We start from the raw sequence: 115,343 nt of genomic DNA on the forward strand, positions 1-115,343 counted from the left end.
GAGGTGGTGGTGCTGGTAATTTTTACGCTGCTGCTGGTGGTGGTTACTCTGGTGGAGGTGCTGCGGGTGGCGCTGGTTCTGCGGGTGGTGGTGGTTCTTTTGTTAACACTACTTTTACAGGCTACGTTACTAGTACAATTGCAGCAGGAGCAAATGGTGCTGCTTCTGGAGCAGACCAAACAAACGGAAATAATGGTAGTGTAACAATTACAGGTATTACAGATATAGATAATGATGGTATTACAGATTCTATTGATATAGACGATGATAATGATGGTATTTTAGACACAGAAGAAAACATAGAATGTACCGGTAGTTTAAATTATGAATTTTATAATGCATCTCCTGCTTCTAATACTGTAGACAACATACCTACAACGGGAGTAACTGGCGTGGGTACAGTTTCAGATTTTGATGTAACAGCATTACAGACTATTGTTACTCCTACTGATGCCAATACCTACAGCATAAGATACACTGGTTTTATAAAAATACCAACAACAGACACTTACACTTTTTACTTAAACTCAGACGATGGTTCTAAAGTATATATTGATGGAAATGAAGTAGCAGATTACGACGGACCACATGCAGCAAGAGGCCCTATAGCAGGAACTCCTGTTTTACTAAATGCAGGTGCCCATACCATTGAAGTGCTCTTTTTTGAAAATAACGGGCAACATTCTTTAATTGTTGAATACTCAAGTATTTCTGCTCCATTAAGAATTCCCATTCCGTTTAACACTTTATCTCCTGGTAATTGCGATAGTGACGGCGATAGTATACCTAACTCATTAGATTTAGACTCAGACAACGACGGAATTCCAGATAACATTGAAGGGCAAACTACAAGAGATTACCTAGAACCTTCTGGAGATGATGTTGACAACGATGGTTTAGATGATGCTTATGACTCAAATTTAACTGGTAGTGCAAATTCTTTTGGAATAACACCTTTAAATACAGATGCTACTGCAACAATCGGAGCGGATACTGTACCAGATTATTTAGATTTAGATTCTGATGGTGATACTATTTTTGACATTGTAGAATCGGGTTCTGGACTTACAAATACCGCCGGTAGAACAGATGGAATTGTAGGCACAAACGGACTAGAAAACACCTTAGATAATGGCGATAACTACACCGATGTTAATGGTAGTTTTGACAGCACCCAAACCGACAATTTTACAGATATAGATAGTGATGCTTTAACATTTGGAGATGTAGACTATAGAGATCTTACAGAAGACGGAATAGCAATGATTACTCAAGTATATCAATCTAATTTAGACAACTGGATAGAAATCACAAATATTCATAGTACAAATAATATCGCTGCCAACAGCATAAAAGTACAATTATACAATTCAAAATCAGGAGATCAAACAGGAGTTTCCCCTAACTCCACTTATACCGTTAATGCTGTTTTAACCCCAGGACAATCTGTTTTACTAGGTAATTTGAATAATGCAATTACAAACATCAACAGTAGTGCCCTTCGTTTAGATGATACAAACATCACAAATTTTGCAAATGCAGACGATATTATTACATTATCATCTAGTAATGATGCTAATTCATATATACATAGATACGATATTATCGAAGCATTTACAGACAACACTTCTTATGTAAGAATTGATGAAATAGAATTACCTAATATTACGTACACTACAAATGAATGGGTAGCTTTTATAGATAACAACATCGATGCTTATCAAGCTGGATATGGAGGAGATATTTCTAGCACTAAAAGACACCCTCAAGACCCGTTAATTTCTGAAATAGAAGATTCAAATACGCAAGCAAATACTTTGTTAGGTTTACATCAAATTGAAAAAACAACTACAAATGCAAATAACACTTGGGACAATGGGTATCCAGATAGGTCACGTTACGTTGTTATAGATGAAGATTACAATCATACTGGCAGTAGATTTAGTGCTCGTAAATTAGATGTAAATACCTTTAAAGAATTAAGAATTACAGATAATGTTTTAGTGGTTACAAATGATATTCTATTAGATGGAAACATTAGATTAACAGGGACCACTGCTCAACTAATACAAACACACACAAATACTAGTACAGTTACAAGTTCAGGTACGCCTGGTCAATTATTTATAGATCAAAATTCTGAAGTACCTAGTTTATATCGCTACAACTATATGAGCTCACCTGTTACCAATCCAGGTGCAGATAACTATTCTCTTATCACTGTTTTTAAAGATGGCACTACGCCTAACGACCCAAAAGACATTACTTTTGTTACAGGCTATGATGGTTCTTATGCAGGCGGAGTTCTTAAACTAGCAGATTTCTGGATCTACACCTATGCTACAGCCAGCAACGGTAGATCTAATTGGGAACACAAATACCGAAGAGGTACCATAAAAAGAGGAGATGGTTTTATCTTTAAAGGACCTGGTCAAATACAAAACTATACTTTTGTTGGTACACCTAATGACGGTAGTTTTACATCAGAAAATGAAATTGACACAGGAGAATCTTATTTAATTGGTAACCCGTTTCCTTCTGCTATAAATGCTAGAAAATTTATAGACGATAATATAGACGCTACTACCGGAACCTTATATTTCTGGCAACATGTAGGTGAAAATAATAACCAAGGAACTGCCGGTCATAACTTTGCTGGATATATTGGTGGGTATGCCTCTCAAAATAAAATTACGTCTACAAATGCATATGCAGCAACCCCTACAACCGCAGTATTATATACACTTCAGGCAGAAGATGCAGATTATACAGGAATTCCAACATCAACTGGCCCTACTACTGGAATTTCATTAAATGAAACTGATTACATTAAGTTCGAAAACATTTCTAGCGGTGTAGATACTTTAAAAATAACCTATGCAGCTATTGCTGATAAAAACCTTCAAATTAAAGTTAATAATGTTGTAAAAGGAGAAATTACCTTTGCAGGCACTAGTAATAATTATACCGAAAAAGAAATTGCTTTATGTATAGAATCTGGTAGCAATATTACATTAACCTCTACCAATGATGGAAATAGCATTAAAATTGACCAAATAACATTTAAAGATAATGATGGCTACATTGCTTGTTCTAGTGTTGGTAATGATGACACTAAATATGATGACCCACAACCTTATATTGCAGTCGGACAAGGATTTTTTGTAGTAGGTGGAGATACTAAAGATAAAATTGTTTTTAACAATAGCCAAAGAGCATACGTTACAGAAGAATCTGGAGAATCTGTCTTTTTTAAAGGTAAAAAGAAAACGCTAAAGAAAACGCCTACAGAAGAATTACCTATTTTAAAACTAGGCATGAACTACGCCAAGGCTAAAGGGAGTAATTTCCATCGTCAAATTGCCATCTCTTTTAACAAAGCAAACTCTTTTGCCTATGAAAAAGGATTTGATTCTCAAATGTATGATATTAACCCGACGGACTTCTATTGGAATTTTTCTAACGACACCAACAGTTATGTAATTGCTGGGATACAAGGTATATCTGATGCTTTAGAAGTGCCTTTAGAAATTGTTGTAAGTAAAAATAGTGTTATTACAATTGTAATTGATGAAACCACAAACATCAATCAAAACATATACATAAAAGATAAACTTACAGGTAAAACACAACAAATAAATAATGCAAGTGCCAGCTATCAATTAAAAACAGGCACCTACACAGACAGATTTGTTTTGGCATTTACACCAGCAAATACTACACTTAGTTTAAAAGATGATATCTTAACAAAACAAACAAGTGTTTTTACAGATAACAAAAACCATAACATTGTTATTTCTAAAAATAAAGAAATAAAGATAAATACTGTAACGTTATTTGACATTCTTGGTAAAAAAGTAATTCTTTGGAATATTAAAGAACAAAAAGAAACCTACCAATTAAACATCAAAAAACAAATACCAACAGGTATTTACATTGTAAAAATAAAAACAGACAAAGGTACAATCAATAAAAAAGTTCTTGTTGAATAACCTATAATACACAACTCCGTTATTACATAATAAGTAGCTCTTAAATTAAGAGCTACTTTAAAAAAAACTCTTAAAAGCAAGTAATCAAAAAAAAAAAAATAAAGATTACGTAACACATAAAAACCATATTTATTGTACATTAGTCAAAAAAAAAATACTATATTACTCATTCACAGACAACTAATACTAACAAACAATCAATAATAATATTTAGCCCTTTTACATTTTTAAAATCTTTCTTACATGATGAACTATCTAAAAGAAACGAAATTATCTTGGGAAATAATTCGTTTTAAATTAGTACCCCCTAGCATTCATACGCCTCTTTTTAAAACAATTTTTAAAAAAGCTTCGCATTTTATAATGCCAATACTTTTTCTGTTTGGTTTTAATTCCAAAATACTAGCTCAAACAGAAGTAGTCAATACTTCTACTGTAAGTAGCTCCTCTTACACCATTTCTGGTGGTCCAAAACAGGTTTCTTTTGCTATCACTGGTGCTAATGGAGGAAACGGAACTACTACTGGTGGTGGTAAAGGAGCTATTATTAACGCAACCTATAACCTAAACAACGGAGACGTTATTAACTATCTAGTTGCAGAAGGCGGTTTTGGCGGTAGTGAAGCTGGTGGTGCTGGTAGTACTGGTATATACATTAACGGCACCTTAGTACTAGTTGCTGGTGGTGGTGCTGGTGGAGATAATTCTGCTGGTGCAGTTGGTTTGGGTGCTAATAGCACAACAAACGGAGATAACGGAGTAGGAATTGGTGGTGGTGCTGGTGGAACTAATGGTGCTGGTGGTGGTGCAACCGTTGGGGCTGGTGCTGGTGGAGGAGGTATAAACTCCGCAGGTGCTAATACAGCAAGTGTTCTTGGTTCTGGTGGAGGTACTGCTACTGCCAATTATTCTTTAGCTGCTGGAGGAACCTCTGCAATTGGTAGTGGTAGTGGCGGTAGAGGACTTACTGGTGGTGGTGCTGGTGGAGTTAATTACGCTGGTGGTGCTGGTGGTTATTCTGGTGGTGGTGCTTCCGGTAATGGTGGTTCTGCTGGTGGTGGAGGTTCTTATGTTAACACTACTCTTACTACTTATCTTACTAGTATTATTACAGCTGGAGCTGATGGAGCAACAAATGGAGGAAACCAAGCAAACGGAACTGATGGAAGTGTAAAAATTACAGTTACAGACTTAACAGATACAGACAATGACGGTATTGCAGATGTTAACGATGAAGATAGTGACAATGATGGTATTTTAGATGCTGACGAAGGTTGTTCTGCTATTACAGGTACTACATTTAATTTAGTACCTGCAGAAAGCGTTATAGGCAATATAGCTGCTGGTGGTAAATTAGTTTATAAAGATGCCGCAGGTAATAAAGTAGTTTTAGAAGCTGCAGGAACTGTTGGTACTAATAATGGTTTTACAATTGCAGATGGAGGTGCAGACCCAAATGATGGTACAACTATAAAAAATATTACTACAGGTGAAATAATTTTCGAAGTCATTGCAAATGACGCAAACGACCAACCCAAATTAAAAGTATCTGCGTTTTCTGCAAATGGTACTGCTTTTAATATTGAATCTATTGGTTTAGGTGGTATTGGTAATATGGACAACTCTACAGCACAAGATGCGATTGCAGCAAGTGTTCCTGGTTTTTGGTCTAATTTAGTAGCCAGTGGAAACGCATTAAGTAGTGCTCAAATAACTACTTCTCCTGTTGGAGCAACAGCCGTTTCTAATATAACTCAAGCAGAATTAGCCATATATAATTTTAATAATTTTGTATCACAAGGAGCTGTTTCTGAAGTTATTTTTAATCACAGCGATGATTTAGTTCAAGATGGATATAATGCAACTTTTACCCCAAAAACTCCTGTAAACTCATTTTTTATAATTGTAGATGACATCACAACTAGTGATGCAGATGGGCGACAAATCCTTACACATCTTTTAACTACATCAATAACTATTTCTGGTACTATTTGTAGAGATACCGACAGTGACGGAATACCTGATAATTTAGATTTAGATAGTGACAACGATGGTTGTAGTGATGCTATAGAAGCAGGTACAACTACTAACCAATCAACAAACTATCAATTTCCATCTAACGATGTAAGTGCTACAGGTGTACCAAATACAGCTGCTACACCAAACACTTCTGGAAATTACATAAATGCAGCAGTAACATCTTGCGATTGTCCATTTGCTTCTGGTATAGATACCGATGGCGATGGTCTAGATGACACTTGTGACCAAGACAATGACAATGATGGTATTTTAGATACAGATGAATGTATGGGTATCGTATATTCTGTACCTTTAGTTACAGAAGGTTTTGAGGCAGCTAGTTTTGTTACAGATGCTGGTGTTGATGACGCTGCTTGTTTATTTAGTCCTAGTTTTAACATACCAAAAGGTGGGGGTATTAATCTTTTAGACCCTTCAACAATAACAGGTTGGCAACCAACAACGGGTGTTGTAGAGGCTACTAAAGGCTTGCATCCGGTACCATCGGGTAAAGCTGCTGTTTTTAATGCATTTGCAGCAGATGCAAGTGATGCCACTAATATTTGTAGAGGTCTTGATGTAGATCATAATGGAAATGGTAGGTTTGGAGAAATTGTTTCTATAAATAACGTAACTGTAGTAGCAGGTGTATCGTATTCTGTAGCGGTTTATGCAGCAGAAGTTTCAAATACAGATCCGTTTGTAAATTCTTATTCTTTTAAGTTTTATAATGCTGGTACAACCACACTTGCAGGAATTCCTGATTTTAGTTTAAATAATATTACACAGGGTAACCAAAATTGGCAGTTAAACGAAACAGATTTTGTTGCATCAGTAACAAAAAATATAGATATTGTTTTAGTGCAAACTAATCCAGAAGAATTTGGGGCAGATATTGCTTTAGATGCATTTAGTATTTTAAGAGGTACATGTTCTGGAGACACAGATAAAGATGGTGTTTTAAACATTTATGATTTAGATTCAGATAACGATGGTATTCCAGATGTTATAGAAGCAGGAGGTACAGATGCAAACAATGATGGAAGAGCAGATGATGATGATAACAATGCAGACAATACAGGTTCAAATGGTATTCCAACTTCAGCTGGTACAGGTCTTACACCAACAAGTACAGATGGAGATAGTATTCCAGATTACTTAGACTTAGATTCAGATAACGATGGTATTCCAGATGTAACAGAAGCAGGAGGAACAGATGCAAACAATGATGGAAGAGCAGATGATGATGATAACAATGCAGACAATACAGGTTCAAATGGTATTCCCACCTCAGCAGGTACAGGTCTTACACCAACAAGTACAGATGGAGATAGTGTTCCAGATTACTTAGATTTAGATGCAGATAATGATGGAATTCCTGATAATATAGAAGGACAAACTACAATAGGTTATGTAGCACCTTCAGGAGCAGACACCGATAATGATGGTTTAGATGATGCTTATGATCAAGATTGTACCGGAGCAAATTGTTCTGGTGTAAGCGGAGCAATTATCAACCCTGTAAACGCAGACAATACCGATACTGCAGATTATATAGATTTAGATGCAGATAATGATGGTATTTTTGATGTTATTGAATCAGGAAGTGGATTGGCAAATGATGGTAATGGCGTTGTAACTGGTGCTGTAGGTACTAACGGATTAGTAGATGCAATAGAAACAGGCGATTCAGACCAAGGGTATACGGATGTAAATGGAGAGTATGACAATACTCAAGCAGATAATTTTACAGATACAGATAACGATGTAAATACCGGTGGAGATGTAGATTATAGAGATGCTCAAGATAATGACAATGATAAAGATGGTGTTCCAGATAGTGTAGATTTAGATGACGATAATGATGGTATTTTAGATACTGAAGAATGTACTGTTCCATCTGCAAATATCTCACAAATTAGTAGCTCTTTTGTAGATTCTGGAGCTCCAGGAGACGTTGGTGACATCGCAGTATATTCCAATATTACTACTTATAACGGGGAAAGTATTGATTTAAGGGTAACCGTTTTATCAAATTCTAACCCAGCAAACATGACTGTTAATATAGCAGGTGTAGGTTCGAGTCCTAACATATATCCTATTTTTTTAGGAGGAAACCAATTTTCTTTTGACGGAGATTCTGCATCATTAAAATTTGAATACCTAATTTCTGGTACCAACACATTAATTCCTGTTATAGCAAGTTTTGTTTGGAAAGATATCGACCTTGTAACAGGTTTCTCTAGCGGTAACGGTACAGAGTCTATTACATTTAACACCAATGAAATTGCTGCCTATACGGTAGATACTCCTACAAATATTATAGTTAATTCTGTAGGTGGAGAAACTGTGTTTACTTCATCACTTAATTCAAATACTAGTAACACTAAAATAATGGTAAAAACAGAGATGCTTAAAACAAGCTCTTTTACTGCTAGCTTTAGAAAAAGAGATGGGCCTACTAATGATACAGGTTATCTCTTTGGTTCAACCACATTTGCTAATCCTGTTAAAACCCAATTAATAGGTCAATGTGAAGATACCGATGGTGATAGTATTCCAGATTACTTAGATTTAGATTCAGATAACGATGGTATTCCAGATGTAACAGAAGCAGGAGGTACAGATGCAAACAATGATGGAAGAGCAGATGATGATGATAACAATGCAGACAATACAGGTTCAAATGGTATTCCAACTTCAGCTGGTACAGGTCTTACACCAACAAGTACAGATGGAGATAGTATTCCAGATTACTTAGACTTAGATGCAGACAATGATGGTATTCCAGATGTAACAGAAGCAGGAGGAATAGACCTTAATAATGATGGAAGAGCAGATGATGATGATAACAATGCAGATAACACAGGTTCAAATGGTATTCCCACCTCAGCAGGTACAGGTCTTACACCAACAAGTACAGATGGAGATAGTGTTCCAGATTACTTAGATTTAGATGCAGATAATGATGGAATTCCTGATAATATAGAAGGACAAACTACAACAGGTTATGTCGCACCTTCAGGAGCAGACACCGATAATGATGGTTTAGATGATGCTTATGATCAAGATTGTACCGGCACAAATTGTTCTGGTGTAAGCGGAGCAATTATCAACCCTGTAAACGCAGACAATGCCGATACTGCAGATTATATAGATTTAGATGCAGATAACGATGGTGTTTTTGATGTTATTGAATCAGGAAGTGGATTGGCAAATGATGGTAATGGCGTTGTAACTGGTGCTGTAGGTACTAACGGATTAGTAGATGCAATAGAAACAGGCGATTCAGACCAAGGATATACGGATATAAATGGAGAGTATGACAATACTCAAGCAGATAATTTTACAGATACAGATAACGATGTAAATACCGGTGGAGATGTAGATTATAGAGATGCTCAAGATAATGACAATGATAAAGATGGTGTTCCAGATAGCGTAGATTTAGATGATGACAATGACGGTATCTTAGATACTGATGAAGGCTTTAGTTGTCCTTCTACTTCTTACATAGATTTAGGACAAGCTTTTACAAACACTTCAACAAATACAAATGGAGGAAATGCTTCTGGTAATGTTGCAAACATTTATTCTTTTGGAGGTACAAGTGCTACTTTTAGTTATGAATTAATAAATGCTGCTCAATGGGTAGCGGGTGTGTCAAGTAAAGGGCCTACGGTTGGTGTAGATGGTAACTATATAAATACGCAACCCAATTTTACTAATTTCCCTTCAGGTTCTTTTTATCCTGCAAATGCAGCAACTATTAGTGCTGCAGTGTATAAAATAACTTTTACACAACCAGTATTTAATGTAGAATTTAAATGGGGTGGTTCTGATCATTCTGACAGAACTGATTTTTTAGCCAATTTAAACGGTTCAAATACTCCTTTAACAATTAGCAATAGTACACTAGCATCGGGAAGCTATAAAATTACAGGGCAATCTCTTGTAAGTAATGCTATCGGAGCAAATGCTCCATCTAATGCGGTCTTAATATCTTCTCAAGGGCCTTTAAATGAAATTATTATTGTAGTAGGTAAAGAAAATGGAGACAATAGTAATGCTACAACACAATTATTTGAACTTAAATATTGTGCGGCTTTAGATACGGATAATGATGGTATTCCAAATCATTTAGATTTAGACTCAGATAACGATGGTATTCCAGATGTAACAGAAGCAGGAGGAACAGATTCAAACAATGATGGAAGAGCAGATGACAATGATAACAATGCAGACAATACAGGTTCAAATGGTATTCCTACTTCAGCAAATACAGGTCTTATGCCAACAAGTTCAGATGCTGATGGTATTCTAGATTACTTAGACTTAGATGCAGATAATGATGGTATTCCAGATAATATAGAAGCACAAACTACTTTAGGTTATGTGGCTCCAACAGGAGTAGATACCGATAAGGATGGTTTAGATGATGCGTATGACCCAGATTGTACCGGCGCAAATTGTTCTGGTGTTACCGGAACTCTTATTGTACCCGTAAATACAGATGGTGCTGATACTGCAGATTATATAGATTTAGATGCAGATAATGATGGCATTTTTGATATTATTGAATCTGGAAGTGGATTAGCCAATGATGGAAGTGGTGTTGTAACAGGTGCTGTAGGCACTAACGGATTAGTAGATGCTATAGAAACCGGCGACACAGACCTAGGTTATACTGATGTAAATGGAGAGTATGACAATACACAAGCGGATAACTTTACAGACACCGATGGTGATGTAAGTACTGGTGGAGATGTAGATTATAGAGATGTACAGGATAATGACAATGATGGTATTCCTGATAGCGTAGATTTAGATGATGATAATGATGGTATTCCTGATACTGCAGAAAATGGAGTAAATTTTGCAGATGGCGATGAAGATGGAGACGGCATACCAAACTATAAAGATACTGCAGATACTGCAGGTGGTACTGGAGATGGTAGTACAACAGACTATACAGATTCTAATAACGATGGTATTCCAGATGTATATGATGCAGATGGCGATGGTATTCCTAATCATTTCGATTTAGATACAGACAACGATGGCATTCCAGATTTAATTGAAGCAGGTGGTGTAGATACCAATGGAGATGGTGTAATAGATTACCCAACTCTTGGAGACCCTACAACAATGGTAGATCTTGATGGTGACGGTTTAGCAGACACTTATGACGATACAGACACCGCAGGAAGTTCTACTGGTTGGTCTGCAGGAACTCCTATTTCTAATCCAGATTCAGATGGAGATGGAATTCCAGACGCACAAGATTTAGATGCAGATAATGATGGTATTCCAGATGTGGTAGAAGCAGGCGGAACAGATGCTAATGGAGATGGTAGAGCTGATAATTTTGTAGATATAGACAATGATGGTTTTAATGATCTTGTAGATGGTGATATAAACGGAACTACAGATCCAACAAAAGCATTAATTATTACAGGTACAGATGGTAATAGCGATGGTATTCCAGACAATTACTCGAATGGAGATACAGACGGAGATGGTCTTTTAGATAGTACAGACTTAGATGCAGACAACGATGGTATTCCAGATCTTGTGGAAGCAGGTGGTATTGACACCAATGGTGACGGACGTGTAGACACAAACACAGATGCAGACAAAGATGGTTTGGCAGATATTTATGATGAAAACGCAACAGACGGTCCAGGTCCTGACGGTACAAATGGTATAGCCTTGGTAGAAACTGATGCCGCTGGTAATATGCTAGATGGCGCTGGTATTCTATTGATAGTGATTCCGATGGAATTGCAGATCATTTAGACTTAGATGCAGACAACGATGGTATTCCAGATCTTGTGGAAGCAGGTGGTATTGACACCAATGGTGACGGACGTGTAGACACAAATACGGATGCAGACAAAGATGGTTTGGCAGATATTTATGATGAAAACGCAACAGACGGTCCAGGTCCTGATGGTACAAATGGTACAGCCTTGGTAGAAACTGATGCTACTGGTAATATGCTAGATGGCGCTGGTAATTCTATTGATAGTGATTCCGATGGAATTGCGGATCATTTAGATTTAGATGCAGACAACGATGGTATTCCAGACTTAATAGAAGCAGGTGGTGTAGATACTAATGGAGATGGTTTAGTAGACACAAATACAGATGCAGACAAAGATGGTTTGGCAGATATTTATGATCAAAATGCAACAGACGGTCCAGGTCCTGACGGTACAAATGGTACGGCACTGATAGAAACAGATAGTGCTGGTAATATGATTGGTGGTAATGGTAATACTGTTGATACCGATGGTGATGGAATTCCGAATCATTTAGACCTAGATTCTGACAACGATGGTATTGTAGATCTTATTGAAGCAGGCGGAACAGATACTAACAAAGATGGTAAAGTAGACACTACAACAGATACGGACAATGATGGTTTTGATGACGCTGTAGATGGCTCTATAGGTACGCCTTTAATTACAACTACTGCTGATACAAACAATGATGGAATAGCAGATACATACACAAATGGAGATGCTGATTCAGATAATTTCCCTAACTTTTTAGACATTGATGCAGATAACGATGGAATCCCTGATAATATTGAAGGACAAACTACTAGTGGTTACATAACTCCAAGTGGCATTGGTACTGCTATGGCAGACACAAATAATAATGGTGTAGATGATAATTATGAAACAAGTGGAATTGGTTTTGTCCCAGAAAACACAGACGGTACAGATTTAGCAGATTATTTAGATACAGACTCAGACAATGATGGTATTCTTGATATTGCTGAAAACGGACATACAGCAAATGTTGCTTCAGGAAATGATGCGGATAAAGATGGATTAGACGATGCTTTTGATGATAATGATGATTCTGCTACTAATGGTGCTACCGTTAACGATGGTGCTAATGGTAATAACGCAATAACCACTTTAACTACTTTAGAGAATTCTTTTGGTGATGAAGATAATGACTTTAATCCTAACAATCCTGCTACTGGTAATCTTGACTATAGAGATATTAAAGATACTGACAAAGACGGTATTCCAGATAGCGTAGATCTAGATGATGATAATGATGGTATTCCTGATACTGCAGAAAATGGAGTAAATTTTGCAGATGGCGATGAAGATGGAGACGGCATACCAAACTACAAAGACACAACCGATAACGGAAACGGTGGAGATGGTAGTACAACGGACTATACAGATTCTAATAACGATGGTATTCCAGATGTTTATGATACAGATGGCGATGGTATTCCTAATCATTTAGATTTAGATACAGACAACGATGGCATTCCAGATATTGTAGAAGCTGGTGGTGTAGATACCAATGGAGATGGTGTAATAGATTACCCAACTCCTGGAGACCCTACAACAATGGTAGATCTTGATGGTGACGGTTTAGCAGACACTTATGACGATACAGACACCGCAGGAAGTTCTACTGGTTGGTCTGCAGGAACTCCTATTTCTAATCCAGATTCAGATGGTGATGGCATTCCAAATGCACAAGATTTAGATGCAGATAATGATGGTATTCCAGATGTGGTAGAAGCAGGCGGAACAGATGCTAATGGAGATGGTAGAGCTGATAATTTTGTAGATATAGACAATGATGGTTTTAATGATCTTGTAGATGGTGATATAAACGGAACTACAGATCCAACAAAAGCACTAATTATTACAGGTACAGATGGTAATAGCGATGGTATTCCAGACAATTACCCGAATGGAGATACAGACGGAGATGGTCTTTTAGATAGTACAGACTTAGATGCAGACAACGATGGTATTCCAGATCTTGTGGAAGCAGGTGGTATTGACACCAATGGTGACGGACGTGTAGACACAAACACAGATGCAGACAAAGATGGTTTGGCAGATATTTATGATGAAAACGCAACAGACGGTCCAGGTCCTGACGGTACAAATGGTATAGCCTTGGTAGAAACTGATGCCGCTGGTAATATGCTAGATGGCGCTGGTAATTCTATTGATAGTGATTCCGATGGAATTGCAGATCATTTAGACTTAGATGCAGACAACGATGGTATTCCAGATCTTGTGGAAGCAGGTGGTATTGACACCAATGGTGACGGACGTGTAGACACAAATACGGATGCAGACAAAGATGGTTTGGCAGATATTTATGATGAAAACGCAACAGACGGTCCAGGTCCTGATGGTACAAATGGTACAGCCTTGGTAGAAACTGATGCTGCTGGTAATATGCTAGATGGCGCTGGTAATTCTATTGATAGTGATTCCGATGGAATTGCGGATCATTTAGATTTAGATGCAGACAACGATGGTATTCCAGACTTAATAGAAGCAGGTGGTGTAGATACTAATGGAGATGGTTTAGTAGACACAAATACAGATGCAGACAAAGATGGTTTGGCAGATATTTATGATCAAAACGCAACAGACGGTCCAGGTCCTGACGGTACAAATGGTACGGCACTGATAGAAACAGATAGTGCTGGTAATATGATTGGTGGTAATGGTAATACTGTTGATACCGATGGTGATGGAATTCCGAATCATTTAGACCTAGATTCTGACAACGATGGTATTGTAGATCTTATTGAAGCAGGCGGAACAGATACTAACAAAGATGGTAAAGTAGACACTACAACAGATACGGACAATGATGGTTTTGATGACGCTGTAGATGGCTCTATAGGTACGCCTTTAATTACAACTACTGCTGATACAAACAATGATGGAATAGCAGATACATACACAAATGGAGATGCTGATTCAGATAATTTCCCTAACTTTTTAGACATTGATGCAGATAACGATGGAATCCCTGATAATATTGAAGGACAAACTACTAGTGGTTACATAACTCCAAGTGGCATTGGTACTGCTATGGCAGACACAAATAATAATGGTGTAGATGATAATTATGAAACAAGTGGAATTGGTTTTGTCCCAGAAAACACAGACGGTACAGATTTAGCAGATTATTTAGATACAGACTCAGACAATGATGGTATTCTTGATATTGCTGAAAACGGACATACAGCAAATGTTGCTTCAGGAAATGATGCGGATAAAGATGGATTAGACGATGCTTTTGATGATAATGATGATTCTGCAACTAATGGTGCTACCGTAAACGATGGTGCTAATGGTAATAACGCAATAACTACTTTAACTACTTTAGAGAATTCTTTTGGTGATGAAGATAATGACTTTAATCCTGGTACAGGCGATCTTGATTATAGAGATATACCTTCCGCAGCAAACGCAATGATTACCCAAGTATATCAATTTGGTGCTGATACTGATGCGGTTAAGGAAAGATGGATTGAAATTACCAATATAGGTGTAACAGATATCCCTGCAAATACCATTAAAGTACAATTGTACAAAGATAAATCAGGAGATCAAACAGGTATTGCTCCAGATGTTTCTTATACAGTTGGTACCATACTAGAAGCTGGTAATTCTGTTTTATTTAAACAATCTACTAATTCAATAATTCTGACTGGTGAAATAGCTTCTGATGCAACCTCTATAGAAAATGATGCATTAACTGATATTAATGGAGCTGATGATATTATTACGCTTTCAACAGCAGAAGGAATTTATTCATGGGCAAATAGATATGACATCGTTTCTAGTGTAACTAACAATACTTCAGTTGTAAGAATTGATGAAACGTTAACACCTAACAAAAATTATGACGCTATTGAATGGATTGTATTTATTGATGATGCAATAGCTCCTTATCAATCTGGATATGGAGGAGATGATACAGATACTAAAAGACACCCTCAAGATCCATTAATCTCTGAAATAAAAAATTCTGATAAACAAGCTAATACACTATTAGGTCTGCATAGAATTAGAAAAACGATTAGAGAAAGCGGTGATTGGAGTAATGGTTTTCCAGACAGATCACGTTACGTTGTAATTGACGAATATTACAATCATACTGGTAGCAGAATAAGTGCTAGAAAACTAGATGTAAACTCTGCTAAAGAACTAAGGGTAACAGACAATCTATTAGTAGTTACAAATGGTATTCTATTAGATGGAGACATTCGACTATCGGGTCCTACTGCTCAATTAGTGCAAACACACATGAGTACTAGTACTATTACAAGTACTGTTCCTGGAACTATAGGTACATTATTTGTAGACCAAGAATCTAAGGTACCTAGCTTATATCGTTACAACTATATGAGTTCTCCTGTTACAAGTATTGGAACAGACAACTATTCCCTTATTAAAGTTCTTAAAGATGGTACAACACCCAATACCCCTAAAGACATTACTTTTGTTACAGGGTATGATGGTTCTTTTGATGCTACCAACACAGCAGCTATTTCATTAGCAGATTACTGGGTCTATACCTATGCTCCGGGTGTTAACGGAAGATCTAATTGGGTACATAAATACAGACGTGGCACCATAAAAAGAGGTGATGGATTTATCTTTAAAGGACCTGGTAAAATACAAAACTATACTTTTTCGGGAACCCCTAATGACGGTAAATTTACATCAGAAAATGAAATTGATACCGGAGAATCTTATTTAATTGGTAACCCTTTCCCTTCTGCTATGAATGCTAGAAAATTTATAGACGATAATTTCGACGCTACTACCGGAACGTTATATTTCTGGCAACATGTTGGAGAAAATGATGCACAAGGAACTGTTGGACATAACTTTGCTGGATATATTGGTGGTTATGCTTCGCAAAATAAAATTACCTCTACAAACGCATATACTGCACATCTTACAGGAGCTGTACAATATACACTTCAGGCTGAAGATGCAGAATATACAGGAGAAGTAACTCCACTTGAACCTAATGCTGGAATCTCATTAAACCAAACTGATTATCTGAAATTTTCTAATATTTCTAATGGTGTAGATATCTTAAAAATAACGTATGCAGCTCTGGTTGATAAAAATCTAAAAATTAGAGTCAACAATGAAGATAGAGGTGAAATTACTTTTACGGGTACAAGCAATAATTATATAGAACAAACAATTACTTTTTGTGTACAAGCAGGTAGTGACATTACATTAACTTCTACAGACGATGGAAATACTATTAAAATTGACCAAATAGTATTTGAAGATCAAGATGGTTACATTGCTTGTTCTGGTGTTGGTAATGAAAACAATAAATACGATAACCCACTACCTTACATTGCAGTTGGTCAAGGATTCTTTGTAATAGGAGGTAATACTAAAGATAAAATTGTATTTAACAACAGCCAAAGAGCATATGTTACTGAAGAATCTGGAGAATCTGTCCTTTTTAAAAGTGAAAAGAAAACGCTAAAGAAATCGCCTACAGAAGAATTACCTATTTTAAAACTTGGTATGAACTACGCAAATGCTGTAGGAAATAATTTTCATCGCCAGATTGCCATATCTTTTGACAAAGCAAATTCTTTTGCCTATGAAAAAGGATTTGATTCTCAAATGTATGATATCAATCCGACGGACTTCTATTGGAAGTTTCCTAACGACACCAACGGTTATGTAATTGCTGGGGTGCAAGAAATATCTGATGCTTTAGAAGTACCCTTAGAAATTGTTGTAAGTAAAAATAGTGTTATTACAATTGTAATTGATGAAACCACAAACATCAACCAAGACATATACATAAAAGATAAACTTACAGGTAAAACACAACAATTAAATAATGCAAGTGCTAGTTATCAATTAAAAACAGGTACCTACACAGACAGATTTGTTTTAGCCTTTGTTGCCAAAGATGCATCCCTTAATTTAGAAGATGATATCTTAGCAAAACAAACAAGTATATTTGCTGATAATAAAAATCATAATATTGTGATTTCTAAAAATCAAGAAATACACATCAATAATGTAACGTTATTTGATCTACTAGGAAAAGAAGTAACTATTTGGAACATCAATGAACAAAAAGAGACTTACCAATTAGAAATCAAAAAACAAATACCAACAGGTATTTACATTGTAAAAATGAAAACAGACAAAGGAACAATCAATAAGAAAATTGTTATTGAGTAAAACAGTCTTTATATTTTGACTGACTAAAAATAGATTAACAATTATTAAATTTAAACCAGTGAATTAATTTTCACTGGTTTTTTTATTTATTGAAAATTAAAAATAAGATATACGATGTCCTTTTTATCAACTTTACTTTTTTGTCTTTTGATGAGAAGTTGATAAATAAAAACTACATAATTAATTTCAATAAAAAAATATTGACTTCGTTTATACTCAAAAAATCATTACAATTTAAATATCATTATTTCTACTCATTTTCACTATTCTTGTATCTTAACTGGCAATCAGTTTTAATAATTGTAAAATAGTAAAAAACATACCTTTTATTAAATATTCACTTGTTATTACCTCTCCTACAAAGTCTAAATAATAGAGCTTCTAACCACCTACTACCCTACTCTTGTAAAGTAATTTGAAGTCAAAATATTTGGCTTCAAACGGACATATTGTTCCTTAAAATTAGCTCTAAAAACAAAAAAAGAACTTAAAAGTGACTTCTAGAATATAGAAGTGTCTTAATAAGAGTACTAAGTAAATAATAAGAAGTACTTTTGCACCTTAAAATTTTTTTTATGTTTAAATATTTAAAAAAAACGAAAATATTTGGGGGAATATTTCGTTTTCATGTATTTAACCCTGCTAGTTATGCCTTGCTAAATTTAAAAACAGCATCGAAACTAAAACTAAACAAGGCTCATTACCTTATAATATCAACACTTTTTTTATTAGCATTTCAGAATGTATCCGGACAAAATCATCCGATTTTTCCGAATACTCAAATATTAAAACAAGGCTTAGACAAACAACCGGGAGCCATTTATTTAATTAAGGATGTACAAATTGGTGCTAACCGAAGCGACATCAATGTAGATGCTCTTTTAAAGATTGTATCATTTACAGGTACACCTGTTATTTCTAATATTGATCAAACTCAATTTGTAGAAGATAGATTTGAACCAATTATTACATACGATACTCCGGGTGAAGCTGTACATTGGCAAATAGAGTTTATTATAGCAGGATCTGCAGACTCTAATTTAAATGATGCAATAACCTTTCCTTTAGAATCTTATACTTTAGAAGTTATAGATTTAGATGCAGGAGAATGGGTAGAAGTATCACCTAATAGTTATGAACTAGCAGCTAGTACAATTATTACGGCAAGTACAGGAACAATAAACTCAACTCGTTTTAATAGTGAAACGAATACAACAGATGAAACGGTATCAATAACCAATACAAGATCTGTTGTAAAACTAAATTTTGAGAATGTTGGTATTGTAGACTTTGCGTTAGGTAGAAATAATAACCAACCAGATATTCAAAGAAATATTTCTGTTGGTTTTTTAGGAGAAGTTGTTTTTAGCAACCCAACTGTTGTAGTAGTTAATAGTCCACCAGTAGTGGTAAATAGTTTAAACAATACCATTATTGCTAATAGTACATTCTCTAAGAATGTACTTACTGGCTCTAGCGATCCTGACGGTGATTTAGATCAAAATACAGTAACACTAATAGATCCTAACAACCCTAGCAACCAAGGAAGCAATGGAAACCCATTAGTAATACCTGGTGTAGGAGAATATAAAGTTAATAATGTTGGTATAGTAACCTTTACCCCAATAACAGATTATATAGGAGACGCTAGCGTTTTATTTAGAGTAAAAGACGCCTATGGCGCTAGTTCTAATAACGGTACCTTAGAACTTACTGTATTATTAGATAGCGATAAAGATGGTATACCAGACATTACCGATTTAGATGATGACAACGATGGTATTTTAGATACCGATGAAGGCTATTCTAGAACTCCTGGTAAACCTGCGTGCGACGGTGAAACTATTTTAAATTTTAATAATACTTATACCGAAGAATCAGGAGATGGAAATAGTGCTACTTTTTTACAAGGAGAAGTCTTTAGGTTTCCAAATGTAGCAGATGGTATAGATGCTTTGGTTACTATTGTAGGTTTTAAAAACATAACTACTTTACCTAAGTTAGATGACAATATTGCAGGAAACAACAATGCTTTTCAACCACAATCTTCATTTAGCATAGCAAACATTGGAGACCAAGCATGGACAGAATATAAGTTCGACTTTGTTATAACAAATACAACTACTCCTACTATTGTAAATAAATTTTTCGTTAATTTTAACGACGTAGATGGTAATGGCAATTACGGAGAACAAAACTGGTCTCAAATACCTGTAGATTATGTTGTAAATAACCCAACAGAATTAACAATAACCCAACCAACTTCTTGGGTTGTTGGTACAGCTGGTTATAATGAATATCCTTCTGTTACAAATAATTTTCCACAAGTAAACTATTCTACAGAACACGGTGCCTCTTCTTCTTATATTATTAGATTAGGAGCTGTAGCCAGAAAAAATGGAGTGATTGCAACGGGCAGACAACATCAAGTAGAATTTAAATGTATTAGTAATTTTATAAATCCAGATAGTATTACCATTTTAGATTCAGATGGTGATGGTATTCCAAACCATTTAGATTTAGACTCAGACAACGATGGTATTACTGACGTTGTAGAATCTGGCGGGAAGGATAATAACAAAGACGGAATTGCTGACGGAAATGTAGGTAATACAACAACAACCTTAGGTATTCCTAGTTCTGCAAATACAGGAAATACACCTGCAAACACAGATGGAGATCGTTTTCCTGATTTTATAGATATTGATGCAGATAATGATGGTATTCCAGATAATATCGAAGCACAAACAACAACCAACTACATTGCACCAAGTGGTATTGGATCTAACATGGATGACACCAATCATAACGGTATTGATGATGTTTACGAAAACAACAATACAGGTTTAACCCCTGTTGATACAGATAATGATGATACTCCAGATTATTTAGACTCAGATGCGGATAATGATGGTATTGCCGATATTATTGAAAACGGAGATGTAGATAATGAAATTGCAGACATTAATGCAGACAAAGACAACGATGGTTTAAATGATGTTTTTGATGATAATGATGATTCTGGTACAACAGGTGCTACTGTAAACGATGGTTCTAGTAGTCAACAAACAGTAACAAACTCAAGTGAAATAGATACTGCCTTTGGCGATGAGGACAATAACTTCCCAGGAACTGGAGATGTAGATTATAGAGATCTTAAAGATAATGATAAAGACGGTATTGCAGATTACTACGATTTAGATGATGATAATGATGGTATTCCTGATACTGTAGAAAATGGTGGTAACGATGCTGAAGGTGATGAAGATGGTGATGGTATCCCTAATTATTTAGACACTACAGACAATAATGGTACTGGAGACGGTAGCACAACAGACTACACAGACAGTGATAATAATGGTATTCCTGATGTATATGATACAGATGGTGACGGCATTCCTAATCATTTCGATTTAGACTCAGACAATGATGGTATTCCAGATATCGTAGAAGCTGGTGGTGTAGATACAAATGGTGATGGTAAAGTAGATGCTATAAATACTGATGGAACCTTGGTAAATGATATAGATAACGATGGTTTAGATGATCGTTATGATACTGATGTTACAGGCGGGACTAATGGTAATGCAATTGCAAATCCAGATACAGATGGTGATGGTATACCTAATGCTCAAGATTTAGATGCTGATAATGATGGTATTCCAGATGTTATAGAAGCAGGTGGTACAGATGCAAACGGTGATGGTTTAGCAGATGGTTTTGTAGATACAGATAACGATGGTCTTAATGACCTTGTAGATGGTGATGTAGCAGGTACTTCTAACGACCAAGACAATGCTTTAATACTAACAGGTGCTGATACTAATAATGATGGCAAACCAGATTCTTACGTAAATGGTGATACCGATAATGATGGCATTCCTAATTTTGTAGATTTAGATTCAGACAACGACGGTATTGCTGATATCGTAGAAGCTGGCGGAGTAGATACAAATGGTGATGGAGTTGTTGATTATCCTATTTCAGGAGACCCAACCTCTATGATCGATTTAGATAATGACGGATTAGATGACAACTACGACACTACAGATACATCTGGAAGTACTCCTAGTTTTACTGCTGGAACACCAATTGCAAACCCAGATACTGACGGAGATGGAATTAAAGATGCGCTAGATTTAGATGCTGACAATGATGGTATTCCAGATTTAATAGAAGCTGGTGGTGTAGATACTGACGGTAATGGTAAAGTTGATAGTATTGATGCAAATGGCAAACTTCTAAACGATACTGATAACGATGGATTTGATGATGCAGTAGATGGTGATATTGGTCAACTTGGTACAGACAACAATAAAGACAATGCTTTAGTACTTACAGGAACGGATACAAATAATGATGGTCAACCAAATTCTTACATTACTGGTGATACAGATGGAGATGGTATTCCTAATCATTTAGATTTAGATTCAGACAACGATGGTATTACAGATATTATTGAAGCAGGTGGTACAGACACCAATAAAGATGGTAAAGTAGATGCTATCGTTGCAAATGGTACATTAACAAATGACACAAATAATGATGGGTTTGATGATAATGTTCAGAATGCACCTTTAGTTACTACAGGATCAGACACGGATAATGATGGTAACCCAAACTCTTACACAGATGGTGATGCAGATAGCGATGGTATACCTAACTTTATTGACATCGATGCAGATAATGATGGTATTCCAGATAATATAGAAGCACAAACTACAAGTGGTTATATTGCTCCTACAGGAACTACAATTGCAGATACCAACAACAATGGTGTAGATGATGTTTACGAAGTAAGCGGAATTGGTTTTGTTCCTGAAAACACAGACAACACAGATTTACCAGATTATTTAGATACAGATTCTGACAATGATGGTATTTTAGATATCGCAGAAAACGGACATACAGCAAATGTTGTATCAGGAACGGATACAGATAAAGATGGTTTAGACGATGCTTTTGATGATAATAACGATGCAACAATAGCAGGATCTACTGTAAACGATGGTCTAAACCCTAATAATAAAGTAACAGACCTTAACTCTTTAGAAAATTCTTTTGGTGATGAAGACAACGACTTTAATCCTGGTACAGGTGATCTAGATTATAGAGATATTCAAGATAACGACAATGACGGTATTGCAGATTACTACGATTTAGATGATGATAATGATGGTATTCCTGATACTATAGAAAATGGTGGTAACGATGCTGAAGGTGATGAAGATGGTGATGGTATCCCTAATTATTTAGACACTACAGACAATAATGGTACTGGAGACGGTAGCACAACAGACTACACAGACAGTGATAATAATGGTATTCCTGATGTATATGATACAGATGGTGACGGCATTCCTAATCATTTCGATTTAGACTCAGACAATGATGGTATTCCAGATATCGTAGAAGCTGGTGGTGTAGATACAAATGGTGATGGTAAAGTAGATGCTATAAATACTGATGGAACCTTGGTAAATGATATAGATAACGATGGTTTAGATGATCGTTATGATACTGATGTTACAGGCGGGACTAATGGTAATGCAATTGCAAATCCAGATACAGATGGTGATGGTATACCTAATGCTCAAGATTTAGATGCTGATAATGATGGTATTCCAGATGTTATAGAAGCAGGTGGTACAGATGCAAACGGTGATGGTTTAGCAGATGGTTTTGTAGATACAGACAACGATGGTCTTAATGACCTTGTAGATGGTCATGTAGCAGGTACTTCTAACGACCAAGACAATGCTTTAATACTAACAGGTGCTGATACTAATAATGATGGCAAACCAGATTCTTACGTAAATGGTGATACCGATAATGATGGCATTCCTAATTTTGTAGATTTAGATTCAGACAACGACGGTATTGCTGATATCGTAGAAGCTGGCGGAGTAGATACAAATGGTGATGGAGTTGTTGATTATCCTATTTCAGGAGACCCAACCTCTATGATCGATTTAGATAATGACGGATTAGATGACAACTACGACACTACAGATACATCTGGAAGTACTCCTAGTTTTACTGCTGGAACACCAATTGCAAACCCAGATACTGACGGAGACGGAATTAAAGATGTACTAGATTTAGACTCAGACAACGATGGTATTCCAGATTTAATAGAAGCTGGTGGTACAGATACAAACGGTGATGGTTTAGCAGATGGTTTTGTAGATGCTGACAACGATGGTTTTAATGATCTTGTAGATGGTGATGTAACAGGTACTTCTAACAACCAAAACAATGCTTTAGTACTTACAGGAACGGATACAAATAATGATGGGCAACCAAATTCTTACACTACTGGTGATACAGATGGTGATGGTATTCCTAATCATTTAGATTTAGATGCGGACAACGATGGTATTACAGATATTATAGAAGCAGGTGGTACAGACACCAATAAAGATGGTAAAGTAGATGCTATCGCTGCAAATGGTATATTAACAAATGACACCAATAATGATGGGTTTGATGATAATGTGCAAAATGCTCCTTTAGTTACTACAGGATCAGATACGGATAATGATGGTAACCCTAACTCTTACACAGATGGTGATGCAGATAGCGATGGTATACCTAACTTTTTAGACATCGATGCAGATAATGATGGTATTCCAGATAATATAGAAGCACAAACTACAAGTGGTTATATTGCTCCAAGTGGCGTTGCTACAGGTATTACAGATGCAAACAACAATGGTGTAGATGATGTTTATGAAGTAAGTGGAATTGGTGTTGTTCCTGAAAATACAGACAATACTGATGAACCTGATTATTTAGATACAGATTCTGACAATGATGGTATTTTAGATATTGTAGAAAACGGACATACAGCAAATGTTGTATCAGGAACGGATACAGATAAAGATGGTTTAGACGATGCTTTTGATGATAATAACGATTCAACAATAGCAGGATCTACTGTAAACGATGGTCTAAACCCTAATAATAAAGTAACAGACCTTACCTCTTTAGAAAATTCTTTTGGTGATGAAGACAACGACTTTAATCCTGGTACAGGTGATCTAGATTATAGAGATGCACCAGAAGCTGCAGAAGCTATGATTACACAGGTATATCAATTTGGTACAGATAAATGGATTGAAATTACCAACATCGGTAATGCAACGATTCCTGCAAACACTATTAAAGTACAATTGTACAAAGATAAAACAGGCGATCAAACAGGTGTTAATCCAGATGTTTCTTATACAATTGGTACATTATTAGAAGCAGGTAACTCTGTTTTATTTAAAAACTCAAGTAATTCAATAATCACAAGTGCAGAAATAGCATCTGATGCAACAATCATTACTAACAATGATTTAACAAATTTAGATGATGCTACTAATGATATCATTACACTTTCTGCAGCTAACGGGGTTTATTCTTGGGAAAACAAATACGATGTGGTTTCTAATGTAACCAACAATACTTCTGTTGTAAGAATTGATGAAACGATAGCTCCTAATGCAACTTATACAGAAAGTGAATGGGTTGTTTTTATAAATGATGCTATAACAACTTACCAATCAGGATATGGTGTAGATGATACTAGCGCAAAAAGACACCCTCAAGATCCGTTAATCTCAGAAATTAAAAATTCTGATTCAGAAGCTAATACATTATTAGGTTTACATAGAATTAGAAAAACGGTTAGAGAAAATGGTAACTGGAGTAATGGTTTTCCAGACAGGTCTCGTTATGTTGTAATTGATCAATATTACAATCATGAAAGTAGTAGATTTAGTGCTAGAAAATTAGAAGTAAACGCAGGTAAAGAATTAAGAGTAACAGATAATCTATTAGTGGTTACAAATAGTATTGTATTAGACGGAGAAATTCGTTTAACAGGTGCTACTGCTCAATTGGTACAAACACACACAGATGAAAGTACAGTTAGCGGAAATGGTCAATTATTTGTTGATCAAAAATCAGAAGTACCTAGTTTATATCGTTACAATTATATGAGTTCTCCTGTTACCACTCCAGGTACAGACACTTATTCACTTGCAACGGTACTTAAAGATGGTACAACACCAAATGATCCTAAAGTGATTACTTTTGTTACAGGATATGATGGTAGTGTAAATGCAACTGGTATTTCATTAGCAGATTACTGGATTTATACTTACGCTGCTGGTAATAACGGAAGATCTAATTGGGAACATAAATATAGAAGAGGAACTATAAACAAAGGTGACGGTTATATCTTTAAAGGACCAGGACAAGAACAAAACTATACTTTTGCAGGAACACCTAATGACGGTAGTTTTACCACTGAAAACGAAATAAGTGAAGGACAATCTTACTTAGTAGGAAACCCTTTTCCTTCTGCTATGAATGCTAGAAAATTTTTAGATGATAATAGTGCAATTACAGGAACACTTTACTTCTGGCAACATGTAGGAGAAAATGATGCTTCAGGTACTACTGGTCATAACTTTGGTGGATATGTTGGTGGATATGCCACTCAAAATAAAGATATGGCTACCGCTGCTAATTATGGTAAAGGAGAAGCTGTAAACAGCACTCTTGAAGCCGAAAATGGAAGTGAGGTAACTGGAATTGTACTTCCTTTAGGATTAGGTACAGGTCAATTTGAAGTTTCTTTAAACCTTAATGATCAAATTACGTTTTCTAATGTTCCTAATAGTGTAGACTCTTTAAGAGTATTATATAGAGCTAATGGACTTAAAAACTTAAACATTAAAATCAATAATGTTGATAGAGGCGAATTAACTTTTCCAAATACAGAAAACGCTTCAGACCTTCTTTTCAAAGAAATAAAATTTGCAATGTGTATAGAGGCAGGAAGTAGTATTACACTAACTTCTAGTACTAATTCTCTAAATCCAATTTTTATTGATAAAATAATTTTAAAGGATGAAGATGGGCAAACTGCTTGTACACCAGATACAGGTGGAGATGAATATGAAAATGCATACAAAACTCCAGAACCATATATTGCAGTTGGTCAAGGATTTTTTGTATTAGGTAGTAATACAAAAGGAAAAATTGTTTTCAATAATACTCAAAGAGCATATGTTACAAAAGAATCTGGAGAATCTGTATTCTTTAGAAGCGGAAAGAAAACATCTGCAAAAACAACAAGCACAGCATTACCTATTTTAAAATTAGGAATGAACTATGCAACATCAGTTGGTAGCAGTTTTCACCGTCAAATAGGTATCTCTTTTAAACAAGGAAATTCTTTTGCTTATGAAACTGGTTCAGATTCTCAAATGTATGGTATTAATCCTACAGATTTCTACTGGAAATTTCCAAACGATGCTATTAGTTACGTAATTGCAGGGGTACAAGAAATATCAAATACATTAGAAGTACCATTAGAAATTGTGGTAAGTAAAAATAGCGTAATTACCATCAACATTGATGAAATTAATAACATCAACAAAGAGGTATTTATAAAAGATAAACTTACAGGTAAAACGCAGCAAATTAATAATGCGAGTGCTACATATCAATTAAAAAAAGGTACATATACAGATAGATTTGTTTTGGCTTTTGTTGATGCAAATACTACACTTAATTTAGAAGATGATATTTTAGCTAAGCAAACAAGTATTTATGCTGATAATGATAATCACAGCATTGTAATTTCTAAAAATCAAGAAGTAGATATCAATAATGTAGAATTATTTGACATCCTTGGTAAAAAAGTAACCCTTTGGACTATTAAAGAACAAAAAGAAGTGTATCAATTAGAAATTAAAAATCAAATACCAACAGGTATTTACATTGTAAAAGTAAATACAAATAAAGGTACAATGAATAAAAAAGTTGTAATTGAATAAGTAATATATAGCACACCTCGATGTTAAAATTGAGGTATATATTAAATTTTAAAAGACCATAATAAAAGAAATAAAAATTTTTTATTATGGTCTTTTTTTTTGTGACTGCGAAGGGATTCGAACCCCCAACCCTCAGAGCCGAAATCTGATATTCTATCCAGTTGAACTACGCAGCCAACTTTACTATTCTTAACAAAAATAGTAAAACGTATTTTTTACATTAAATTCTTTTTTACAAGAACAGAAATAACTTTTCCATCTGCTTGTCCTGCTAATTCCTGAGAAACAACACCCATTACTTTCCCCATATCTTTCATACCAGATGCACCTAATTTTTGAATCGCAGCAACAACAACTTCTTCTACTTTTTCTTCTGATAAAGCTTCAGGTAAAAACTGCTCTAAAACGACTAATTCAGCCAATTCTGGATCGGCTAAATCTTGTCTATTTTGTTTGATAAAAATAGCTGCACTATCTTTTCTTTGTTTTACTTGCTTCTGAATAATTTTAACTTCTTGTTCTTCTGTTAATTCTGCTTGAACACCAGTTTCTGTTTTCGCTAATAAAAAGGCAGATTTTACTGCTCTTAAAGCTTGTAAAGCAACCGTATCTTTTGCTTTCATTGCTTCTTTCATTTTATCCATTACCTGTTTTTGCAAACTCATTATCTTTTATTTTAAATTAATTATTTCTTTGTCTTTTTTAGGTATAAAGCTTTTTTATCATAATCTATAAATGCCTTTCCTTTTTGTAAGATGTCAGCACCAATAATTCCATGAACTTCTTTAGCATTGTGTTGTGTTAAAGCTTTATTTACATGCGATAAATCAAACAATACCAAATGGCATTTCTTCGTTTTCCAATCACTAATTTTTAGAGAATTATTTTCAGATTGCAACGTTTCCATGTCGGTTGCTCCTGCCCCAGCTGCTTTCGTTTCACTTTCTGTAGCATCTAAATTAAAGTATTCAATCATGTCTAATCCAACACAAGAATTAGAAGCTCCTGTATCTAAAATAAAACGTCCTTTTATACCATTGATGGTTGCTTTTAATTCTAAATGATTAGTAGCAATTCTCTTTAGCTTTATTTTTATGTATTTCTGCTTCTTTAATATTTTTTCTAAACGCTTCATAAAGTTATTCTAACTGAATATCAAAAATACAATTTAAAAATTTTAAGAAGTACTATCGTTCTAAAATTTCTTTTAGATGATCTTTATATAGAAGAAACTCTTTTACATCATGATGTGTCGCTCCCTCAATTGCCACAAACTTATTTTTGGTAGATATGTTTTGTTCTAATAACCTTTTAGATTGCTTAAAACAGGTTGTTTTGTCCTTATTACCATGAAAAATAGTAATCGGTGAAGTTACTTTAGCAATATCCTTATCAGACCTAAATTTATACTTCAATAAAAATGTTGGTGTCCATCTAAATTTAAATTTGGCTGCTTTTTTAAAGTTGTAAAAAGGTGCTTCTAACACTAATTCTTTAGGTGTATTTTCGGCTGCTATCCTTGTAGCAAAAGTACCACCTAATGAAAAGCCATAAACAACAATATTTTCTTCTTTAAAATCCTTTTTTAAGTGATTGTAAACAGATAAAGCATCACAATACATACTATTCTCATTGTAGTTCCCAGTGCTCTTACCGTAGTTTCTATAATCAAAAACTAAGACTTCATAATTATATTCTAATAAATAAGAAATCCGCTCTCCCCATTTTGTTAAATCCCCTTTATTACCATGGCAAAATAAAACAACACCCTTGGGTTTTGGTAGTTTAAAGTGAAGGGCATTAATGTAGTTATTACCATCAGTATTAATAAAAACTTCTTCAAACGTATTTGAAAAAAGAAACGGGTACTTTTTATCTAAAGGATTTCCATTGAGAAATATAAATTTTTCTTGAAAACGATAAAGCAATAGACAAGCAGCAATAACAATACATATAATAATTAGTAGGCAGAACGTCAAATTTATTGATAGCTTTTATTTTACGAAACTACTCATTTTTTAAAAAAATCTGTTTATTTTAAAAAAACAATTTTAACATTGTAAGCTCATCAAATTAACCTTTTAAATTATTTAAAAATTCTTGTCTCCTGTTTCTAGATACAGGTACTTTATGGTTAGCACTTAATAATACATAACCTTCATTTAAATATTTTTCTATATGTTCTAAATTGATTAAATGAGATTTATGTACTAAATAAAAATCTTGGTTTATTAACAGTTTATTAAAATAACCTATGCTTTGTGAGCTCAAAATAGGTTTGTGATTACTAAAATGAATTTTTGTGTAACCATCTATACCTTCACAATGAATAATGTCTGCTATTTTTACAAACTCTAACCCTTCTGTAGATGGAATTACCATTTTTTTCATTTGAAAATTTTGTACGCCCAAATTTTCTATAAGTAGCTTGTTTTTTTGTAGAGCCGTTTTCTCTTCTATATTCTTAGCAGCATTCTTTACAGCCGACACTAAATCACTATTATCTATTGGTTTTACAAGATAACCAATGGCACAGTGTTTTATCGCTTCTATAGCATAATTATCAAAAGCAGTCGCAAAAATAATTTCGAAATTTGGATTATCAAACTCTTTTAATAAATCGAAACCATTTATTTCTGGCATAGAAATATCTAAAAAAATTAGTTGAGGTTGAATATTTTTTATCAGTTTTATAGCTTCTTTAGGGCTTTGCGTTTCCGCAATAATTTCTATATTTGGACATAACCGTTCTATTTTATTTTTTAAAATGGCTAATGCTTTTCGCTCATCATCAATAAGAATTGTTTTAATCGTTTTCATTATTTTTATGATTAAAGAGTAAAGATACTTCTGTACCTGTTTTACCTGAGTTTACAGAACGATCTATAATTTTATAAGTTACATTCCAATGGCTACTTTCATTTAAGAAATGAAGTCGTTCTGATAAGACTGCAGAAGAATGAGATGATTTTTTATTTTTAATAGAATTGTTTAATTTTTTTGCTTTTTCTAAGCCGATACCATCATCTATTACCGTTACTTTAAAACAATTTTTATCAATATATTTAAATTCTACAGATACTTTTCCGTTTCCTTGTTTATGAAACAATCCATGATTTATAGCGTTTTCTACTAAAGGCTGTAAAATCATTGATGGCATGTATTCTTCTTCTATATCTAATTTAGCATCTACCTTTATTTCATACACCAATTTTTCTTCGAAACGTAATTTCTCTATTTGAAGGTAGTTTTCTAAAAGACTAATTTCTTCGCTTAAACTTATAGTTTTTCTTCTTGAATAATCAAAAAATTGACGCATGAGTTTTGAGAATTTCGCCAAATAATTTTCTGATGTTTCAACATCGTTTTGTTGAATATAATATTGAATAGCATTTAATGAATTATGTACAAAATGAGGATTCATTTGCCCTCTCAATGCTTTTAATTCTAACTCGTGTTGCTGTTGCTGGTTTTTTAATGCGTTTTCTAGATTGTCTTGCACCAGTCTGTTTTTCCTTTTTAAAAAAATTACAAAAAGTAGCACCAAAAAAACACCAAGTGTTATTAGAATGGATATAAAGAGTATTATTATTGAATTTTCTGGCGACTGCATATAAAACCAATACTTAGAATGATACATTTTAAAAACGTTATAGGCACTTTAACATCAAATAAATAATAATATTTATCAAAAGAGGCATAATAGTTTTCTCCTATTTTAAACGGTGTAAAACCAAGATAATAAATAAAATGCGCTATGGCAATCCAAAACAGTAGATTTCTGTGTATACTAATAATTTCTTTTGAATTTAAAAGACTAACAAAGTAATAAAAGACACAAACTAAAATTCCGAAACCACCTATAATAAATGGAATAACTTGGGTTTGGTTATGGTAATCCATTCCTTTATAAAATAACTCGTAACCTATACTTATAAAATATAAAGTAACTATAATACTAATTATTTTTTTTAGAACATTACTATTCACTTTTTTACAGAAAAGCCAAAACAGAAAGCTAAAATAAATGATATTATAAAGATTTGATAGTATTTTATTTTGATTTTTAACAATATAAGTACCATAATAAGTCTTAAAACTCTCATTTAAAGCAGAATACAGCAACAATATAACAAACAACCTATATGGTTTGTCTAGGTGTTTCCAAACTATAAAGCCTATTAATACAGGTAATAGCTGAATATAAACATAACCATTTATTAAGTATAATTTAATAAAATCCATTTTAAAACATTTGTTTAATTACTTTACTCACCTACTCTTTTTGGTGGCATATCTGTTAACTCATTACTAGAAACACTTTGCATTGTAATTTTTGCATTAGCAGCATTAAAAGTTGGCAAGAAACTTGCTTTAGATATTTCTTTTTTTTGGTCCCCTTCAGTACAATAAAATTCAGAGTCCAAATGACAATAAAGTGATTTATATTCTCCTTTAAACATATCAGAATTATCATTAGGAATTATATAAAATGGAATATGATTATCTGCATCATACCCAGTGTTTTTTTCCGAATAATAAGTTGGAGTCATAAAAGTTGTTAAACGTCCTCTGTAATCTCCTGATTTTAATGGGTCCTTAAGAATAGATTCTTTTCTTTCAGTTTTAGCTTCGCTGTTAAAATTATGAGACTCGTCTATATCATAAGCTCCAAAACTAATTGCTATACCAGAAATTATTGGCTCAGGATTTTTCTGCTGTAACACTTCTATAAAATTAAGATAATCTTTCAATTTTTGCAATGGAATTAAAGAATATTCTGTTGGCAAATAATTTTCTCTAAACTTTTCATTAGTATCAGTATCTATTTCTTGTAAATCTTTAATTACCGGTATAAATCTATTTTTATAATTACCATATAATTCTTCTACCTTCGTTATATCTATAGTGTGTCTAGAATTTTCAAAGTTAGCAATAACTTCTTTTTTATTTAATTCTGTATGCTTACATATATTTTCATTTTGGCATGTTCTAAATAAAAGTATACTTAATAGTACTATTGCTATTAACAATAATGTTTTTGTTGTTTTCATAATATATTTTTTTTAAAGTTAATACTTAAATATTTGTTAGCGAGTAAAATAATATTGTTAAAAAAATTCTGTTTTTTTAACAATATAAATGAAAGGCAACTTTGATGCGATCTCCATTGCCTTTTTCATGAGCTTTTTAATCTTTACAAATACTAAATTCTAAACAATCTTCTAAATCATAATGAAGTTCTACATTGTAACAAATACCAGCTATTTTAAACCTATACTTACCTTGTTTTGCTCCGTTGTTTATGAGCACAAACTCTCTAGAAACACAACTACAAGGTTCTATGGTACCAAAACAGAATGCTCCTTTAGGTATTACTTCTATAGAAGGGTTTCCGTTAGGCAGTAATGCTATTTTTTTTCCATCTTGATGAAATACTTCTATAGTGCCAATAGAGTAATTAGAAAAACTAATATTAGAAAATGGGTTGCAAACCGTTATAATCATTTTTTCTGTATCGGTAGATTCAATACAATCACAATCACTATCTCCCCATTTTATGTTTAAAGATGGTTTATAATTAGGTGGTTCTATTTCATAACATTTACTAGAGTTTTGAGCTAAAAAACCTACATAATGGGCACCTGTTTTAACATGAACAATAATTTCGTTTAAACATTTTTGCCAGTCATTCGTTAACTTAATATTTACTTCTTTACCAGCTTGAAAACCTACATATCCATATGGATTACCACTAGAAACTTGTGGCAAGACCGTTGGTGAGTGAATACTTTGTGGTTTTCCATTTACATAAATTTCATGAACTGAATTATCTGCAAAAAACTTCATGTCTAGAAAAAATTGATTTGGATCTACAGAGGTATTCAAGTTGAATTTTATTCTAAAATAAGCCTCTTCTTTAGATGCATTCTGTCGTGCATTGCTGTAATAGGATATCCAATTTGCATTCGAATAAATACTGTTTGTCCATGCCCCATCTTTAGTTACATAAGCGGGAATCCAGTTTTTAACACTATTAGGACCTTTCGTATTTCCAATACCTGCTTCCCAATTTAAATCTCTGCCTCCACCTATAGGAATAAAACCGCCCTTACCATCTTGAGCAGTATTAATTAGAACCGCATCGTAAGGCGAGTTTATTTTTAAGATATTAGGTTCTTCAATTTCACATTCACTACAATGGTTTAAGTTATTAACTTTTTCTTCTTTTAATTCCGAATAGAAATTATTTATTTCTTCTTTAATCTTTTTACAAGTACTTTCTTCCTTTTTCATTTTTTAGCATTTTAGTTTTACCTACTCTTTTTAAATTTTGGTTTTTCGGCATTCCCCTTTTATTTAAAGTAAATATCTAAATAGAAAGCGTAAACTAAAACAGCAAATTTATTGCATGTTGCTTACAATCTATAAACGGTAGATTTCACGACAAGAAAGTTTTTAGCAAAAAAAAACCGACACAAATTGTGTCGGTTTTATATTTATAAAGATTTGAAGTTTAACCTCCAAAATCATCAAAACGAATGTTTTCGTCAGAAAGACCAAAATCTTCACCCATTTTTTGAACTGCATTATTCATTAATGGTGGTCCACAGAAATACAATTCTAAATCTTCTGGAGATTCATGGTGATTTAAGTAGTTTTCAATTACACAATTGTGAATAAAACCTACAAAACCATCTCCTGCTTCATCATTAATATCTTTTTTCTTAGTCCAATTATCTGCCTCTGTAGGATCTGATAAAGCAATGTAAAATTTAAAGTTTGGAAAATCTTTTTCTAAAGCTCTAAAGTGTTCTATATAGAATAATTCTGCTTTAGAACGACCTCCATACCAATAAGAAACTTTTCTACCAGTCTTTAATGTTCTAAATAAGTGATATAAGTGAGAACGCATTGGCGCCATACCTGCTCCACCACCTACGTATAACATTTCTGCTTCAGATTCATTAATAAAGAATTCTCCATAAGGACCAGAAATAACACATTTATCACCTTTCTTTAAGTTAAAGATATATGAAGATGCAATACCAGGATTTACATCCATCCATCCACCTTTGGCTCTATCAAAAGGAGGCGTAGCAATACGCACATTTAACATAATTTCTCTTCCCTCTGCTGGGTAAGAAGCCATAGAATATGCTCTTTCTACAGTTTCTGTGTTTTTCATTACTAATGGTCTTAAGTTAAACTTATCCCATTCTCCTTCAAACTTATCTGGAGTATCGTGTTCTTCTGGATGTGCTGTAATATCCATATCAGCATAGTTTACTTCACAAGCTGGAATTTCAATTTGAATATATCCACCTGCTTTGTATCCCATATCTTGAGGAATCTCTACAACAAATTCTTTAATAAAAGTAGCTACGTTATAATTTCTTACAACTACTGCATCCCATTTTTTAATTCCGAAAACTTCTTCTGGAATTGTAATATTCATGTCTTGTTTTACTTTAACCTGACATGCTAAACGAATTCCTGATTTTAACTCCTTCTTTGTAAAGTGAGGTGTTTCTGTTGGTAATGCTTCTCCTCCACCTTCTAAAACGTGGCATTCACATTGTACACAAGATCCACCACCACCACAAGCAGATGGTAAAAATATTTTTTCGTTTCCTAAAGTTGTTAAAAGAGAGCTACCAGAGCCAACTTCTATTTTCTTTTCTCCGTTAATGGTAATTGTTACTGGACCAGAAGGAGATAGTTTTTGTTTTACAAACAGTAATAATGCTACTAATACCAGTGTTAAAACTAAAAAAGCTGCTACTGTTGCAATAATGGTTCCTGTTGTACCTGCTGCTAATATCATGCTACTATTGGTTTATAATTTTATTTTCTGCTACAATTTCTTTAGCTTCCTTTTTTAAATCTACTTTTTCAATAGAAGCTTCTACCTTTGGTTTATCTTCTGTTTTCTCATCACCCCCAGTTAACATTCCTCCAAAGCTCATAAAACCAATTGCCATTAACCCTGTAATGATAAAAGTTATTCCTAAACCTCTTAATGCAGGTGGTACATTAGAATATCTAATTTTTTCACGAATAGCTGCAATGGCTAAAATTGCTAAAAACCATCCAATTCCAGAACCAACTCCATAAGTTAATGCTAAACCTAAAGTAGGAATTTCACGAGATTGCATAAATAAACTTCCACCTAAAATAGCACAGTTTACTGCAATTAACGGTAAGAAAATACCTAATGAGTTGTATAATGATGGTGAAAACTTTTCAACAATAATTTCTACCAATTGTACCATCGTTGCAATTGTTGCAATAAACATGATAAAAGATAAGAAACTTAAATCGTATTCTGCATATTCTGCTCCTAACCATTTTAAAGCTCCAGGTTGTAATATATATTGATCTAACAACCAGTTTAAAGGTACAGTTACTGCTAATACAAAAATTACAGCAGCTCCTAAACCTACGGCAGTAGATACTTTTTTAGATACAGCAAGGTAAGAACACATTCCTAAGAATACGGAAAACACCATGTTGTCTATAAATATCGATTTGAAAAATAATTCTAAATGTTCCATTTTTTTTAGTTTTCGGTTTGCAGTTTGCAGTCTTCAGTTTTGGCATTTACTCCTACTGAATACTGTTTATACTGCCTACTTTTTAATTCTCTTCTATTAATGATGTGTTTCTGCTACGTTGAATCCAAATAATAATTCCAACTACAATTAGTGCCATTGGTGGCATAATCATAAAACCATTATTCTCATACCCTATGGCATATAAACCTGTTTTTTCTATTGGATCTCCTAAAACTTTAAATCCTAATAAAGTACCAGAACCTAATAATTCTCTAAAGAAACCAACAATCACCAAGATTAAACCATAACCTGCAGCATTACCAATACCATCTAAAAAAGATCTCCAAGGACCGTTTGCCAAAGCAAAAGCTTCAAAACGTCCCATGATAATACAGTTTGTAATAATTAATCCTACAAAAACGGATAGTGTTTTACTTAGTTCATAAGCAAATGCTTTTAATACTAAATCTACAATAATAACTAAAGCAGCAACTACAATTAGTTGTACAATAATTCTAATTTTAGAAGGAATAATATTACGCATTAATGAAATAACTACATTTCCTACGGCTAATACTGCCATCACTGAAAACGCCATAATTAAAGATGCTTTTAATTCTGCTGTAATTGCTAAAGCAGAACAAATACCCAATACTTGTATTGTAATTGGGTTGTCATCTAATAAAGGGTCTGTAATTAATGCTGCGTCTTTTTTTGATAAAAGTCCCATAAATTATTTTTTTAAAGTTTTAAAATAAGGAATGTAAAGTTTTAACTCATCTCTAATCATTGCAGACACACCGTTACCGGTAATTGTTGCTCCTGCGATGGCATCCACTTCATTATCCGTTTTGTCTTCGTTTTTTGGGTCGTTATTACCTTTAGCTACTTCAATTCCTTTGAAATCTCCATTTTTCGATAATAAATGTTCACCAATAAAATCGTCCATAAAAAAACGTTGTTTTATGTTCGCTCCTAAACCAGCGGTTTCACCTTTATGATCAAAATAAGCACCTTGCACAACCATATTTTCATCCATAGAAATATAAGCCCAAATTGCATCCCAAAGACCTTTTCCTCTAATTGGTGCTATATAAAATGTTTTACCATCTTTTTCTCCAATAAATAAAGGTAGTTTTCTCTGTTTACCTTCTTTTGCAGAAGTTTGTTCTTTTTTAACATCAATTAAATACGCTTTACTATCCTCAGTAATTTTATCACCTTGAATAACAATTTGTTTTTTAATATATTTTGTAAACTCTGTACCGGCAACATCTGTAGAAACAAAGTTTGCACTTGATTCATCGTTTTCATTTACACCCATTGCGTAAAGGATGTTTTGTTGCTTTTCTATTCTCTTATTTTCGTCGATATTTGGTTTTAAAGACGATGCAAAAAATGCCAATAACGAACCAACAACAAACACCATTATTACGGCGAAAATTATTGTATATAAATTACTATCTGTTCTCTTACTCATAATTAGGCAGTTTTAACTTTAGTACGTTTTAATCTTTTCTTTATGTTTCCTTGAACCACATAATGGTCTATTGTTGGAGCAAAAACATTCATTAACAATATCGCTAACATTACTCCTTCTGGATAAGCTGGGTTAAACACACGAATCATAATAGCAATAAAACCTGCTAAGAAACCGTAAATCCATTTCCCTTTATTTGTTTGTGCTGCTGTTACGGGATCTGTTGCCATAAAAACGGCACCAAATGCTAAACCACCAATTATTAAATGCTCATACCAAACAGTGTTCATTAAGCCATAAAACTTACTAGATTCTGTAATAATATCTGCAGCTACAATCTGATTAAAGATGAAACCCATTACTGCTGCTCCTAAGAAAGTAGAAACAATAATTCTCCAACTTCCTATTTTTGTAAAAATTAAAAAGGCTGCTCCTAAAAGGATTAATAAGGTTGATGTTTCTCCTACAGAACCTGGTATAAAACCAGCAAACTTATCCCAAGTAGAATAAATTACTTCGCTATTTTGAGCGTAACTACCTAAAATAGTTTCACCAGAAATTGCATCTGCAGTACCTGTTCTGTTTACAGCATCATATACCCAGACTTTATCTCCAGACATCCACGTTGGATATGCAAAGAATAAGAAAGCTCTAATTGTTAAAGCTGGGTTTAAGATGTTCATTCCTGTACCACCAAAAACTTCTTTACCAATTACAACACCAAAAATTACGGCAACTGCTAACATCCATAAAGGTGTATCAATTGGCACAATTAAAGGCACTAACATACCTGTTACTAAGTATCCTTCTTCTACTTCATGACCTTTTATAATAGCAAAAATAAATTCTACTCCAAGACCAACTCCGTAAGAAACAATTACTAATGGTAATACTTTTATAATTCCAATCCAAAGGTTATCCAACGTAAAAAAGTTAGCTAATACATCTGCTCTTAAAGAACCATCTATAGCTGCGTAATGTTGAAAACCTGCATTAAACATTCCAAAAATCAAACAAGGAATTAAAGCCATAATTACCGTGTTCATGGTACGCTTTAAATCGTCTGCTGCTTTTATATGAGTTCCTCCGTGAGTAACATCATTTGGTAAATATAAAAAGGTATGGATTGCGTTAAACGCAGGTGCCATTTTAGTACCTTTATATTTCTCTTTTAAATTATGTAAATTTTGTTTTAAGCCCATAATCTTATCCTAATTCTTCTCTCATTAAATCTAAACCTTCACGTATTATTTTCTGGTGAGGTTGTTTAGATACACAAATAAATTCTGTTAGTGCAAAATCTTCTGGAGCTACTTCGTAACCTCCCAAAGCTTCCATTTCATCTAAATCTTTATACATACATGCTTTTAACAATTGCATTGGATAAATATCTAAAGGAAAAACATTTTCGTAAGAACCTGTTACAACAAATGCTCTATGTTCTCCGTTTGTATTGGTATTTAAGTCGTATTTTTTCTTTGGAGTTAACCAAGAAAAAGTTAACGCTCTAGAGGCAGATATCTTATTAAAAACTGGTTTATTCCAACCAAATAATTCATAATCATCTCCTTCCGGAATTGCAGTAACTTGATTATCATAATACCCTAAGAAATCCTCAGTTTTCACTTGCTTTCCAGAAAGTACGTTTCCACTAATGATTCTTGTATTATCATTTTCTAAATTTTTAGCGGTTACATCTGCAATAGTTGCTCCTGCAATAGCAGTTACATATTGAGGTGTACTAAATTTAGAACCTGTTAAAGCAACTGTTCTAGTTGCATTAAATTTACCTGTTAAAAGTAACTCACCAATAACAACTAAATCTTGTGGTGTAATTACCCAAACAACTTCTCCTTTATTAAGAGGATCTATGTTTGCAATTAAAGTACTCACATTACCAGAAGGATGTGGTCCTGAAACCTTATGTAATTCTACTCCTTTTAATGAAGATAAAGGCGAATTAGAATTAGCACTAACAGATACATGAACTTTACCTTCTGTAAGTTTAGAAACCGCTGTAATTGCTGCTTGCAATTCGGCTTCTTTACCTGCTAAAGTAAAATCTAAATCTGCGGCTAAAGGTGCACTTGCATATCCAGAAACAAAAATAGCTTTTGGTGCCTGATTTGGATTTGCAACAACATCATACGGTCGTTGTTTTACAAATGGCCAGCAACCTGAAGCAAATAAATGATTCTTAACTTCTTCTGCAGACATTTTTGTCGCATCTTTAGTTCCGAAATCTTTATATTCTTGTGTTGAATCTGCAGAAATTTTAACTGCTAATACTTTTCTTCTTGCTCCACGTATTACCTCTACTACTCTACCAGAAACAGGACTTGGAAATAAAATGCGTTCGTCACTTTTTGAATAAAAAAGTACTTCTCCTGCCTTTACTTCTGCTCCTTCTTTGGCAACAAGTTTTGGTATAATTCCGTGAAAATCTTCTGGCTTTACTGCATAAATACTACTTAAAGCAATACTTTTAGTCGTTTTTTCTGCACCGCCAACAAGCTTAATATCTAAGCCTTTTTTAATACGAATGTCTTTTGACATAGTAATTTGGAATTGTTAGTTATCTTAAAAAATCAAGCAAATTTAGGCTTTTTGCTATGTATCATCGAAACATTTTAACTTTTATCTTAACCAAAAATTCTTATTTATAATAATTCTAAATAACAAGCTAACTGAAAACGTTGTAGTTTTAAATTTTGGCTTAAATTTTGATAAATTAAATAAATGAACACTATTTTTGTAATATGTATAAAAACCTACTAATTATTGCTTGTATATTCTTTTGCTTAACTACTCTTTCACAGCAAATAAAATCTATTCAATTAAGACCATTACAAGAAAACAGCTTTTCTGCTATTGTACCTTTAGGAACTGTACTAGAGTTATCTTTTGATGACCTAGAGGCCGACAGTAAAGATTACCAATATAAAATTGAACACATGACGCATGATTGGCAATCTAGCAGGTTATCTTCGAGTCAGTATATAGATGGTTTTGATCAAAATACCATCATAGATGTTACCAATTCATTTAACACCTTACAAAGTTATTCTCACTACACGGTTCAAATACCCAATATAAACACAGTAATTACCAAAAGCGGAAACTATCTTTTATCTGTTTTAGATAGTTATGACGAACTTGTTTTTACAAGACGTTTTGTTTTATATGAAAACGCAACCACAATTGGAGTATCTGTAGAAAGAAGCAGGAATACAAAAACATTAAACACGCAACAAACGGTTCAATTTTCTGTAAACCACCCTAACATTACCATCAACAACCCTAGCCAAGAAATAAATGTTGTGATTTTAAAAAATAACAATTGGAACGAAAAAATAACAGACATACAACCTACATTTTTTAAACCGAATCAATTATTATACACTTACACAAACAAAACAAACTTCTGGGGAGGAAATGAATATTTTTATTTTGATAACAAATTTATTAGAAACAGTAGTTTAAATGTTGTAAAAGTGATTAAAAAAGACGTTTACCATCATTATTTATATCCCTTTACTTACAATCAAAATAGAGAATACAAATACAACCCAGATGTTAATGGTCAATTTGTTATTAGAACCTTAGAAGCCAACGACTCTAAAACAGAAGCAGATTATGCCTTAATGCACTTTTCTGTTTTGGTTGATGAACCTTTTGTTGATAAAGACCTTTTTGTTTACGGAGCATTTAATGACTTTAACATTACTGAAGAAAATAAGATGCAATACCAGGCTAAAGAAAAAATGTATACAGGAGAAATCCTTTTAAAACAAGGCTTTTACAATTATACATTTGCAACTTTAGACACCAATGGACATTTAAATACCAATGATGTAAATGGTACTTTTTATCAAACTGAAAACGAATACACTGTAATTATTTACTACAAACCATTTGGTAGTTTTTACGAACGTGTAATTGGTATTGGTAGCGGCTATTTTAATCAAAATGAATAAGAAAAAGACATTCTAATTAAAAAGTAAATAAAACTAACTACACACTTGTATAATGCAGTCATTAAAAAAGAGAATTACTTTTAAGGTTTTAATAGGCTACATTATACTAGGTCTTTTAGCTACAACTTCTGGATTTTTAATACTTTCTGAAGTAAAAACATTTACGCAATTACAAAAACAAGATATCTCTGACAGAAATACAATTGTTAAAACAGGAACTTTAATAGCCGATATTTATAAAAATGAAAGTTTAGCAAGAGCCGCCCTACAGTTCAACTCCAAAACAAAATTTAATGAATACCTCGATGAAAATAAAAAATTAGTATCAAAAATAGATTCACTAAGCCTTATTGTTGCTGATAATCCCCAAGAATTTATTCTAGATAGTATCAAATTAATTATTGATAAAAAACTTAAAAATATTATCGGTTTAAAAAACTTAAACCAAAACTACGATTCTGATGAGTCTATTAATAAAGCCATCAATAAATTAAGTTCTATAGACTCGCTATTAGGAAAAATCACCATCAATGATTTTATTAGAAACCCGTTGTTTTTTGGCAATGAAACTCGCTCTAAGTTAGAAAACTTTGCGATTGCATTGAACGAATACGTTCCGAAGGACTCTATTAATAATATTGAACAAAAAAAAATAGACTCGTTAGTAACCGTTTCTAGAAAAATACTAAAACAGGCTCAAAACAAAACAACCAACCATCGTAAATATCTAAAAAGAAAACAAAACGAACTTATTAAAAACGACTTAACTATTTCTAGAAAACTACAGGAACTTTTAGGAAATCTTGAAAAAGATATTATTCTCTACACCAATAACATGAACACACAACGAGAAGAAACCCTAAACCATAGTAGAAATATTATTTTATTTGCAGCCGGCATCAGTTTTATTATCATCATCATTTTTTCTATTATTATTCTAGGTGATTTTTGGAAAACCCAACGGTATCGTATCCAATTAGAAAAAGCCAACACCACAACAAAATTACTTTTAAAAAGTAGAGAACAACTAATTTCTATGGTAAGTCATGACTTAAGAACACCATTAAGTACAATTTCTGGGTTTAGTGAACTACTTCAAAAATCGACACAAAATACCAAGGATAAAAACTACATAGACCATATTCGTAGCGCATCTAGCTATATGGGCCAATTAGTAGATGATCTTTTAGAGTTTTCGAAATTAGAAAACGGAGACATCTCTATTAAATCGATTCCTTTTAATTTTGAAAATCATGTTGATGAAATTATTCAAAATGCAAAAAGTAGCATTAAAGATAAACCAATCGATTTTGTAATTAAACAAGATGACACCATTAATAGCCTTCTTATTAGCGACCCGTTTCGTATAAAACAAATTTTGTCTAATCTAATTGTTAATGCCTGTAAATTTACAGACAAAGGAACCATAACAATTGAAAGTTTTATAAAGCAAGACGGAACTAATAGTAGCTTAGAGATTTTAGTAAGCGATACAGGAATAGGCATCAGTAAAGATCAAAAAGCAAATATTTTTAAAGCTTTTAATCAAGCTGATAACACTAGTGATAATACAATAAAAGGATTTGGATTGGGCCTAACCATCTCTAAAAAGTTAGCAGAATTATTAGGCGGCAGCTTAACCTTAAAAAGTAAATTAAACGTAGGCAGTACTTTTACTTTAAAGATACCTGTAAAACTATCAAAAAAACCATTTATCAAACTTGATAAAACAAAAACTACAACCAGCGTATTTAATTTAACCGCTGTTGTTGTTGAAGATGATTCTTCTATGCAACAATTGTTGAGCGATTTTTTAAAGCAATTTCAAATTAAAACGCACACGTTTGATAATGCACAAAATGCAATTGAGGCAATTGATAAAATACAATACGACTTTGTTTTAACAGATATTCAACTGCCTAAAATGAATGGTATCCATTTTATGGAAATCCTTAAAAAGAATCAATTTTACAAGAACCAACCTATTATTGCCATGACTGGGCGCGCAAATATTTCTAAAGAAGAATATCTGAAAAGCGGTTTTTCAGAAGTATTGATAAAACCATTTAACTCCAACAAACTTCAACATACTTTAAAACAATTTTTTAAAACTAGTTCTATAGAAATCAAAGTTAATTCTACTTCTATAAAAGAGCATAAAACTGTGGATTTTAGTATTGAATCTATGCGTGTTTTTCTAAATAACGATACTACTGCAATAAACAAAACACTCCATATTTTTTTAACAGATACAGAGCATAATTTTGAGCAATTAAAAAAAGCAAAACAACAAAAAGACATTCATTTACTAAACCAGGTAAGCCATAAAATGTTAAGTATGTTTAAACAATTAGAGGTAAATTCAATTACCCCTTACCTAGAAACATTTGAAACCACTAAAACGATTAACAACAAGTCTTTTATTGATTTTGAAGAGCTTTTAAAGAACTTTATTGCATCCTTAAAAAACTACCTTAACTAAGGTTGTATTCTTTTAGTTTATTATAAAGTGTTTTTCTTGTAATATTTAACAATTTTGCCGCTTGGGTTTTATTATTCCCTACCTCTTCTAAGGCACTTATTATCAATGATTTTTCGTTCTCTTTAGTAGAAAATTTGTTTAACGAACCCTTAACCTCTTTTACCTTTGTTAATTCGCTCGGTAAAACCTCAACATCAATAATTTCAGATTTTGTTAATAAAGTTGCTCTTTTAATAACATTAGATAGTTCTCGTAAATTACCAGGCCATTGGTAATTTTGAAAAATAGTTAACACATTCTTAGAAAAACCGATAACCGATTTGTTTAACTGCTGGTTTGCTTTATTTAAAAAAAAGTCTGCATACAAAATTAAATCATCCTTTCTATCTTTTAAATTAGGTACTTTAATAGAAAACTCATTTAACCGATGGTATAAATCCTCTCTAAAATCTCCTTTTTCAACGGCTGCAAGTAAATCTTCATTAGTTGCAGTGATTAAACGGATATCAACATTAATTTCTTTGCTGCTTCCAATAGGTTTAATTTTTCGTTCTTGCAAAGCACGTAATAATTGTATTTGGTTTTCATACGTTAAATTACCTACTTCATCTAAAAAAAGTGTTCCGCCATTTGCAGATTCAAAATGACCTATTTTATCCTCATTTGCTCCTGTAAAAGAACCTTTTTTATGTCCAAAAAACTCACTAGACGCTATTTCTCTTGGTATTGCACCACAATCTACAGCAATAAACGGTTTATTATGTCTAGGGCTTTTTAAATGAATTGTTTTTGCAACTACTTCTTTTCCAGTACCACTTTCTCCTGTTATAAGAACAGACATATTAATAGGTGCAACTAATAAAATGTATTCGTCAAGGGTTTTAGAAGAGCTACTAATCCCTTTTACAAAATCTGTAGTAAGTTTACCACTTTCTTTTTTTTCTTGAACAGCAACTACAGTGCTGGCTTTTTCTTCTAGAGCATTGCTAATAACCTCTAAAACTTCACTAGGGTTAAAAGGTTTTGATATATAATCAAAAGCCCCTTGTTTCATGGCTTGTACTGCGGTAGATACCTCTGCGTAACTTGTCATTAAAACAACAGGAACAGCATGTTTACTCTTTTTTATTTGTTTTAGCAACGTAATTCCATCACCATCAGGAAGGCGTAAATCTGTAAAAACTAAATCGTAATTTTGATTTTCTAATTGTTGTAGGGCATTTTTTATATTATAACTCACATCAACAACATACTGATGTCGTTTGAGAAATTGTTTCAACATTTCAGAAAATGCTACATCATCTTCAACTAATAGAATCCCTTTCATAAAGCTTACACATTTCTTACAAAAATATCAAGATAAATTGATTGTTATCAAAAAAAAAGACATTTTAATTAAAAAATGTCTTTCTTTCTTGAAAAATAGAGGCTAAAAATCTTTAGACCTAAAAACTACTCTTCTGCACTTACCTCTTCTTCTTTTAACCATTTCCCCTCTTTATCTGCATAAACTACACTTTCTGCTCCATCAACAATAAGTTCTATTTTGTATTGCTCACTTCCGTTTACATACACTTTAGCAACCTTAGCTGTTTTAAAATCTTTTAAAATTGCACTAACAACTGCTTGTGGCAATTCCTTTATTGTAATTTCTTTAAATTCATCATTCATTACTACGGTAGTAATTAGATCTGAATTGTTGTTGCTGTTATTGTTTTCATTTGCAAAAGCAGAAACTGAAACTCCACCTGTTAATATTGCTACTGCTACTGTTAAAATTAATTTTCTCATAATTTAAGTTTTAATATTAATTATTATGTATGATTAGACACTTTTAAAATTGAATTAAAAAATTATTAGATCTAATAATTATCTTGCTTCTACACTTACTTCTTCTTCTTTTAACCATTTCCCCTCTTTATCTGCATAAACAACACTTTCTGCATCATCAACAGTCAATTCTATCTTGTATTGTTCACTTCCGTTTACATATACCTTAGTAATTGTTGATGTTTTAAAATCTTTTAGAATTGCATTAACAACTGCATCTGGTAATTGCTTTACTGTAATTTCTTTAAACCCATCATTTAGCACTACGGTAATAATTTGATTAGAATTGTTGTTGATGATGTTATTTTCATTTGCAAAAGCAGAAACTGAAACTCCGCCTGTTAAAATTGCTATTGCTACTGTTAAAACTAATTTTTTCATAATTATTTAAATTTTTATATTAATTGTTATTTAAGATTAGGTATTTTAAATATTGAAATTTTAAGATGCTAACATTTAAAAATTACTCAACCATGTTTACTTCTTTTTCTTGTAACCATTTGCCACCTTTATCTGCATAAACTACACTTTCAGTTCCATCAACTGTAAGCTCTATTTTGTATTGCTCACTTTCATTTACATACACTTTAGCAATTGTTGCTGTTTTAAAATCTTTTAGAATTGCAGTTATCACTGCCTCTGGTAATTCTTTTACCTTAACTTCTTTAAACCCATCATTTAGTACTACGGTAATGATTTGATTAGAATTGTTGTTGATGATGTTATTTTCATTTGCAAAAGCAGAAACTGAAACTCCGCCTGTTAAAATTGCTACTGCTACTGTTAAAACTAATTTTTTCATAATTATTTAAGTTTTTATATTAATTGTTATTTACGATTAGGTATATTGAAATAAATATGCCATGAAAAAATATTTATTAAATAAATAAATCAAACACCTGTAAATCAAATAATTAATACATAACTTATTTTATTCCACAATATAAAACCCGTATAAAAAGCGTGTAATTAAAACTTAAACCGAGTAAATTTTACCCAACACAAAATAAAATAGGTTTTGTATTACTAAAAAGAAGTATTATCAATTAAGAAAACATAAAAAAGGCTAACAAATACCAGTAAACACCATCTCACAAAGCATAACTTACACTATTTAAAATCAAGAAAAGCCATCTTTATTCTACTGCTATTTATTTTAAATAGAAATCGGATAAAAAATCATTTGCAATTTATAATCAAAAAAACTACATTTACTAGCAATGATAAACCAAATTACAAAAGGGATAAAAATTTCTGTTGATACAAAATATAAAGGCACAAATTATAGAAACAACAGACTACACCACATTTTTGGGTATGTAATTACTATCGAAAATAAATCTACCGAAACCGTAAAACTAACAGATCGGTTTTGGAAAATTTTTGATACACTTAGTAACACAGAAATTGTTAGCGGAGAAGGTGTTGTGGGACAAACCCCTGTTTTAAAACCAAACGACATTTACACATATAGTTCTGGATGTTTTCTAGAATCTAATATTGGTGCAATGAAAGGGTTTTACACAATGATAAATCTAGATACTTTTGAGCAATTCAAAGTAATAATACCAACCTTTCAATTAACAGCACAATCAACACAAAACTAACCAAAAGCAAAGGAGCCATAATAAAAGATCCAGCATGTTTAAATTGCGGACATCCTTTTAGTGGGCAAGAAAAATTTTGCCCAGATTGTGGGCAAGAAAATAAAGGTAACAGAATTACTTTTGCTAGCTTTATGCATCAGGTATTTAATGGTTTATTTAATCTTGATGCTAAATTTTGGACAACCATAATACCGTTATTAATAAAACCAGGAAAAGTTTCTAAAGATTATATTGCAGGTAAAAGGCAACGTTATTCTAATCCTTTTCAGTTTTACTTAACAGTTTCCTTAATTTTCTTTTTAATTATTGGTTTCACTAATAGTTATAATGATTTTAATAACTTTAGGGAGGGCAAAAAAGCAAGCAAAAACAACTTTTTACCAGGGATTCCTATCAATCTTAAAAAAGAGAAAGACTCTATAAATAATTTAAAAGAAATAGACTCTTTACTAACTATTCTTAAAGATAGTGTTACAAAAAAACCATTTCTTAAGGTTGCAGGAAAAGAAATAAAAATTATTAAAATGCTAAAATTCCATAAAAAGAACCCTCAGGTTCATGTGGATGATGCTTTAGACAGTTTAGCTATAAATAAAAGTTTTTCAAATAAATTCTGGTATTCTAGAACTAAATTAATCAACACTATTTTAACAGACAATTCGGTTGCTAAAAAACTAAGCAAGCAATTGCTTTCTTACTCTTCAATTGCTTTATTTATACTGCTACCTTTATTCACACTGTTTTTACGTTTTATTTATATCCGAAGAAAATTTACATATGTAGAACATTTAATCTTTGTTTTTCATACACAAACTTTTTTCTTCTTGCTGTTTTCAATTTTCTATCTCATAAACTTCTTTAAAGAAACAGCCAATTACATGTCCTTTTTTTTATTAGTATTTTTATTGTATTTGTATCTTGCAATGAAGAATTTTTATGGGCAAGGCTATTTAAAAACATTTATAAAATACATCTTTGCAAATATCCTATTTGTAATTTTCACTTCTTTAGGAGCCCTTTTTATATCCTTTATTGCTTTTGCATTATTTTAGATGCATTTACAAAATCTAAATAATCCATTTTAATATCTAAAGCTCTTTTTTCTATGGATGTAATACTTACTGTCTCTACAAATTCACGCTTCATTTTTGGTGATGTTCCTAAAGTACCTAAGTTTTCATTTTGATGAAATGCCACTATTTTATCTTGATGAAACTTTTTATTTTTTAACAACCAATCTGCAAACCACTGCTTTCTCATTTCTTTCATTTCTTCTGTATACAAAGTAGATGAAGACCAAATTTTTGGTTCTTGGGGCAATTTATTAAAATGCTTTATTGTTCCATCCCAAACCAAATCATACGTTTCTAATTGATTTTTCCAATCAACCAAAATCAATGTAAAAGGCTCTATATCTTTAAAATCGAAATTATTGACGTAAGAAACGGCATCATCTGCAGATAAAATATTTTTTACAATAATACCTCTACTCATTTTATAAGAACTTTTTCTTACATGCTTTTCAAAACCGCCATTTAAAAGGCAAACTAATCGTTTTTTTTCACTTAAACCAACCCAAGTTCCTCCAGCTAATTCGTCTTTTGGATACGTTAACTCAACACCATTTTCTATATATTTCTTGGGAGAAATTGTATTCCTTAATGGAGTTTCATCTCTATTAGATGTTAAAATAAAATCATTATTTCCTAAAGGAAGGTAGGTAACTGTACACATATATTTTTCTACTATTTATGATAAATTTTGAATTTTCACATGATCTTTAAACTTTCCTTAACAAAAGAGTCTAAAATTCAATTAAAATTATTGAAACAAAAATTGTAACTTTGAAACTCAAAATTAGTCGATTAAAATTTAAAAAACATACAAAATGGCAAGAGGATTTTTTAATGTTCCAAAAGCAGTAAACGAACCTGTAAAAGGGTACGCTCCAGGCTCTCCAGAAAGAGACGAGTTATTAGCTACTTATAAAGCAATGTTTAACAGCAATATTGATGTGCCAATGCACATTAATGGAGAAGAAGTTAGAACAGGAAATACCAAAAATATTACACCTCCTCATGATCATAAACATGTTGTTGGTCAATACCATACTGCAGACAAAACTCATGTAGACGCTGCAATAGCTACTGCATTAGCTGCAAGAGAGGCTTGGTCTAGCGTAAGTTGGATGGAAAGAGCTGCTATTTTCTTAAAGGCTGCAGAATTATTAGCAGGACCTTATAGAGCAAGAATGAATGCTGCAACAATGATTGCACAATCTAAAAATGTGTACCAAGCAGAAATTGATGCTGCTTGTGAAATGATCGATTTCTTCCGTTTTAACGTAGAATATATGACGGATATTTTTAAAGATCAGCCAACATCTTCTCCAGGAGTATGGAACAGAGTTGAGTACAGACCTTTAGAAGGATTTATATATGCAATATCTCCTTTTAACTTTACATCTATTGCTGCAAACTTACCTGCATCAGCAGCTTTAATGGGAAATGTTGTTGTTTGGAAACCGTCTGATCATCAAGCATATTCTGCACAAGTAATTGTAGATTTATTTAAAGAAGCTGGTTTGCCAGATGGTGTTATAAACGTTGTTTACGGAGATCCTGTTATGATTTCTGATACTGTTTTAGCTTCTCCAGATTTCTCTGGATTACATTTTACAGGTTCTACACATGTTTTTAAAGAATTATGGAAACAAATAGGTAACAACATTCATACGTATAAAACATATCCAAGAATTGTTGGAGAAACTGGTGGAAAAGATTTTATCTGGGTTCACAATTCATCTAATCCTTTACAAGTTGCCACTGCAATGACAAGAGGTGCTTTTGAATACCAAGGTCAAAAATGTTCTGCTGCTTCACGTTCTTACATACCTGCGTCACTTTGGCCAGAGGTTAAAAAACATTTAATTACACAAGCAAGCGAGTTAAAAATGGGGTCTCCAGAAGACACAAATAACTTTGTAAATGCAGTTATTCATGAAGGTTCTTTTGATAAAATTGCAAGTTATATTGATGCAGCTAAAGCTGATAAAGATGTAGAAATAATTATTGGTGGAAACCACGATAAATCTGTTGGATATTTTATTGAGCCAACTGTAATTGTTACTAAATCTCCAAAGTATGCAACAATGACAACTGAGTTATTTGGCCCAGTTATGACTGTTTATGTATACGAAGATGCAGCATGGGAAGCTACATTAAAATTGGTTGACGAATCTACAGAATATGCATTAACAGGTGCTATCTTTTCTACTGATAGATATATTGTTGAGAAAGCTTCTAAGGCATTAGAAAATGCTGCAGGAAACTTCTATATTAACGACAAACCATCTGGAGCTGTTGTTGGTCAGCAACCATTTGGAGGCGCAAGAGCTTCTGGAACAAATGATAAAGCTGGTTCTGCACAAAACTTATTACGTTGGACGTCTGTTAGATTAATCAAAGAAACATTAACACCTCCTACAGATTATAAATATCCTTTTTTAGGATAATTATAGATTAAATATTTTTAAAAAAGCCACATCAAATTTTGATGTGGCTTTTTATTTTCAAAAAAAAGACATAAAAAAGTATTAAATTCACACCTCACAGCTTTCACTCATTCAAAAGGAGTATCAATGATCAACAAAGCATAATTATGGACTGTAACTAAACAAACATTGTTGTATTTTTAGAAATCTTTTTTTATGAAAAAAATAAATTTACTTAATACATTACTCATTGTATTATCTTTTTTACTAGCATTTTTACTTCCCTTTAAACTGTTATTATTGTCTTACGCAATACTTGGCCCATTACATTATTTAACTGAAATAAACTGGATAAAAAATAAAGATTTTTTTGTAGAAAAAAGTAAAATCTGGTTAATTTCTTGCTGTTTTTTTACTGTAATCATAACAATACCCTTGTTTTTTAGAATTCATTTTATTTATAATTTTTTTAAAAATTCATTTATTGAAACATCCGTCGTATGGTTAAGTCACTATATTAATATTGCTATCTTTTTATCACTATATCTAGCAATCATCCTTTCTTTTAAAATCAACTATAAACAACTATTTATATACAGCCTACTAGGTTTTCTAGTAGCGGTTTTGCTAATTCATTTCAATTTTTTTCACATATGGATAGGTTTATTTTTACCAACCATTATTCATGTATATGTTTTTACTATTTTATTTATGCTTTATGGTAGCTTTAAAGACAACAATCCTATAGGATATATTAACATACTTCTCTTGTTATTAACACCTTTAGGTATCTATTTTATAGAAATAAAACCCCCTGGTTTTTCAGAAAACATCCTTAAAACTTATGTTAATAATAATTTTCACTTGTTAAATATAAAAATAGCTGAACTTCTAAATCTTTCAGAAGGAAATAATTTTGATTTTTTAAATATAAAATCGCTTAAAATACAAATGTTTATTTCTTTTGCCTATACCTATCATTACCTTAATTGGTTTTCGAAAACAACTGTAATAGGTTGGTATAAAAAAACAACTACAAAACAATTATTAACTATAGGTACCTTATGGTTACTTTCTATAATCATTTATTTTTATGATTACAGAAAAGGGTTTATTCTTCTTTTCTTTCTTAGTTTTATTCATGTTTTACTTGAGTTTCCATTAAATATTCTTTCAATAAAAGGAATTGCAAAAAAAATCTTTAGAAGGTAAAAAAAAAGAGAAACCTCTTATTAACGTAGATTTATTTTTTTATTTACCTTATTTTAGGAAAAAAAATAAATCTATGGAATATAAATATTTAATGTACTCGCATTTGTTAACCGTTGTTCCTTGTATTTTTATTGGCGCCTATCTTTTAGCTGTAAAAAAAGGAACTCCTTTTCATAAATTATTAGGCAAGATTTATATGTCTTTAATGATGATTACCGCAGTTATCACGTTATTTATGCCTGCGTATGTAGGAACTCAATTTTTAAATCATTTTGGGTACATACATTTATTTAGTTTTTTAACATTATACAGCGTTCCTACTGCTATAATTGCCGTAAAGAAAGGACAAATTAAAAAACATAAACTAAAAATGATTTTTCTTTATTTTGGAGCAATTGTTATTGCCGGAGGTTTTACACTAACTCCAGGTCGTTTTTTACACACTTTCTTTTTTGGCAACTAGCCATAAAAAAACCACACTATTAAAATAATGTGGTTCATTTAAATTATTTATTACTTCTTACTCTATAATTAGTTTTCTTGTTGTGTGTTTACTTCCGTTAGTTACTTTCAACAAATATAATCCCCCTGAAAGGTTATTAAAAGATATTTTTTTAGAAAAACTTGTATCTTTATTTGTATTTAAAAATGTTTGTTGCGCAACTAACCTTCCTCTAATATCAAATAATTGAACAGACACATTATCCGTATTAATCAGTTTTAAATTTAAAGTAAATTCACCTTTTGTAGGATTTGGATATAAGTTAAAGTCTTCAAAAACAGCATCGTAAATAGAAACACTTTTTACTAAAATAGTATAATCTTCTACCTCTCCATCAAAACCTAAATCACAAGATTCGGGAGCTTCTAAATCACTTGAGTCTATGTATTTAGTAGAAACCCTTAAAGTCGTTTTCCCTAACAAAGCACTTGCTGGAACCGTTATTTTAAACGGGCTCTCACTTGTAGCAATATCTTCTCCATTCTCTGTAAAACCTAAATCATAGGCTTCTTCAACATCAAAAACACAATTTTGATTCCAATCTACCCAAGCCTTAGTTAGCACTCTATAATCGCCATCTGTATTTGTATTTACAACTAACTCATAGGTACTATTAATAAATAATTCTGTTTCTATTTCTGTATAATCACTATATCCTAAACCGCCTTCTTCTTTTGCAGATGCATTACTAATTGTATTAAATTCTACTAATGTAGTGCCTGTTAAAAAATCAGAAGCACCTATAGAGTCACAGACCTTACATACTTCTGTTGTATAACTATAAGTGGTACTATAATTTCCTTCTCCGCAATTATTAATAGATTTAACCCTCCAAAAATACTTTGTTTCTTGAGTCAAGTTAATTGGAATATAAGAGTTGTTTGCTACAGTATCTGATGAAACAATTTCAGAAAAATTAGGGTCTTTTGCTATTTCAACATAGTAAGATACCGCATTAGAATCTAACGCCCATTTTAACGCTTCAAATAAACCAATATTATCTGCATCATCTTGCGGTGAGGTTAGTGTTAATTCTGTAAAATTAGGGGTTTTTAAGTCTAAAACAACGGCTATATTTTTATTTAAACTTGTAGAAACTCCTTTCACATTTATTTCATAATTCTGAGCTATTTTACTATCTAAACTAGAAATTGTCATTGTAACATTTCCATCAGCATTAATTACCGAAGGAGAAAAAACAACATTAGCACCTGTTGGTAAATCTTCTGCAGATAATGTAACTGGCTCAGAAAAATCATTTACAAAATCAAAATTAAGTGTGTAATTTACAGAGTCACCTCCAGAATTACACCCTAATTGCACACCACTGGTGTTTGACATTACAAATGTTGGTAGAAGTGAATTGATGGTAAAGTTTGTGCTATTAACATTATAAAAAATATTATCTGCAGCTTCTACCATAATTCTTGATGTTGTAGAAGGATTATCTGGAATCACAATCTCTTCTGTACCATCATTTGGCGTATTTTCTTTAATCATGATAGGAAAAGTAAGCCCCCCATCAATAGATAGTTTTATATTAACATTTAAACAATTGATAGGAAATAGATCTGTTGTTCCTTTTACCCAAGACACGGTTTGTGTTGAACCAACATCCATCGCAACAGCAGAATTTGGAGCAGAAACAGTAAAAGCCTCTGCATCTTCTACAGATACATTCATGTTATCTCTTGCAGAACCCCCACCACCTGCATGATTATCTCTTACTAAAAAAGAAAAATTTAACACACGCGCCACAGAAGGCAATACTTCCCAAGTAGAAGATGTACTCCCTGCAACAACAGTTGCTAATGCGGGCAAATATCTATTGGATGAAGAATTTGATTCTAAAGATCTAAACATAGGTCCTCTGGTACTTGTTGAAACAGGAGGCATTACTGCTATTTGATTGTCTATTTGCTCCCAATTATAAGTTAAACTTGCAGTACCATCTGCATCTGTTCCAACTCCTTTTAAAACAAATGGTGTTGATTTTGGAATGCTAAAATCTGCCCCAGCATCTGCTACAGGCGCAGTATTATTGGTATTACTTACTACTGCACAACTTGCAGAAGTCTGAATAATACCCCACATTTCTGCAATACTAACTGCATGAAAATAATCGTCACTTTGACCCTGTACATCAGGCGCACAAATACCTGCATACCCCATAATAGTAGAGGCACTTCCTGGTTCTACAGCAGTACTACTATTTCTATTACAATCATTATTTTGTGTATGATTTGCTCCAAATTGATGCCCCATTTCATGTACTACAAAATCGATATCATACGCATCTCCAATAGGATTACTTCTACCAGTTACACCATGCGCTTTACTTCCTGGCACACAAACAACCCCTCCACCAGCTAATCCATCTCCTGCAACACTAAAAACATGTCCAATATCATAATTAGCATTTCCAATTTTAGTATCACAGATAATTTGTACTTCATTAAGCATTGCATCAGGGTCACCATCTGTAATATTATCTGTACTTGCGTCTAAAAAAACAATCTTATCATTGTCTTCTACAATTACCATTCTTACTGCTAAATCTCTTTCGTAAACACCATTTACTCTTGTCATAGTAGTATTCATAGCAGATAAAACGGCTGCTTTTTTAACTTCATCTGTGGCAGCTGTAGAAATATTTTGGTTTGTTAAATGGAATTCTGCATACTCTCCACTGCAAGCTAAAGCTAACCGAAAAGTTCTTAGCACTCCATCATTGGCATTTTTAATACTAGTTGTTTTTGCAACATTTCTTCTTACCGTATCTTCTACATGACAAGTAAAACCATCTTTATCTGGTGCTAAATCTGTTCTCTTATAAACCATTAATGTTTTACCGTCTTTAGAGTATGGATCTACATATAATGTTTTTTCAACACCCGAAAATACTATAGCATGAAAACCATCTGTACCCATACTAATTTTTGCTACTGCCGTAGGATCATCTATTCCTTGAGCAGAATAAGATTTTATCATAGAATATTTTTCAGCCAATTTAGCCTCAAAGTTTGATGTTTCTTTTATGATAAAATTAGAAAAACCACCTGCTGCATTGGGTAATTTTATAATACTTTGCTCTTCTTTAGATTTTGACTTTAAAAAAATCTTAAAATCATTAATATCTATAGAAACAAGACTATAGTTAGATGGAAAATTTTTCTTTTTTAGGATATTATTTTCTTGAATAGACACTTTATTTTTATCCATTTTTTTTAAAAACTCTTGAGCATATACTCCACTCAAAGAGAAAAAAAATACGACAAGAATAAGTGATAGAGGAAATTTTGCTTTCATAAACAGTTTATATGTAAAATCGTCATCAAATATAATGAAATAATTATCTTTGTAGTCGAGATTATGAACAGAAACATACTACTACAAGACTTATCTGTAAAAGACTACAAAGAAGCCTGGGATTATCAAACTGAATTATTACAAGGAATTGTTGATGTTAAGATTGCTAATCGTAAGAATGAAGAAAAAATTTCTACAAAAAATTATTTTTTATTTGTAGAGCATCCGCATGTATATACTTTAGGTAAAAGTGGACACATGAGCAATTTATTACTTAATGAAAAGCAATTAGCAAAAAAAGGAGCTACTTTTTATAAAATTAATCGCGGTGGTGACATTACTTACCATGGTCCCGGACAAATTGTTGGCTACCCAATTTTAGATTTAGAAAATTTCTTTACAGATATTCATAAATACTTACGTTTTTTAGAAGAAGCAATTATTTTAACCATTGCCGAGTATGGAATAAAAGCAGAAAGAAGTCCTGGTGAAACAGGTGTTTGGTTAGATGTTGGCACTCCGTTTGCTCGTAAAATTTGCGCTATGGGAATCCGTTCTTCTAGATGGGTAACAATGCATGGTTTTGCATTAAATGCAAACGTAAATTTAGGCTATTTTGATAATATTATTCCCTGTGGAATTAAAGGAAAAGCAGTGACTTCTATGGAAGCTGAATTAAACAGAAAAGTAGACACAGAAGAAGTGAAAACTAAAATTTTAAAACACTTTAAAGTGCTTTTTGAAGTTGAAGAATTTATAAAATAATTAGTCATTGCAAATTTAAAAAGCAATCTGTAATTTATAATTAACAGATTGCTTCACTATGGTTCGCAATGACAAACAATTATTTCTCTTCGTTAAAATATACTTTATAAAATTTCATTTTCTTCTCTTCATCATATCCTCTTTCTAAATATTCTGATGCCGCTTCTGGTGCATCTACATCTAGTTTTATGTTGATGTTAGTGTCTAACTTAATTTCTGTTTTTAGCTTGTTTTTTTCTTTCTTTAAAACAACTCCAGAAACATCAAAATTATTACGGATTAACACATCATTTAATTTTTCGAAATGCTCTTTGTATTCGTCAAACTTTTCTTTATGCTTCTCTTCTTCAAAAACCTCATCTTTAAAAGTAGCATAATCTACAGCTTCATTTTCTTTAAAATAATCTACTGTATTTGCTAAGAAATTTCCTTGTTGGTGCATCCCTAATTCTGGCTTAATTACCTCTTCAGAGAATTCTTTACACATCTCTAAATAGTTCTGTGTGTGCGAATTATAATCGTCTGCTAATTTTACAGATAAAAAGTTTTTAGACCAATATTGTGCATCGTAATTGTTGTTATCTACAGACAAAACAACGGTACCTTCTGCATCTGATGTATTTAAAACCAAACACCCTTTGTCTATTCTTTTGGTAGAAATTCCTTTTTGAACAACCACATCAAAACTTTCATTATCGTCTAAATACGTTTGAAAAAAGTCTACTTTATTTTCTATTTTAAAAACACCAATGGCTTCTGTTAAAACATCTTTATATTCTATACCTTCTATATAAACCACAAGTACATCTCCTGTTTTTATTTGTGCAGAATTAGACTGCTCAAACAAATGGTTTACAATACTTTTAGAGTATTCTACAAAACTTTCTTGGTCATTAAAAACTTCTGAAGCAAATTTATTTACCTCGTTTAAACGTACATCTTCATGATTGGTAAAGCGGTAGCTTTGTGTTAAGTTTCCGAATGGTTTTAATAAAAAACCTTTCATTAAATCGTAACTTTCTTGATCGAAACGAATTAAGTCTTCAGAAAAAACATTTTGTCCGCTATTAAACTTATTGGCAACTTTATGTAAAATACATTTGGTAATTTCTGCTTTGGTTTTTCTTATCATCAGTTAAAATTTTGGAGCGTAAAAATAGTCGAAGTTTTTAAATAATTAGAACTTATTCTATAAAGTTTACAAACAAGTTTAGCCCTGATTGAACGGTTTGTTTGAGCTCTTTTTTGCCTTTTTAGGCAAAAAAAGCGAGTAGTGAAAGCAGGAAATAGCTTCTAAAAAATGTTTTATAACTTTAATTTAATCTGTTCTGGTAACAGTTTAAAGGTTTTTCTGTGGTATTTAGTTGCACCAAATTCTCGTATTCCGTTTCGGTGTTCTTTTGTTGGATACCCTTTATTTTTTGCCCAATTATACATAGGGAATTCTACATGAATCTTTGCCATATACTCATCTCTATACGTTTTGGCAAGTACAGAAGCTGCGGCAATACTCAAATATTTTGCATCTCCTTTTACAATGGCTTTATGTGGAATATCTTTATAATCTTTAAACTTATTTCCGTCTACAATGATATATTCTGGCTCAATTTTTAGCATTTCTATAGATCTATGCATGCCAGTTATAGAGGCTTGTAGTACATTTATTTCGTCTACTTCTTCCTGCCAAACAAAAGAAACACCAAATGCAATGGCATTTTTTTCTATAAAAGGACGCAATTCTTCTCTCTTTTTTTCTGATAATTGCTTAGAATCATTTAAAAAAGGATGCGTAAAATTTTTTGGTAAAATTACGGCCGCCGCTACAACTGGCCCGCATAAACAGCCTCTACCGGCTTCATCTGTACCGGCTTCTAAAGAAAAACCACTATAATTTGATGCTAACATTTTACAAAGAAAAGAAAAGTTTAAATAAACATGGCTTAATTAACAGATTTCATGATAATTATTAACAATTATTTTCGTTTAATTATTTTACATTTGCCATTGCAGCAACAATCTATGAACAAATTTCGATTATTCTTATCAATACTTGGTTTTCTTGTGGTTAGTTCTTTATTTTCACAAAGAACTTTTAACCCTATTCAAGAAAATAATGATTTTAATTCTATTGAAAATGACTCCGTAAGAAATACGGGAGAAATTACAGTAAAGTTATCTGGTAAAACAAAGTATACAGACTATAAAATATTTTCTCATAAAAGAGATACCACTTATATAGACACCACATTAACCATACAAAAGGATTATAAATTTAATTATTTAAGAACGGATAATTTTGAGTTATTAGCCTTTCATAATCAAGGGCAAACCTTTACCAATTTAGGGTATAATTTTAGCAATTTAAATTTTTTACCAGATATTGGTTTTACTGCAAAACAGTTTAGTTATTTAGATATTGATGAAATAAAATACTACGAAGTACCTACACCAACTACCGAAATTACCTACAGAACAGGATTGCAACAAGGGCAGGTTTTAGATGCCATTTTTACTGTAAACTTTTCGCCAAGATTAAATGTATCTCTTTCTTACAAAGGAATTCGTTCTTTGGGTGCTTACAGAAGATCTTTAGCAAGTCACGGTAACTTTAGAGGGGCTTTTCATTACAGAACCAAAGAAAACCAATACGAAATTCGTGGACATATAACTTCACAAGATTTCTTTAATGAAGAAAGTGGCGGATTACCACAGGCTGAAATTGATAAATTTGAAAGCAACGACCCTGACTATACTACTAGGTCTTATTTAGATGTAAATTTAGACGATGCTGAAAATGATTTTGAAGGTAGAAGAGTATATTTTGATCATAGTTATAAACTGTTGTCTAGCAAAGACACCATCAATAAAAAAGATTTTAGCAACCTAAAGGTTGGACATGTTTTTACTACAGAAACAAAAGAGTATCGTTTTACACAACCTACAAGTACTACAACTATTTTTGGTGATGAAAACTCTGCTGGTGCTAATAACAACCTAGCAAAAAACACCATTACAAATAACGAACTAAACTTAGAATTTAACTCTAAATACGTACTTGGTAAATTTAAAGCCAAAATAAATATTACCAATTATTCTTACGGATATGATACTATTTTAAACACAAATAGTAATATTTCCAAAGTTAAATTAGAGGGAAGTGCCATTTCTGTAGGTGCAGATTGGAAGGCAAAAATTAAAAACTTTCATTTAAATGCTACCGGAAATTTATCTCCTGGAAGCGGCAGATTGTCTGGCACCTTTTTACAAGGAGAGGCATTGTATAAAAAAGACAGTCTTTTTGCAGTAAAAGGAAGTTTATTAATTAGTTCTAAATCGCCCAACTTTAATACGCTATTACACCAAAGTAAATATGACGATTACAACTGGCAAAATGATAATCTTACGTCTGTTAATACAAGAGACCTAGGCTTCTCTTTTAGTTCTAAATGGCTAAATGCAGGTCTTAATTTTACTAATATTGACAACTACACTTATTTTGGTGAAGACAACAAACCGCATCAATTCGATAGCCAAATTACTTATTTAAAAGTAAAAGCGAACAAAGAAATTAAGTATTGGAAACTGGCTTTAGATAATACTGTAATGTACCAAAACGTTAGTAGTGGTAGCTCTGTTTTTAGAGTACCAGAATTGGTTACAAGAAACACATTATACTACCAAGACTACTGGTTTAAAGGAAAACCAATGTTGGTTAACATTGGGGCTACTTTTAATTATTTTACAAAGTATAAAATGAATGCCTACAACCCATTGTTAGCGGAGTTTACATTACAGGATACGCAAGAAATAGGTTTTCCTTCTGTAGATGTTTTCTTTAACGCACAAGTGCGAAGAACGCGCTTGTATTTTAAAATTGATAACGTAACTTCTGGCTTTACATCAAAGAACTACTACTCAGCACCTAATTATCCGTATAGAGATTTTACTGTTCGTTTTGGATTGGTTTGGAACTGGTTTATTTAAACTATGATTTTTATTCTTATACTAACAATACTAATAACCAGTGCTTTTAGTTTACTGCTACTATATAAATGGAAAAATATAGCAACGTTTATATTATTAAACATAGCTCTAATTATCATATATTTATCTATACTTTTTTTTAGTGAAGACGACACATATAGCTTCAGTTTTTTCTTTAGAATTTTAACCTACATAACTTTTCATTCATTAATAATATTTATATTTTCTATCTTTAAATTTTTTACTTTAAGAAAAAATGAGAAATCAACTTAAAAAGAATTGGAAATTATTTTTGATGGCAAGTTTAACTTTAGGGTTAGCTCCTTTTAATCCGCCACATATTTTAGGTAAAATTCAATGGATTTTGGGTGGAGGTGCTTTTTCTGGAGAACTCGCAATGAAAGCCAAAGATTGGTTTGATGTTTTACTACACGGAAGTCCTTGGATACTTTTATTAATTTCTATTGTTTTAAATTTTTTTGCATTAAAGACAAAAAACGACCAGAAATAGCACTCCCTATTTGATCTTTTTCTATAAAACCCTGAGATGTATAAAAAGGAATTGCATTAGGATCTGCAACCAACTCTATTGTTTTTGCTTTAGAAATTGTTGCTTTTTTTAAAGCATGAGTTAATAATTTTTTCCCGATACCTTTTCCTATAAATTTAGGTAAAACAAATAACATTTTTAATTTAACTAAATCTTCTTTCGGGTTATTTAAAACGTAAAAACCAACTACTACATCTGCAACCATAAATTTAAACACGTTGCAACTTTTTATGGTAGTAGATGTTACCGTTAAATCGTTTCTCCAACCTTCTATCAATTCTTTAGAATAACCCCAAAATGCTTTCGATTTTAACGCAACCTCAGTGAGTTGTTTTGCATCCGAAAGAACAGCAGAAACAATCATACATTTATTTTTTTACCAACTGTCTAATCTTAATATTTAATGCTGCAAATAATAGGGTTGTAAAAGGACTTAAATAATTAAAAACAGCATAAATAGCATAATCTGCTACAGAAACTCCTAGTACGGTAGATTGATAAGCCCCACAAGTATTCCAAGGAATTAAAACCGAAGTTACAGTCCCAGAATCTTCTAAAGTTCTACTTAAATTTTCTGGAGCTAAACCTTTATCTTCATAGGCTTTTTTAAACATTTTACCTGGAATTACAATTGCCAAATATTGATCTGATGCAATTGCATTTAATCCTAAACAACTAATAACGGTACTCGCAAACAAACCAAAAACTGAACTTGCAACAGATAACAACCCTTTCGTAATTTTTGCTAATGCTCCAATGGCATCCATAACTCCTCCAAAGACCATAGCGCAAACAATTAATAAAATAGTCCAGATCATTCCATTCATGCCACCTGAAGAAAATAATTCTGATAATTTATCATTATCAGTTTCTATACTAACATCTGTTAAAATAGCATTTATAATAGATTGAAATTTAGAATCAGATAAACTGTCTAAAAGATCTCCTTGAAAAATAAATGCAAAAACTGCGGCTAAAAGAATACCTGTACCCAAAGCTATTAATGGTTTTGTTTTTAACAAAATCATCGCTATAACAATACCAGGAACCAAAAATAACCAAGAAGAAATATGAAATGTATGGTCTATAGTTGCTAATAAATTACTAATATCTGCAGTACCCGTTGTATCTATGGTTGCGCTTAAAATAGCAAATACAATTAATGTAACGATAATAGTAGGCACTGTTGTATAAGACATGTATTTTATATGGGTAAACAAATCTGTACCTGCCATTGCTGGTGCTAAATTTGTTGTATCAGAAAGAGGCGACATTTTATCTCCAAAATAAGCGCCAGAAATTACAGCTCCGGCAATCATCCCCGTAGGAATACCCAAAGCACTTCCAATACCCACTAGAGCTATACCAACGGTGGCAGAGGTGGTCCAAGAACTACCTGTTGCAATCGAAATTATGGCAGCAATAATTACAGATGCTGGTAAAAATATTTCTGGACTTAAAACTTGTAATCCATAATAAACCATTGCCGGAATAATACCACTCACTAACCAAGTACCTGCTAATGCACCTACTAAAAAAAGAATCATAATGGGTACAAAAACACTTTTCCAATTTTCCCAAACTTCAGAAATCATTGTAGTTATAGTAACTTTATTAAAAAAACCTACAGTTGCTGCAATTAGACCTCCAATTAATAGAATATATTGATTAGTAAATGCCCCAAACCATTCTTGACCATCCACAAAAAAGATATTATATGCCAACAATCCCATTAAAATTACAACCGGAATTAAAGATTCAAAGAGGCTTAATTCTTTGTTTTCTATAATTTTTTGATCTTCAATATTAATTTCTGAAAGATTCTTGTCTTCTGGCATACTAATTATTTTATTTCTGTAATGTTACGATTTTACAAGAAGTTATGCAAATTGAATTGATTAAGACATCCCTAACGAAAAGGCATTAAGCGATTACGAATAATAAACTTATAAATTAAAACAGCAAACAACTATTTTTGCTTGCTGTAATTTTTATTTTATCTTAAAAATTAAAAATAGAACTATAAAATTCCTACTTTAATCATACATAATTTCATTGCTTTATATGTTCTTGCAATATCATTATCTAAACCAATAGAAAACCGAATTAAGCCATCTGAAAGCCCCATTTCTACTTGCTCTTCCTTAGGTATTTCTGATGAAGTAGAACTACTAGAAGCAGAAAACAAAGTCTTGTAAAAGCCCAAGCTCACCGCTAAATACCCCAAGTTTTCATGCTGCATTAACTCCATTAATTCATTGGCTTTCTCTAAAGAACCAACATCTATCGTTAAGACCCCTCCAAAACCATATTCTACATTCATTATTTCTTTAAAAAGTACATGAGAAGGATGAGATGACAAACCAGGATACACTGTTTTCAATCCATCTGCCTCAAATTTTTCTGCTAAAAAAGCGGCATTAAAACTGTGCTGTTTCATTCTAAGATGCAGCGTTCTCATATTTTTTAAGATCGATGAAGCTCTTAAACTATCCATTGTAGAACCTAATAACATACTAGCTCCGCTATTTACATTTCGTAAATCGTTGATAAATTCTTGTGTACCACAAACTACACCACCAACAGTATCCGAAGAACCATTAATAAATTTTGTTAAACTATGTATTACAACGTCTGCTCCTAATTTTGTTGGCGAAATTGATAATGGAGAAAACGTATTATCTACCACTAATTTTAAACTGTATTTTTTTGCCAACGCAGCTAAACCTGCAATATCTGCTACTTCTAAAAGCGGATTACTTACAGATTCGCAATACAAAACTTTTGTTTTGGCTGTAATAGAAGCTTCTACAACAGCCAAATTTGTAATGTCTACAAAAGTGGTTCTAATATTAAATTTTGGGATGAAATTTTTTAAAAACGCATAGGTTCCTCCGTAAATGGTTCTGCTAGAAACAATATGTTCTCCTGCATTTACCAATTGCAATAAAACAGGGGTAATGGCACCCATACCAGATGCTGAAACATTTGCAACTTCTGTACCTTCCATAGCAGCCAAAGCTTCTCCTAAATATAGGTTTGAGGGGGATGAATGCCTTGAATATAAATAACAACCATCTGCATTTCCTTCAAAAGTATCAAACATGGTTTTTGCTGATATAAATGTATAGGTAGAGGAATCTGAAATGGATGGATTTACGCCACCAAACTCTCCGAAATATTGTAAATCTTGAATTTTATCTGCAGGTTTAAATTTCATAATTATTTAATTTTATTGATTGCAAAAAAACAACTAACAAGAAATAAAATCAACATAAATCATAAACTATAGTTTTATTTTCTAAATTTGAACAACAGGATAGATATAAAATCTAAAACAACTTCTGTTTAAATCACTTTTTAGAAAATTTAAAACCATGGCATTAGATTCTACCGATAAAAAACTCATCAATCTATTACAAGAAGACAGTAAACAAACCACAAAACAGTTATCTCTTCAATTAAATTTATCTGTTACGGCTGTTTATGAACGTATCAAAAAATTAGAAAACCAAAATGTGATTGAAAAGTACGTGGCCATCATCAATAAAAATAAAATTGATAAGTCTTTTTTAGTTTTGTGTCATCTAAAACTGATTCAACATTCTAAAGAATATGTAACTACTTTTGAGCGTGAAATTTTAAAATTAGAGGAAGTATCAGAATGTTTTCATGTTAGTGGAGATTATGACTATATTCTAAAAATTTACGTAAAGGATATGGAAACTTATAGAAATTTTATGGTTACAAAATTAACTGCCATAAAGTATATTGGCAGTACACATAGTATCTTTGCTATTGAGCAAGTTAAAAACACAACCGCTATAAACTTATAAAACATGCAAACTACTCGTTGTAAATTTTTTGAACTTTTATTAATTTTTGTGCTAATTCCAATAAGTTTTGCTTTCAATTATTCTCCTATCTTAAAATTGATTATTGGGCTTGTAGGTTTTACTTATATTACTTACGTACTTTTTAAGGTTGAAAAAATTAAATTTAGAATTGAGAAAAACATCAACTGGAAAAATTTTTGGACAACTACATTGATAAAATTTTTAATTATTGCCCTTATTACCACTTCTTTTGTTTGGTTTACTGATAAAGAAAACCTTTTTACCGTGATGTTAAACAAACCTGGTTTATGGATTTTAATCTTACTTTTTTACACTTTCTTTTCGGTGTATCCACAAGAGCTTTTGTATAGAACTTTCTTTTTTAAGCGATATAAAAATCTGTTTAAAAACGAAAGCTTATTTATACTTGTAAACGCCCTTTTATTTTCTGCTGCACATCTAATGTTTAGAAATACACTTGTATTATTTTTAACCTTTATTGGCGGAATTTTATTTGCAATAACCTACAACAAAACAAAATCTACACTTTTAGTTTCTATAGAACATAGTATTTATGGTTGTTGGTTATTTACGGTTGGCATGGGCAATATGCTTGGTTTTCCATCTTAATAATAGTAATACAATTATACCCTTTTTCATTCAATTTATTTTAAGGTAAGAGCAATTCTCAAATTTTCATACTTAGCAATACTTCGCCTAAAACTTCTGTAAGTTTTATAGTCTTCTTTAGCATAAACACCCTCTTTAATCATCATTGTTTTATAATACTTAAAAACAGTATCATCTACTTTTGTAAACGTAACTTTATAGGTTCCGAATTTTGAAGAAATCACTTTTTCTGGTGGTAAAACACCCAAAACATAGCCTTCAGGAATTTTAATTTCATACTGATCAACATCCTTATATCCTCTAGAAATTTTTAATGGTAATTTTCTACTTCTGTATCTTTTAGGAATAAAACTGTTTCTATTAAAAACATTTACCCTAAACAAATATTCTTGTTCATTTACAGAAGCATAGTTTTTAATGGATACTTTTAAATCTTCTTTAAAAACTACATTCTCCTTATCATTTAATAAATCTAAAGCATCAATTTCTAGATTGTTATTATAACTCCAAACGTTAGACTTGTATTTTTTTGTAAGTTCTTCTTTTGATAAATTTTCATAAAAAGATTTATCATCATATTGAATCCCTTTAGACACTCTATTTAAACTCGCGGTTAAACTTCCGTTTTTTTCTAATTGAATTTTCCCTTTTAACTCTTGAAGATTGGTTTCGTTTTTATAAGCTGGTGTTCTTTTTATAACTCCGCCTTCTGGTGTCATTACCAACACATTTCTATCATCTGTAAAATCTCCTAAAAAACCAAAGGGAATTGTTTGGCTAGTACATTCTAACCAAATATCATTACCTTTATTAGGTATATTTAGAATAACATGATTTCCTTGAGCTAAAGATGCAAAATTAGTATCAAAAGAAACTTTATCATCTCTATTTGCCTCTACATGAACGTAATTAGATTGAACGCCAACTACATCTAAAAGCGCTTTTGTATAATTAGTTAAACCTTTACAGTCTCCATAACTAACCCTGTCTACTTCGTTTGCTGCTATAGGCTGAATACCTCCAATACCAACTTGTACACTTATATAACGCGTTTTACTTTGCATAAAAGCATACACAATTTTTGCTTTTTCAATAGGATCTTCTACTCCTTCTACTAAACTTAAAACCTTTAATTTGGTTGCCTCACCTAAATCTGACTTTCCAAATAAAATACTATCATTCATCCAAACACCTAATTCTTTCCAATTAGAATAACTTCCTGGTACATTATCTGTTTGAAAATTTTGAGGAACAACCATTAGTTTTGGCAGAATATCATTAGAAGAAACACTATTTTCTTCATATTCAACCGCTGGTTGATTTTTTAAGATAACGTGTAATTCATAATCTGTATTGCTATTTTCTATAGTATACCCCTTAAAGTTCTTTTCTTTCTTATTAAACTTTATTTTTAATGGATTTTTAAGAACATAACTACTTTTTTCAATGGACACAAAATAGCCATTAATCGGATACCAATTTGGAAGATAACCTGTTGATGATGTTTTATACTCAGATTCGAATACAATTGTATACGGATAAGAAACAGGTGTATATTCTAAATACTTTACTCTAGAGTCAGAATAAAGCGTTCCGCCATCTACAGCACTAACATCTATAAAATCTCTTTCTTTGTATTTCTTTATTTGATTACCAAAAGCATCGTAAATAACGGTTGAAAGTTCGGTAATCTTTGTATTATCATCATACCCTTCGTACGTAGTAGCATAGCGATTACCTAGTTTATTTAAAATAGTAATAACTTTTGTTTTGTGTACAATCATTTCATCAACATCATCTAGCGTAATAACTACAGAATTATCTCTAATGACAGCGTTTGCATTTTCTTTTAAATCCGAAGGAATTAATAATGCAGCGTAATTTGTTTTTTGACTAAAAGAGGATACTATTGAAAATAAGGATACTAATAAGGGGAGATAAATGATTCTTTTCATACATTTTTTGATAGCAATCAAAGTTAAAAAAAAACCACAAAAAAGAGGCTAAAAACAAAAGTTTTTAGCCTCTAAAATTGAATTTGAATTAATCTAATTTACGCTTTCGTCTTAACAACAAAAGAGAATGTCATTATATCGTTTATAAATTTATCTTTTAATCCTTCAAAGAATTTTTTAGATCCATATTTTACATTAAAGTCTGCTCTATCTACATTAAATGCTTCACTTTTAAAAACGGTAACTCCGTTTTCTGTAGCAATTGTTGCAGGTATTGTAATACTTTTTGTTACATCTTTAATTTGTAAGTTACCTGTTACCGCTAATTTACCCGCTTCTTCTTCTACTTTTGTAATTACAAATTTAGCTGTTGGGTATACTGCAACATCAAAAAAGTCTTCATTTTTTAAATGTCCTTCAATTTTTCCAGCTCCTTCGCTACCTGCCATGTCTACATTTTTAATCGTAGCCATATCAATTACAAACTCACCATTAGTTAACTTACCATTTTCTATTAATAAACCACCGCTTTTTAAAGCAACTGTTCCATTATGTGCTCCTCCTGGTTTTGTTCCTTCCCAATTTAATACAGAAACTGCAGTATCTACATTATTTAATTCAGCTACGTTAACGGCAACTTTAACAGCTTCCTTTACTTCTACTTTTTCTTTCTTTTCTCCTTTACATGCAGTTAAAACTGATGCTACTACTACTAATGATAAAATTATTTTTTTCATTTTGTTTGATTTTGGTTTAAATTGACTTATTTTTATTTCCCATGGCAAATATATGTCATTTATTTTCCTTGGAAAGTATTATTAATACTTTTTTGATAAAATTAACAGTTTTGCTATTTTAGAGTGTTTACTCTTTTACTTTAGAATCGATGATAATTGTAACCGGACCATCATTTACCAAGGCTACTTGCATATCTGCACCAAACTGACCCGTTTGTACTTTTTTACCAATTTCTTTTTCTAACCTTTGTACAAAATTTGTGTACAAAGGAATAGCAATATCTGGTTTGGCTGCTTTAATATAACTGGGTCTGTTTCCTTTTTTGGTAGCTGCTTGCAACGTAAACTGGCTTACTACAATTGCTTCTCCTGCAATGTCTATAAGCGATTTATTCATTACTTCATTCTCATCATTAAAAACACGAAGGTTGGCAGTTTTTCTAACCAAGTAATTAACGTCTTCCTGATTATCATCTTCTACAATACCCAATAAAACTAAAAGTCCGTTTTTTATTTCTGCAACCTTATGGTTCTCTATGGTTACACTTGCCTCAGATACACGTTGAATTACAATTTTCATGACTTATTCATTATCTTCTTCGTTCCAAACATCGGTTCTAAAATGCTCTTTATCTTCATCTCCACTTAAAATTTGAAGATAACTTTTATAACGAGACCAAGAAACACGCTCTTCTTCTAAAGCTTCTTTTACAGCACATTGTGGTTCTTTGGTATGAATGCAATTATTGAATTTACAATCTTGTTTTAAGGCAAAAAATTCAGGAAAATAATCTCCTAACTCGTATTTATCAATATCTACAACTCCAAAACCTTTAATACCTGGAGTGTCTATAATTCTAGCATCGAAACCTAGATCAAACATTTCTGCAAAGGTAGTAGTATGTTTCCCTTGGCTATGTTGATCAGAAATTTCTTTCGTTTTTAAATTTAAAGTAGGTTCTATAGCGTTTACTAAAGTAGATTTACCAACACCAGAATGCCCAACAAACATAGATGTCTTGCCTGTCATTAACTCTTTAATGGTATCTATGTTTGTGTTTTCTGTTGCAGAAACCTCTACACAACGATAACCAATTGCTTCGTAAATATCTTTTAAATACAGAATCTCTGCTCTTTCTTCTAATTGATAAGAATCTATTTTATTAAAAACTAAAATAGTGTCTATTCTATAAGCTCTTGCTGATACTAAAAAACGATCTATAAAAGTGGCAAATGTTGGTGGATTATTAATGGTAATCAGTAAAAAAACTTGATCTATATTGGCAGCAATAATATGTGTTTGCTTAGAAAGGTTTACAGATTTTCTAACAATAAAGTTATCTCTATCTAAAATCTTTTTAATAACCCCAGTTTCTTCATCGTTCTTTTTCTCTAAATCGAACACCACTTTATCACCTACCGCAATTGGGTTGGTACTTTTGATGTCTTTAATTCTGAATTTCCCTTTGATTCTACATTTGTAAAATTCGCCGTTATCTGCTTTTACTTGATACCAGCTTCCTGTAGATTTGTATACGATTCCTGTCATTAGTACAAAGATGCAGAATTAAAATTGATTTAAGAAAAATTGGGTTGAAATTGATCGATGTTCATCAATTTTTAATACTACTTTCTCTTTGATTATGTATAGTTTGTTCTTTTGAACAGAGAGAGAAATTACATAAAGTTTGGTTGGGTTTATCTGATTACTGTTACGGGATTTCTCCTTGCGTCCATATAGGCCTCACAGGTTTTAAAAACCTGTGAGGCCTGAATATGTTGTTGGTAATCTTAAAAAAACTTCCATTCTAGGTTAACACTACGCGTTAAGGATTGAGCAATTGTTTGAGCTCTTTTTTGTTTTGTTACAAAAAAAGCGAGTGCGAAAGCCTGACCACACTTTTTTGTGTGGTAACGCCCAAAAAAAAACACCATCAAATTATAAAAATCTGAAGGTGTTTTAAATAAAATTCTATGTTTAAAAAACTATCCGTTGATAATTTTTTCTTGGTGAACGATAGATTCTTGGTGAATTGCTTTAAACATTTTTAAAACAAATTCTTCACTTAAACCTTTGCTACTACCTTCCATAACCATGTTTCCTAAAATCTCGTTCCAACGACGTGATTGTAAAACAGCTACGTTTTGATCTTTCTTTAATTGACCTATTTTGTCTGCAACTTGCATTCTTTTACCTAATAAATCGATTAACTGATCGTCTACTACATTAATTTGAGCTCTTAAGTTTTCTAAAGGCTCTCTGTAACTAACTGCAGTTTCAGTTTCCTTTTTAACTTTTAAGTCTTGCATTATTTGCTTTAGAGCATCTGGCGTTACTTGTTGTGCTGCATCAGACCAAGCATTTTCTGGATCAAAGTGAGTTTCTATCATTAAACCGTCGAAGTTTAAATCTAAAGCTGTTTGACAAACATCAAAAATCATATCTCTCTTTCCTGTAATATGAGAAGGATCGTTGATTAATGGTAAGTCTGGAAATTTATTTTGAAACTCAATAGCTAATTGCCATTCTGGTGTGTTTCTATATTTTGATTTTTCGTATGTTGAAAATCCTCTGTGAATTGCTCCAAGATTTTTAATACCTGCAGTATATAATCTTTCGATACCACCTAACCATAAAGCTAAATCTGGATTTACTGGATTTTTTACTAATACAATTTTATCTGTACCTGCTAAAGCGTCTGCAATTTCTTGCATAATAAAAGGTGATACTGTAGAACGTGCACCAATCCATAATAAATCTACATCGTGCTCTAAAGCTAACTTTACATGTGCTGCATTTGCAACTTCTGTACAGGTTTTCATACCTGTTTCTTCTTTTACTTTCTTTAACCAGTGTAAACCAATCTCACCAACACCTTCAAACATTCCTGGTCTTGTTCTTGGTTTCCATATTCCTGCTCTAAAATAGCTTACATCAGAATCTTTTAGTTCGTGTGCAATTTTTAAAACCTGTTCTTCGGTTTCTGCACTACAAGGCCCTGCTATTACTAGTGGATGATTTAATTTCATATCGTCCAACCATGTTCTTAATTCTTTTGTATTCTCCATTTTTCTACTTGTTGTGGCTTATTATTTTATGCCGTTTAAAATTTGCTTTATATAATTTGTGTTCTCCATTTCGTTAAAAATTTCAGAGAAATTATCTTGTTGCATCAACTCTTTAAAATGTTGTAAATTATTGATGTACTCTTCTAACGTTTCTATTACGTTTGTTTTGTTTTGTTCAAAAATTGGTGTCCACATTGCTGGCGAACTTTTTGCCAGACGCACTGTAGATGCAAAACCAGAACCTGCCATATCAAAAATATCGCGCTCGTTTCTTTCTTTATCAATGACCGTTTTACCTAACATAAATGCGCTTATGTGAGATAAGTGCGAAACATACGCAATATGCTTGTCATGAGAAACCGGATCCATGTAACGAATACGCATCCCAATGTCCATAAAAAGCTTTAATGCTTTTTCTTGAAGTTTAAAAGTTGTCTTTTCTACTTCGCAGATAATGTTCGTTTTTCCAACGTATAAGCCAGAAATAGCCGCTGTTGGTCCAGAATTTTCTGTCCCTGCAATTGGGTGACATGCTAAAAAATTTCTTCTTTTTGGATGATGTTCAACTGCTTTACAAATTGCTTCTTTTGTTGACCCAGCATCAACAACCAAACCATTATCAGAAATTTTATCTAAAATTGTTGGTAATAATTTTACGGTAGCATCTACCGGAATTGATACAATTACCAAGTCTGCATTTTCGATATCGTCTAAAGTTGCCTTCTTATCAATTAGGTTTAATTCTAATGCCTTGTTTAAGGTTTCGTCTTTTCTACTAATTCCGTGAATTACAACATCTGGATTGTTTTTTTTAATATCGATAGCAAAACTACCGCCTATTAAACCAATACCAATCATGTATATATTTTTCATTTATTTTTGCTTTATGCCTTAGGCTCTAGGCTTTATGCCCAGAGTTTAAAGCTTATTGCTTATAGCTTATAGCTTATAGCCTTGAAATTGCTTCTTTAATGATATCGGTTGTTACACACAATGAAAAACGGATATAACCTTCTCCTTGAGAACCAAAAATGGTTCCTGGTGTAATAAAAATATCATGATCGTATAAAACAGCATCTGTTACTTCTTCAGATTTTTTACCTGCTGGTATTTTTGCCCAAACAAATAATCCTGTTGAATTTTTATTATAAACAGCATCCAATTTGTCTGCCAATTGCCAAATTAAGTTTCTACGTTCTTCGTATATTTTATTTTGTGCTAAAAACCAATCGTCTGATAATTGTAATGCTTCTATGGCTCCTTTTTGAATTCCGTAAAACATACCAGAATCCATATTAGATTTTACCTTTAAAATCTCGTTGATGTAAGATTCTTTTCCGATTACCATTCCAACTCTCCAACCTGCCATATTAAAGGTCTTGCTTAAAGAATTTAATTCTAAAGCAATGTCTTTTGCGCCTTCTACTTGTAAAATACTAATAGGATTATCATTTAAAATAAAACTATACGGATTGTCATTAATAATTAAAATATGATGTTTTTTACCAAAAGCAATCAACTTTTTAAATGTTTCTAAAGTTGCGTTTGTACCTGTTGGCATGTGCGGATAATTTACCCACATAATTTTTACATCTGATAAATCTTGTGCTTCTAATTCTTCAAAATTTGGTTGCCAATTGTTAGCATCACTTAAATTATAAAAAAGAGGTTCTGCGCCTACCAACTTGGTTACAGAAGTATAGGTTGGATATCCAGGATTGGGAATTAATACTTTATCGCCTTCGTTTAAAAAAGCCATAGATATATGCATAATCCCTTCTTTACTTCCCATTAAAGGCAATACTTCATTTTCTGGGTTTGAATCTACAGAGAACTTGTTTTTGTAAAAAGTAGCAATCGCATTTCTTAATTCTGGCAATCCTTGATAAGATTGATATTTATGCGCACTTGCATCTCCTAAACTACCTTGAATTGCTTCTAAAACCGTAGTTGGTGGTTGCAAATCTGGAGACCCAATTCCCATATTAATAATTGGTTTACCTGCTGCTACTAATCCTCTAACTTCTCTTAATTTTTTAGAGAAATAGTATTCTTGAACTGTATCTAATCTTTTGGCTGGTTTAATCATAATAACTGCGCTATTTTCTCCCGTTTTTATAAGTTCCTAAAATCTTGAATTCTTCTGCCATTATTTCTATAATAGCTTGTGCTTTTTCGTAATCTTTATATGCCTCAAAAGTTACATCCACAAAAAAAGAATATTTCCAAGGAGTTTCTATAACTGGTAAAGATTGAATTTTTGTTAAGTTCATTTTGCAATCGCTCATTACATTTAAGATGGCTGCTAAACTTCCTCTTTTATGATTCAATTGAAACTTTAAGGATGCTTTATTTACTTCTTCATCAACAGCGGGCTTTTCTGTTTGTACAATTACAAAACGTGTAGAGTTGTCTTTTATGGTTTGAAGTTCATCTTCTATCACTTCCAAATCAAAAATTTCTGCTGCTATTTGTGGTGCAATTGCTGCAATACCTATTAAATTTTCTTTAGATATTCTTTTAGCAACCTCTGCCGTATCTACATCTTCTACTAATTTAATATGAGGATACTTTTTAAAGAACTCTTTACACTGTAGCAATGCCATTGGGTGCGACCAAACTTCTTTTATATCTTCAATCCCCTGACCTTTTAAAGCCATTAAATGATGATGAATATTTAAGTATTCTTCTCCTATAATATGAAGATTATTTTGATCTATTAAAGCATAATTAGGTATAATAGAACCTGCAATAGTGTTCTCTAAAGCCATAATACCCAAATCTGCAGAGTTGTCTAACAAACTATCTACCAAGACATCAAAAGACATGCATTCTTTTAAGTCTATTGATGTTCCATAAAAATCGCGTGCAACTTTATGGTGGTTTGAGCCTTCCGCTCCCTGTATGGCTATAATTTTATTCATTAATTTTAAATAATGTCAAAAAAAAAGCCTCGAATGAAATTCGAGACTTTATATGATATGAATGTTAGTTAACAACATGTTACAAAGTCTCCTCTCTTACTAAAAAAGTAAAAGTAAAAATAGAAACAAGTAAAGTAGTTATTTAACATTTGTGTTCTCTTTGTTTAAAGGAACAAATCTAAAGATTAAATTGAAACAAACAAATTAAATAGCATTTTTTATAAAATAATTGACATATTATTAAAAATCACATAAAATGCAAGGCTACCATTATGAAATTCTTCAACCAAAAAGGGTTTAGAAACAATATTCTAAATTTTAAACCACTCTTTTACCAATTCTTTTTCTATTGGAGCAACTGTTTTATGGCTATAATCGTTTTTAATTGCTTCATATTGATAGTCTTTAGACCATTCCTCAATATTTTCAGTCAAATCTTTTAAAGATGCACAGATAAAATTTAATTCTTCTGTAGTAATTGTTGGATGCACAGACAAACGGACCCAACCTGGTTTTTGAGTATTGCAGCCGTGTAAAATTTCATCTTTAATTCTATTAGAAGTTGCATGATCTACATTTAATAAAAAATGTCCATAGGTTCCTGCGCAAGAACAACCTCCTCTTGTTTGAATTCCGAATCTGTCATTTAAAAGCTTTACAACAATATTAAAATGATATTTTTCAAAATAGAAAGAAAAGATACTCAAGCGTTCTTTATGATTTGGTGCTAGAATTTTAACTCCAGGTAGACTTTCTAAAGTATCAAAAACAACTTCGTTAATTTCTTCTTCTCTTTTTTTGATGTTTGCAACGCCCATCTTTTCTTTTAACTGAATAGAAAGTGCAATTCTAATGGTTTGTAAAAAACCAGGTGTTCCTCCATCTTCTCTTGTTTCTACGTCATCAAAATAATCATGTTGCCCCCAAGGGTTTGTATAACTTACGGTTCCGCCACCTGGGTTATCCGGAATTGTATTTTTATACAATTTCTTATTAAAAATTAACACACCAGAACTCCCTGGTCCTCCTAAAAATTTATGAGGAGAAAAAAATATGGCATCTAAATATTCTTCTTCTTCTTCTGGATGCATATTAATATCAACATAAGGCGCACAACATGCAAAATCTACAAAACACAATCCGTTATAACTATGTATCAGTTTTGCAACTTCGTGATAAGGAGTTTCTATACCTGTTACATTAGAACAAGAGGTTATGGAAACTATTTTTATTTTTCTAGCTTGATGTTTTTGAAAACATTTTTCAAACTCTTTTAAACACAACAATCCTTCATTATTACAAGGCACAACCTCAACATCGGCAATAGTTTCTAACCAAGAAGTCTGGTTAGAATGATGCTCCATGTGAGAAACAAAAACAATAGGTTTTAAATCTTCTGGAATCTCTGTATAATTCTTTAATTTTTCTGAAACCTTTAATCCTAAAATACGTTGAAATTTATTGACAGCACCTGTCATTCCCGTACCTGCCGTAATTAAAACATCATTTTTTGTTGCATTTACATGTTGCTTAATAATGTTTCTAGCTTCATGATACGCCAAGGTCATGGCTGCTCCTGAGGTAGATGTTTCTGTATGGGTATTTGCTACAAAAGGACCAAATTGATGCAGCATTTTATCTTCAATTGGCGCATAGAGTCTGCCACTTGCAGTCCAGTCTGTATAAATCAATTTTTGTTCTCCATAAGGAGATTGAAACGTTTGATTTATGCCCACAATATTTTCTCTAAATTGATTAAAATACTGCTCTAAATCTAACTTCCCTATATTTTCTTTTGATGACATCATACCTTATAAAAGTTTCAAATTCATTTATTAGACGAACGTTTATTTAAAATTTGATATTCCTTCTTGTAACCAACTATGATAAGTATCTACATTTGGAGTGTACGCGACAGGATTAATTAAGTTTTCTTCATTATGATCTATTAAAACATAAAAAGGCTGTGTATTTGTTTTGTATTTAATGGTTTGTAATTCGCTCCATTTTTGACCAATATACTTTAATTTCTTTCCAGGTTTTAATTTAGAATCTACAATTTCATCGTCTTTTAACTTACGTTTATCATCAACATATAATGAAATTAAAATTACATCATTTTTTATACTTTTCAAAACCTTTGGTTTTACCCAAACATTTTGTTCCATCTTTCTACAGTTTACACATGCATGCCCTGTAAAATCTAACATTACTGGTTTTCCTACTTTTTTTGCATATGCCAAACCTTTATCATAATCATTAAAAGCTAAAATATTATGAGGTGCCATTAAATGTGCTCCTTCAGGAATTTCAGATACCGTTCCTCCGCTTCCCATCTGCGTATAACCTACTCCATAAGGAGATTCACTATAATGTTGTGGTGGTGGAAATGCACTAATTATATTTAAAGGTGCTCCCCATAAACCAGGAAATAGATATAAGGTAAATGTTAACGTTACCAAACCTAAACTTAACCTACCAACAGAAATATGTTTTAAAGGAGAATCGTGTGGTAATTGTATTTTACCAAAAAGATATAAGGTTAACGTACCAAAAATGGCAATCCAAATAGCTATAAATACTTCTCTTTCTAATAAATGTGCTTGTAAAACCAAGTCTGCATTCGATAAAAATTTAAAAGCTAAAGCTAATTCTAAAAACCCCAAAACTACTTTTACCGTGTTTAACCATCCGCCAGATTTTGGCAATGAATTTAACCATCCAGGAAATGCTGCAAATAACGCAAAAGGCAATGCAATTGCTGTAGAAAAACCTAACATACTTACAATGGGTGCAATCCTTTCTCCTGTTGTAGCTGCTGCTACTAAAGCAGAACCTACTAATGGACCTGTACAAGAAAAAGAAACAATTGCCAACGCTAATGCCATAAAAAAGATGCCAACAAAACCTCCTTTATCGGCTTTAGAGTCTATTTTTGTTCCCCAAGAACTTGGTAAAACTAATTCAAATGCTCCTAAAAAGGATGCTGCGAAAAACACTAATATTAAAAAGAAGATAATATTAAACCAAACATTTGTAGACAATGCATTTAAAGCGTCTGGACCAAAAATAGCACTAACTGCTAAACCAATAACTACATATATAAGTATAATTGATACGCCATAAATAATAGCATTTCTTATTCCTGCAGCTTTTGTTTTACTTTGTTTTGTAAAGAAACTAACCGTCATCGGAATCATAGGAAACACACATGGAGTTAACAAGGCTGCCAACCCTCCTAAAAAACTTAGAAAAAACAACATTAACAAGCTAGAATCCTCTTCAGTTGGCATACCATCTGATGCATTTAAAACAACATCTTCTGTAACTCCATTTTTTAATTTAAAAACCAAGTCTATTTCTGTTGGCGCTAAACATTTAGAATCATCACAAACCATAAATTCCACAACTCCGTTAATCGTATTAACGCCTGCAGTCGTTTTAATTCTTTGTTTAAATATAGCACTGTTTTCGAAAAACTTAATTTCCATCTCAAAAACAGGGTCATCTACTGTATGCCCTTCCTCTTCCTCTGTACTTCCTTTTAAAGAGTAGTTTCCTTTAGAAACATCATAGGTAAATGTTGTAGGTATTGGTCCATCATCCGGAACATCTTGTGAGTACAAATGCCACCCCTTTTCTATAGTAGCTTCTGAAATTAAAATAAACTCTGTATCAGAAACTTTTTTTACAGACGTAGACCATTTTACAGGATCTTCTATTTGAGAGAATATTCCTAAACTAAATGTTAGAAATAAAAAAATAAATATATTCTTCATAAATTAAAACAATAATAAAAGGGCTGATTAAAAGGACACTTACCTACTTTAATTTCTTTCACTTATCAAAGATAAATAATTAGAGAATACTAAGTTTAACGAAAGTAGATTTTAACAAAAGAGTAGCATTTTTTTTAGCAAATAACCAAAACGAAAAAAAATAAAATCACAATTTAAAATTCACAAAAAATAAATGTGATTTTTTTTATTTTTTATTGTTTAAAACAAATTATTTGTATATTTGCGAGCGTTAAGAAGATTCATCTTAACACCCCCCTTAAACATTTATCGCTTCCCCCAAAATCATTTTCAAAAAAAGAAACCATGAAAAAAACTACTTTTCAGGTATGTGAATTTGGGGAAATTCAACGCCTATTAAAAAACAAAACAAAAAGCACGTTACTACTTGTAGCACTGCTATTTACCTCCTCATTTATTGTGAATGCACAAGTGGTACCGGCAGACACAAATGACAACATTAGTTTTTATAAGAAATTCTCTGGTGCCAACCTTACATATAAACAAATAGGGAATAGTGAAATTAAATACAATATAAATAGCACCGATTTTTCTATATGTGCTAAAAACAACGGAGCAGCCACAAGCGCTAATTTAGCACTACCTGCAGATGCCGTAATAAAAGCAGCCTATATACAATGGTTTGCCCTTGTAAAACATGGTAGAACCAACCCTAACATAACAAGTTATGCTCCGCTAAAAACCTCTATTCCAGTTACTTTTCCTAACGGAACTAAAAAAACCATAAATAAAATTAAAAGCTATAGAGAATCGGTTCCTTTTATTGGTTTAAATCTAAAGTATGAAGGGTATTTAGCAGATATAACAGCCGATGTTTTAGCACTATCAAACCCTGCAGGAACCTATACTGCAGATATCATTTTAACAAATGATTATGACGCATTAAAAGGAGCATGTGCCTACGCTCAAGAAAATGTAAGAGCTTGGCAAATGGTTGTAGTATATGAATCCCCAACAGATGAGAGTGGTATCAACCAAGTATATCTATATGATGGTTTAAAAGGCTTCTTAGGAGAAACTATAAAAATACCCGTAGATGGTTACAAAGTACATTCCGGAGATACTGCTGGTAGCATCTCTGTAGCTTCTTTGCAAGGATCTCCTAATTTGAATGGAGAGTTTATAAATTCTTCAGATGCAGCATTTGGTTCTTTTCCTCCAGATTTCGCAAATTCAGGAGGAGTTTCAAACCCTGCACCTGGTACAAATGCTAGCGCAGGAAGCCCTTATGGTGGTTGGGATATTGATGTTGTTAATAGTCATTTTACCCCAGGTACTACAAGCTTAGAATTAAGCGCAGGTTCTACTGGAGACCTTATTCTGTTTGATTTATTTGTATTAAAAATACCTACAGGAGGATTGGTGGTGAATAAAAAAACCACAACACCTAATGTTAATATAGGTGAAAACGGTACTTATGAAATTACCTTAAAAAATGTAACTGACGTAGATTTAAAAGGAATAACTGCAAAAGATATCTTACCTCCTGGTTTTACGTATGCAACTACAGCAAACATAGTGTTAGACAAAGCAACACAAACAGCTACAACAACACCATCTATAGGAGATACAACACTTAATTGGGGTACTTTTGATATTAATGGAAAAGGAAGTGTAACTATTATCTTTGACATAAATGTCCCTGAAAACGAACCTTTAGGTACTTATAGCAATGCAGCTACAGCTACCGTTTCATCTCCAAGCGACACTGTTATTACAAACTATGATGGTAGTGGTTCTAATGACGACATCACTGTAGGCAACCGTTGTGACGCAAAGTCTTCTGGAAACTTAGATACTGATGGAGATGGTATTAGCGACATTTGTGATTTAGATGATGACAACGATGGTATTTTAGATGTAGATGAAAATATTTGTGGTAATAGTGGTACCCCTCTGCTTTATGAAGATTTTGGGGTTGGTAATGCTACAACTAGTTCTCCTTTATCTGGAGGAATAACTACAAATTACACATATTTAGAATTAAATAATCCATTTAGCAGTAATTTAGAAGATGACTTTTACGCTGTATTTAACAACATACCTACATCAGCAAGTTGGGCTAATGAAAAATGGCAAACTATAGGAGACCATACTAGCGGTAGCCTTACACCCACCAGAGATAATATGTTAATGGTAAATGCAGGTCAAACACTTGATGTCATTTATCAGAAAACAATAACCGGTGTTGCTGCTGGTGCACATTTAGACGTATCATTTTGGGTACTAAATTTAGATGTAGATAATGTAATTAATAATGTACCACAACGAGTTTTACCAAACATACAAATAGAACTTTGGCAAAACGGAGCACTTTTAGGTCCTGCAGTAAATACAGGAAATATTGTACGTAAAGCAGCAGGTAGTAGTACTGCTTGGAGGTATTATAAAACAATTGCTCCTTTAATAACTCTAAATAGTAGCAACATTACCGTTGTTATTAGAAACAACACCAAAGCAACAGACGGAAACGATTTAGCTATTGATGACATTATAGTAAGACAATTATGTAACACAGATTCAGATGGTGATGGTATTCCTAACAGTTTAGATTTAGATTCAGATAACGATGGTATTCCAGACGTTATAGAAACTGGCGGTGTAGATGAAAATAATGATGGAATGGCAGACGGAGAAGTTGGTAATACTAAATCAACTAACGGAATTCCTAGTAGTGCCGGTACTGGTAACTCACTAATATCTACAGATAGCGATGGTGTACCAGACTATATAGATATTGATGCAGACAATGATGGTATTCCAGACAATATAGAAGTACAAACCACTGCAGATTATATAGCTCCAAGTGGTGTTGGTACTGCTATGGCAGATAGTAACAACAATGGTATAGATGATCGTTATGAAGCAGGTGATAAAGTTTTTATCCCTGTAGATACTGATGGCGATAAAATACCAGATTATTTAGACTCAGACTCAGACAATGATGGCATTCTTGATATTGCAGAAAATGGAGACCCACAAAATGTTCTTACCGGAATCGATACTGATGGTGATGGTTTAGATAATGCTTTTGATGACAACACAGACAACCCTAATACTGGATTTACAGTAAATGACGGTGTAAGTCCAAACAACAAAGTAACAAACTTAACTACTTTAGAAAACTCTTTTGGAGATGAAGATAATGACTTTAACCCTAGCAATCCTGCTACAGGAAATCTTGATTATAGAGATATTAGAGACAACGATAAAGATGGCATTGCAGACAGCATCGATTTAGATGATGATAACGATGGCATACCAGATACTGTTGAAAATGGAGGAAACATTGCCGAAGGTGATGAAGATGGAGACGGTATTCCTAACTATTTAGACACTAATGATAACGGTAATGGAGATGGTAGTACTACAAACTATACAGATGCCGATGGTAATGGTATTCCAGATGTATATGATACAGATGGTGATGGCGTTCCAAATCATTTCGATTTAGACTCAGACAACGATGGTATTCCAGATATCGTAGAAGCTGGTGGTATAGATACTGACGGAAACGGAAAAGTAGATGATATTAATAGCAACGGTACATTAGTAAACGACAAAGATAAAGATGGTTTAGATGATCGTTACGATGCTAACGTAACAGGTGGAACTAATGGAAATGCAATTACAAACCCAGACTCAGACGGAGACGGCATTCCTGATACTCAAGATTTAGATTCAGACAATGATGGTATTCCAGATATCGTAGAAGCGGGGGGTACAGATACAAACGGAGATGGTATTGCAGATAATATCAATCCTAATGGTTCTCTAAAAAACGATATAGATAATGATGGTTTTGATGATCTTGTTGATGGCGATGTTGGCCAACTTGGTACACCTAATAACAAAGACAATGCTTTAATTATTACTGGAAGTACAGATGCAAACAACGATGGTAAACCAGACACATATACTACTGGAGATACTGATGGTGATGGTATTCCTAATCACATAGACTTAGACTCAGACAACGATGGTATTACAGATATCACAGAAGCTGGTGGTATTGATGCCAATGGTGATGGTAAAATAGATGACATTAATACTAATGGTACGTTAAAAAACGATGCAGATAACGATGGTTTTGATGATGCCGTAGATGGTAATGTTAACGGTACTAATAATCAAAATAATGCATTAATAGTTACTGGAACTGACACAGATGGTGATGGCAAACCAAATACGTATCCTAATGGAGATACAGACAAAGATAATGTCTTAGATTTCCTAGACTTAGACTCAGACAATGATGGTGTCCCAGATATCATAGAAGCTGGTGGTATTGATAGCGATGGAAACGGAAAAGTAGATGACATTAACTCAAACGGTACTTTAATAAACGACAAAGACAAAGACGGTTTAGATGATCGTTATGATACTAACGTAACAGGTGGTACTAATGGAAATGCTATTACAAACCCAGATACAGATGGTGATGGTATTAAAGACACACAAGATTTAGACTCAGACAACGATGGTATTCCAGATGTTGTAGAAGCAGGTGGTACAGATACAGATGGTAATGGTATTGCAGATACTTTTACAGATATTGATGGTGATGGTTTTAATGATTATGTAGACGGTGATGTAAACGGAGCTATTAACATAGACAAAGCTTTAATAATCACAGGAAGTACGGACTCAAACAACGATGGTAAACCAGATACCTATACTACTGGAGATAAGGACGGAGACGGAATTCCTAATTATGTAGATCTAGATTCAGATAATGATGGTATTCCAGATTTAGTAGAAGCTGGCGGTATTGATACTGACGGAAATGGATTAGTAGATAACATTAATAACACAAATGGAAAACTAATAAACGACGTAGATAATGATGGTTTTGATGATGCTGTAGACGGTAATGTTAACGGAACTAATAACCAGGCAAAAGCTTTAATAACTACAGGATCTGATACAAACAATAATGGTAGACCAAACACCTACCCTAATGGAGATACAGACAACGATGGTATATTAGACAGTCTAGACCTAGATGCAGACAACGATGGTATTCCAGATTTAATTGAAGCTGGCGGAATAGATACGGACGGAAATGGAATTGTAGACAATGTTGGAAGTAATGGTAAATTAATAAACGATACAGATAACGATGGTTTTGATGATGCTGTAGACGGACAAGTAGTTGGAACTTCTAACGACAAAGACAATGCACTAGTAGTTACAGGTACAGATACTGATAGCGATGGTAAACCAAACTCTTATAATACAGCAGATAGCGATAAAGATGGTATTCCTAATCATTTAGATTTAGATTCAGACAACGATGGTATTGTAGATATTATAGAAGCTGGCGGTACAGATGCCAACAGAGATGGTAAAACAGACAATATTAATGCTAATGATAAATTATTAGCCGACACTGATAACGATGGTTATGATGATAATATTCAGAATACACCTTTATTAATTACAGGGTCAGATACAGATTCTGATGGAAAACCAAACTCTTACGTTAAAGGAGATGCTGATAACGATGGAAAACCAAACTTTTTAGACATTGATGCTGATGATGATGGTATTCCTGATAATATTGAAGGACAAACAACAGTTGGTTACAAAAAACCATCTGGTACAGGAAACGGAATTATAGATAACAACAATAATGGTGTAGATGATGCTTACGAATCTGGATCAAATATTGGTTTAATACCAGAAAACACCGATGGTGATACAGGTGCTAATTATGTACCAGACTATTTAGATACAGATGCTGACAATGATGGTGTTCTTGATATTGCAGAAAATGGAGACCCACAAAATGTGCTTCAAATGGATGGCGGTAAATTAAAAGATACTGATGGTGATGGTTTAAATGATGCTTTCGATGATAACGTAGACAATTCTAATAATGGTTTCACCGTAAATGATGGTTTAAGCCCTAATAACAAAGTAGAAAATTTATTAGCATTAAAAAATTCTTTTGGTGATGTAGATGACGATTTTGATCCTAATAACCCAGCTACTGGTAATCTTGATTATAGAGATGTACCAAGCGCTGCAGACGCAATGATTACACAAGTATATCAATTTGGCTCAGAAAGATGGATAGAAGTAACCAACATAGGTATAACAGATATCCCTGCAAATACAATTAAAGTGCAACTATATAAAGACAAAACAATTAGTCAAATAGATGCTCTTGCAAGTGTAAAACCAAATGCAGAAGGCATTGTAAATTCTGTATTAAAAGCAGGTAAATCTGTTTTATTTAAAAACAACATAACCTCTTCTATTACAAATTTAGGAACGACAAACATTATAACTAATAAAGATTTAACCGATTTTATTGGAGGAAATGATGTTATTACACTTTCATCTGCTAGCGATGTGTATTCATGGACAAATAGATATGATGTAGCTTCTAGTATTGAGAACAACACGTCCGTTGTAAGAATTGATCAAACTTTGGTTCCTAATAGCACTTACACAGAAAGTGAATGGGTTGTTTTTATAGACGATGCAATACATACATATCAATCTGGATATGGCTCAGGAGACAGTAGTCCTAAAAGACATTCTCAAGCACCATTAATCTCCGAAATAGAAAATTCTAATACAGAAGCTAATACATTATTAGGTTTACACAGAATTAAGGAAACAACTACAAATTCAGACGGTACTTGGGATAATGGTTTTCCAGACAGATCTCGTTACGTTGTAATTGATGAAAACTACAATCATTCTGGAAGTAAACTAAGTGCTAGAAAACTAGATGTAATTTCAGCTAAAGAGCTAAGAATAATAGATAATTTATTAGTAGTTACAAATAGTATACTATTAAACGGAGACATTCGCTTAACTGGTGAAACTTCTCAATTGATACAAACACACACTAATGCTAGTGAAGTTTCCGGCAAAGGAAAACTATTTGTAGATCAAAATTCACAGGTAGATAGTAAGTATCGTTATAACTATATGAGTTCACCTGTAACAACTGTAAACAAAGACACTTATTCTCTTTCTACAGTACTAAAAGATGGTACAACGCCAAATAATCCAAAAGACATTACATTTGTTACAGGATATGATGGAAGTATTACCTCTACCGGTATTTCTTTAGCAGATTACTGGGTGTACACTTATGCAGCAGGTAGTAACGGAAGATCTAATTGGCTACATAAATATAGAAGTGGAGAAATAAATAGAGGTGACGGTTATACATTTAAAGGACCAGGAAGAGAGCAAAACTATACATTTGCAGGTACACCAAATGATGGTCTATTTAATACTAGTTATGAAATAAGCGCAGGACAATCCTATTTAATTGGAAACCCTTTCCCCTCTGCATTAAATGCTAGAAAGTTTATAGATGATAATAATAGCATAATTTCAACGCTTTACTTTTGGCAACATGTAGCTGAAAATAATGCTACAGGAACAATCGGACATAACTTTGGTGGATATATTGGTGGCTATGCTACCCAAAACATAACAATGGCTACCGCTGCTAATTTTGGTAAAGGTCAACCAACTAATAATACGCTTGAAGCTGAAGATGCGAGTCAATTAAATGGAGGAATTATACTTCCTATTGGATTAGGTACTGGTAAATATGAAGTTTCCTTAAACCTTAATGATCAAATATCCTTCTCTAATGTTCCTAATGGAGTAGACTCATTAAGAATTATATATAGAGCTGTTGGGAGTAAAAATCTAAAAATTAAGATCAATAATATTGAAAGAGGTGAATTTACCTTTCCAACTACAGTAAGTGGATTGTTTGTGCCTTATAATGAAATAAAATTTGCCATGTGTATAGAACCAGGAAGTGAGGTTACGTTAACTTCTAGTTCTAATTCTATAAACCCAATTTTTATAGATAAAATAATCTTAAAAGATCAAGATGGACAAATTGCTTGTACCTCAAATACAGGTGGTCCAGAATATGCAAATAAATTTAAAACCCCTGAACCTTATATTGCTATTGCGCAAGGATTCTTTGTAATAGGACATAACACTGGTAAAATTCTTTTCAACAATAGTCAAAGAGAATATAAAACAGAAGGAGAAGGCAATTCTATCTTTCTAAAAAGTGAAAAGAAAGTGTCTAAAACAAAAACATCTAGTTCTGAGTTACCTATTTTAAAACTTGGTATGAACTATTCTAATACAATAGGAAGTAGTTTACACCGTCAAATTGGAGTTTCTTTTAGTAAAGAAACCTCTTTTGCTTATGAAAACGGATATGATGCTCAAATGTACGATGTGAATCCTACAGACTTCTATTGGAAATTTCCAAACGACGCTAATAGTTATGTTATAACAGGTGTACAAGAAATCTCTGATGACTTAGAAGTGCCTTTAGAAATTGTAGTAAGTAAAAATAGTGTTATTAGTATTGTACTAGATGAAATTAGTAACATTAATCGAGATGTATTTATAAAAGACAAACTTAAAGGTAAAACACATAAAATTAATAATGCAAGTGCTACTTACCAATTAAAAGCAGGTACTTACACAGATAGGTTTGTTTTAGCTTTTGTTGCAGCAGATAGCGCTCTTGATTTAGAAGATGATATACTAGCTAAACAAACAACCGTTTATGCTGATAATGATAATCACAACATTGTAATTTCTAAAAATCAAGAAGTAAACATAAACAATGTAGAGTTATATGATATACTTGGTAAAAAAGTTATTCTTTGGAATATTAAAGAACAAAAAGAAACGTACCAATTAGAAATCAGAAAACAAATACCAACAGGTATCTACATTGTAAAAATGAATACTGATAAAGGCACAATAAACAAGAAAGTAGTAATTGAATAAAACAAAGTGTACACCTCTATTTTTTTTAACAAATAGAGATGTACATTAAATTAAAAACTATAAAGAAAAGGTTAGTAAGAGTTTTTTTTAAAAAAAATTTTAACTCTTTTATAATTTTTCAATTAGTCCCAACGATTGAATCCCTTTTCTCTATAGTTATTTTTACACTTATCAAAAAACTAGTACATTTTATTTGATAAGAACACCTCTTTACTATAACAATACTTTGTAGATAGTATACTTATTAACTACCAAAATTATATAGATTAACCCCTCATGCAGTAGTTTAAATAAAAAATATTTCTCAACCTCCACAAAATAATTATACGTAACTCTTAATTATTAAAAAATTATATTTTTAGAGAAGAATACTATTTTTATAAACTTTTGTTTTGTTTTAAAATAAAGCATTATACACTATAAAAAAGCTGTAGTTTGCTTAAAGGTTTCTGTCAAATAATCAACCAGTTTAACCCCTTTATCTTTAATTCCTAATTTATTTGTAATTCTATATCTTTTACTTTCTACAGACCTAACAGATGTATTTATAAATGCACCAATTTCCTTATTCTTAAACCCCATAAATAAGTAATAGCAAATTATCACTTCAGAAGAATTTAACTCAGGGTGTTTTGTTAGTATTTCATTAAAAAAGGCTACATTAAGATTATTTATTAAATCTAAATGATCTTCTCCCTTATCTAATAATACAGAAGAACTAAGATGAATTTCTTTATGGAATTCTTTAATTTTATTTCTTTGCTCTTCTATATTTGTAATTACGGAAATGTTCTTAATTTCTTTTTTTAAGTCAGCAATATAATTTTCTAGCCCTTTTACTTTTAACATTAACTTATCATGGTTACTCTGAAGAAAAGAATATTCTTTAGTTCGTTTAGAAAACTCTAAAAGAATCCTTTTAACACTTTTATATTTAACAACCAACACAACAATAACACCAATTAATAAGCACGTTAAAAATATAATCCAATTTCTATTTAAATCTTTCTTTGCTGTTTCAGCTTCTAAAATTTTAGTGTTTTCTAAAAATGATTCATTAATATTAAAACTAGCTTCCATATTATCTTTAATCAGATCATCATGAAGAAATTTAAGAGAATCTAAATAATTATTTTTACTTTTCTCCTCTTTCAAAGCATCAAAATACGCAACATAATTTTTAAAATGATTTTTCTTATCAGAATTATTCATGTAAGTACGCATCCCATCAACTTTCCCTAAATAAATAGAAACTGAATCTAGTTTCTTTTCTGCTAAGTACATTTCTGCTAAACTAATATTTATTGTAACATCATGAATTTTATACAATAATGTTGAAATTGTAGTGTCTTTTTCTAACTCTAAAAAGTCGCTGTAATACTTATTAAAATTCACCTCATCTTTTAAATAAACATAGTTTGAAGTAACCATAAACAAGGCATACATATAATAAAAAGAATCTTCTTTTATAGACTTATAATAATCTAATTCAGGAATAATTAAATGATTACTTTCTTTGTATTTTTTATTATAAAACTTAATATATGCCCTCATTTGCATTACATCTACAAGACCAAATTTATTATCATCTAAGGTATAAAACTCCTCAGATTTTTTTAAATAATTTAAAGCAGTGGTATCTTTTTTTATAATGTACAGATTATAAAACAACTCTAAACTTGCAGCTCCAGCTAGTTCATAATTTTTTTCCTTTTCTGCATATTTTAGACAAAGTATATTGTAATGATAAATTTCTGCCTGACGATTTAAATGGCTACTTAAAACAGCTTTAAGGTGGTAATATTCTGCAATACGACCTTTAATAGATCTTTCTAAAGGTTTAGGTACAGAGTCTAAAAATTTCTCGGCTAATTTAGGAAAGTTATCAATTCTTGAACTTGCAGAATCTATATACTTCAAATAACTTTTATCAGCTTTTTGTGCGTAAAAATGAATACTGAAAAAGACGATTACGAACTTTAAAAAAAAATGAAAAACTTTTGACACAAAAAATATATTGAAAAAAATTAATAATAAACACTATAAAACAAAAGTACAAAAGCTTAAATAAAAGACAGCCTATAATTACCTTTATCATTAAGGCTTAAACACACCCTATTATATTTAATATAAAAAGAAGACATAAAAACACTTAATTTTATTTGAGTAGTTTATGCGTAGTTTTATTTTGGGCAGCGTAATTATCTGATATTAAGATATCAAAAAAAATAGAATACATTTGTTTACAAACTTTATAATATAAAATAGAACATGAAAAAAGTATTACACATCGTTTATTTTACTTTATTTTTTATTGGTTGCTTTCAAGTAAAGGCACAAACAATAAATTATAAAAAAGAGGCAGCTTTAAAGAATAGTAATTTTTATGAGATTGTAAATAAAACAAGAAAGCAGTTTATAGAAAAAAGCAAATACTCAAGAAAAGCTGAAACTCGATTAGAGAAAAAAGAAAAAAAACAATTTGAACGTTGGGTTTGGATTTGGAAAGATAGAGTAAATGCAGACGGTACTTTTCCTAAAGAAGCAGTAAACAAACAAGACTATTTAAATTTATTAGAAAACAAGGCTAATACACTAGCAAGATCTTCTTCTACAACAAAACCTTGGACACAAATTGGACCAACAGAAATTGTAACTAAAAATGGAAACTTCGATTACCCTGGTCCTGGTAGAGTAGATATTGTAGCGGTAGATCCAACAGATTCAGATATTATGTATGTAGGTACTCCTTCCGGTGGATTATGGAAAACCACAGATAAAGGAATTACATGGTCTCCAAAAACTGATAATCTTGCTGGTATGGGAGTTACAGATATCATCATAGATCCAACAAATACAAATATTCTCTATATGGCAACTGGAGATAGAGATAGCAAACACGTTAGCTCTATAGGTTTATTTAAGTCAACTGATGCTGGAGACACTTGGACAGTTTTACCTGATTTCAGTTTTTCACTAAGTGATAATGAATACATTAGAGATATCAGTTTTCTTCCTGGAACATCTACTACAATTCTTGCTTTAACAAATGACAGAATAAGAAAATCTACAGATAGTGGTGCTACATGGTACGATGCAACATTTACGCATGCAAATGATTATTTTGAAGAATTTCAAACAATTGTTTTTCAACCACTTATCACTAACAATATTGTTGTTTCTGATGTTTGGGGAGGCTTATGGTATTCTACTGATGCGGGAAACAGTTTTGTACAACATACTGTATTCAAAGCTGCAGATGCGGGAGGAAATTATCCAACACAAAACATATTAAGACTTGCAACCACACCAGCAGATACCGATCATTTTTATGGAATAGATCAAAATGGTATGTTCAAAAAATATCGATTTGCTTTTGATAACACTGCTGCAGATTTAATTAAATCTAAACATGTTACAGCAAAAATTTTTGGTACTGACACACCATTTGATTCTCAACATGGGTATATACAATGTATCGCACTTTCTCCAGCCGATGAAGAGAACTTAATGGTGGGTGGTGTACAAGGATGGAAGTCTACAGATAATGGAGATACTTTTACTCCTATTTTAAATGCATATTCTAATCCACTACCTGCTGGTCAAATTCACGTGCATGCAGATCATCACTTTTTATTATTTACAGATGATACTCATATTATTAATGGAAATGATGCAGGACTTAGAATGGGGTCTTTTTCACCAGCTTCAGATGCAGATTTCCCTGATATTTCTAGCGGATTAATTATAACACAATCTTATAATATTGCAATTACTCATGGTTTAAATGGCGATGATTATATGATGGCAAACCAAGATAATGATGGTTTTTCTAAAGTTTTACAAGGCGGAACACAAAAATGGGTTGCCGCAGTTGCAGGAGATGGAACAGCAACAGCTATAGATATTTCAAACCCGAATATAAGATACCTAGGGGGAACAAATGGACAATTAAATAGAACCGATAATGGGTATGCAGATGGGTATGATTCTGCTATTAAAATTCTTAGATCAGACGAAGCAAATGCATCATTTATTTCTCCTATAGCTACGCATCCAACAAACGCTAACATCATATATGTAGGTCATGGAGATGTAAAAAGAACTACAGATAAAGGAGGTAATGTTGACCTTGAATATAATCCATCAGACTCTGATACTTTTACAGCGCTTAACTCGGGATTAACAAAAACAGAATTTTTAGACGTTTCTCTTAATAATGCTGCTGTTAGAATATTTGCAATTGGAGAAGTTGCAGAAGTTTCTACACTTAAAAGAAGTGTAAATGACGGAGCAACTTGGTCTACCATAGCAAGCCCTAGTGGTGTTAAGATTAATAGTGTATATGCCGTACCTAATACAAACACAGTATATGCAACAGTAAAAAGTTACAGTGCAGGAAACAAGGTGTATAAAAGTACAAATAACGGAAATACTTGGTCAAATATTAGCGGTAACTTACCTAATATCATTATGTTTAAAGTTATTTTAGACCCTAATAAAAATAATGAAACTATTTATTTAGCTACAGAAATAGGTGTTTATTTTACTGACAACTCTACTACTAATTGGTCTAAACTAGGTACAGATTTGCCAAATGTAAGAATCAGTGATATTAAGATAAGTCCAAATAACGGAAACATTTATGTAGGTACTTTTGGTAGAGGAATGTGGGTATATAATGACCAAAAATATTTTGACAATACTGATCCTGCAAACGTATATTGGTCAGATGTTTCTAGTTGGGAAGGTAAAACTTTACCTACAACTACAGACGATGTTTTTATAAAAGCGGCCGAAGAGGTAACTTTAGATTCTAATGGAGCAGTTGCAAAATCTATAGAAATTGCAGATAGTGGCTTTTTATATATTGAAAAAAATGCCGATTTAACAATTGAAAATAATTTTGATTCAAATTCTGCAAATAGCGCTGTAAACATCTATTCTGATGCAGCTGATAGTGGTGTATTAATTGTAAAAGGAAATAGCACAGGTAACATAACCTATGTTAGAGGTGGTTTAATCGATAACAAATGGAATCTTATTACGCCTCCTGTTTCAGGTCAAACGGTTAAAGATTTTGCTGAAAACGCAGGTAATGATATCAGAAAGAATACAGATACTGGTACAGATCCAAATAGATATGCAATTGCTAAATATAATGATGCCAATAATGCAGGCGAGAAATGGGAGTATTTTGATGTAAATGTTGGTAATGGAGTTCAATTTGAAAAAGGTATTGGATATTCAGTATCTAGAAGTACTAATACAACTACAGGACAAGTAAGCTTTACAGGTACTATACAAACAGGTTCTTTAAACATAAATGCTACGCATGATAAATGGGTGGCAGTTGGTAATCCTTACACAGCATATTACCCAGCTAATAAAGGTACTTCTGGAGATTTTGTTTTAGAAAATACAGCAAAACTTGCCATTGATGCACCTGCTGTATATGTTTGGGAAAGCAGCCAAGAAAAATATGTTGCTTTTACAAATGATGCTTCTGCAGATATAAAAGTACTAACACCAGGACAAGGATTTTTTATAAAAATGAAACCTTCAGGAACTGACGAAATGGTTGCTTTTAACAATGCATATTTAGGCACTAAAACATCTTTAACAGGCAGTCATACTTTTAGTAAAACAGCAGAAACAACACCTTTTATAAAATTATTTATTACAAAAGGAGAAATAAAAGTAAACACCAATGTTATCTTTTCTAAAGATGCAACTATAGGGTTTGATGCAGGAAAAGATATTGTAAATTTCAACTCGTCTGCATTTGATTTAACAACTAAGTTATTAGACAACTCTAGCGATAAAGATTACACAATACAGTCTATACCTAATAACGATTACGAAAATCAAATAGTTCCTTTAAACCTTACTGGAAAAGCTAATGATAAAATTATGTTTTCTGCTTTAGCAAGTAACTTACCAGAAGGTATTAAAATCTTTTTAGAAGATAAAGAAACAGGTAGTTCTTATCAATTAAGCGAAACAGAAAACTACACATTAACATTAACTAGTGATGCTAGTGGTTTTGGACGTTTTTATGTTCATTTTTCTAAACAAGTATTAGATGTTGTTGATATTGATGCAACTAAAATTCAGATTTATAATAACAATAATTCTTTACAAATTAACGGAACAACTGGTAGCCTAAAAATTGATTTATTTGACATCAACGGTAAACGTGTTTTTAATCAAAACCAAACTTCAAACAAATTTAGTCCAGTAGATTTAAACGGTTTTTCTAAAGGTGTTTACCTTGTAAAGGTTACTTCTGAAGGAAAATCAGTTTCTAAAAAAATAATTATAAATTAATAATATTAATAATCGTCATGAATATTAAAGACAATAAAAAAATAGACAGAAAGGATGCTTTAAAAGAAATAGGAAAATATGGTAAATACGCTGCTTTAACAGCTTTAGGTACCTATATGATCTTAAGCCCTCAAAAAGCGCAAGCTTCATCAGCTCCAGAAAATCCTGGAAACGGATTTTAATAATTTTTTAAAAACTCGATACTTTTAGTATCGAGTTTTTTATTACTATAAATTCTACAAACAGTCTTCTAAAAGAATAAGATTACACGTATCTTTAGGTTATAAAAAAATCCATTAATTTTATATTAATTTAATTGTTGATTATATTTTAGCCATAAACGTGTAATGAAAACAAAACTCCTTATTTTTAAAACGGTTGCAAACTATTTAAGTTTTACAAAAGCTGCAGAACAATTATTTATCTCTCAGCCTGCCATTTCTAAATCTGTACGAAATTTAGAAGAAACCTACAAAACCACCTTTTTTATAAGAAAAAGAAACTCCATAGAATTAACAAATGAAGGAAAAGCTTTTTTAATTTATACCAATAAAATTTTAGAAATTTATGCAGAAATGGAAAATCAATTTTTGCATAAAAATGAAACCTATCCCGATTTAATAAAATTTGGAGTTAGTACCACATTGGCAAATTATATAATGCCAAAAATAATTTCAAAATTTAGAGTACAATATCCAAAAACAAAATTTGAAATTACGGCGAGAAATTCAGACGATGTTGAAGAACTCATCTTAAACCAAAAACTAAATTTCGGAATTATAGAAGGTAAAAACACCAATCGTAAATTACAATTTAGCAAGTTTATGAAAGATGAAATTGTTTTGGTTACCAATGCTAAAAACAACACATATAAAAAAGGAATTATTACCATAGAAACACTGCAAGAAGTACCATTTATTATGCGAGAAATGGGCTCTGGAACAAGAGAAATTGTATTTGAGCATTTAGACAAATACCAAGTTAAAAGACTAAATACCGTTGTAACTTTAAATAGCACAGAAGCTATTAAAAACTATCTTTTAAATTCAGACAATTTTGCCTTCATCTCTATTCATGCTATCTCAGATGATTTAATGAATAACAAGCTTAAAATCATTGATGTAAAGGATTTAACTATAGAACGATGGTTTTATTTTGTCTCTAGAACAGGATATCAATCTAATTTAATGAACTACTTTGAGAATTACACATTAAACAACCATAACTTTTAGTTATATCAAACAATAATTTAATTTGCTTAATAGTTATTCTTAGTCACTAATTTTGTCTCGATAAATCATATCGACATGAAAACTAAAGTATCTAAAATAATCTTCCTCTTAATTATTATAATCACTTTCTTTGGATCAATAAATAGTCCTACAGCTTTATTACTCGGTTTTGTATTTGCTATCATTTTTAAAAACCCTTTTAAAACAAAAAGTTATAAAGCAATTCACCTCCTTTTAAAATTAGCGGTTATAGGTTTGGGCTTTGGAATGCTAATTAAAGAAACATTAACAACAAGCAAACAAGCCTTTTGCCTTACTTTTCTATCAATTATCTTAACAGTAAGTTTAGGGCTGTTATTAACTAAATTATTTAAAATTGATAAAAAACTAGGGCATTTAATTACTTCTGGAACTTCTATTTGCGGAGGGAGTGCCATTGCTGCTATTGCTCCAGTAATAAAAGCAGACAGTAAGCCAATAAGTGTTGCTTTAGGTATTATTTTCTTATTAAACTCTATCGCATTGTTTGTTTTTCCTGCAATAGGTCATTTTTTACATTTAAGTCAAGAACAATTTGGTTTATGGTGTGCAATAGCCATACACGATACTAGTTCTGTTGTTGGTGCTGCTTTAAGTTATGGTGATGAAGCTTTAAAGATTGCAACCACCGTAAAACTATCTAGAACACTTTGGATTATTCCATTATCTATTTTATCAATGTTTTTGTTTAAAACAAAAGGTGATAAAATTAAAATTCCGTATTTTATTTTACTTTTTGTACTCGCTATTTTTATAAACAGCTATCATATAATTCCTACTACCGTAACTAATGAAATTGTATTTTATTCTAAAAGAATATTAGTAGTAACCTTATTTCTAGTGGGAGCAACAATTTCTACAAAAGATTTAAAAACAACAGACTTAAACCCCATTCTATTGGCTTTAAGTCTGTGGATTTTTATCTCTATTTTTTCACTTATATATATTATTTATTAAAAAACATCATGTTATTATATGTCTATTTAATAATAATGGTTTAACAATTTAATAAATATAGAAACTCAAAAAGCTTATCCTAAAAAAGTAACTTCACAACCATTAGTATCAATAAAAACCAGAACATTTTGCAACAAATTATTTCTCATTTATTCAATTTATAAAGCCTATATCATAAACAAATAAAAATTACTTTGTAAAGCACCATTTAAGCAAGTAGCAAAATCACCATAAACACCTAAAAAACAATTATTTAATCATTTAAAAATAAAACACACAAAAGCTACTCTTAAAAAAAGGTTAATTCATAGATTTTACTATATTTGAACTTTTTAAGAAAAAGAATTGCAATCCCTCCTTTAGAATAGATTTTATCTATTTTTTTTATCGAATTTTATAGATTTTAATGTGTAAATTTAACCAAACAAGCATGAAAATTAAAAAACCATTGTCCTTTAATCACAAAAGGAAAATTTACTACATTTCTTTTTTATTGATTTGTGGAGTACTATTAAATACCTATGCAGATTTAAGCAATACTAAACTAGTTGACTTTTTAGCAAACGTACCTATAAGTGTTTCTGGCAGTACTAAAAACACTATTAAACCAATAGTAGCACCAACAGTTAGTTTTACGTTTACAAATAATAATAATGCTTGTTCTGGTGAAGAAATACAATTTACAAGCGATGTATCTGGAGCAACAGGAGACCTAACGTATAGTTGGGATTTTGGTGATGGTATTACTTCTGATGAAGAAAACCCTATCCATATTTTTGAAGCGCTTGGTTGTTCTTCTATAGATTTTGACGTAACCTTAACGGTTACCGATGACACAGGAACTTCTGACCTTGTTTTACAAACAATTTCTGTACTAGAAAAACCAGATGTAGAATTTGGTGATGTAGATGGAAAAGGTTTTAATAAGTGTGACAACACCTCATCTACAAGTGCAGATTACCCTATTCAAGTTAAAAATATTTCTGATATTACCGCACTTAGTTGTGTTAATAATATTTCTATAGATTGGGGTGACGGTACTAGTGGTATTTCAAATGCAACTTTTCCTATATCCCATACATACACATCTGTAGGTTCTTATTTAATGAAAATAACAGCAGAAGGTAATAATGGCTGTAAAAACGAAAAAATATACACAGTAAGTAATTCCTCTAACCTTGTGGGGGGGTTTAGTCTTCCTGCTATTAAAGGAACACAATGTGCACCTGAATATAATTTTGCAATTTTAAATTGGGGAGAAAACTCTGATGATACAGAATATACTGTAGATTTTGGAGATGGTGAAGAAAAAACATTTACACATGCACAACTAAAATCAATAGACCCTACAGGTCTAAAAGATTTCCCTGTAATATACAACTACACAAAAGGGAGTTGCCCTACAGCAGATGGAAAATACACCGCTAAATTAACGGTTAAAAATGCATGCTATGAAAGAAGTTGGACTATTGATAATATATTTATAATACAAGCTTCTATACCCGATTTTGAAACAATAGACCGTGGCTGTATTAACGAATCTATTTCTTTTAAAAATATTTCTACAATTCTTGACAACCTTGACTGTAAAGATGAAGCTAAATTTACTTGGAATTTTGGTGATGGAACACCAGAAGTAATAGAAACATCAAAAACAACTGAATCACACACGTTTACTACACCAGGCACCTACACTGTTTCATTAACAGTGCAAGGAACTTGTAATCCTGTTACAATTACCAAAAAAATAGAAATTTTAGATAAACCCGTTATTACAAATACAGACTTAACCCAAGAAATTTGTTCTACTGAAAGTATTGCTGAAATTAATTTAACAGCTAATATTACAGGTACTACTTTTTCTTGGACAGCAACAGCAAGTAGTACAGATATTACTGGTTTTACAGCTAGTGGAGATACAGATGTAATTCCTGTAGAAAGATTAAGTAACGGAAGTGATATTATAGGTTTTGTTACTTATACTGTAACTCCTAGATCGGATATTTGCGATGGTGAACCTGTAGAATTTGTAATTACAGTAAACCCTGCACCCGTATTTACTAGTCAACCAGCTTCTTCTGAAATCTGTTTAGACGGAACAGCTACACTACTAGAGGTTGAGCATAAAAACGGAACAGGAACTCCAACTTATCAATGGTTTTCTAATACATCAAACTCAGCTATCGGAGGAACTCCAGTAGGCACAGACCCTACCTTTGTACCTCCAACTAACGCTGCAGGTACAACCCACTATTATGTAGAGGTTACTTTCCCTACTGGGGTTTGTGCTAAAATTACATCAAACGTAGCAAAAGTTGTTGTTGTACCTCAATTAATAGTAGATTCCGTATCTCTGCCACAAACAATCTGTATCGGAGGAACAACTCCATTAGAAATCACTTATACAAACGGAACAGGAACTCCTTCTTACAAATGGTTTTCTAATACGAGTAATACAAATACTGGAGGAACCGAAGTTGCAGTAACTACAGATAACACATATACCCCTGATGCATTTACTACTAACGGAGATTTCTATTTTTATGTAGAAATTTCTTTAAACGGAAACGGATGTTCTTCTAATGTAAGTGAACCATTTAAAGTTACCGTAATACCAGACCCAATTATTATCACACAACCAATTGTTAGCCAAGAAGTATGTCAAGGTGCTACAACATTAACTCCATTAACAGTTACTACTACTAGCGAAACAAGTTCTGATAAAAACTATCAATGGTACAAAAATGAAGATGATAACAACACTACCGGAACAGCAATTGCAGGTGCAACTTTTGCAACACACACTCCAACAACTACAGATGATGGTACTTTTTATTATTATGTGGTGGTTTCTCAACCAGAATCTGGTTGTAGTATTACCAGTGATACATCAAAATTAATAATAAATCCTACACCAATAATAACAGACCAACCAGATTCTTATACTCTTTGTTTGGGTGAAGGAGCAACTGCTTTAGAGGTTGTTTACGATAACGGAACAGGAACCTTAGAATGGTTTTCTAATACAGTAAATTCAGCTATTGGAGGAACTTCAGTTTCAACGAAGGACACTTATACTCCATCAGTTGATGTTCCCGGAACTATCTACTATTATGTAAAAATCACTTTTCCACCTGGTGGATGTTCTTCTGACATTACCTCTGAAGTAGCAAGTGTTACTGTTAATGAAACACCAGTAATTACATTAGCTTCTAAACAAGATATTTCGTGTTTTGGAGATACTACTGGTAGCATAGATATTGACGTTTCTGGAGGTTCACTGCCTTATACTTACAGCTGGACAACTACCGATGGAAGCGGATTAAATACAAGTGTAGAAGATCAAACTACATTAACTTCCGGAACCTATAACGTAATTGTTACAGATAAGTTAGGTTGTTCTAGAAATCAATCTATTGTTATAGAAGAACTATCTTCAGAAATAGAAGTAACAGTAGCAAAAACAAATATTGATCCTTGTATTGGATCTAATTTTGGAACCATTGATTTAACCGTAACTGGTGGTATTACTCCATATAAAATATCTTGGAGTAATTTAGCTAACGGTTTCTCATTAACCAACTTGCCGGCAGACACCTATGTTGCTACAATTACAGATGCTAATAATTGTGAGAAAATAGTTTCTATAGAAATTACACAGACTAATTTTGCCATAGCACCAGATGTAACACCAATTACCTGTATTGACGCAAATAATGCTACTATATCTTTAAATTTAACTGGAGATACTACAAACGTTACTGTATTATGGAATGATGATGCCGGAGCAGGTGTTAATAGAACAGGGCTTTCTCCTGGCACATATACTGTTAATATTGAAGATACAGTTGCAGGAGGCTGTCCGATAGAAGAAACTTTTATTATAACGAACCCATCAGAAATTACTGTTTCTGAAACACTAACAGATGACACAGATTGTAATATTGTTGGTAATGGTAGTATTGCTTTATCTGTTTTTGGAGGTCAATCTCCTTATACTTATCTATGGGATACTGGAGAAATAACTCCTAATTTAGCAAACCTACCTGCGGGAGATTATTCTGTAGAAATTACAGATACTAACGGATGTACCATAATAAAACAATTTAATATTTTTAGACAAGAACCTCTAGACTTAGACCTTGAAGAAACCGTAATTACAGACTGTGGTTTAGCAACCGTTAGCCATACAACAATAGCAAAAATAACTGGTGGTATTTCTCCATATACTTATGAATGGTCTGACGGAACAACAGATACTAATTTTACAACCACAGAAAGCGGAACGTATACATTAAAAATTACAGATGCTAATGGATGTACTAAAAGTGAAACCATTACAGTTAATCTACCCAAAATTGATGAGACAGATTTTAACTATAATTCATCTACATTAGAAACCTATAACTTACTTTCTATACAAGACCCAATACAGTTTCAATATGTAAGCCTTTCTACAAGTACATATTCTAGCATCACTTGGGATTTTGGAGATGGAAGTCCAATTGTTAGAGATGAAGAGGCTCCTAGTTACACGTATGATAAAGTAGGTACTTTTAAAGTAACCTTAAAAATAATATATGGTACTGGATGTGCAATAACTAAAGAGTACGACTTAAATATTACAACAGGCTATCTTTTAATTAGCCCAACTGCATTTACCCCTAATAACGATGGTTATAATGAAACAATAAGACCTTCTTTTAGAGGTTTATCAGAAATAGAAATGACTATTTATAATACTTGGGGAATTGCTATTTATACAGAAAAAGACATCGACTTAGAATTAAAAGGATGGGACGGAACAATAAAAGGAGTTCCTTCTGAAAACGGAAATTACATAATGGTTGTAAAAGCACTTACTTTTTACAATAAAGCAATAACAACATCTACACCTATAACACTTATAAAATAAGATGAAGAAAATTATACTACTACTTTTTGTTATAGCAAGTGCACAAAATTATGCACAAGACGTTATATTCTCTCAAGGATACCTGGTTCCAGAAACCATAAATTCTTCATTTACAGGTAATATTAGAAGTACCAAAGTTGGTGCTGTATTTAGGTCTCAATGGAGAAACTCCTCTTTTAAAACAAATTCTAATTATGCCTTTGCAGACACTTGGTTCGAAAGCTTTGGTACAGGGATTGGTGTTAGTTTCTTAAACCAAACGGAAAGTGCCTCTTCTTACACTTTTAATCAGATTAATTTAAATTATGCTATGGCATTTCAAATTAACAATACCTGGTATTTTAGGCCTAGTATTTCTGCTGGTTTCGGAATGAAAAATTACGGATTTCAAAATCTATTGTTAGAAGATCAAATTAATTTAAATGGCAGCAGCGTAATAAATACATCAAGTTTTGATCCTGCTTTATTAAACGAACAAAGAAATTTCTTCGATTTTAGCTCTTCTATTTTATTTAACAATGATGATTCTTGGATTGGATTAACCGTAAAACATTTAAACAAACCCAATATTTCTTTAACAGAAAACGGTAATGAAGCTTTAGATGTATTTTGGTCTGTGCACACAAAATATTATTTACCTTTTTTAGAAAATTATGAAACATGGTTTGCTAAAAAAAGTAAAGTCTATCTTTTGTCTAACTTTATGATGCAAGGAGACTTTAATAGATTTGATATTGGAGGACAATACGTTTTTGACGATCAGTTTTCTTTTGGAATGACAGCATCTACTTCTCCTTTAAAAATTGGAGACAACGCAACCACAATAAGTTCTCTTACCACTTTTATAGGTATTACAATGCAAGGTTTTCGTTTTGGATATTCTTATGATTTTAGCAACAAAAAGCTTTTAAATACCGGAGGTATTCACGAATTCTCTCTTTCTTATGATTTTGACGTTAATATTAGAGAACTAAACAGATACAGATAATCATATTCTGTTTTCTAATTTAGAAAACAATAACAAACAAAAAAACCTCTTCTTAATTATTAAGAAGAGGTTTTTATATTTTATGATATAGATAAGAATATTACAGAAACAGTAGATTCATAATCTGACGAACTATATCCTCCTGAATTGGCAACATATATTTTATCATTATAAACAACTAATTCTTCTGGTTGTCTACCTACATTTACAGAACGTGTAACATTAAGACTTGTAATATCAATTTCTATAATTTTTCTGTTTGCAGCATCCAGATCTCCAACAACACCTAAATAACGTGAGTTCGATGTAAGAAATTTTAATTAAACCTATAAAAAAAGCAGAATATTTAGTATATTAAAGTACTGAATTCTAATATATTAATAAATATCCTGCTTATGATTTCTGATAGTAAAATTATAGAAATTTTCTGTTCTTTAGATGATTTTATGAAAGAATTTAACTTAATTCTTAATAAAAACAGCATTTCTGATGGTTCAACAACTAAAAAACGTAATAGAAAGTTCAAAATGTCTGATAGTGAAGTGATGACCATACTTGTTATATTTCACCTAAAGTCTTACCGAAACCTTAAACACTTTTACTTAAACCATATTTGTAAATACAGACAAGATCTGTTTCCAGATTGTGTTTCTTATAATAGATTTGTAGAACTTCAAAAAAAGGTTACACAACCTTTAGCCGTTTTTATGAAAATGTATTGTTTAGGCGATTGCACAGGTATCTCTTTTATTGATTCTACTCCTTTAAAAGTATGTCACTATAAAAGAGAAAAACAACATAAAGTATTTAAAGATATTGCCAAAAAAAGCTATGGAACTATGGGGTGGTATTTTGGTTTAAACTACATATTGTCTGCAATGACAAAGGAGAAATTATTGATTTTATGTTCACTCCAGCCAATGTAGATGACAGATTCCCTCTCAAACAAAAGAAGTTTCACGACAAATTATTTGGAAAAATTTTTGGAGACAAAGGATATATTGGGAAAGATTTATTTGAAAGACTTTTTGTAGACGGAATTCATTTAATAACTAAAGTTCGAAAAAACATGAAAAAGAAAGCAATGGACTATATGGATAAAGTTATCCTAAGAAAAAGAGCAATCATCGAAACAGTAAATGATGTACTAAAAAACACTTGCCAAATTGAACATTCTAGACATAGATCTTTTGATAATTTCATAACAAATATGATCTCTGGATTAATTGCATATTCTTTTTTACCTAAAAAACCTTCTATAAAAATCCCGAATATGTTACCGAATATTGCGATTGATTAGCTCGAACTCACGTTAAATACGTACTCAAATATGCTTTTCCTTTATAAAACTTAATGTACCTACAATTATCAACATTTATTTGCTTAATTTTTTTTGGTTTTTTACATCTAAGACCTCTACTTTATTAGAGGCATTTACAACAACATATAACTTAGAACCATAGATACCCATATCATTACCAACTAAAAAGTTTTCCTTTAGTTGAACTATTTTTGTAGAATCTCTTTTTTGAGCATACAGAGAACAAGAATTCTAAAATCCTATAATTAGAAAAATGTCCCAGAAAAAATGTAAAAAAGAAGTCCTCATACTTATTTTTTTAGCGTACGATGATAGAATAAGAGAAGCGTTACTTATACACCTACCTTTTATAAAAAAGTACCAGATAAACAGTTCTCTAATTCAGTTTCAATCCTCGAAAGCTTTAATGAATTATAAAAAAATGGCAGATCTTCTGACTTACTCCATCCACCCGGTCTTCCCATTCTTTCGAAAAGTGACTATTCGGGTTTCAACTTTAGAGCGTACAGCTGCGGGACAGTTCTAGAATTAAACTAGATTCCCTTTTTAATATCGAGTTATTAAACTCGATAACCATTCTTAGTTAAAAAATATGTTTCATATTTATCTACAATTTGTTAATTGGCAATGCAGTTTTATGCTTTATTTTGTAGACTAATTTATTTCCTAATAAAAGTACTTTAATAAGTACATTTCTTTTTAAAAATTGAAATTATTTTCCCTTTAAAAAAGCAAAAAATGAAGGAATAGAAATTAAAACACGAATCTAACCTTCATTAAAAAGTTGGTAAGAATTCTTTTAAGAAAGAAACAACCTCAAATAAAATAATGTGGCTATTGTAAATACTGCCCCCCAACACTATTTTTAAAAAACCAATTATATTAAATGAAGTTGCATTAAAGTTATTTAAATAAGAAATAATTTTTATTCATTTCTCTATTTTATAGTATTATTAACATTATAAATTATATCCAAAGGAAAATCTTTAAAATTGTTTTTCAAATTTATTGGTTTCAAACAAAAAAAGACTACGGTAACCCATAATCTAGTGCTTTAATCAAAAGAAAAAAATAATAAAAACAAAAAAACAGCTTCTTTTTTATATCAATAACATCTTACAAACAACAAAAAAACACCCTAAAAACTAATAGTATTAATTATTGATACTAGAAAAAGTGAACTAAACTTTAAAAAAAATCATAAAAAAACACTATCAATTTAACATGATAGCGCTTTTTTTAAATAAATTATATGAAAGTTACTCCTTAATTATTTTTTTACTAAAAGTAGCATTGTCACCACTTAACTTAACAATATAAACACCGCTTGCAAGTGTGTTTAAATTTATCTCTACTAAAGATTTTCCATTCACTTTGCTTGTTACAACTTGATTACCTAGTAAATTATAAACACTAATATTTTTAACATCAGCATTTAAACCTTTAATTGTTAATTGGTTTTTAACAGGGTTTGAAATAGAAACCGTTTCAAAACCTACAGTTTTAGTACTTAATACTACTGTAGCTGGTTCTAATAACCATCTAGAAGTACCACTAAAAGGACCTGCATGGTTTACAAAATCACGTCCATTTGTAGATACCATATATACATTATTGTTATTATAACCCGTTGTTTCTCCTGAACTATCATCATCTGGAGTAACAATAGATCTAATTTGAAAATAACTATCTCCTCCTTCTTCATCTGGTAATGCTCTTGGTATTATTATAAAAGTTCTGTGTTCTACCTTTGGCATCTGTGGATCATCAAGCTCACGCAAAGTCATTCTACTTCCAGAACCTGTATATTCTGCATTTCTTAGGTGCAAATAGGTTACAGGAGATAATTGAGCACTTGCAATGGTGTACGTTCTATACGCTTCTCCTGCAAATGAAAAGAAGCCTCCTGCTTCTTTAAAAGTAAATATTTGAGAATTATCTGTATCTGCCAATTCTTCTAAAGGAATACTATCTGGGTTATTGCCATCTTTATTTGTATTATAAGTACTAGGAATTGTAGGATACAAACCTTCCGTTAAAAGTTGTATTCTATAATTACCTTCTCCAGGAAAACTTTCTTGAGCAGATACTTGAAAAGCAACAAAGCAAGTCAATAAAAAGACAATGTTTTTAAATGTAATTTTTTGCATAATGTAATATTTTAGTTAAAAGTTTAAAATTTCCAAATACATATTTTGGATATACACAAAGCTAAACCTCAACATTATAATTCTTGTCCTGTTTTGCCCTGTGTTAATTTTTAAATAAAACTAATCACCTTTAAACATTAAGCACTATGCATCAAATAATTAACTCTCTCTTTTTTTTAAAAAAGTTTATTTTTTTACAATTTTAATAAGAAAACTCTATATATTTAACAGGTCCTACCAAGCCAGAAACATCTAATTCAGTTTCTTCTTTTTTAGGAGGACTCGTTGTCCATGTTTTCTTTACTCCCTTAGCACGCGTATTATCATAAATTAATTGATTTCGCCACGTGTTGGTTACTTTTATTTCAATTTTATTTTTTCCTTTTTTAAGTACATTACCTACCTCAAATTTATATGGAGGAGCCCAACGTGTACCCACTTTTTTGCCGTTGCACCACAATTCAGCTATATTGGCTACGTGCCCTAAATCTAAAATCCTATTTTTTTCAAGATCATCAATTTCTATTTCTTTAGTATAACTAACTGTTCCTGAATAGTGTTGTATGGCTTTGTTATCAAACTCTGTAAGTGATTTTAATTGAGAAACCTTAACCGACTCTGGAGTATCCCATCCTGGTTCAAAAGCTACCTTCCAATTATTCTGAATAGAAATTTCTTTTACATCAACTTTTGTTGATGAGACTCCTTCTGTATTATAAACTTTATAAACTCCAGATGTAGATGCTTGTATCTTTTTGTTTTCTATTTTAACACAAACTAAATCATCATTTTCATGAATTCTATACCAACCAATTTCTGAACTTAATACCGGTTCTCCTTCAAATTCCACTTTTGTTGCATACGGTGTTTTATTTCCTTTAGGAAAAACAACAATTGCACTTCCGCTAGCATCAAAAGATACAGCTACATTAATTCTATCTTTTGTTTTGTTCCAAACAGCTGCATCATATTGTTTTCCTGTAAAAGCATCCCAAAATTGAGGATAAGCATTTTTAACTCTAAGGCTTATTGATACATCTGTAGGTTTTTCACTCTTAGTAGATACAAAATAAATATCAGCAGCATCGGTTTTACGATGAATCCATTGTACATCTGCATTTTGTGGAACTATTACATCTGGTATAATAGCTTCACTTTTTAAAACTTCTTCTATAGATATACCCCAATATACTTTTCCTTTCCCTACTTTTTTTACTCCACTTTTAGCATTTCCCCATAATTCATTAGAAATTGCTAATAGTGTTTGTACATCATTTTCATCATCCATTAAACTAGGGGAATCAGTAGGTTTATCTCCCACAATTACAGCTCCATTTAATACTAACTCTTTTAGTTTCTTGGCTGTAGACAATAGCATATTTTTAGAATCCCTTAAAAGAATAACACGATAATCTCCAGCATCTTTAACATTAATTTTCTCGTTTTTAACAGTTAATTTTTGCTGTAATATTTCTTCATTTAAATAATCATATTTATAGCCTTTTGGAAAATCATTTAAATCAAAAGGAGGACGCTCAAAATGATCGCCATAATACCAAAGTACATCAGCTGCAAATTCTCCTTGCTGTAATACATATTGATTACGAGTTAAATAATCAATCCAATCTGGCATGTATTTCCACCAAGTTTGTGCTCTAACAAAAGGAAACCCTATATTACCTCCAAAACTAGACCCGGGATATACGTTGGTTTGAGGTGTATGAGAAAATGTATGAAAAACCAAATGGTTTACTCCTTTTGTAAAATTATAATCTATTAAATACTTTACGCTAAATGGGTGTTCGTTCCATTTTACCCCAACTTGCGTACAAGCTTCTGCTGCTAAAACAGGCTTATTGTATAAGTGCGTAGCTGAAGCTGCTGAGAGAATAGGTTTGGCAAATTCGTTTTGATTAGACGGTGCTTTAGGGTACCAAAACTCTGTCATTGGAATATCACTTACTCCATAATAACGCATAGGGTCTATAGGTAAAACTTCTCCTCCAGCACCTTCGGTATATACCTCTGCTCCCATTTCGTGAGCGATAGTTGCAAAATGTTCAAAGAAATTTTCGATAAATAAATCATCCATTGTTTGGCGTAGATCTCGTAAAAATTTAGTTGTTACTTCTGGGCTATCTACAATATACCCCATAGTTGCGGGCAGATATTTTACCAAATCATAACCTCGTCTGTGTTTAAATTCCTTAAACATATCATCGGAATTCATGGTCCAAGTAGGTACATGACTCTCCCAACTATCTATTAATAAGCCTTGTAATTTTCCGTTTCCTATTGGACCTCCATCTTTAATTAAATTTCCTATCATCCCTTTTTTAAGATGATTTTCTATGGCTTTTTTATCTAATTTGCTAGACTCCCAACCCGTTGCTTCTGGAACTGCAGGTTTATTGGTTAATCGCATATTGATATGACCAAAACGAACTACCGTCCAATTTCCTTTTGGAATACTCCAAGTTAGTTTTCCATCAGAAGTCATTTTATCAGTTAGATTAATAATAGAATTCCTTTTTACAATAGTATTTTCTGCATATTTATAGTGTACATCTTTTTCTAGACGTCTTAATACTTTTGCTGCTTTGGCTTCAAAATTATGATTTTTAGGTTTAGCGCTTAAACGTATAGTTTCTGGAGCAATAGTATGATTTCCTTTAAAAGTAAATTTAAACACCTTAGCGGTCGTTTCTGGAATTGCTAAGGTTAAGTGCTTTCTTCTATCATTCCAATTCGCATCGGGTACGTTAACAGTTTTTATTTCTCTAAATTCATCATTAATTAAGGCTTCAACTTTAACAGCAACATCTATCTTAGGATATTCTGTTCCCATAATCATATGTCTAGATTGCGGAAAAATAATAGAACGCAGTGTTACCACTGTATCAAACTTAGTTTTAACCCAAGTATCCTCATTGTTTATTTTAGAAATTCCCTGAGCTCTATACTCTTTTAAAGGTTTATCTAATTGAGTACTTTTACGAGTAACTATAAGTTTTGAGTTGGGGTTAAAAATATCTACCCAAGGAATAACTTGATTATTACTTTCAACTTCTGATGGATTAATAGGGGTTAAATCATCTCCCTCTGGAGTAGGAAAAGCTAAAACTTGAATATCTTTATAATTATAATCTGATGTTTTATATAATGAATCTAATTTTAGAATTTCATTATATTTTTCCCCACCGGATACATGATACACAGATTCAACCACTTCGCGCTGTGCTTCTTCTACAGGTACCCAAGGGCCTCCTGTCATAGACCAACCAGGACAATTTTGCATTGTAAATTTTAAACCAAGACGTTTACATTCTTCTGCGGCATGACGAATCATGTCTTCCCATTCGGGAGATAAAATTTTTATTTGATTCACCTCAGGATAAGGTCTTCCGCTTTTATTAAAGAGCTGAATTCCTTGCAACCCTGCAGATTTTATTGCTTCTAAATCTTTAGTAAGGCCTACTTTACTAATATTGTTTCCGTTGATATGAAACCATGTTTCTGGACGATATTGTTTAACTGGAGAAACAAAACCATCACTTAACGTTTTAAAATCTTCCGTTAAATCATTTTCTTTCTCAGGTAATTTACATTGTATAAATAGTATTAAGGATAATAAAAAAAACAGGTTTTTCATTTAAAATAATTTATAAATAATTTACTAAAAATAAATAATTTATTTCACTTTATGAATTAACATCCCTTTTAATATAAAAAATCCCCCAAAAGCTATACCATGGGGGGATGAATTTATTATATAAAAATATATTTATAAATTACTTTTTAATTACTTTAATAAAAACAGGAGTCTCTAAATTTACTTTAACAAAATAGATTCCTTTTGCTTGATTTCTAATATCTAATTTAGCATTACCTCCGTTTACAGGTTGTTTTTTAGAAACTACTAATTGCCCTTGAATATTATAAACTTGTAATTTTATATTTTTAACATTTAAAGGTAAATCTATCTCAAATAATCCTTCTGACGGATTAGGAAATACAGTAACACGTTTCTCTAAATTGTTAAAATCTAAGGTTGATAACGTATAATCTAATGTGTATTCTAAAAATGCTTTTCCAGATGCGTCACCAGTAATTGTTTCATCTAAAAAAGTAAGCTGACTTCCTTTACCAATATATAATGAAACATCTGTAGTTGATTCTTTTTCTATGGTACGTACAATTCCAAATCTACCTGTAAAGGCTATATTTAAATCGCTTAATTGAATTGCTTCTTCGCTATCATTCGTTAGAATAAAATCTGTTATTTTTTGTCCATTAACTTCAGATATAACTTTTACACCAACAACTTTATTATTATTAATAATATTAGCCGTAGACTTAACACTACTTATGGCACTACTAGAAGGTTCATATATTGTTACAAAGGGTTTATTCCATGCTTCACCATATTTACGCATCATAAACATTTGCGTCTTTTTATTAGAATATCCATTTCTAACATATTTAGTTGCAGGCGCTAAAGCGGATGAGTACTCCTTATCAATTCCTCCAGGAACATTTACGTGTAAATATTTGTTATCAAATTGTAAATCGAATCTCGCTGAAATAGCATCGGTTGTTAATTGAGATGTTTTTGCATCTGTATACCATCTCCATCCCGGTTGTTTTCTACTATCACCTAAATCATTATTATATCTTTCTGGTGTAGCTGTTAAATTAAGTGCAATTTCTCCGGTTTTCATTTGCATTACATCTCCCAAACCATGAAAGAGGTAATCATGATAGTTATTTACATCTTTAGAAATAGATCTAAATACATCTACATAATAACCAGTTGTAGCACTTGTTCTAACAATACTATTTGTACGTTGTTGATCTAAATTATTATTACGATCTTCTAAAAATTGAGTAGAAAACCCAAAGTTATCTGAAATTGGATTCGCATATGCCTCTGGCTCACTTGCTTCTAAAACAATAGGATCTACAATATTTAACCAAGTACCAGAACTAGAAATACCTCTTTTAGTTGCTCCATTTACAATAACTGTATTGTGTGCTGCATGAGAAACGGCATAAGTTTCATGAATATCACTACCATAATCATCATTACCATAATCTGGCCCCATAATATAACCTGCTCCATAGAGTTCCATATCTAAACCTGTAGCATGTGCATGCACATAACTACCACCACCGGTATAATACATTAAACCATTATCTACATTATTTTCCTCTACAAAATTACGTTGCATAACCATACCTGCATATTTTGCAGTAACTGTATTATATAAAGGTGTACCTGTACTAACTACTGCATCATCTATATTTACACCCCATAATAATTGCAGTGGGTTATTCCATTCTAAAGATTGAGTTTCTATAACAGGTTTGTAACCACCTTCATCATTGTATCTTTTTTTAAGTGTAACCGCAGCTTTTTCTTTATATGCTGCCAACCCTAAACGATCTCCCATAGCAAGTACGTTTCTATAAACATGGTTATCGCCTGTAAACGTTCTACCTATATCTCCGTAGGCTATAGTAGACCCATTTGGATAATAAAAATTATCAAAAATAAAAATACCGTCTAATAGGTTTAAATTATTCTCTATTATTTTAAGTTCTGGTTTATATCTGTCTAAAACATTCATAACTTTTAGAATAATAGCGTGTGTAAATTTACTATACCCTACAGCTTCTGGCCACATACTTTCTTCTTTGGTAAAGTGGTTTAACATCCATGTAATTCCGTTTTGATTAGAATCTCCATTCCAAAGTCTTTGAAAATAACGCTCTCTCGTAGCATCATCTTCCATACACATTACATTGTATAAAGCACCCGTTAATTCTAAAACAGGATGGTTTGAGTTTGTAGCCCCAACTTTTAAAACATTTTCTGCCATTACCTCAAAGGCTTTTTGTGATGTTTCAAAATTAAAAGGAATACGTGTTTCTGTTTCATAATCAAAAACAGTAGTGGTTTCTTTAGAAATAAAAGAATGAATAAAATCATAAGCAATTCCTACACGTGGAAAATGCTCTCTAGTTTGAATTAAATGATTAAAACTACTTGAATAAAACTTAAAATTTAAAGGATCTTGTACACTAATCATTTTTACATAATGATGTAAAATATCTGCAGATAATTGCGCATAACCTTCATTACCTGTTAAATAATAAATAATACCACATTCTACTGCTCTGTTTAAAATAGTTCTATGTGTATTTCTATCACCAGGTATACCTGGTATCGATTTTAATATAAACTTAGGGTCGGAAACATGAATTTCTTCGTACAAAGATTGTCTTTCCATTAGTTGATTAAACATACTACTAGCCCAATCATAATTAGCAATATTGTCTAATATTTTTTGTTTATCAGCATTACTTACTAAAATGTGCGGATGTACTAATGATTGTGTTTTAACAATTTCTTGATTTAATAAATCTATAAATTCAAAATTATCAAAATCTAAAATTCCTTTTGGTAAAAAAGAATTGTATTGTAATTTAAAACTACCTAAACTTAAATCTTTATTTCTAGAGGCAATATCATTAAACACTTTTGTTGTACCTACCCAAATTTCCCAAGTATCATCTGCAATACTTTCTGTAGAATTATCTGGTGCTAAATATGTTTGTGTACTACCACTATTATTAACCATAAAGGTAATGGTTTGTTTGCCAGAAAAATCTACTGATTTGGCACTACCATTATCTAATACTTGTAAAAAAAAACTTCCTGTAGTTTCACTAATCCCTAACCCAAATCTACTATGAACATCTGCTATTGAAGTACCAGCTCTTGCAAAACTAGGACCAAAATAAAAAGACATAGCCCTTCTATCATCTGGATGGTCTTCATTTTGACCTGCAACAGCAAAATCAAACTTCATTTTCATTAAAGTTGGTTCTTGTGTAAGATCTCTATTGATGTTTCTGTAAAAATAGGCAGAAGAACTACCTGATTTAGTAAAACGTAAAGCTCCGTTTGTTATACTTGATAAAACTGAAGAACTGTTGCTAATTTTTGTAAACTGACTAGAACTCGGGTTATCACTAGTATAGTCTGCACGTACTGTAGATTCATTAAAATCTTGCTTAAAGATTTCTATCTGTGCACTCGAAGAAATTGTAAAAAAAAATATTACTGAAAATAAAAGTACCTTTTTTATCATTTTAAAATTGTTTAGAACATAATATACACTATACTTTTTTAGCGTATTTGTAGTATGTATTATACACAAACACGCTAAAAAGTAAGAAGAGTAAAACTATATTACAAAACAATATTCCCTGTCCTGTTCTATCGGAATTATATGTTAAAGTTATTGTTTTAGTAAGACTAATTAAATAGCTACCGTAAACTTAAAACTACCCGATTTTACATGTACAGTTTTGTTTGGAAGCACAACTTCTGCTTCGCAATTTACAGGAATAGTCCCTGAATATTCATAGGTACCATTAGCTGTTTTTTTCCATTCAGCTTTAATTTCTCCGTGAATAGAATTGTAGCTTGCCTTTGCAAAATCCATTGCTTTAATAAAGTTTGGTTTTAAAATAATTTGTTTAAACCCTGGGTTATTTTCATCGAAATTTATACCAACCATATGACGATAAAAGAAATTATCTACAGCTCCCATAAAATGATGAATGTCTGACGATGCAAAATTATAGCCTTCTGGCAATGTAGTTGCGCCTTCTTTAATTAACCAACCAAAAGAGGGCCATTCTTCATCTACCACAACTTTATGCATCATATCTGCATAACCATTTTTTGGTAAATACTCGTAAGCAGAGTGTACTGTAAACACACCACCCCAAACGTGGTAATTTTTATCTTTTACAATATTGTCTACCACCTTTTTTTCTAGTTGTGCTTTATATTTTTCTGGAACAATACCATAATTAAGCGCAAGAATATTAACTACAGGTAAAAATTCATTAAACGGTTTTAACCCTGCGTATTCTACTTTTTCTTCATCAAAAGCCCATTTCTGAATTCCTGCATGGATACGTTTTACTTGTTGTTCTAAACGTTTTTTATCTTTTTTCTTATCTAGTTTGTCTGCCATAATAGCCAAACGTTTTAAAACTAAATAAAAATTCATAGAAGCTATTACCTCATTTCCTCCTGGTTTACCTCCTCCTTTATAAGTTCTATCATAAGGGGTTACCCAATCGTTATACATTTCTGTAAACATGCCGTCTTTTTCTGCCAAATTGTTATGTTTCCAAGAATAATCTACCCACAACATCATTTTTTGCCAATATTCATCAAACAACCTAGTATCTCCATAATATGTATACATATACCAAGGCACATGCACACCTGCCGAAGACCATAAAGAAGACCTACCTGTTCTATAATCATTTGCTGGTGCAATGGCTGCCATTCCTCCTGCTTCATTTTGAGTATCCCAAATATCACGAGTAAACTTGGTCATTAATGCTGCCAAATCATAGTTTGCCATACCAAATTCCATACCTGTAACTACATCTCCTAACCATCCGTTTTTTTCTCTGTTTGGGCAGTCGGTAGCAATACTATGTAAATTAAAAATTAAAGACTTTCTACAAATATCATCTACTGCATTAACTACTTTATCCGAAGATTCAAAATGCCCAACTCTTGGCACATCAGAATGCACTATTTTTACATCAACGTCATCTTTAGTTATTTTGGTTTTATACCCTTTAACCTGTACGTAACGATATCCTTTATATGAAAAACGACACTCTGCAAATTCTTCTTTTTCTCCTTTACCAATGTATCCCATTTGTTGCCAACGACCTGGTTGACCACTAGAAGTTGGGTCTTCATGTTCTCCATAAAAAATTAAAACTTGCTGTCCTTTTTTTAAGTTTTTAAGACGAAGCTTTATCCAACCAGAACTATTTGTACCGGTATCAATCCATTGCCCATAGTTTCCTTTAGACTTAATTTCTATAGGTTTAAACGTTTCTGTAACACGAATAGGTTGACACATTTGCGACACCAACTCACCTCCTGGATGTGGAGATGGTTTTACTGTTTCCCAACTAGAAGCATCAAAGTTGGCTAAATTCCAATTCGGAATTTCTTTTGTTGCGTCGTAAATTTCTCCCATGTGTGGACCATCATAAATAATGGGTCCTCCTGTAATTTTCCAGCTTAAATCGCTAATTACATTTTCTTCGGTACCATCTTCATATTCTACTCTTATTCGGCACATTAATTTAGGCTGACCTATGTAACCATCCTTTTTATAAAATCCCCAATGATCGTAAGCTAATTGCCCATAATTACCACGCCCCAACATAACGCCAGCAAGGTTTGCTCCGTCTTGTACCTCGTTAGTAATATCGTGAGTAGCATATAAAATTGTTTTTCTGTAATCTGTCCATCCCGGATCTAAAACTTGATTTCCAATTCTTTTTCCGTTGATAAACAACTCATAATACCCAATACCACTAATGTATGCTTTTGCTGTTTTTACTTTTTTAGTTACTTTAAAATCTTTTCGTAACAAAGGAGCTGCATCATACGGGCTATCATGATGAAATTGATAACGCTCCCACAACGTCATACTAGACCCAAAGTAACTTGGCAACTGAAATTGCAATGCTTTAGATTCTATCTCTTTATTACGCCACCATTTTTCTACCCATTCTTCTTGATTTTTCCATGCAATCCATTGCGCTCCTTTCCAATCTTCTTTTTGATATAATCCGGTAGAAAAATAAGCAGAAGCACTCCAATTAGAAGCTTTATTATTTTTATCCCAAACCTTTACTTTCCAGTAATACTGAGAGGTTGCAGTTAAGTTTTTACCTTTGTATACTACCTGCGTAGTTTGCGAACTTTTTACTTTTTTAGAATCGTACGCATCACCTATATTTTTATCTAAATTTTCTTTTGATGTTGCCACTAAAAGCTGATAAGCTGTTTGGTATTGCGCTGCTTGGTTGGATTCTAATTTCCAAAAAAACCTTGGTTTTACAACATCAACACCTTCTGGATTGTTACGATATTCTAACTGAAGATTTGTTA

Annotated in this window: 63 protein-coding genes, 1 tRNA gene, 1 pseudogene and 1 riboswitch (2 of these 66 only partly in view); of the genes and pseudogenes, 24 read left to right on the forward strand and 41 right to left on the reverse strand. The window is 32.1% G+C overall.

Annotated elements, in window-relative coordinates; genetic code table 11:
* The 4 genes from GQR92_RS09570 to GQR92_RS09585 form a co-directional block, all read left to right on the forward strand.
* Positions 1–3,992, forward strand: the 3' portion of a protein-coding gene (locus GQR92_RS09570; protein ID WP_158839074.1) for a PA14 domain-containing protein. The gene continues 568 nt to the left of window position 1, outside the view; 3,992 of the gene's 4,560 nt are visible here — the last part of the coding sequence; its start codon lies beyond the left edge, outside the window; its stop codon occupies positions 3,990–3,992.
* Positions 3,993–4,235: 243 nt separating this feature from the next.
* On the forward strand, positions 4,236–11,810 hold the full coding sequence (locus GQR92_RS09575) for a beta strand repeat-containing protein (RefSeq protein WP_158839075.1): 7,575 nt from the start codon (positions 4,236–4,238) through the stop codon (positions 11,808–11,810).
* Positions 11,811–11,845: 35 nt separating this feature from the next.
* Positions 11,846–18,043 (forward strand): T9SS type A sorting domain-containing protein, encoded by a 6,198-nt coding sequence (locus tag GQR92_RS09580; RefSeq protein WP_158839077.1) that lies wholly within the window; start codon positions 11,846–11,848, stop codon positions 18,041–18,043.
* 575 nt (positions 18,044–18,618) lie between these two features.
* Positions 18,619–27,879, forward strand: coding sequence for a T9SS type A sorting domain-containing protein (locus GQR92_RS09585; protein ID WP_158839079.1), 9,261 nt, complete (start codon positions 18,619–18,621; stop codon positions 27,877–27,879).
* 102 nt (positions 27,880–27,981) lie between these two features.
* Here the strand turns inward: GQR92_RS09585 and GQR92_RS09590 are convergent.
* From GQR92_RS09590 to GQR92_RS09660, 15 genes are all read right to left on the reverse strand, one after another.
* A tRNA-Arg gene (locus GQR92_RS09590) sits at positions 27,982–28,055 on the reverse strand.
* A gap of 39 nt (positions 28,056–28,094) precedes the next feature.
* Positions 28,095–28,544: a GatB/YqeY domain-containing protein gene (locus tag GQR92_RS09595; protein WP_158839082.1), complete on the reverse strand. Its 450-nt coding sequence runs from the start codon at positions 28,542–28,544 to the stop codon at positions 28,095–28,097.
* 20 nt (positions 28,545–28,564) lie between these two features.
* Positions 28,565–29,014, reverse strand: coding sequence for a retropepsin-like aspartic protease (locus GQR92_RS09600; protein ID WP_158839083.1), 450 nt, complete (start codon positions 29,012–29,014; stop codon positions 28,565–28,567).
* 52 nt (positions 29,015–29,066) lie between these two features.
* Positions 29,067–29,858 carry an alpha/beta hydrolase gene (locus tag GQR92_RS09605; protein WP_233269820.1) on the reverse strand — a complete coding sequence of 264 codons (792 nt, stop codon included), beginning with the start codon at positions 29,856–29,858 and terminating at the stop codon, positions 29,067–29,069.
* 94 nt (positions 29,859–29,952) lie between these two features.
* A complete protein-coding gene (locus GQR92_RS09610) occupies positions 29,953–30,699 on the reverse strand; it encodes a LytR/AlgR family response regulator transcription factor (RefSeq protein ID WP_158839085.1) in 747 nt (248 codons plus the stop codon).
* Complete coding sequence (locus GQR92_RS09615; protein WP_233269822.1) at positions 30,686–31,381, reverse strand: sensor histidine kinase; 696 nt, start codon at positions 31,379–31,381, stop codon at positions 30,686–30,688. The genes GQR92_RS09610 and GQR92_RS09615 overlap by 14 nt, the downstream gene beginning before the upstream one ends.
* A gap of 86 nt (positions 31,382–31,467) precedes the next feature.
* Positions 31,468–32,124, reverse strand: a complete 657-nt coding sequence (locus GQR92_RS09620) for a hypothetical protein (RefSeq protein ID WP_158839087.1) — start codon at positions 32,122–32,124, stop codon at positions 31,468–31,470.
* Positions 32,125–32,147: 23 nt separating this feature from the next.
* Positions 32,148–32,933 carry a hypothetical protein gene (locus GQR92_RS09625; protein ID WP_158839089.1) on the reverse strand — a complete coding sequence of 262 codons (786 nt, stop codon included), beginning with the start codon at positions 32,931–32,933 and terminating at the stop codon, positions 32,148–32,150.
* 136 nt (positions 32,934–33,069) lie between these two features.
* Entirely contained in the window at positions 33,070–34,176 is a 1,107-nt protein-coding gene (locus GQR92_RS09630) for a hypothetical protein (protein WP_158839091.1), read from the reverse strand.
* Positions 34,177–34,396: 220 nt separating this feature from the next.
* Entirely contained in the window at positions 34,397–35,707 is a 1,311-nt protein-coding gene (gene nqrF / locus GQR92_RS09635; protein WP_158839092.1) for an NADH:ubiquinone reductase (Na(+)-transporting) subunit F, read from the reverse strand.
* 4 nt (positions 35,708–35,711) lie between these two features.
* Positions 35,712–36,437, reverse strand: coding sequence for an NADH:ubiquinone reductase (Na(+)-transporting) subunit E (nqrE, locus tag GQR92_RS09640; protein ID WP_158839094.1), 726 nt, complete (start codon positions 36,435–36,437; stop codon positions 35,712–35,714).
* 82 nt (positions 36,438–36,519) lie between these two features.
* A complete protein-coding gene (locus GQR92_RS09645; protein WP_158839095.1) occupies positions 36,520–37,167 on the reverse strand; it encodes an NADH:ubiquinone reductase (Na(+)-transporting) subunit D in 648 nt (215 codons plus the stop codon).
* 3 nt (positions 37,168–37,170) lie between these two features.
* Positions 37,171–37,917 (reverse strand): Na(+)-translocating NADH-quinone reductase subunit C, encoded by a 747-nt coding sequence (locus tag GQR92_RS09650; RefSeq protein ID WP_158839096.1) that lies wholly within the window; start codon positions 37,915–37,917, stop codon positions 37,171–37,173.
* Positions 37,918–37,919: 2 nt separating this feature from the next.
* A complete protein-coding gene (locus GQR92_RS09655) occupies positions 37,920–39,119 on the reverse strand; it encodes an NADH:ubiquinone reductase (Na(+)-transporting) subunit B (RefSeq protein ID WP_158839097.1) in 1,200 nt (399 codons plus the stop codon).
* A 4-nt stretch (positions 39,120–39,123) separates the two neighbouring features.
* Positions 39,124–40,473 (reverse strand): Na(+)-translocating NADH-quinone reductase subunit A, encoded by a 1,350-nt coding sequence (locus GQR92_RS09660; protein WP_158839098.1) that lies wholly within the window; start codon positions 40,471–40,473, stop codon positions 39,124–39,126.
* A gap of 203 nt (positions 40,474–40,676) precedes the next feature.
* Between GQR92_RS09660 and GQR92_RS09665 the strand changes: the two genes are divergently transcribed.
* Positions 40,677–41,894 (forward strand): type IX secretion system plug protein domain-containing protein, encoded by a 1,218-nt coding sequence (locus GQR92_RS09665; protein WP_158839099.1) that lies wholly within the window; start codon positions 40,677–40,679, stop codon positions 41,892–41,894.
* Positions 41,895–41,946: 52 nt separating this feature from the next.
* Positions 41,947–44,376, forward strand: coding sequence for a hybrid sensor histidine kinase/response regulator (locus tag GQR92_RS09670; protein ID WP_158839100.1), 2,430 nt, complete (start codon positions 41,947–41,949; stop codon positions 44,374–44,376).
* Here GQR92_RS09670 and GQR92_RS09675 read toward each other — a convergent pair.
* The 4 genes from GQR92_RS09675 to GQR92_RS09690 all read right to left on the reverse strand — a co-directional run bounded on the left by GQR92_RS09675 (position 44,369) and on the right by GQR92_RS09690 (position 47,008).
* Positions 44,369–45,703 carry a sigma-54-dependent transcriptional regulator gene (locus GQR92_RS09675; RefSeq protein ID WP_158839102.1) on the reverse strand — a complete coding sequence of 445 codons (1,335 nt, stop codon included), beginning with the start codon at positions 45,701–45,703 and terminating at the stop codon, positions 44,369–44,371. The two genes, GQR92_RS09670 and GQR92_RS09675, sit on opposite strands and share 8 nt — an antisense overlap.
* A gap of 125 nt (positions 45,704–45,828) precedes the next feature.
* Complete coding sequence (locus GQR92_RS09680; protein WP_158839104.1) at positions 45,829–46,167, reverse strand: hypothetical protein; 339 nt, start codon at positions 46,165–46,167, stop codon at positions 45,829–45,831.
* A gap of 78 nt (positions 46,168–46,245) precedes the next feature.
* A complete protein-coding gene (locus tag GQR92_RS09685) occupies positions 46,246–46,587 on the reverse strand; it encodes a hypothetical protein (RefSeq protein ID WP_158839106.1) in 342 nt (113 codons plus the stop codon).
* Positions 46,588–46,669: 82 nt separating this feature from the next.
* On the reverse strand, positions 46,670–47,008 hold the full coding sequence (locus GQR92_RS09690; RefSeq protein WP_158839108.1) for a hypothetical protein: 339 nt from the start codon (positions 47,006–47,008) through the stop codon (positions 46,670–46,672).
* 418 nt (positions 47,009–47,426) lie between these two features.
* Between GQR92_RS09690 and apaG the strand changes: the two genes are divergently transcribed.
* Both apaG and GQR92_RS09700 read left to right on the forward strand, forming a co-directional pair.
* Entirely contained in the window at positions 47,427–47,813 is a 387-nt protein-coding gene (gene apaG, locus GQR92_RS09695; protein ID WP_158839115.1) for a Co2+/Mg2+ efflux protein ApaG, read from the forward strand.
* A gap of 131 nt (positions 47,814–47,944) precedes the next feature.
* Positions 47,945–48,865 carry a DUF3667 domain-containing protein gene (locus tag GQR92_RS09700; RefSeq protein ID WP_158839130.1) on the forward strand — a complete coding sequence of 307 codons (921 nt, stop codon included), beginning with the start codon at positions 47,945–47,947 and terminating at the stop codon, positions 48,863–48,865.
* Here GQR92_RS09700 and GQR92_RS09705 read toward each other — a convergent pair.
* On the reverse strand, positions 48,843–49,547 hold the full coding sequence (locus GQR92_RS09705) for an NRDE family protein (RefSeq protein WP_158839132.1): 705 nt from the start codon (positions 49,545–49,547) through the stop codon (positions 48,843–48,845). The genes GQR92_RS09700 and GQR92_RS09705 overlap by 23 nt on opposite strands.
* 154 nt (positions 49,548–49,701) lie before the next feature.
* On the opposite strand from GQR92_RS09705, the gene pruA reads away from it, so the two are divergent.
* From pruA to GQR92_RS09720, 3 genes are all read left to right on the forward strand, one after another.
* Complete coding sequence (pruA, locus tag GQR92_RS09710; protein WP_158839134.1) at positions 49,702–51,327, forward strand: L-glutamate gamma-semialdehyde dehydrogenase; 1,626 nt, start codon at positions 49,702–49,704, stop codon at positions 51,325–51,327.
* 195 nt (positions 51,328–51,522) lie between these two features.
* Entirely contained in the window at positions 51,523–52,518 is a 996-nt protein-coding gene (locus tag GQR92_RS09715; RefSeq protein ID WP_158839136.1) for a hypothetical protein, read from the forward strand.
* A gap of 73 nt (positions 52,519–52,591) precedes the next feature.
* Positions 52,592–52,981: a DUF2306 domain-containing protein gene (locus tag GQR92_RS09720; RefSeq protein WP_158839138.1), complete on the forward strand. Its 390-nt coding sequence runs from the start codon at positions 52,592–52,594 to the stop codon at positions 52,979–52,981.
* 57 nt (positions 52,982–53,038) lie between these two features.
* Here GQR92_RS09720 and GQR92_RS09725 read toward each other — a convergent pair whose 3' ends face one another.
* Entirely contained in the window at positions 53,039–56,242 is a 3,204-nt protein-coding gene (locus GQR92_RS09725; RefSeq protein ID WP_233269823.1) for a zinc-dependent metalloprotease, read from the reverse strand.
* 150 nt (positions 56,243–56,392) lie between these two features.
* Here GQR92_RS09725 and lipB point away from each other — a divergent pair, with 150 nt between their 5' ends.
* The gene (lipB, locus tag GQR92_RS09730; protein WP_158839142.1) at positions 56,393–57,094 is read left to right on the forward strand and encodes a lipoyl(octanoyl) transferase LipB; all 702 of its coding nucleotides are present in this window, start codon (positions 56,393–56,395) and stop codon (positions 57,092–57,094) included.
* 79 nt (positions 57,095–57,173) lie between these two features.
* On the opposite strand, the gene GQR92_RS09735 is transcribed toward lipB, so the two are convergent.
* Both GQR92_RS09735 and GQR92_RS09740 read right to left on the reverse strand, forming a co-directional pair.
* A complete protein-coding gene (locus tag GQR92_RS09735) occupies positions 57,174–58,226 on the reverse strand; it encodes a nucleoid-associated protein (protein WP_158839144.1) in 1,053 nt (350 codons plus the stop codon).
* A gap of 173 nt (positions 58,227–58,399) precedes the next feature.
* Positions 58,400–58,999, reverse strand: a complete 600-nt coding sequence (locus tag GQR92_RS09740) for a ribonuclease HII (protein ID WP_158839146.1) — start codon at positions 58,997–58,999, stop codon at positions 58,400–58,402.
* A gap of 114 nt (positions 59,000–59,113) precedes the next feature.
* On the opposite strand from GQR92_RS09740, the gene GQR92_RS09745 reads away from it, so the two are divergent.
* On the forward strand, positions 59,114–61,078 hold the full coding sequence (locus GQR92_RS09745) for a putative porin (protein ID WP_158839148.1): 1,965 nt from the start codon (positions 59,114–59,116) through the stop codon (positions 61,076–61,078).
* Positions 61,079–61,334: 256 nt separating this feature from the next.
* On the forward strand, positions 61,335–61,589 hold the full coding sequence (locus tag GQR92_RS09750) for a hypothetical protein (RefSeq protein WP_158839150.1): 255 nt from the start codon (positions 61,335–61,337) through the stop codon (positions 61,587–61,589).
* Here the strand turns inward: GQR92_RS09750 and GQR92_RS09755 are convergent.
* The 3 genes from GQR92_RS09755 to GQR92_RS09765 form a co-directional block, all read right to left on the reverse strand.
* A complete protein-coding gene (locus tag GQR92_RS09755; RefSeq protein WP_158839152.1) occupies positions 61,540–61,992 on the reverse strand; it encodes a GNAT family N-acetyltransferase in 453 nt (150 codons plus the stop codon). The two genes, GQR92_RS09750 and GQR92_RS09755, sit on opposite strands and share 50 nt — an antisense overlap.
* A 4-nt stretch (positions 61,993–61,996) precedes the next feature.
* A complete protein-coding gene (gene nhaC, locus GQR92_RS09760) occupies positions 61,997–63,466 on the reverse strand; it encodes a Na+/H+ antiporter NhaC (protein WP_158839154.1) in 1,470 nt (489 codons plus the stop codon).
* A 182-nt stretch (positions 63,467–63,648) separates the two neighbouring features.
* Positions 63,649–64,848 (reverse strand): aminotransferase class I/II-fold pyridoxal phosphate-dependent enzyme, encoded by a 1,200-nt coding sequence (locus tag GQR92_RS09765; protein WP_158839156.1) that lies wholly within the window; start codon positions 64,846–64,848, stop codon positions 63,649–63,651.
* Between the two features lie 157 nt (positions 64,849–65,005).
* On the opposite strand from GQR92_RS09765, the gene GQR92_RS09770 reads away from it, so the two are divergent.
* Together GQR92_RS09770 and GQR92_RS09775 are read left to right on the forward strand one after the other, a co-directional pair.
* The gene (locus GQR92_RS09770; RefSeq protein ID WP_158839158.1) at positions 65,006–65,464 is read left to right on the forward strand and encodes an Lrp/AsnC family transcriptional regulator; all 459 of its coding nucleotides are present in this window, start codon (positions 65,006–65,008) and stop codon (positions 65,462–65,464) included.
* A 3-nt stretch (positions 65,465–65,467) separates the two neighbouring features.
* Positions 65,468–66,094 carry a CPBP family intramembrane glutamic endopeptidase gene (locus GQR92_RS09775; protein WP_158839160.1) on the forward strand — a complete coding sequence of 209 codons (627 nt, stop codon included), beginning with the start codon at positions 65,468–65,470 and terminating at the stop codon, positions 66,092–66,094.
* 35 nt (positions 66,095–66,129) lie between these two features.
* Here the strand turns inward: GQR92_RS09775 and GQR92_RS09780 are convergent, their stop codons facing one another.
* The 10 genes from GQR92_RS09780 to GQR92_RS09825 form a co-directional block, all read right to left on the reverse strand.
* Positions 66,130–68,049 carry a DUF3857 domain-containing protein gene (locus GQR92_RS09780; protein WP_158839162.1) on the reverse strand — a complete coding sequence of 640 codons (1,920 nt, stop codon included), beginning with the start codon at positions 68,047–68,049 and terminating at the stop codon, positions 66,130–66,132.
* Positions 68,050–68,147: 98 nt separating this feature from the next.
* Positions 68,148–68,786, reverse strand: coding sequence for a YceI family protein (locus GQR92_RS09785; protein ID WP_158839164.1), 639 nt, complete (start codon positions 68,784–68,786; stop codon positions 68,148–68,150).
* Positions 68,787–68,913: 127 nt separating this feature from the next.
* On the reverse strand, positions 68,914–69,366 hold the full coding sequence (gene dtd, locus GQR92_RS09790) for a D-aminoacyl-tRNA deacylase (RefSeq protein ID WP_158839166.1): 453 nt from the start codon (positions 69,364–69,366) through the stop codon (positions 68,914–68,916).
* Positions 69,367–69,369: 3 nt separating this feature from the next.
* Positions 69,370–70,335, reverse strand: coding sequence for a ribosome small subunit-dependent GTPase A (gene rsgA / locus GQR92_RS09795; protein WP_158839168.1), 966 nt, complete (start codon positions 70,333–70,335; stop codon positions 69,370–69,372).
* Positions 70,336–70,772: 437 nt separating this feature from the next.
* A complete protein-coding gene (locus GQR92_RS09800) occupies positions 70,773–71,855 on the reverse strand; it encodes a bifunctional 3-deoxy-7-phosphoheptulonate synthase/chorismate mutase type II (RefSeq protein WP_158839170.1) in 1,083 nt (360 codons plus the stop codon).
* Between the two features lie 21 nt (positions 71,856–71,876).
* Positions 71,877–72,728 (reverse strand): prephenate dehydrogenase, encoded by an 852-nt coding sequence (locus GQR92_RS09805; RefSeq protein WP_158839172.1) that lies wholly within the window; start codon positions 72,726–72,728, stop codon positions 71,877–71,879.
* 73 nt (positions 72,729–72,801) lie between these two features.
* The gene (locus GQR92_RS09810; RefSeq protein WP_158839174.1) at positions 72,802–73,944 is read right to left on the reverse strand and encodes a pyridoxal phosphate-dependent aminotransferase; all 1,143 of its coding nucleotides are present in this window, start codon (positions 73,942–73,944) and stop codon (positions 72,802–72,804) included.
* A 10-nt stretch (positions 73,945–73,954) separates the two neighbouring features.
* Positions 73,955–74,779 (reverse strand): prephenate dehydratase, encoded by an 825-nt coding sequence (locus GQR92_RS09815; RefSeq protein ID WP_158839176.1) that lies wholly within the window; start codon positions 74,777–74,779, stop codon positions 73,955–73,957.
* Between the two features lie 311 nt (positions 74,780–75,090).
* A complete protein-coding gene (locus GQR92_RS09820; protein WP_158842093.1) occupies positions 75,091–76,584 on the reverse strand; it encodes an aminotransferase class V-fold PLP-dependent enzyme in 1,494 nt (497 codons plus the stop codon).
* A gap of 42 nt (positions 76,585–76,626) precedes the next feature.
* Complete coding sequence (locus tag GQR92_RS09825; protein WP_158839178.1) at positions 76,627–78,558, reverse strand: protein-disulfide reductase DsbD family protein; 1,932 nt, start codon at positions 78,556–78,558, stop codon at positions 76,627–76,629.
* Between the two features lie 324 nt (positions 78,559–78,882).
* Here GQR92_RS09825 and GQR92_RS09830 point away from each other — a divergent pair, with 324 nt between their 5' ends.
* Positions 78,883–87,399: a T9SS type A sorting domain-containing protein gene (locus tag GQR92_RS09830; RefSeq protein WP_158839180.1), complete on the forward strand. Its 8,517-nt coding sequence runs from the start codon at positions 78,883–78,885 to the stop codon at positions 87,397–87,399.
* Between the two features lie 417 nt (positions 87,400–87,816).
* Here the strand turns inward: GQR92_RS09830 and GQR92_RS09835 are convergent, their stop codons facing one another.
* On the reverse strand, positions 87,817–89,319 hold the full coding sequence (locus GQR92_RS09835) for a helix-turn-helix transcriptional regulator (RefSeq protein ID WP_158839182.1): 1,503 nt from the start codon (positions 89,317–89,319) through the stop codon (positions 87,817–87,819).
* A gap of 351 nt (positions 89,320–89,670) precedes the next feature.
* On the opposite strand from GQR92_RS09835, the gene GQR92_RS09840 reads away from it, so the two are divergent.
* From GQR92_RS09840 to GQR92_RS17990, 7 genes and pseudogenes are all read left to right on the forward strand, one after another.
* The gene (locus GQR92_RS09840) at positions 89,671–93,729 is read left to right on the forward strand and encodes a sialidase family protein (RefSeq protein WP_158839184.1); all 4,059 of its coding nucleotides are present in this window, start codon (positions 89,671–89,673) and stop codon (positions 93,727–93,729) included.
* A 17-nt stretch (positions 93,730–93,746) separates the two neighbouring features.
* Positions 93,747–93,911 (forward strand): hypothetical protein, encoded by a 165-nt coding sequence (locus GQR92_RS17820; protein ID WP_199269123.1) that lies wholly within the window; start codon positions 93,747–93,749, stop codon positions 93,909–93,911.
* 165 nt (positions 93,912–94,076) lie between these two features.
* Positions 94,077–94,961: a LysR family transcriptional regulator gene (locus GQR92_RS09845; RefSeq protein WP_158839185.1), complete on the forward strand. Its 885-nt coding sequence runs from the start codon at positions 94,077–94,079 to the stop codon at positions 94,959–94,961.
* Between the two features lie 75 nt (positions 94,962–95,036).
* Positions 95,037–95,957, forward strand: a complete 921-nt coding sequence (locus GQR92_RS09850; protein ID WP_158839186.1) for a YeiH family protein — start codon at positions 95,037–95,039, stop codon at positions 95,955–95,957.
* Between the two features lie 430 nt (positions 95,958–96,387).
* A complete protein-coding gene (locus tag GQR92_RS09855) occupies positions 96,388–100,872 on the forward strand; it encodes a PKD domain-containing protein (protein ID WP_158839187.1) in 4,485 nt (1,494 codons plus the stop codon).
* Position 100,873: 1 nt separating this feature from the next.
* Positions 100,874–101,860: a PorP/SprF family type IX secretion system membrane protein gene (locus GQR92_RS09860; RefSeq protein WP_158839188.1), complete on the forward strand. Its 987-nt coding sequence runs from the start codon at positions 100,874–100,876 to the stop codon at positions 101,858–101,860.
* Positions 101,861–102,573: 713 nt separating this feature from the next.
* Positions 102,574–103,160, forward strand: a pseudogene (locus tag GQR92_RS17990) (IS982 family transposase).
* Positions 103,161–103,587: 427 nt separating this feature from the next.
* Positions 103,588–103,774: riboswitch (cobalamin riboswitch) on the reverse strand.
* Positions 103,775–104,440: 666 nt separating this feature from the next.
* Here the strand turns inward: GQR92_RS17990 and GQR92_RS09870 are convergent.
* From GQR92_RS09870 to GQR92_RS09885, 4 genes are all read right to left on the reverse strand, one after another.
* A complete protein-coding gene (locus tag GQR92_RS09870; protein WP_158839189.1) occupies positions 104,441–105,331 on the reverse strand; it encodes a T9SS type A sorting domain-containing protein in 891 nt (296 codons plus the stop codon).
* Positions 105,332–105,533: 202 nt separating this feature from the next.
* Entirely contained in the window at positions 105,534–108,983 is a 3,450-nt protein-coding gene (locus GQR92_RS09875) for a glycosyl hydrolase (protein ID WP_158839190.1), read from the reverse strand.
* A gap of 139 nt (positions 108,984–109,122) precedes the next feature.
* Complete coding sequence (locus GQR92_RS09880; protein ID WP_158839191.1) at positions 109,123–112,488, reverse strand: T9SS type A sorting domain-containing protein; 3,366 nt, start codon at positions 112,486–112,488, stop codon at positions 109,123–109,125.
* Positions 112,489–112,659: 171 nt separating this feature from the next.
* Positions 112,660–115,343 carry the 3' portion of a family 78 glycoside hydrolase catalytic domain gene (locus tag GQR92_RS09885; protein WP_158839192.1) on the reverse strand. The gene runs 67 nt beyond the window's last position, so only the last 2,684 of its 2,751 coding nucleotides appear in the window; its start codon lies off the right edge, out of view — the gene reads right to left on this strand; its stop codon occupies positions 112,660–112,662.

The sequence above is a fragment of the Polaribacter sp. L3A8 genome (assembly GCF_009796785.1).
Lineage (GTDB): Bacteria > Bacteroidota > Bacteroidia > Flavobacteriales > Flavobacteriaceae > Polaribacter.

Coding starts and splice junctions, on each gene's coding strand:
- GQR92_RS09750 (WP_158839150.1), top strand. CDS start 61,335: ATGAGAAATCAACTTAAAAAGAATTGGAAATTATTTTTGATGGCAAGT.
- GQR92_RS09780 (WP_158839162.1), bottom strand. CDS start 68,049: ATGAAAAGAATCATTTATCTCCCCTTATTAGTATCCTTATTTTCAATA.
- GQR92_RS09680 (WP_158839104.1), bottom strand. CDS start 46,167: ATGAGAAAATTAATTTTAACAGTAGCAGTAGCAATATTAACAGGTGGA.
- GQR92_RS09700 (WP_158839130.1), top strand. CDS start 47,945: ATGCATCAGGTATTTAATGGTTTATTTAATCTTGATGCTAAATTTTGG.
- GQR92_RS09805 (WP_158839172.1), bottom strand. CDS start 72,728: ATGAAAAATATATACATGATTGGTATTGGTTTAATAGGCGGTAGTTTT.
- GQR92_RS09850 (WP_158839186.1), top strand. CDS start 95,037: ATGAAAACTAAAGTATCTAAAATAATCTTCCTCTTAATTATTATAATC.
- nhaC (WP_158839154.1), bottom strand. CDS start 63,466: ATGCCAGAAGACAAGAATCTTTCAGAAATTAATATTGAAGATCAAAAA.
- apaG (WP_158839115.1), top strand. CDS start 47,427: ATGATAAACCAAATTACAAAAGGGATAAAAATTTCTGTTGATACAAAA.
- GQR92_RS09770 (WP_158839158.1), top strand. CDS start 65,006: ATGGCATTAGATTCTACCGATAAAAAACTCATCAATCTATTACAAGAA.
- GQR92_RS09720 (WP_158839138.1), top strand. CDS start 52,592: ATGGAATATAAATATTTAATGTACTCGCATTTGTTAACCGTTGTTCCT.
- GQR92_RS09800 (WP_158839170.1), bottom strand. CDS start 71,855: ATGGAGAATACAAAAGAATTAAGAACATGGTTGGACGATATGAAATTA.
- GQR92_RS09670 (WP_158839100.1), top strand. CDS start 41,947: ATGCAGTCATTAAAAAAGAGAATTACTTTTAAGGTTTTAATAGGCTAC.
- GQR92_RS09830 (WP_158839180.1), top strand. CDS start 78,883: ATGAAAAAAACTACTTTTCAGGTATGTGAATTTGGGGAAATTCAACGC.
- GQR92_RS09855 (WP_158839187.1), top strand. CDS start 96,388: ATGAAAATTAAAAAACCATTGTCCTTTAATCACAAAAGGAAAATTTAC.
- GQR92_RS09755 (WP_158839152.1), bottom strand. CDS start 61,992: ATGATTGTTTCTGCTGTTCTTTCGGATGCAAAACAACTCACTGAGGTT.
- rsgA (WP_158839168.1), bottom strand. CDS start 70,335: ATGACAGGAATCGTATACAAATCTACAGGAAGCTGGTATCAAGTAAAA.
- GQR92_RS09735 (WP_158839144.1), bottom strand. CDS start 58,226: ATGATAAGAAAAACCAAAGCAGAAATTACCAAATGTATTTTACATAAA.
- GQR92_RS09620 (WP_158839087.1), bottom strand. CDS start 32,124: ATGGATTTTATTAAATTATACTTAATAAATGGTTATGTTTATATTCAG.
- GQR92_RS09820 (WP_158842093.1), bottom strand. CDS start 76,584: ATGTCATCAAAAGAAAATATAGGGAAGTTAGATTTAGAGCAGTATTTT.
- GQR92_RS09725 (WP_233269823.1), bottom strand. CDS start 56,242: ATGGATAAAAATAAAGTGTCTATTCAAGAAAATAATATCCTAAAAAAG.
- nqrE (WP_158839094.1), bottom strand. CDS start 36,437: ATGGAACATTTAGAATTATTTTTCAAATCGATATTTATAGACAACATG.
- GQR92_RS09875 (WP_158839190.1), bottom strand. CDS start 108,983: ATGAAAAACCTGTTTTTTTTATTATCCTTAATACTATTTATACAATGT.
- GQR92_RS09845 (WP_158839185.1), top strand. CDS start 94,077: ATGAAAACAAAACTCCTTATTTTTAAAACGGTTGCAAACTATTTAAGT.
- GQR92_RS09600 (WP_158839083.1), bottom strand. CDS start 29,014: ATGAAGCGTTTAGAAAAAATATTAAAGAAGCAGAAATACATAAAAATA.
- GQR92_RS09645 (WP_158839095.1), bottom strand. CDS start 37,167: ATGGGACTTTTATCAAAAAAAGACGCAGCATTAATTACAGACCCTTTA.
- GQR92_RS09815 (WP_158839176.1), bottom strand. CDS start 74,779: ATGAATAAAATTATAGCCATACAGGGAGCGGAAGGCTCAAACCACCAT.
- GQR92_RS09775 (WP_158839160.1), top strand. CDS start 65,468: ATGCAAACTACTCGTTGTAAATTTTTTGAACTTTTATTAATTTTTGTG.
- GQR92_RS09785 (WP_158839164.1), bottom strand. CDS start 68,786: ATGAAAAAAATAATTTTATCATTAGTAGTAGTAGCATCAGTTTTAACT.
- GQR92_RS09870 (WP_158839189.1), bottom strand. CDS start 105,331: ATGCAAAAAATTACATTTAAAAACATTGTCTTTTTATTGACTTGCTTT.
- GQR92_RS09675 (WP_158839102.1), bottom strand. CDS start 45,703: ATGAAAGGGATTCTATTAGTTGAAGATGATGTAGCATTTTCTGAAATG.
- lipB (WP_158839142.1), top strand. CDS start 56,393: ATGAACAGAAACATACTACTACAAGACTTATCTGTAAAAGACTACAAA.
- GQR92_RS09610 (WP_158839085.1), bottom strand. CDS start 30,699: ATGAAAACGATTAAAACAATTCTTATTGATGATGAGCGAAAAGCATTA.
- GQR92_RS09840 (WP_158839184.1), top strand. CDS start 89,671: ATGAAAAAAGTATTACACATCGTTTATTTTACTTTATTTTTTATTGGT.
- dtd (WP_158839166.1), bottom strand. CDS start 69,366: ATGAAAATTGTAATTCAACGTGTATCTGAGGCAAGTGTAACCATAGAG.
- nqrF (WP_158839092.1), bottom strand. CDS start 35,707: ATGATATTAGCAGCAGGTACAACAGGAACCATTATTGCAACAGTAGCA.
- GQR92_RS09745 (WP_158839148.1), top strand. CDS start 59,114: ATGAACAAATTTCGATTATTCTTATCAATACTTGGTTTTCTTGTGGTT.
- GQR92_RS09705 (WP_158839132.1), bottom strand. CDS start 49,547: ATGTGTACAGTTACCTACCTTCCTTTAGGAAATAATGATTTTATTTTA.
- GQR92_RS09630 (WP_158839091.1), bottom strand. CDS start 34,176: ATGAAAAAGGAAGAAAGTACTTGTAAAAAGATTAAAGAAGAAATAAAT.
- GQR92_RS09660 (WP_158839098.1), bottom strand. CDS start 40,473: ATGTCAAAAGACATTCGTATTAAAAAAGGCTTAGATATTAAGCTTGTT.
- GQR92_RS09810 (WP_158839174.1), bottom strand. CDS start 73,944: ATGATTAAACCAGCCAAAAGATTAGATACAGTTCAAGAATACTATTTC.
- GQR92_RS09860 (WP_158839188.1), top strand. CDS start 100,874: ATGAAGAAAATTATACTACTACTTTTTGTTATAGCAAGTGCACAAAAT.
- GQR92_RS09740 (WP_158839146.1), bottom strand. CDS start 58,999: ATGTTAGCATCAAATTATAGTGGTTTTTCTTTAGAAGCCGGTACAGAT.
- GQR92_RS09825 (WP_158839178.1), bottom strand. CDS start 78,558: ATGAAGAATATATTTATTTTTTTATTTCTAACATTTAGTTTAGGAATA.
- GQR92_RS09715 (WP_158839136.1), top strand. CDS start 51,523: ATGAAAAAAATAAATTTACTTAATACATTACTCATTGTATTATCTTTT.
- GQR92_RS09575 (WP_158839075.1), top strand. CDS start 4,236: ATGATGAACTATCTAAAAGAAACGAAATTATCTTGGGAAATAATTCGT.
- GQR92_RS09650 (WP_158839096.1), bottom strand. CDS start 37,917: ATGAGTAAGAGAACAGATAGTAATTTATATACAATAATTTTCGCCGTA.
- GQR92_RS09690 (WP_158839108.1), bottom strand. CDS start 47,008: ATGAAAAAATTAGTTTTAACAGTAGCAGTAGCAATTTTAACAGGCGGA.
- GQR92_RS09880 (WP_158839191.1), bottom strand. CDS start 112,488: ATGATAAAAAAGGTACTTTTATTTTCAGTAATATTTTTTTTTACAATT.
- GQR92_RS17820 (WP_199269123.1), top strand. CDS start 93,747: ATGAATATTAAAGACAATAAAAAAATAGACAGAAAGGATGCTTTAAAA.
- GQR92_RS09665 (WP_158839099.1), top strand. CDS start 40,677: ATGTATAAAAACCTACTAATTATTGCTTGTATATTCTTTTGCTTAACT.
- GQR92_RS09655 (WP_158839097.1), bottom strand. CDS start 39,119: ATGGGCTTAAAACAAAATTTACATAATTTAAAAGAGAAATATAAAGGT.
- GQR92_RS09765 (WP_158839156.1), bottom strand. CDS start 64,848: ATGAAATTTAAACCTGCAGATAAAATTCAAGATTTACAATATTTCGGA.
- GQR92_RS09595 (WP_158839082.1), bottom strand. CDS start 28,544: ATGAGTTTGCAAAAACAGGTAATGGATAAAATGAAAGAAGCAATGAAA.
- GQR92_RS09585 (WP_158839079.1), top strand. CDS start 18,619: ATGTTTAAATATTTAAAAAAAACGAAAATATTTGGGGGAATATTTCGT.
- pruA (WP_158839134.1), top strand. CDS start 49,702: ATGGCAAGAGGATTTTTTAATGTTCCAAAAGCAGTAAACGAACCTGTA.
- GQR92_RS09625 (WP_158839089.1), bottom strand. CDS start 32,933: ATGAAAACAACAAAAACATTATTGTTAATAGCAATAGTACTATTAAGT.
- GQR92_RS09685 (WP_158839106.1), bottom strand. CDS start 46,587: ATGAAAAAATTAGTTTTAACAGTAGCAATAGCAATTTTAACAGGCGGA.